The sequence below is a fragment of the Mesorhizobium sp. M1182 genome (assembly GCF_040318335.1).
In the GTDB taxonomy this organism is placed as follows: domain Bacteria; phylum Pseudomonadota; class Alphaproteobacteria; order Rhizobiales; family Rhizobiaceae; genus Mesorhizobium.
In genome coordinates this window covers 327,531-411,816 of the sequence record NZ_JAMYMD010000003.1, presented here as the reverse complement: position 1 = coordinate 411,816, position 84,286 = coordinate 327,531, and the positions used below count along the sequence as shown (strand labels likewise).

Sequence of the window (84,286 nt, the reverse complement as noted above, 5' to 3'; positions counted from 1 at the left end):
GGTGGCCGGGCATCAGCGGCTCGGCCGCCGCCACGATCTCGGCCTGCCGCCACTCGTTGCGGCCGTGGCTGGTCTCGGTCCGCTCGGCAATGGAAGGGGTGGCGTCGGCCAGTTGCAGGTTGGCACGGCGCAGCCAATGACGACGGTTGCCCTTCAGCGCAAGCAGGTAATCGCCACCTCTTTGGGTAATGGCCGCAGCCATGCGGGTGTGGCAGTGGAGCGCGTCGGCGGTGACCAATCTGCCCGTAAGATCAATGAGTTCGACGACTTTGAGCGCGGCCTCGACTTCGTTCTCACCATCGCTCGGCGAGACTGCCGCCAGGCACAGCCGGGTCTCGGCGGCGAAGGCCGACACCGTCAACGGCGGACTGGCTGCCAAGCCCTTCTCGTAGGCTCGCCGCAAAGCCTTGCCGTCAAGCGACACCACCTCGGGCGTCTCTCGGCTGGCTCGGGCGAAAGCTGCGGCAAAGGCAGCAAAGGCGCGACCAAAGGCCTCCGGGTCGAGCAGACGCAGCAGCCGCGAGAAGGTGTCGTGGCTGGGAGCTGCGTCATAGTCGATCAGCCGCGACAGCGCCTGCTTGCGCTCCTGCGCGAACAGGGCAAATTCCGTCGCATTGCTGGCGCCGCACAGGCTTGCTGCGATCATCATCACGATCAGGTCGCCAAGCCGGTGCGTGGCGTTGGGCGCGCGTGGATCAGGCACCGCGCCAAAGTAGCTCTCAAGGCAGGAAATGGCAGTCGCTCCTTCGCTCAACTGCCTCTCCAAAGAATCCTTTCTCAGCCTAAACTCAACCCCAAAATCGCCATATGCGATTCCCCTGCCCTTGAGGGGGAGATGGCCGCGAAGCGGCCAGAGGGGGTCGGTCGAACCGGGCTCGGCCTCTTATCGCCGATGCAGGAGGCCGGCGCTCCGCGCAAGACGACCCCCTTCTGTCGCCTTTGGCGACATCCCCCCTCAAGGAGGGAGATTCGCCAGCCTGTTCACTGTTATCAAACCTTCATCGTTTCGAAATGTGCCTGAAACATTGAAGCTGGAGCTTGGCGGCGACGTTCAATGCCATCCAGGAGACAGCCATGAACAAGATTTCGATGACGCGGCGCGCTTTCGTCACGTCGGCCAGCGCCGTTGGCCTGGTCGGCGCCTCGGGCCTCGCCCTTCCCTATTACTCGCGCGCCAATCAGCGCCCGGCGTTCACCCATGGCATCCAGTCCGGCGACGTCGACGCCACCAGCGGCATGGTCTGGACACGCACCGACCGGCCGTCGCGCGTCATGTTCGAGGTGTCGCCGACCGAAAGCTTCACCAATGCCGTCCGCCTGGCGCCGCTCGATAGCTCGCCGGCCAGCGATTATACGGTGAAGCGGCTGCTTACCGATGTCGCCTCCGACCAGGACATCTTCTACCGCATGGTCGCGGCCGATCTTGCCGACATCAACGCCGTTTCCGAGCCGGTCGTCGGCCGCTTCCGCACGGCACCTGCGTCGAAGCGCGACATTCGCTTTGCCTGGTCGGGCGACACCGCCGGCCAAGGCTGGGGCATCGACGAGACCGGCATGAAGACCTACGCCACCATTGCCAAGCACACGCCCGACTTCTTCCTGCATTCGGGCGATACGATCTATGCCGATGGTGCGATGAAGGACGAGGTCGACCTGCCCAACGGCGGCAAGTGGAAAAACAAAGTGCTGATCGACGAGAAGCGCAAGGTTGCCGAGACGCTGGACGAATACCGGGCGCAGTGGAAATACAACATGATGGACAGGCATGTGCTGGCGCTCAGCGCCATCTGTCCGACCTTCTATCAGTGGGATGACCACGAGGTGCTGAACAACTGGTCGGACTCGAAGGACCTGAGCGCCGACGATCGCTACACTGAAAAATCCATCCATGTGCTGGCGGCACGTGCGGCGCGCGCCTTCCACGAAATGACGACGATCCGTTACGAGCCGTCGGAGCCCGGCCGCGTCTACCGCAAGATCGCCTATGGTCCGCTGCTCGACGTGTTCTTCCTCGACATGCGTTCCTACCGCGGCCCCAACGGTCCGGATATGCAGGAGACGATGACGCCGCAATCGCGCATCCTCGGTGAACAGCAGATCAAGTGGCTGAAGCGTGAACTGGCGAATTCCAACGCAACCTGGAAAATCATCGCCGCCGACATGCCGCTCGGCCTCGTCGTCTGGAACGACGGCACCAAGAAGGTAGGGGCCGAGGCGGTCAGCAATGCGACAATGGCCCGGCCAAAGGGCGTGAGCTGGAAATTGCCGACCTTCTTCGCTATATAAAGAATGCAGGTATCAGCAACACTGTCTGGCTCACCGCAGACGTGCATTACACAGCCGCGCATTACTACAATCCGGACAAGGCGCAGTTCCAGGACTTCGATCCGTTTTGGGAATTCGTTTCGGGTCCGATCCATTCCGGGACGTTCGGGCCTAATGGTTTCGATATGACATTCGGCCCGGAGCTGAAGTTCATAAAGGCACCAACTGCCGAACAGGGTCAAAACCTGGCGCCTTCGGCCGGCCTGCAGTTCTTCGGGCTCGTCGAGATCGATGGCGCCACCGAACAGTTGACGGTGCGGCTGATGGATCGCGACGACAGCGAACTCTACAAGGTCACGCTTGATCCGGTGCGGTCGGCGTGAGCGACGGCGCCACTACCCTCGGGCCAGCCCGAGGGTAGGAACGTATATCAATCGGGATAGCAGACGACGGGAATGTTGGGCCAGACGGCGCTGTCGCATCCGGCATTTTGCTGCCGCTGCTTGAAGGCGGCGCTGACCGGCCCGGTCACCACCGGATCGACGCCATCGGGAGCATCGGCAAAAAGCTGCTCCGCCGACGGCTTGTCGGACGGCAAAGCAGACCGCGTCTCCTTGAACGACGCCGCCGACTGCGCCGCGCCGGCCGCGAGGAGGACGGCGAGCGCGGCACATGCCAAAATCGGCCGGAGTTTGATGCCTATCTCGATCATGAAATTCGAACTGTCCGGACCATGAAAGGTTCCGCCTTGGTTAATAATTCCATTTCACACCAAGACATTTAAGATTTGGTGACTTTATTTGGTGGCTCGCCTCCTCTTTCGCAATTGCGAAAAACCCTGTATGAGCCGCCCAACCGAAAGAGGCAGCGCCTTTGGCCTGCTGCCTGCAACGCTCCCGAGACCGAAACATGAAAATCCGCAATATCGCGATCATCGCGCACGTCGACCATGGAAAAACCACCCTCGTCGACCAGCTTCTGAAACAGTCCGGCTCGTTCCGCGACAACCAGCGCGTCGCCGAGCGCGCCATGGATTCGAACGACCTCGAAAAGGAACGCGGCATCACCATCCTGGCCAAGGCGACCTCGGTCGACTGGAAGGACACCCGCATCAACATCGTCGACACGCCCGGCCACGCCGACTTCGGCGGCGAGGTCGAGCGCATTCTGTCGATGGTGGATTCGGCCATCGTGCTGGTCGACGCCGCCGAGGGGCCGATGCCGCAGACCAAATTCGTGGTCGGCAAGGCACTCAAGGTTGGACTGAAGCCGATCGTCGTCATCAACAAGATCGACCGGCCAGATGCCCGCCACGTCGAAGTGGTGAACGAGGTGTTCGATCTTTTTGCAGCACTTGACGCTACCGACGAGCAGCTCGACTTCCCTATCCTTTACGGTTCAGGCCGCGACGGCTGGGTCTCGGAAAACCCCGAAGGTCCGAAGGACCAGGCTCTGGCGCCGCTGTTCGACCTCGTCATCAAGCACGTGCCGGCCCCGACCGTTCATCCCGGCCCATTCCGCATGATCGGCACCATCCTGGAAGCCAATCCTTTCCTCGGCCGCATCATCACCGGCCGTATCGAATCCGGCACGCTGAAATCCAACCAGGCGGTCAAGGTGCTGCACCATGACGGCACCCAGGTCGAAACCGGCCGAATCTCGAAAATCCTTGCTTTCCGTGGGCTCGAGCGCCAGCCCATTGACGAGGCGCAGGCGGGCGACATCGTCGCCATCGCCGGCCTGTCGAAAGGCACTGTCGCCGACACCTTCTGCGACCTGTCGGTGACCGAGCCGCTGCACGCGCAGCCGATCGATCCGCCGACTGTGACGATGTCTTTCCTCGTCAACGATTCGCCGCTGGCCGGTACCGAAGGCGACAAGGTGACCAGCCGCGTCATCCGCGACCGCCTGCTGCGCGAGGCCGAAGGCAATGTCGCGCTGAAGATCGAGGAATCACCTGACAAGGATTCGTTCTTCGTTTCCGGCCGCGGCGAATTGCAGCTGGCCGTGCTGATCGAGACGATGCGCCGCGAAGGTTTTGAGATCGCCGTGTCGCGGCCGCGCGTCGTCATGCAGAAGGGCGATAGCGGCGGATTGCTGGAGCCGGTCGAGGAAGTCGTCATCGACGTCGACGAGGAGCATGCCGGCGTCGTCGTGCAGAAGATGTCGGAGCGCAAGGCCGAGATGGTCGAGCTTCGCCCTTCGGGCGGCAATCGCCAGCGCATCGTCTTCCACGCACCGACGCGCGGGCTGATCGGCTACCAGTCGGAACTGTTGACCGACACGCGCGGCACCGCTGTGATGAACCGGCTGTTCCATGCCTATGAACCTTACAAGGGTGAGCTGCCAGGCCGTACCAACGGCGTGCTGATCTCCAACGAACAGGGTGAATCGGTCGCGTACGCCATGTGGAACCTGGAAGACCGCGGCCCGATGGTCATCGATCCCGGCGTCAAGGTCTATCAGGGCATGATCATCGGTATCCATTCCAGGGACAACGACCTCGAAGTCAACGTGCTCAAGGGCAAGAAGCTGACCAACATCCGCGCCGCCGGCAAGGACGAGGCGGTGAAGCTGACGCCGCCGATCCGCATGACGCTGGAACGCGCGCTGGCCTGGATCCAGGACGACGAGCTGGTCGAAGTGACACCGAAGACCATCCGCCTGCGCAAGCTCTATCTCGATCCGAACGAGCGCAAGCGTTTTGAGAAGTCGGCGAAAGCGGTCGGCGCGGCGTAAGAGCTTTTATTCTGGGCGGAATGGAGGGGCGAAACACGCGTTCCTTCCCGCTGAGCGGACACGGCTTGTCGCCAGAAGGAATGTGGCGCCGGCCGCTCAGTGTCTCTTCAGAGGCTACAGAGGAGTCGTCGCAATACCATGATATTTTCGCTCTCTCCTTCTTTGTCACGGTAGTTTAGCTGTGGGTAAAGGCGGGGAAACGGGTGTGGGAAATGCCGTTCAGGCTTTCGTCCGGAGCCTTATGCAAGATGACATGCGGCGAAGGCTCGTTGCTCACAAGAATCTTGTTGGATTTGGCAATGCAGTATTGCCAGCGATCGAGCACGAACTTGCAAGGATCGATCTAGGCAAGGTTTCCCATCACGAAATCGCAACGCTTGTGGCGGGCCTCGCTACTGCTCTGCACGATATCAACGAAGACGCATCCCGACGATATATGTCGGCTTCGCTCGCAAGACCGATAACTCCCCTCATGCGAGCTGCGCTCCGCAGCATCGTCCGCTTTACAATGGACGACTGGCGGCGGTCTTCGGTCGGCGGCATCATTGTTCTGGAGCATGGCAAGCTCGACAGTCGCTTTGAAGCCTCTCGGCACGTTGGCCGCTGGCTCGCAAATGTACCTGAAGCCGATCTGGTTGGCATTTCGCGAATCTACATAATCCCGGAACCTCCCGAGCCCGAATTCGCCGGTACCTACCTCCAGGCGGTATCGGTCATCGAGATTGTCTGGCGACGCCCATCCGAGCACAGGATTGGGAACGCAGTTCGGAGATTCATGATCGAGAAAACGCTCTATCATGAGGTAGGACACCACGCGCTGCAGCATGTCGAATCTGGACAGGATCCTGATCAGGAACGGCAGGCAGACCGTTACGCATGGAAAATGATGCGCAAGGCACATCCCAATCTATCGATGCTTACTCTTCCCTTGCGATTCCTTGGCGCGTTTCACCGAAGGAAAAATGCCAAGGATTTGGAAACAGCTTAGGATTGCGTTTCGGGAAATCGGCGAAAGTGGTCGGCGCGGCGCAAGTTTCTTTCTTGTAGTCTGCAACAACGAGGGAAGGGAGCACTCGTGTGCTCCCTTCCCTCGTTGTTTCATCCGCCGGCAGCCGAGATGATGGCTTCCCGGTCGGGCTCGCCGACGAGATAGACGCGGATCGCCGTTCCCGCCCGCGCTGGCTTGCGCAAGGCTTTGGCTCCGTCCGGACCAACCACCAGCAATCGTTTCTCTTCCCAAACCTGAAGCCGCGATCGCGAGACACCGAGTTCGCTGGCGAGCAACCGGTCGAGCCGCAGCGCTGTCGGCATTTCGAGCCAGAGCTGAAGTTCGAGCGCGCTGGTATTTTCCGGTCTATCCCCGAGCGCCTGCTTATGAACGACGGCTTCGGGAAACTCCTCGACGCGCCCGATACTGCTTCGCAATGCGGCAACATCGAAGGCATGGCGCCGCGCCAGGACCGGATCGTTGCTTTCGAGCGCCTGCAATATTGCCGGTTCGATATCGCGGCGGCTGCAGCGCTCCAGAATGCCGAAATTCCAGGAATTGTCGCAGTCGATGCAGCGGTAGATCAACCAGGCGTCAATGCGCTTGCCGTTGGCATTGACGCGGAATTTGCCGCTGCAGCGATAGGCTTTCAGGCCGCCGCAGCGATTGCAGTTGAGGTGAGGTCGAGGTGCGGTCTTGGGTGTGATCGTCCAGCGGATACGCAGTATCGAAGGCATGCCGAAAAGCCCTTCCCGTCGGGAAGTTCGTCAGATCGGCGATATCGAGAACCCATGCGGGGACGGCGTGGCGAGAGACTGCGGCAGTTGGAAATCAGGTGTCGCGGGTGGTTATGCGCGACAGCGGTTCAGCAGTGCCAAACCGGTCTCGAACCGCCACCCGAGGAACACATGATGTGAAAACAGGCATCGCGACTGCGACGCCCTGCTCTGTGTTGGGGGAGTTGACGAGACCGGCGGTTACGAAGGCAAAGTGAAGCTCGAAATGATGTCGGGACGACATTTCTAGCCGCGAGGTGCCTGGCCGACAAGCCTTCTTTCGGTGGACGCTACTGTCGTCGGACCAGTTGGGTTATGTTGAACGACCCAAACATTTCAAACGGGATCCGCGTCATGCATTTCACATCGCTGCTGATTTTTGCCGGCGCCCTGCTTGTTGCCGCCGGCTCGCCCGGCCCATCGATCGCCGCTCTTGTGGCGCGGGTCATCGTAAAAGGGTTTCGCGACGTGTTCCCGTTCCTGCTTGCGATGTGGATCGGCGAAGCGATCTGGCTGTCGCTGGCGGTGTTTGGCCTCGCCGTGGTGGCGCAGACGTTCCACTTTGCCTTTGTCGTCGTGAAGTGGGTCGGCGTCGCCTATCTCGGCTGGCTTGCCTGGAAGATGTGGACGGCACCGGTCGAGGCCAAGGAAGGCGCGCTGCCGCGCGAAGATTCGCCCGTCAGACTGTTCTTTGCCGGCATGGCGGTGACGCTCGGCAACCCCAAGATCATGATGTTCTATCTGGCGCTGCTGCCGACCATCATCGACCTCGGTTCGGTCAGCATGGTCGGCTGGATCGAATTGACGGCGACCATGGCAGTGGTCCTGGTCGCCATCGATTTGACCTGGGTGCTCGCCGCATCGCAGGCGCGCAAGCTCTTGAGGAGCAAGCGGGCGATGAAAATCGCCAACCGCATCAGCGCCGGTACCATGGCCGGCGCTGCGGCGGCGATCGCGGCGCGGTCCTGAGCCGGCGCGTCAACCCATTTCGATTATTGGCGCGATCTCGACGCTGAAACCCGGGTCCGTCAAGATAGGACAATCCTTGGCTTTGCCGACGGCATCGTCGATGTCCTTTGCTTCGATGATGGTGTAACCGGCGGTCGGATTGCTGCCGCCATTGTTCTCGACCTTGCCGCCAGGCAGCAGGGTCTTCGACATGCCGACTGGATTGCCGCCGTCGACCACCGCTGAGCCAAGCTTGCCGTACCAGCCGTTCCAGGCATCCATCGCTGCCTTCCGTTCGGCCTCCTCGGTCGGCATCTTGCCCGAGCCGTGATAGACGTAGAGAAATTTCGCCATGTTCTCCTCCTCTGATCGGCGGCATCGAACCGGCATGCGGTCATGCCGCATGCCGATCATCGGACCAAACCGGCAAACAAGCAACGAGAATGCGAAGTAGCTAATATAATATGCCGTTGGCTCGCAACGGCGGTGCCCTATCGCGCCATCGCATGGTATTCATCGTTCGGCCGCATGTCGATTGCCGATGCCAGCCGGTTCGACATGTTGAAGAACGCCGCGGTCGAGGCGACGTCCCAGATGTCGCGGTCGGAAAAGCCGACTTGCCGCAGCGCCGCCCGGTCCGCTTCGATGATATTTGCCGGCTGCCCGGTCAGCTTCACCGCGAATTCGAGCATGGCGCGTTGCCTGTCCGACAGCTTGGCGGCGCGAAAATTCATCACCATCATCTCGCCGAAGGCTGGGTCGCCGGAAAGCTGGCGCACCGCCGCGCCATGCGCGGCCAGGCAATAGTAGCAATGGTTGACCGATGAGACGGCCACCGCGATCATCTCGCGCTCGAGTTTCGACAGGCCGGATTCACCCAGCATCAAATCATTGTACATGTCGGTGAAAGCGCGCAGCTTCTTCTCGTCGAGGCATAGGCGAGCAGCACGTTGGGAACGAGGCCGAGCTTCTCCCGGCACTTGGTGAAATAGGCCTTGGTCGCGTCGCTCAGCTCCGCCGGTGCCAGGTCAAGCGCGGTGATTTTGTCCGTCATGGCGGATCTCTCCTCTTTTTCGCCAGGCTGCCGGTGAATTCCGACATTTCGTCGCAAGCCGTCAAACCTTTGTCGCCAAATACCCGTCATCTGTTAGCATAGCCGCAAAAACATGTGACGGGAGGGACTCATGGCCAGCGTAAAGTCAGCGAGCCGGTTGAAAAAAGCCGGCCTGACGAGGGGTGAAGCCGCGGGTGGTGAAAAGCCCGGCAGGCTTGCCGACTACCTGCTGGCCCGAGCTCCGGCCGAAGATGTCGCCGCCTACGACGTCATCGATCTCGAACGCGCTGCCGAACTCGCCGGCCGCGCAGTGGCCAGGCACAAGAAGGACGACTGCGTCGTTGCCATAGACGTCGATTCCGGTGTCGTCCGCCAGGGCCGGCCGATGACGGTGATCACTGTCGTCAACGACAACATGCCGTTCCTGTTCGATTCCGTCCTCGGCGAGATTACAGAAAGCGCCGGCGAGCCGCTGCTGGTTACCCATCCAGTCATAGTCGTCAGGCACGGCAAGAACGGCGTCGAGGAAATCCTCGGCGATGGCGGTTATGCCAAGGGCGACCACAGCCATGACCGACTGAGCGTCATCCATGTCCATATCGGCCGCCTTTCGGCCGAGCAGGCCGAAGGCCTGGCCGCACGCCTGACGAAGCTGCTCGGCCAGGTGCGAGCCGCCGTCACCGACTGGAAGCCGATGCTTGCCCGCCTCGACCAGGCGATCTCGGAATTCCGCTACTCCCCAGTGCCGCTCGACAAGGCCCATGTCACCGAGGCGATCGCCTTCCTCGAATGGCTGCGCGACGACAATTTCACCTTTCTCGGCACGCGCGAATTCAACTACACCGGCGGCGAGACGAGCGGCATGCTAGAGCGCGCCGAAAAGCCCGGCCTCGGCATCCTTTCCGATCCCGACGTGCTGGTGCTCAGGCGCGGCACCGAAGCGGTAAGCACGACGCCGGAAATCCGTGCCTTCCTGCATGGGCCGGAACCGCTGATCGTCACCAAGGCCAACGCCAAGTCGTCGGTGCACCGCCGCATCTACCTCGACTACATCGGCGTCAAGACCTACACCGGCAAAGGCGTGCTTTCGGGCGAGCTCCGTATCGTCGGCCTGTTCACCTCGACTGCCTATACGCGCTCGGTGATGAAAATCCCCTATCTGCGCTCGAAGGCGGAAACCGTCATTGCCAAATCCGGCTTCAATCCAAGCGACCATTCCGGCAAGGCATTGATCAACGTGCTGGAGAGCTATCCGCGCGACGAGCTGTTCCAGGTTCCGGTGCCGATCCTGCGCAAGCATGCCGAAGCCATACTGGGCCTGATCGAGCGGCCGCGCGTCAGGGCATTGGTGCGTGTCGACCAGTTCGACCGCTTCGTCTCCGTGCTCGTCTTCGTGCCGCGCGACCGCTACGACAGCGTCGTGCGCGAGAAGATCGGCACCTATCTGAAGACCGTCTTCGAAGGCCGGCTGTCCGCCTATTACCCGGCCTTCCCGGAAGGCGGGCTGGCGCGCGTCCATTTCATCATCGGCCGCTCCGGCGGCAAGACGCCGAAGGTCGAGCAGGCAACGATCGAGGCGGCGATCCGCGACATCGTACGGACCTGGGACGATGCCCTGCGCGAGACCGCGACCGAGACCGGCGCCGATGCGAGACTCACGGCCATCGCCTCGCGTTTTTCGGAAAGCTATCGCGACAGTTTTCCGCCGGCCGTGGCGCTGGCCGATGCCGGGCGCATCGCCAAGCTCGATGCCTCAAATCCGATCGCCATCGACTATTACCGTCACGCCGACCAGAAGCCGCATCAGGCGGCGCTGAAGATCTATCACCATGGCAGCCCGGTGGCGCTGTCGCGGCGCGTTCCCGTGCTGGAAAACATCGGTTTCCGCGTCATCAGCGAGCGCACTTTCGAGGTCGGCGACATTCAATCCGGCATGATCAATAGTGATCAGCCCGGCATGGTCTTCATCCACGACATGGAACTCGAGAACAGCTACGGCAGGCCGATCGACCTCGGCAATGGCGGCGCGCTGTTCGAGGATGCGTTCCTTTCCGTCTGGCGCGGTGATGTCGACAATGACGGCTATAACGGCCTTGCCCAGACCGCCGGCCTGTGGTCGGGCGAGATCACCGTCCTGCGCGCCTATGGCCGCTATCTGCAGCAGGCCGGCATCCCGCAGAGCCAGGATTTCATCGCCGCCGCGCTCAACCGTTATCCCGAGATCGCCCGCGACCTGCATGCGCTGTTTGTCGCCCACCTCGGCGCGACGGCCGAGACGGAAGGCGTCGTTCAGGCCAAACATCTGAAAGCCAAGATCACGGATGCGCTGGAAGACGTTCCCAACATTGACGACGACACCATCATCCGCCGTTATCTGAACCTGATCGAAGCCTCGCTGCGCACCAATCATTTCGTTGCCGATACGAAACAGAAAGGCCAATCGCTGGCGATCAAGCTCGATTCGCAATCGGTCGACGGGCTGCCGGCGCCGCGGCCATGGCGGGAGATCTTCGTCTACGGCTCCGAGGTCGAGGGTGTGCATCTGCGCTTCGGCCCGGTCGCGCGCGGCGGCCTGCGCTGGTCGGACCGTGCGCAGGACTATCGCACCGAGGTGCTCGGCCTGGTCAAGGCACAGCAGGTCAAGAATGCGGTGATCGTGCCGGTTGGCGCCAAGGGCGGCTTCTACCCGAAAAAGCTGCCGATGAGCGCCGGGCGCGACGCAATTTTCGAGGCCGGCATGGCCGCCTACAAGAATTACGTTTCCAGCCTGTTGTCGATCACCGACAATATCGGGCTGGATGGCGTCATCCCGCCAGTCGGCGTCGTGCGGCGCGATCAGGATGATCCGTATTTCGTCGTCGCCGCGGACAAGGGCACGGCGACCTTCTCGGACATCGCCAACGCCATCAGCGAAAGGCACGGCTTCTGGCTCGACGACGCTTTCGCCAGCGGCGGTTCGGCCGGCTACGACCACAAGAAGATGGGCATCACCGCCAAGGGCGCCTGGGAAGCGGTCAAGCGGCATTTCCGCGAGATGAACCGCGACATCCAAACCACGCCGTTCACCGTCGTCGGCGTTGGCGACATGTCGGGCGACGTGTTCGGCAACGGCATGCTGCTGTCGGAGCAGACCCGGCTGATCGCCGCCTTCGATCATCGCGACATCTTCATCGATCCCGATCCCGACATGGCCGCTTCGATGGCCGAGCGCCGGCGTATGTTCGCTCTCGCTCGCTCAAGCTGGCAGGATTACGACAAGACGAAGCTGTCCGAAGGCGGCATCATCGTCTCGCGCAGCCAGAAGTCGATCACCTTGCCGGCCGCCGCGGCTGCAGCTATCGGCCTCGGCAAGATAACGGCCACGCCGGTCGAGATCATGAGTGCCATCCTCAAGGCGCCGGCAGATCTTTTGTGGTTCGGCGGCATCGGCACCTATGTCAGGGCATCGGGCGAGACCAACCAGGACGTCGGGGACCGTGCCAATGACGCGATCCGCATCACCGCGCTCGACCTGCGTGCCAAGGTCATCGGTGAAGGCGCCAATCTCGGCGTCACACAGCGGGCGCGCATCGAATTCGGATTGAATGGCGGCCGCTGCAACTCAGATGCGATCGACAATTCGGGCGGCGTGAACTGCTCAGACGTCGAGGTCAACATCAAGATCGCGCTGGCTTCCGCCATGCGGAAGGGATCGCTGACGCGGCCGTCGCGCAACAAATTGCTGGCCGAGATGACCGACGAGGTCAGCGCCCTGGTGCTGTCCAACAATTACCAGCAGACGCTGGCGCTGTCCCTTGCTCGCAAGCGCGGCCTTGCCGACATTGCCCATCAGAGCCGCTTCATGGAGGCGCTCGAGGCGCGCGGGCTGCTCGACCGTGCCGTCGAGACGCTGCCGTCGCCGGCGGCTCTTGCCGAGCGCGAAGCGCGCGGCGAGCCGCTCACACGGGCCGAGCTCGGCGTGCTGCTTGCCTATGCCAAGATCGTGCTGTTTTCCGATATCGTCGCCAGCGACGTGCCGGACGATCCGCATTTCGACCGCGACCTGATGGGTTACTTTCCCGACCGCATGGCAAAGAAATATGCGGCGGAAATCCACGGCCATCGCCTGCGCCGCGAGATCATCGCCCGTGCCGTCGCCAATGACCTGGTCAATCGCGGCGGCCCGTCCTTCGTCAACAGGCTGCAGGAAGCGACCGGGCGCAGTGCCGCCGATGTCGTGCGCACCTTCGCCGTGGTGCGGGATGGCTTTGCGCTGCCGGCGCTCTATCGCCAGATCGACGCGCTCGACAACCGGATCGACGGACAGATCCAGCTCGACCTCTATCAGGCGGTCAGCCGGCTGATCTATGTGACCAGCGGCTGGTACCTGAAGAACGATGCCGGCACCGCACCGCTCGGGCAGCGGATCACCGAGTTGCAGGATGCGCGCAAGGCGCTGGAGCCGAAGCTCGTTGCGCTGTTGCCGGCCTTCTCGCGCGAGCGGATCGAGGAGCGGCGGCACAGTCTGTCGAAGGGCGGCGCGCCCGAGAGCCTGGCCGAGCAACTGGCGTTGACCGATGTGGCGGAACTCATCCCCGACATTGCGCTGACGGCGCGGACGGCAACTGCCGGCATCGTCGCTGCCGCCAAGGCGTTTTTTGCAGTCAGCGATGTCTTCCGCATACCGCGCGTCGAAGATGCGGCGCGCTCGATCACGCCCTCGGATTATTACGATCAACTGGCGCTTTCGCGTGCCACCGACACGATCGGCGCCGCCAGGCGCGGCATCGCGGTGGCGGCACTCACCAGTCATGCCGAGGCGGCGGATCCGGTGACAGCATGGTTGGAGGCGGGCGGCGAACGGGTCGGACGCATCCGCGAGCGGCTGCAGGCTCTGACCGAGGGCGGCGACATCACCGTGTCGCGGCTGTCGGTGGCGTCCGGCCTGATGAGCGATCTGACAGGGCTGTGAGACGTCTTCCACATCGCGCGGGATTGCCGGGAAGAACTACGCCATAGAGCGAACAGCGCCCTGCGTTGGGGGGCGCCGGAGCATGATCCCAAAAAGTGACGATCGGCTTTTGGACAAGATCGTGCTCAACAACAAGACGGAGCATCATTCCGATTCGATCGGCATGAAGCAAGCTCCAGCGGAGGGGACATGGCTGAGATGGCAGTGCAGCGGGCATCGGGACGCGGCATCTGGGGATGGATGCTGTTCGATTGGGCGGCACAGCCGTTTTTCACGGTCGTTACCACCTTCATCTTCGGTCCTTATTTCGTCTCGCGCATGGCCAGCAATCCAGAGACCGGGCAAGCGGCCTGGGGCTACGGCATTGCCGCCGCCGGCCTCGTCATTGCCGTTTTGTCGCCGGTCCTCGGCTCGATCGCCGATCAGACCGGACCACGCAAACCGTGGATAGCCTTCTTCGCCGCGGTCAAGATCACCTGCCTCACCCTGCTGTGGTTCGCCGCGCCCGGCTCTAATCTTTTTCTGGTCGTGGTGTTGTTCTCGCTGGCGTCGGTCGCGGCGGAATTCTCGACTGTGTTCAACGATTCGATGATGCCCCGCCTGGTGCCAAAGAGCGACATCGGCAGGATCTCGAACATGGCCTGGGGACTCGGCTATCTCGGCGGCATGATCGCACTGATCTTCGTCGTTACCGTCATGGCCGGCTCGCCTGAAACCGGCAAGACCGTCGTTGGGCTCGACCCGATCTTCGGCCTCGACCCCAGGCTCGGCGAGGACGCGCGCGCCACCGGACCATTGTCGGCGGCCTGGTATTTCCTGTTCATCCTGCCGATGTTCTTCTTCACGCCTGATGCGATCAAAGGCATTCCAATCGGGCCGGCGGTGCGCGAAGGCCTGTCGGAACTGAAGTCGACGCTGGCCGAAGTGCGCAAGCGCAGCGGCATTTTTCGCTTTCTCGTCGCCCGCATGATCTATCAGGACGGCGTCAATGCACTGCTGGCGCTGGGCGGAACGTTTGCGGCGGCAATGTTCCATTGGTCGATTACCGAGATCGGCCTGTTCGGCATCATCCTCAACGTCGTTGCCATCGTCGGCTGCCTGGTTGCCGCACGCCTCGACACAGCACTGGGTTCCAAGACCATAGTGATGATTTCGCTGGTCATGCTAAGCATCGCTACGCTCGGCATCGTCTCGACCGGCCCGGGCTATACGCTGTTCGGCGCCTGGGTGATGCCCGGACTGGACGGCGGCGGATTGTTCGGCACGGCGGCGGAAAAAGCCTACATTTTCTACGGCCTGCTGATCGGGCTTGCTTTCGGGCCGGTGCAGGCATCGTCGCGCTCCTACATGGCGCGCAGCGTCTCCGCTGCCGAATCGGGCCGCTATTTCGGCATCTATGCGCTGGCCGGCCGGGCAACCAGTTTTGCCGCACCCTTCATGGTGGCCACGATCACCCTGGCCAGCGGCTCGGCGCGGCTCGGCATGGCGGCGATCGTGCTGTTCCTTGGCGCCGGCATGGCGATCCTGATCGGCACGCCCTATCCGGCGGATCGGCCGGCGGAGTGAGCTGCTCTTGCCTTCTCCCACAGCGGGGGTAACGCGTTCAATGCCGGAAATGCCTCACTCCGGTGAAGACCATGGCAATGCCGTGAGCGTCGGCGGCGGCGATGACATCGTCGTCGCGCATCGAGCCGCCGGGCTGGATGACGGCTGTGGCGCCGGCTTCGATTGCCGACAAAAGCCCATCAGCGAACGGGAAAAAGGCATCCGAGGCGACGACCGAGCCCCTGGTCAAAGGCTCCGTCAGGCCGGCAGCTTCGGCCGCGTCGAGCGCCTTGCGCGCCGCGATGCGCGAGGAATCGACCCGGCTCATCTGGCCGGCGCCGATGCCGACTGTAGCGCCATCCCTGGCATAGACGATGGCGTTCGACTTGACGTGCTTTGCCACGCGAAAAGCGAATTTCAGATCGGCCAATTCGGCCGGCGTCGGAACGCGCCTGGTTACCACTTTCAGATCGAGGTCATCCACCACCGCGTTGTCGCGGCCCTGGACCAGCAAACCGCCAGCAACCGATTTCAAGCCAAGGCCCGCCGCGCGCGGGTCGGGCAGGCCGCCGGTGACCAGCAGGCGTAGGTTCTTCTTTGCGGCAATGATGCGCACTGCTTCTTCGGACGCCTCCGGTGCGATGATCACTTCGGTAAAGGTCTTGACGATCTCTTCGGCGGTTCCGGCATCGAGGATGCGGTTCATGGCGACGATGCCGCCGAAGGCCGAGACCGGATCGCAGGCCAGCGCCTTGGCATAGGCCGCCTGCAGCGAAGCGTCCTCAGCGACGCCGCACGGGTTGGCGTGCTTGATGATGGCAATTGCTGCGGAGCGCGACGGGTCGAACTCGCCGACCAGCTCGAAGGCAGCGTCGGTGTCGTTGATGTTGTTGTAGGAAAGCTGCTTGCCCTGAAGCTGGCGCGCCGTGGCAACGCCCGGCCGCCTGTCGCCGTTGACATAGAAGCCGGCGCCCTGATGCGGGTTTTCGCCATAGCGCATCACCGACTGCAGCTTGCCGCCGAAGGCGCGCCATGTCGGATGCTCGATCTCAAGCGCCTCGGCGAACCATCCCGAGATCGCCGCATCGTAGGTGGCGGTGCGGGCAAAGGCCTTGGCTGCCAGCTTCTTGCGGAAATCCAGCGACAACGAGCCGAAATTCATCTCCAGCGCGTTGAGCACCGAGGCATAGTCATCGGGATCGGTGACGATGCCGACATAGGCGTGGTTCTTGGCCGAGGCACGGATCATCGCCGGGCCGCCGATGTCGATGTTCTCGACGATCGCCGCGTAGTCGGCGCCGGAGCGACGCACCTCTTCGAACGGATAGAGATTGGAGACGACGAGATCGATCGGCTCGATGCCGTGGTCGCGCATCGCTGCGGCGTGCTCGGGATCGTCGCGCACGCCAAGCAGTGCGCCATGCACCGACGGGTGCAGCGTCTTGACGCGGCCGTCCATGATCTCGGGAAAGCCGGTGAGCTCGGACACGTCGCGCACCGCCATGCCTGCCTCGGCAAGCGCCCTTGCGGTGCCGCCGGTCGAGACTAGCTCGACGCCGGCCGAAGCCAGCGCCCTGGCGAAATCGATCAGGCCGGTCTTATCAAAGACGGAAAGGAGCGCGCGACGGATGGGTACAAGGTCGGGCGCGGGAATGTTCTTGGCGGCGACGGCCATGGGCTGGCGGCCTTTCCAGTTCTGGTTGGAGAGCGTCCGCGGGCCGTAGCATATGAGGCCCGGAAATCAAGCCGCAAGACTTGATCAGTGTCTGCCGTTGCCACCGGCTTCAGCTTTTTCCGGACGGCCGGCGATGATGGTGCGCGTCAATTGCCAGTGGACCTCCGAAATTTCCGAGGCCTTGAACGCAAGCACGATCTGGCGGCTGCGGCGCGGGCCGCCAAGCCCTGCGAAATAGATCGATTCCTCGACCTCGGGCACCACTTCGGTAGAGGTAAACACCCAGGTGTCGGCATGGTCGGCGGCCAGCACCAGACGGTCATGCTCATCCTGGAGCAGGCTAATATCGGGATGGACATGGAAACGCACCGTGACGAAGTCACGGCCATTGTTGCGGATAGAAGCGCCGCCCGGGCGCAGGAAACGGTCCCTGCCGGCAAACACATTGCCTTCGGTCGATAATTTCAGCTCGCGCTCATGCAGGAAGCCGAAGCGCGCTGCATAGCCGTCATGGCGGGCGATGAAGCCCTGGCTGCCCTTCTGGTCGGTGCGCTTGCAAGGCACATGCTGCGGCCCGCCGATCAAAGGCGTGCCGAGCAGGTCGTTGACGCGCAAGGAGTGATTGAAGCGCGCCGACGACGTGTCGTTGATGGTGGCGGTCGAGTGGGCGGCGGTGGCGCGGGCAAGCGGCCGGAACTCGGCGGCGCCATAAGTGTCTATTCCGGCGTTGACGATATAGTGCTGGCGGCCCGACGACAATTCGAAGGCGAGGCATCCGGCGTGAGCGGCATTGGATACGTCGACAGGGGGCGGCGGGCCGGTATCGGCGATCACAGTGACACCGCCCATCGACAAGCGCTCATAACCCGAATGCGGCGCGTGCAGCAACGGTGCGCCGGCGGTGTCGTCGTGATGCAGGATGCTGGCGATACGGTCGTGAATGGTGGCGCCCATGCCGTTGAAGCGGGCAAGGCTGCCGTCCTGATGGCGAAAGAAGCGCAATGCCGGCAGCATCCGGTCGATGGCGCCGATCAGGGCGGCCGGCGGTGTCTCGGCCTGATTGGCGTATGTCTGGCGCAACGGCAGAAGGTCGGCGAGGATTTCAAGCACGGCCATCGGATTGCGCGAGATATGGCCGCCGTCAGGCAGGATCTGGCGGTCGAGCTCCTCGGCGAGATTGCGGGTAGCACCGCGTAGCGCCGAGGCCGGCGCCGGCAGCGACAAAGCGGCAAAGGCCAGCGCAATGCGGGCGCGCAGCCGGTCCTTGCCGTCCGGCATCTCGCGCACCATGGCGCGCAGATAACGGATCTGGACGGCGAGCGATTTCAAGAACGCGCGGTAGAACGGAAATTCGGCGCCCTGCAACACGATCGAGGAATGCTGCAGCCAGGCAATGACACGCTTGGCCGTCGTGCCGGGCTCCCAGGCGACGCCGGAAATATGGCTGCCATGGATTGCAATCCAGTCGGAAACCAAGGCCCGCGCGTTGGCGGCGGCGAGCTCGGTACCGGCGGCACGCATATGCCGCAGCCAGCGAAAGCCATGCAGCGTTTTTTGCCAGCCGGGATTGGGCACGTCGATCTGGAAGGGCGATTTGCCGCCGGTCTCGACCAGATGCCCCGAAAGCGGATAGCGGCCGTAATAGATCTCGAGCGCGATCTGAGGATCGGCGAGCCGCAGGTCCGGTGGGGCGATCAGGACGCGCTCCGGCGTGCGGCCTGAGTAGCGCCAGCGATAGAGTGGCCCGGCGCGCAAGCGCCGGCGCGTCTTGCGCCAGAACTCCCTCGCGACAAGCGTCCACAGACGCGTCGTGTTACCGGCAGCGATTGCCAAAACCCCTCCTGATCGTCCTCACCCAGGCACAAGTTTATATGATTCAAGAACTTGTGCGAAGGCGAATTCCGCGGCAGTGGGGCCGTTCAGCCTGTTTTCCATGCCTCCTCGCCCCAAGAAGCCGGACGGCGCTTCAAGATCGGCCCTTAGCCGGCTCTGCGCATGCGGGCGGCGAAGAAGCCGTCCAGCCCGGAGCGGCCCGGCGAGCCTAGCTCCAGATCGGCAGGCGTGGTGCGCAACGTGCCTTGCGGCATCAGAAACGGGTCGATGCCGGCGATCTCACCCGGCCGAAGCGGGTCGTCGACAATCTCCGCATTGCCGGCGAGAAAGTCGCGATAAAGCTCTTCGCCTTCCAGCGGATCGAGCGAACAGTTGGAAAAGACGATGCGTCCACCAGGCTTGACCAGGGTGACGGCGCGGGCAAGCAGCCGGCGTTGCAGGTCGGCCAGTTTTTCGACGTCGGCCGCCGTCTTCGTCCAGGGGACGTCGGGATGCCGCCGCACCGTGCCGGTCGAAGAGCAAGGTGCGTCGAGGAGGACCGCATCGAAGAGGTCCTTCGGCTCGTATTTGAGCAGATCGGCCTGGACGATCTCGGCGGCCAGACCGAGCCGTTCGAGGTTCTGCGTCAGCCGTGCCAGCCGCGTTTTGGACATGTCGAGCGCGGTGACGTGGGCGTCGGCGAGGATCAGCTGGGCGGTCTTGCCGCCCGGCGCGGCACAGAGGTCGGCGATTCGCAAACCATTGATGTCGCCGAACAGCCGGGCCGGCAGGCTGGCCGCTGCATCCTGAACCCACCAGGCGCCTTCCCCAAAGCCGGGCAGTTCGGTCACGGAAGCGCTGAGCTTTTCCACCCGCACCGTGCCGGTCGGCAGGACAAAGCCGCCGAGCCGTTCGGCCCACAGCGCCGGGTCCGACTTGACCGAGAAATCGACCGGTGCCTCATGGCGATGGGCGAGCAGTATCTGCCTGGCCTTGTCGAGGCCGTAGACTGTTTTCAAACGGTCGGAAAACCATTTTGGCGCCTCGTCGGTAGCGGCAAGTGCTGCGGCGAGCTCGTCCTGCTTGGCCCGCGCCAGCGTGCGCAGCACGCCGTTGACGAGGCCGGAAAAGCGCGCCGTGCGCGGATCGGACTTGGCGTGTGTCACGGCGAGGTCGACGGCGGCGCGGTCGGGAACATCGAGGAACAGGATCTGCGCTGCCGCCACATGCAAAATGTGCGAAAGCGCCGTGGCGTTGGGCGGTAGCGGCTTTTCCAGGCGACGGGCCAAAAGGCCTGATATGGTCATGCGGTAGCGCAGGGCGGTGACCAGAATGGCGCGCACCAAAGCGCGGTCGCGCAGGTCGAGCGCCTTGTATTGTGGATGGCCGTTCTCATGGTCGGTCAGCCCGTCGAGCGGCGTCCTCGCGTCGATGACAGCGGCAAGCAGCCGCGCGGCTGCCTTGCGCGCGGCGAGACCGCGAGCTTCTGAAGCCTCACTGTGAGTTGGCCTCATTGTGTCGGCGATCGGTTGACTAGTTTAAATATGGCGCTGACAAAATCTTCTTTACTTCCTAGGGGTGAGATCACCTGAATGTAGTCTTTCTCAACCGTGCCGACATAGTCCGCGACTTGCTTTGGAGATGCACCATCCCCGACAAGTCGGACGATGTGGCGGAGATAGGTGTCATATTCATCTTCAGGAAGTGGGCGAAAGCCCAGGTCACTTGATGTTGCTATGCTCGCCATCGGTATGCCGATAGGGTTCCAGTGCCTTGCACAAAGATCGCGCATTTCCGCCAGCGAGATCCCGCCTTTTTTGTCTGTCGCGGTCGTCACGACCACGGACCTTTGGGGCCGGTCGGATTGCGTCCCCAGGGATTGGGTCTCGGCTTGGCCGGCTCAGGCGGCCTCTCGGGCCGCGCGGCCCTGTCCCACGGACCAGACGGCTGCTGCCCGGTCGCTTCCGGCGCCGGCCTTGACGTCGCGGCCGCTTCGGGTGCGCCGGCCATTTCGCTCGCCATCCTCTGCAACGCGGCGATGCGGTTTTCTGTGCTCGGGTGAGTGGAAAACAAACTGTCCATGCGCTCGCCGGAAAGAGGATTGATGATGAAGAGATGGGCGGTTGCCGGATTGCGCTCGGCATCCGGGTTGCGGATGCGTTCGGCGCCCCGCGCGATCTTGTCAAGGGCCGAGGCGAGCCACAGCGGGTGTCCACAGATTTCGGCACCGCGCCGGTCGGCCTCATATTCGCGGGTGCGGCTCACCGCCATCTGCACGATCATGGCGGCCAAAGGCGCGACGATCATTGCCACCAGCACGCCGACGATGCCGAAGGAATTGTTGTTGTCGCGGTTGCCGCCGAAAAAGAAGGCGAAATTGCCGAGCATCGAAATTGCGCCGGCAAAGGTGGCGACGATCGTCATGATCAGCGTGTCGCGGTGCTGCACATGGGCGAGCTCGTGCGCCATCACCGCCGCGACTTCTTCATGCGATAGCCGCTCGAGCAGGCCGGTGCTGGCGGCGACAGCGGCATTTTGCGGATTGCGGCCGGTGGCGAAGGCATTGGGCTGCGGATTGTCGATGAGATAGGTTCTCGGCATCGGCAGGCCGGCACGTTGGGCGAGACCCTGCACGATGGCGTAATATTCAGGCGCGTTGCGTTCGTCGACTTCGATCGCACGGTGCATCGACAGCACCATCTTGTCGGCGTTCCAATAGCTGAACAAATTGGTGCCGGCGGCAATCAGCAAGGCGATCATCATGCCGCCGGATCCGCCGACCAGATAGCCGACGCCCATGAACAGGGCCGTCATTGCGGCCAAAAGCATGGCGGTGCGAAGGGTGTTCATCGTCTGCTCCATTTGGGCCCAACAAAGGGGTCGATCCTTGTGGGCGCATCGCTATATGATGGGAAACAGCCGTTCCCGTTTCAATCGGGCCTGTTTCAATCTAGCGGAAGATCGCATGATCGACAAAACCAGCCAAACGCATGCTAACGGCTCGCCGCAAAAGCCGCTGACCCCGGCAGCCAGGCGCGCCTTGGTCGAGGCCGAGGCCCGGCGGGAGAAATATCGCGAGCAGGAAGCCACGCTGCCGAGGGAGATCGGCGGGCGCGGCGGCAAGGAGCCTGGCCGCTATGGCGACTGGGAGGTCAAGGGCCTGACCAGCGACTTTTAGCGCAAGCAGGATGCTAGTTAAGCAGGCTGTGCGGTCCGTTCCGCTTCGATGGCAATCCAGCCGTTGTCATCGACGGCGATGCCGATCGCGCCATAGCCGGTGATGGCGGCATGCGGCGTCTGCAACGGATGCCGGTGCGTGGCGCTGATCACCACGATTGCAGCGCCCGCGGCTTCGGCTGCCGCTATGCCGGCCGGCGCGTCCTCGAAGACGAGGCAGTCGCGCACATCGACGCCGAGCCGTGCGGCCGCCAGCCGGAAGCAGTCGGGCGCCGGCTTGCCGCGAGCCACGTCCTCCGCCGCGACGATCACGGCGGGAGCCGGAATGCCGGCGGCCTGCAGGCGCAGCAAGGCAAGTTCGCGCGGTGCCGAAGTGGCGATCGCCCAGCTTCCAGGCGGCAGCGACGCCAAGAAGGCCGCGGCGCCGGCAATCGGGCGAATGCCCTCGACATCGGCGGCCTCGGCCTGCAAAAGCGATTCGGCTTCGCGGGCAGGATCGACGCCTGGGAGCGCCAGCCGGCCGATGGTCTCGATCGCCCGCACGCCGTGGATGGTCGGCAGGAATGCGGCGACGTCAAGACCTTGCCGATGCGCCCACGCTGCCCAGACCCTTTCCGCCGCGGCGATCGAATTGAGAATCGTGCCGTCCATATCGAACAGTAAGGCCGCGAATTTTCTGCCTGCGAACATCGGCTTTCCCGGGTCATCTTGGAGGGATTATGTCAAAAGACGCGTGTCGATCGACCGTAACGTTGCCGCGTCCGTATGGGAAGCCGCGAGGCGTCGTTTTCGACGTTTGCAAGGAACCGCCGCACACTCTCCTGCGTTGACCACCACTATCTTCCATGACGATCGTAGGGGGACGGCGATGCTGATCAGGCTCGGCTATGAAATTGCCATTGAATGCGCTGCAGCCACGCCGATTGTTTCGCTGCTCGAGATCCATCGGGATCGCCAGGCCGACATCAAGCGGCAGACGCGCGTGCTGACGTCGCCGTCGGTTCCGACCAGGGTCTACCACGATCTTTTCGGCAATAGCTGCCGCCGCTTCACGGCTCCGGCCGGAAGCTTTCGCATCCTTTATGACGCGGTGGTCGAGGACAGCGGCGAGATGGACGAAGTCAGCACGCGGGCCGGGGAAGTCCCGGTTGCCGAATTGCCGGACGAGGTGCTCGGCTATCTGCTCGGCAGCCGTTACTGCGAGACCGACCATCTCGGCGACCTGGCCTGGCAACTTTTCGGCCAGCTTCCGCCGGGCTGGGCGCGGGTGCAGGCGATCGTCGACTATGTCCACAACCGCCTGTCCTTCGGCTACGGCTATGCGCGCTCGACCCGCACGGCGGCGCAGGCGCATGAGGAGCGCGTCGGCGTCTGCCGCGACTTTGCCCATCTGGCGATCACGCTCTGCCGCTGCATGAACATCCCGGCCCGCTACGTGAACGGCTATCTCGGCGATATCGGCGTGCCCGCCGATCCGGCGCCGATGGATTTCTCGGCCTGGGTGGAAGTGTTCCTCGACGGCAGATGGTACACCTTCGATCCTCGCCACAATGTGCCGAGGATCGGCCGCGTCGTCATAGCCCGCGGCCGCGACGCCACCGACGTGCCGTTGCTGCACAGTTTCGGCCCGCATCGGCTCAGCCTGTTCAAGGTCTGGACCCACGAGCAGGAAGGCAATCTGTTCAAGCCGCCCTATCGCGGCGTCGACAAGACCGTCAGCGCACGGATGCTGGCCTGATCTTCGGACACATTCGCAGTCCGGATTTCCACCTGCCGCCACTGCGGCAGCACTGATCCTGTTCGATACATCTCGTCTGTACCGGATTGGGACGCAGTCCAGCCGTCTCGAATTGCGAGCCCGAATCTTGGTACGCGCTTTTTGAACAAAGCCGTGCCGACGCGGCTTTCGTTTACCCGCTGTTTACCTTGTCGCCGCTCGAAACCGTTTGGAAACAATGGCCTGAGCGGGGGCCGCTCGCTTTCCCGCGCCCGGCGGCGCGATCCGGCCGGATTCCTGCAATGCGCGTTCGGACAGCTGCAGGCTGTAGCGAATGGAGGCGGAAGGAATGCGGCGTTTCGGGGGTCTTGTTCAGGCGATCGGCGGCTTTGCCGGGGATCGCAGCGGAAATTTCGCGGTCCTGTTTGGTATAATCGGCTCAGTACTGGCGCTGGGTGTCGGCTTTGCCGTCAACGTATCCCAACTCTACAATGTGAAATCGAGCCTGCAAGGCGTCGTCGACGCTGCGGTCACCTCGACGGCCCGCGACCTGACGACCGGCGTCATCAGCGAGGCCGAAGCCAGCAAATCGGTGCAGGCCTTTCTCGATGCCAACAGCACGGCGGGTATCCTGCAGGACAATCAGATCGTTCTCGACAAACTGACCGTCGACCAGACCGCCAGGACCGTTCAGGCGGACGTTCATGTCAATGTCAGCTATTATTTCCCGCTTTTCAGCACGGGTAGCATGCAGCGCGTTCCCGCATCGACGACGGCTCTCTATTCGGACAAGCAGATCGAAGTCGCGATGATGCTCGATGTGACCGGCTCGATGGCAGGCCAGAAAATCATCGATCTGCGGACGGCTGCGGCGAATGCCGTCGACAGTTTTCTGGGCGGTCAGGACACCTCCAAACCGCGCGTGCGGGTTGCCATCGTACCTTATGCCAATTCGGTGAATGCCGGTACACTTGCCGCCAGCAGCGTCTATGTGGAAACCACCGCCAGCCAACGCAAACAGGCGCCGGCCAATGACGCTGTGCAGTATGTCTCGGGGCTCATCCGTCCTGACAATTGCGCCACCGAACGCAAGGGGACCTACCAATATTCGGACGCAGGCCCCGACGCCAGCATGGTCAACCGCGACTACCTGCTGTCGTCCTTCGCCTGGCAAACCGGCACCGCCGCCTGCCCGGCCGCCACGCTGATGCCGCTGACGGCGGATGCGACGGCGCTCAAGACTGTCATCAAGAATTTCGTCGCCTCCGGCGGCACTGCCGGCCATATCGGCGTGCAGTGGACCTGGTACATGCTCTCGGAGAACTGGGGGGGCATCATGAGGACTTCGCAGCGGCCGGCCAAGATGGATCCAAGAAAGGTCGCCAAAATCGCGATCCTGATGACCGACGGCGAATTCAACCTGTCCTACTTCGATGCGAGCACGGTGAGCGACGTCTACAATGACGCCGGCAAGGAGCCGACCCGCACGGCCGCCAAGAAACTTTGCGCTGCCATGCGCGACAACGGCATCGAGATCTTCACTATTGGGTTTGACCTAAACGAAACGAATGCCAAGGCCACGCTCCAGGATTGCGCGAGCCCGGACACCGCCAAGATCAAGCACTTCTACCAAGCTGCCAATGGAACCGAACTCAACCAGGCTTTCCAGGACATAGCGCGCAACGTCGAGATGTTGACCGTAACCAAATAAGGGACAACAGCCCAAAAAGGAAAAGGCCGCCGCTTCTCGCGAAGTCGGCGGCCTTCCGTGTTTCCGTCCATGGCGCGGCTCCTGGCGGCGACGGTTGGTCGCCAGCCGCGCATCTCGCGCCTTAACGGGAAGACTGCTTCCCGAAAGTGCGATCCGCTGAGGCCACGTTCTGGAAAACGAAATCACTCGACATCGGATCACCTCCTTTCGATTTGTTGAACACTTCCTCATGATGGGGTGTCATCCGGCAAATGGCAAGGCGCGGCACTCGAAAATCCTGAACAAGCGTGCTTGTGCACTCGGGCGGCTTGCGGCCGGCCGATCGGGCAGGCAAGATCGAGCCGCGATTGTTCCGGGCCGTTATTTGCCGGGTAAGGGAGGACGGGGATGGAGGCAGCCGAGAGAGCGGCCCGGATTGTTCGGACGGTCATCGAGACGCTGAAGCCGGGTTTCGCGGTGAGGCTGTGGACAGGCGAGCGGATCGGCCCGGCTACCGGCCCGGTGCTCACTATCAACGACCAGGACATCGTCTGGCAGATCGTACGTCGGCCCTCTTTATCGACGCTGATCGAGATGTGGATTGCCAAGGCGGTCGACGTCGAAGACGGATCGCTGTTCGATTTCTACGCCTTGCCCACGCACGGCAAGCTCAGGACGAAGCTCAAGACATTGCCGAAGCTGGCGATCCTGCGCGACCTGCCGGCGGTGCTGTTTTCGCGAAAACAGATGACGACGCGAACCGATCTTTCCGGCCGCAATCCTTTCGTCAGCGGTTCGAGCAAGGAGGCGATCCAGCACCATTACGACATTTCCAACGCATTCTACCGGCTCTTCCTCGACGAGCGCATGGTCTATAGCTGCGGCTACTTCAAGGATTTCGCCAACGATATCGATCAGGCCCAGAGAGACAAGCTCGACCATATCTGCCGCAAGCTTCGCCTGAAGCCCGGCGACAGATTGCTCGACATCGGCTGCGGCTGGGGAGCGATGCTCATTCATGCGGTGAAGAATTATGGCGTCGTCGGCCACGGCGTTTCGCTATCGGAAGCACAGACCGAACTCGCCCGTGAACGCATCCGCGCCGCCGGGCTGGAGGACCGCATCACCATCGAGATCAAGTCCTATGCCGAGCTGTCCGGCTCCTTCGACAAGATCTCCTCGATCGGCATGTTCGAGCATCTGGGGCTTGCCAACCATGCGGCCTATTTCTCGAGGATCCATCGCCTGCTCAAGCCCGGCGGCATCTATCTGCACCACGCCATCACCCGGCGCGACAAGGGCAGCTTGAAGAAGACGCTGCGCAAGGGGCCGGAATTCAAGGCGCTGATCAAATACATTTTTCCGGGCGGCGAACTCGATACGATCGGCATGACGCTCGGCAATCTCGAGGCGCACGGGTTCCTCGTCTACGACGTCGAAAACTTGCGCGAGCACTATGCGCGCACCTGCAGGCTATGGGCAGAGCGTCTCCACGCACGCTTCGACGAAGCCATCGCCGAGGTCGGCGAAGCCAAGGCGCGGCTCTGGCTGCTTTATCTCACCGGTTGCTCGATCACCTTCGAACGCTCCTCGGCGCAGGTCTTCCAGACCGTTGTCACCAGGCGCGCGCGCGGCCCGAGCGGCCTGCCGCCGACGCGGGCGGATTTGTATCGATAGCTACAGGAGGCGCATCGTGGCGCCGATCTCGACGCGGGCCGGTCGGTCGACGGTGCAGTAGACGCCGAGATTATGGGCGTTGTGGCGGACCAGGCTGCGCAGGATTGCCGGGTCGTGGTCGAACCCGTTCTGGCCAATGATGGTGAAGCCGCAGCGGCGGCACGGCTCGGAGATGGTCAGGAGCAGGTCGCCGATTGCCAGCTTGCACCCGATCCATTCCGTCTCGGGAAACGACCCCTCGACCTCTGGCATATCGACGACGATGTTGGGGCGGAAGCGGCGCGCGTCGGCGGCGCCCTCTGGATGCAGCACTTTCAAACGCGCCAGTGAGGCGGTGGTCAGCAGATGAATAGGGGTTTTGACGTAGCGTTCCGTCAGCAGGGGGCCGAGGTAATCCGGAGCCGCATTTTCCCGGCGGAACGGCCGGATGGAAGCCGCAAAGCCGAGATACGCGGAAACCGCGCGATCACTTTGCGCGCCAGGTGCCGAAAGCCAGCGTCCGTCGGGGATGGCGACCTCCAGCCTGCCGGCCTGCGACAGCCGGGTGCGGATGCGGGGCACCTTGTGCCATTTCGCTTCGCGGTCGGGCCGCGCGATTTCATCGGTCGAGGTATCGACAAGACCAAACAGGCGGTCGCCTTCGACGGTATACCAGTCGACGGAGATCGCCTCCTGAAACTCGCCGGCGAGCGAGCTCGCGGGATAGCGCCAAAGCTCGGTGACGGCGCCCAATGCGGGTTGCATCAGCCCTTCTTGTTTTGCCGGTTGGCGATCAGGTCGTCGACGACTGCCGGGTCGGCGAGCGTCGAGGTGTCGCCGAGCGCGGCAAAATCATCCTCGGCGATCTTGCGCAGGATGCGCCGCATGATCTTGCCGGAACGGGTCTTCGGCAGGCCGGGCGCGAACTGGATCTTGTCGGGCGAAGCGATGGCGCCGATCTCCTTGCGGACATGGGCGACGAGCTCCTGGCGCAATTCCTCGCTTGGCGTCTCGCCGGCCATCAGCGTGACATAGCAGTAGATGCCCTGGCCCTTGATATCGTGCGGGTAGCCGACGACGGCGGCCTCCGAGACCTTCTCATGCGAAACCAGCGCCGATTCGACCTCGGCGGTGCCCATCCGGTGGCCGGAGACGTTGATGACGTCATCGACGCGGCCGGTGATCCAGTAGTAGCCGTCAGCATCGCGGCGGCAGCCGTCGCCGGTGAAGTACCTGCCCTTGTAGGTCGAGAAATAGGTCTGCACGAAGCGGTCGTGATCGCCATAGACGGTGCGCATCTGGCCCGGCCATGAGTCGGCAATGCAAAGATTGCCGCTGGCTTCGCCTTCCAGTACCTTGCCGTCGGCGTCGACCAGCTGCGGCTTGACGCCAAAGAAGGGCCGCGTCGCCGAACCCGCCTTGAGGTGGGTGGCGCCCGGAACCGGCGTGATCATGATGCCGCCGGTCTCGGTCTGCCACCAGGTGTCGACGATCGGCACCTTGCCGTTGCCGACGACGTTGAAATACCACTCCCAGGCTTCCGGATTGATCGGCTCGCCGACGGTGCCGAGCACGCGCAGCGACTTGCGCGACGTTTTGGTGACATGGGCATCGCCGGCGCCCATCAGCGCGCGCAGCGCCGTCGGCGCCGTGTAGAAGATGTTGACCTTGTGCTTGTCGATCACGTCCCAGAAACGCGACTGCGACGGGTAGTTCGGCACGCCTTCGAACATCAGCGTGGTGGCGCCGTTGGCGAGCGGCCCGTAGACGATATAGCTGTGGCCGGTGACCCAGCCGACATCGGCGGTGCACCAGTAGATATCGCCCTCATGATAGTCGAAGACATATTGGTGGGTCATCGAGACATAGACGAGATAGCCGGCGGTGGTGTGCAGCACGCCCTTCGGCTTGCCGGTCGAGCCGGATGTGTAGAGGATGAACAGCGGGTCCTCGGCGTTCATCTTCTCGGGCTTGCATTCGGCCTTAACCGTGGCGACCTCGTCATGGTACCAGACGTCGCGCCCGGCGGCCCAGCCGGTCTTGCCGCCGGTGCGGCGCACGACCAAGACCTTTTCGACTTTCGTTCCGGCCTTGGCGGCGATCTCGATCGCCTTGTCGGTGTTCTCCTTCAGCGGGATAGTCTTGCCGCCGCGCAGGCCTTCGTCGGCGGTGATGACGAAGGTCGACTTGCAGTCGTCGATGCGTCCGGCCAGCGCATCCGGCGAAAAGCCGCCGAAGACAACCGAATGAATGGCGCCGATGCGCGTGCAGGCGAGCATCGCATAAGCGGCCTCCGGGATCATCGGCATGTAGATGGTGACGCGGTCGCCCTTCTTGACGCCGTGCTTCTTCATCACATTGGCGAGGCGGCAGACACGTGCGTGAAGTTCGTTATAGGTGATCTTCCTGTCGTCGTAGGGATTGTCGCCTTCCCAGATGATGGCGGTCTGTTCGCCGCGCTTCTTCAGATGCCGGTCGATGCAGTTCCACGAAACGTTTGTCTGGCCATCCTCGAACCATTTGATCGAAACCTTGCCGTCGAAGGACGTGTTCTTGACCTTGCTGTAGGGCTTGAACCAGTCGATGCGCTTGCCGTGCTTGCCCCAGAACTTGTCCGGGTTCTTGACGCTGTCGGCGTACCATTTCAGGTAGGTGTCATTGTCAATCAGCGCGTTCTTCTTCCACGCCGGCTGGACGCGATGGACATGAACATCGGACATTTCTTCGCCTTCCTCCCCAAAACCAAACCGCCGGCTTGACCGCCGGCAGGATCGCGGCGATGCGGCCGCGAATTCGCGCGCATTATTAACAGTTCGGCGGTGACGGCAACATTAGACGTTGGATTCGCGCGGCGGGATGCCGCAGGTGCCTTGCCGGGCGGTGTCAGCACTCTCGTGAGGCGGCTGCTAAGCGCATGTTTTTGCGGGAGGAATCTGGTTTGATCGCAGAAATATCAATAGACGAATAAGCAAATGGGGTGCACAATTTCAGGCTGGGAGGAAGGAGAATCAACCAGGGGACCGGCAATGCGCGACCATTCAGAAATGGACCTGATGCTCAAGGGCTATGGCTTGACCACGGCCAAGATTCTTTATCACTTCCCAGATCATCCGCATCTGCTGCAGAGCTTCATCTGGCAGGATTACGACATCGCCCCGAAATTTCCCGTGCTGATCCGCTTCATCGAGTTCTGGAAGGCCAAGCTCGAAGGCCCGCTGCATTCGGTCAGCTACACGCACCAGAAGCTGATCGCGCCGAACGAATGGCGCAAGGTCGACGGCGAGTTCGTTCTGCATTAGCCGGGCGGGCGGCAGTCTGGGAGCCGCCGCCCAGCTTTTGGAGCGTCAGACTGCGGGCGGGTTCAGCCGGGCAAAACCCTCCTGCCGGCGATAGGGAAAATACGGATAGGGTGCGGTGACCTCACTTGCCGTGTCGAGCTTCTTCATCTGCTCGGCTGTCAAGGACCAGCCGACGGCGCCGAGATTCTGGCGCAACTGCTCCTCGTTGCGCGCGCCAATGATGACGGAGGCGACGGTCGGCCGCTGCAGCAGCCAATTGATGGCGATCTGCGGTATGGTCTTGCCGGTTTCCTCGGCGACAACATCAAGCGCGTCGACGACCCGATAGAGATGCTCATCCTCGACGGGCGGTCCGAAGCTTGCCGTGTCGTGCAGCCGGCTTTTCTCAGGCAGCTTCTGGCCACGGCGGATCTTGCCGGTCAGGCGGCCCCAGCCGAGTGGGCTCCACACCAGCGCACCGACGCCCTGGTCGAGGCCGAGCGGCATCAACTCCCATTCATAATCGCGTCCGACCAGCGAGTAATAGACCTGATGGGCGACGTATCGGGGATAGCCATGTCTATCCGCCAGGCCGAGCGACTTCATCACTTGCCAGCCGGAAAAATTGGAGACGCCGACATAACGCAGCTTGCCGGCGCGCACGAGACTGTCCAGCGTCGACAGCACCTCCTCGATCGGTGTTGCGGCGTCGAAGGCGTGCAGTTGCAGCAGGTCGATGTAATCGGTGCCAAGACGCTTCAGCGCGTCTTCGACGGCCTTGATCAGGCGTGAACGTGACGAGCCGGCATCGTTGGGACCGTCGCCCATCGGCAGCGAGGTCTTGGTCGAGATCAGCACGGCGTCGCGGCGGCCCTTGATGGCAGCGCCGAGCACTTGTTCGGAAGCGCCATTCGAATAGACATCGGCGGTGTCGAACAGGTTGACGCCGGCCTCAAGGCAGATGTCGACCAGCCGCCGTGCTTCCGCCGCATCGCTGTTGCCCCAGGCACCGAACAGCGGGCCTGAACCGCCGAAGGTTCCAGCGCCGAACGAGAGCACCGGGACCTTCAGGCCTGATGCGCCAAGATTTCGATAATCCATGGGTTTGCTCCTTGTGGAAGGATGGCTGTTTCAAAGATTGGCTGAGGTTTGCGTTCTATGACCGCGCGATTTCCGGTGTAGCGAGGACAGGATCTCGGTCGAGACGCAGCGCAAACGCCGCTACGGCAAGCGCTGAAAGTGGCAACAGCGCCGCGACCCAGGTGACGGCACCGAGGCCGGGACCATGGGCGATGACCACGCCGCCGAGCCAGGCGCCGGCCGCATTGCCGAGGTTGAAGGCGGCGATGTTGAAGGATGAAGCTAGGCTCTGGCCGGCGCCTTGCGCCTTCTGCAACACCCATAACTGTAGCGGCGCGACGGTGGCGAAGGCGGCGGCGCCGAGCAGGCCGACATAGATAACGGCCATGACCTGGTTGTGCAGGGCGAAGGTCATGGTGCCGAGCACCAGCGCCAGCACGACGAGACTGCCGAGAACGGACGGTACCAGCCAGCGATCGGCGAACTTGCCGCCGGCGAGGTTGCCGGCGATGAGGCCGCCGCCGAAGACCAGCAGGATCGGCGACACCGCTGTCTCGTCAAAACCGGTGATCTCGGTCAGCAACGGGGCGATGTAGGTGAAGACGGCGAAGACGCCGGCATAGCCAAGCACGGTGGTGGCAAAGCCAAGCAGGACCGGCGCGCGGCCGAGCAAGGCGAGATCGGCGCGCAAATTGCTCTTCTCAGGCTCTGTTCGGCTGCGCGGCACCAGCAGCAGAATGATGGTAAAGGCGGCGATGCCGACCAGGGTCACCGCCCAGAAGGTCGCGCGCCAGCCGAAGGCTTGGCCGAGCCATGTGCCGAAGGGCACGCCGAGGATGTTGGCGATGGTCAGGCCGGTGAACATCAGGGCGATCGCCGAGGCTTTCTTGTTGGGCGCCACCAGTCCGGTCGCCACGACCGAGCCGACGCCGAAGAAGGTACCGTGGGCGAAGGCGGTCAGTACGCGCGCACCCATCAGCGTCCAGTAGTCTGGGGCAAGCGCACAAGCGAGGTTGCCCAGCGTGAAGATCGCCATCAGCGCCAGAAGCACGGTCTTGCGCGGCCAACGGCCGGTCGCGATCGTCAGCAGCGGCGCGCCGATGACGACGCCCAGCGCATAGCCAGAAATCAGCTGGCCGGAAGCTGAGATCGAGACGCCGAGATCGGTGCTGACGTCGAGCAGCAGGCCCATAATGACGAATTCGGTGACGCCGATGCCAAAGGCACCGGCGGCAAGAGCGTAAAGAGCAAGGGGCATGGCGGTTCCCACTTCGATGACGACCAGTTTTGACGACGGGCGCCGTGTCCTCCCACGCCCCGATCCGGAAGATCGTGCCGCGATGTGCTGTGAACCAGCCTTGCATCGGGCACATCGTCTGTGAAATAGATTCACCAATGGCCAGGCCCGACATCAATCGCTCCGGCGAGATCGAAGTGTTCGTCCGCGTCGTCGAGGCGGGCAGCTTTTCAGCCGCTGCCCGCGCGTTGCGGATGACGCCGTCGGCGGTGAGCAAGCTGATCGCGCGGCTGGAGGCGCGGCTTGGTGCGCGGCTGGTCAGCCGTTCGACGCGCAAGCTGCAACTGACGCCGGAGGGGGCGGCGTTCTTCGACAGCGGCGTGCGCGTCCTTGCCGACATGGCGGCGGCCGAGCGCGAGGCAGCGGCGGGTGCCGCGCCGCGTGGCCGGCTGCGGATCAACAGCTACGTGCCTTTCGGGCAGCATCGGCTGATCCCGCTTTTGCCGCGTTTCCTAGAGCGCTACCCCGAAATCTCGGTCGATCTGGTGTTGACCGACGATGTCATCGACCTGATGGAGGAGCGCGCTGACGTCGCCATCCGCGCCGGGCCGCTTGGCGAATCACGGCTGGTGGCGCGCAAGCTCGGGCAGAGCCGGGTGGTCGTCGTTGCGGCGCCATCGTATCTCGAAGCGCGTGGCACGCCCAAGACGCCCGCCGACCTCGATCGTCACAACCGGATGGGATTCCGTTTCGTTCGTCACCTCGAGGGCTGGCCTTTTATCGACGCGGCCGGCAAACCGATCACCCTGTCGATCATCGGAAATACGCTGGTCAGCGACGGCGAGGCGATGCGGCTGATGGCGCTCTCGGGGGCGGGCATCGCCCGGCTGGCACGCTGGCATGTGGAGGCCGACATTGCCGCCGGCCGGCTTCTGCCGCTGCTGGAAGATTTCAATCCCGGCGACGAGGAACTCACCCACGCCGTCTATGTCGGCCAAGGCAAGTATCTGCCGGCGCGGGTGCGGGCGTTTTTGGACTTTTTGGTCGAGACTGTTCGGCTGACTTGAGCCCAAAAAAAGATAGGGAGCCTGCCGGCTCCCGAAGCATCAAATCGAAGGTAAATTGAACTACTTTTTCGGCACAAAGGGCGCCGGCCGCCGGCCGGCCGCCTGACGCTCCAGCATCCAGCCCGGGTATTCGGCGGGCAGGGCACTGACTTCGTCGAGGCGAACAAGATCATCGGCATCGAGCTGCAACTCGGTGGCTGCAAGGTTCTGTTCCAGCTGCTCCATGCGGCTGGCGCCGATGATGACGCTCATCACGAATGGCTTGGCCAGGACATAGCCGAGCGCCACCGTGGCGACGCTGACGCCGTGCTTGACGGCGATCTCGCGCATGACAGCGACCGCTGCCCAGGCACGGTCCTCATTGACCGGCGGGAAATTGAAGCTGGCGCGACGGCCCTCGCCATTGCCGGGGGCGCCCGGTCCGTATTTGCCGGAGAGCAGGCCGCCAGCCATCGGCGACCAGACCATCAGCCCGAGTTTCTCCTCGTTGAGCAGCGGCACGATTTCGCGCTCGAGATCGCGGCCGGCGATCGAATAATACGACTGCACGGTCTCGAAGCGGGCAAAGCCTTTGCGCTCCGCAATACCCAGCGCCTTGGCGATGCGCCAGGCCTGCCAGTTCGAGACGCCGACATAGCGGACCTTGCCGGCGGCAACCAGGTCGTCGAGCGCCCGCAGCGTTTCGTCGATCGGCGTCACCGTGTCGGTGCCGTGCAGCTGGTAGAGATCGATGTGATCGAGCTGTAGCCGCTCGAGGCTGCTCTCGACCGAATCCATGATGTGGCCGCGCGAGGAACCGCGCTGGTTCGGGCCGCCGCCCATGGCGCCATGAACCTTGGTGGCGATGATCACGTCCTGACGGTTGACGCCAAGGTTCCTGAGCGACTGGCCGAGAAGCCGTTCCGAGGCGCCGAAGGAATAGACATCCGCCGTGTCGAAGAAATTGACGCCGGCGGCGAGGGAGCGGGCAACGATCTCGTCGACGCCCTTCTGGTCGAGGCTGGCGATCAGGCCCCATTGGGCATTCTCGCCGGCCGCGCCGAACGTCATCGTGCCGAGGCAAAGTTCGGAGACGAACATCCCCGTATTTCCAAGTTGATTGTAACGCATGGTGGCTCCAGACGGGTTGAGAATAACTCGACCCATATAGGAACGAAACGTTCCGTTTCTATACGCTGGCTTAGTCAATGTCAGCCTGTGGCCTAAGGTCGGCTGCGCCTCATCTGGCGCCGAAAATCGCCGATCCAACCCTGACACTGGTCGCGCCGAAGGCGATCGCGGTTTCGTAGTCGCCGGACATGCCCATGGAGAGCTTGTCGACGCAGGCCTCGAGCCCAAGCTTTTCCAGCAGCGCGAAATGCGGACCGGGGTTCTCGTCGGCCGGCGGAATGCACATCAGCCCTTCGATGGCGAGGGCGTGAACCGAGCGGCAGCGGGCGACGAAGGCGACAGCCTCGCGTGGCTCGATGCCGGCCTTTTGCGGCTCGGAGCCGGTGTTGACCTGGACATAGAGCCTTGGCGTCCTGCCCTGCCTGGCGATTTCCTTGGCCAGCTCTGCGGCGATCTTTTCACGGTCGATGGTTTCGATGACGTCGAACAATGCCACCGCTTCCTTGGCCTTGTTCGATTGCAGCGGACCGATCAGATGCAGCTCGACGTCGGGAAACGCCGTCCGCAGTGCCGGCCATTTGGCTTGTGCTTCCTGGACGCGGTTTTCGCCGAAGACGCGCTGGCCGGCCTCGATGACGGGGCGGATATCGGCGGCGTCGAAGGTTTTCGAGACCGCGACCAGCGTCACCGCTCCGGCCTCACGGCCTGCCTCGCGCTCGGCGGCAGCGATCCTTGCCTTGACCGTGAAAAGCTGTTCGGCGGCGCTCGCCATGCCTATATCCTGCCTGTGTTTGGCTTTTCGCCGGATCGCCGCAGTTGACGGGTCCGGCAATCCATGGTGAACACCGCGACGATATTTCCTGAGCCGCCCGGGCATTGTCCGGCGGCTCGCGCATGCTTTTAAGTGAAAAACACCCGATGGCAACCGAACGATACAATCCGCGCGCGTCAGAGCCCAAATGGCAGAAGGCCTGGGACGCCAAGAAGCTGTTCGAAGCCGACAATGACGACCCGCGCCCGAAATACTACGTGCTGGAGATGTTCCCCTATCCGTCGGGGCGCATCCATATCGGCCATACCCGCAACTATACGATGGGCGATGTGGTGGCGCGCTACAAGCGGGCCAAGGGTTTCAATGTGCTGCACCCGATGGGCTGGGACGCCTTTGGCATGCCAGCCGAAAACGCGGCGATGCAGAACAAGGTCCATCCCAAGGACTGGACCTATCAGAACATCGCCGCCATGCGCGAGCAGCTCAAGGTCATGGGCCTGTCGCTCGATTGGGCGCGCGAGTTCGCCACCTGCGATGTCGACTACTATCACCGCCAGCAGATGCTGTTCCTCGATTTCGTCGAGAAGGGGCTGGTGACGCGCAAATCCTCCAAGGTCAACTGGGATCCGGAGGACATGACGGTGCTTGCCAACGAGCAGGTCATCGACGGACGCGGCTGGCGCTCAGGCGCGCTGGTGGAACAGCGCGAGCTGACGCAGTGGTTCTTCAAGATCACCGATTATGCGCAGGATCTGCTGGATTCGCTCGATCAGCTCGACGACTGGCCGGAAAAAGTGAAGCTGATGCAGGCGAACTGGATCGGCCGTTCAGAAGGGCTGCTGATCCGCTGGCCGCTGGTCAAGCCAATCGCCGGCGAGCATGAGCTCGAAGTCTATACGACAAGGCCCGACACGATCTTCGGCGCGTCCTTCATGGCGATTGCGGCCGACCATCCGCTGGCCAAAAAGGCCGCCGAAGACAATCCGGCACTGGCAAAGTTCATCGACGAAGTCCGCCATATGGGCACTTCGGCGGCGGCCTTGGAGACGGCCGAGAAGAAGGGTTTCGATACCGGCATTCGCGTCGTCCATCCGTTCGACGAGAGGTGGACGCTACCCGTCTACGTCGCCAATTTCGTGCTGATGGACTATGGCACCGGCGCCATCTTCGGCTGCCCGGCACATGACCAGCGCGACCTCGACTTCGCCAACAGATACGGCCTTCCGGTCATTCCGGTGGTGATGCCGGAAGGCGAGAATCAAGGAAGCTTCCAGGTCATCGACGAGGCTTACGTCGATGATGGCGCGATGATCAATTCGCGCTTCCTCGACGGCATGAAGCCGGATCAGGCATTCGACGAGGTGGCGAAGCTGCTGGAACAAAGGACCATCGGCAACCGGCCGATGGCCGAGCGCAAGGTGAATTTCCGCCTGCGCGACTGGGGCATTTCGCGCCAGCGCTATTGGGGCTGCCCGATCCCGATGATCCATTGCGAGGATTGCGGCGTGGTGCCGGTGCCGAAAGCCGACCTGCCGGTCAAGCTGCCGGACGACATCGAGTTCGACCGGCCGGGCAATCCGCTCGATCGCCATCCGACATGGCGGCACGTCAAATGCCCGCGTTGCGGCAAGGATGCGCGGCGCGAAACCGACACGATGGACACATTTGTCGATTCTTCGTGGTATTTCGCGCGCTTCACCGCGCCGTGGGCAAACGATCCGACCGATCCCGAGGCCGCGACTGAATGGCTGCCGGTCGACCAGTATATTGGCGGTATTGAGCATGCGATCCTGCATTTGCTCTATTCGCGCTTTTTCACCCGCGCCATGCGCGAGACCGGCCATGTCGATCTCGCCGAGCCGTTCAGGGGCCTGTTCACGCAAGGCATGGTGGTACACGAGACCTATCGGGTTGGCGGCGCCTCGAACGGCCGCTGGCTTGCGCCAAGCGAGGTCAGGCTGGAAGACGCCGACGGCAAGCGCCGCGCCTTCGAAATCGCCACCGGCGAAGAGGCGGTGATCGGTCCGCTCGAAAAAATGTCGAAGTCGAAGAAGAATACGGTGAGTCCGGAAGAGATCACCGACGGCTACGGCGCCGATACGGCGCGCTGGTTCATGCTGTCGGACTCGCCGCCCGAGCGCGATGTCGAATGGACCGACGAGGGTGCGGCCGGCGCGCATCGCTTCATCCAGCGCATCTGGCGCCTGGTGTCGACGGCTGCCGAATCGCTCGCCGGAGTCCGGCCAGAGGCGGCGAAGGACGGCGAGGCCGGGACAGTGTCCAAGGCCGCGCACAAGATCCTGAAGTTGGTCGGCGAGGATATCGAAAAGCTCGCCTTCAACCGCGCCATCGCCCGCATCTATGAGCTCGCCAATGCCTTGACCGTACCGCTCAACGAGGCGGCAGAGGGCAAGGCCGGTCCGGCCCTGCAAGCGGCCTGCCGTGAGGCCGTCGAGATCCTGGTGCACCTGATCGCGCCGGTCATGCCGCATCTGGCCGAGGAGTGCTGGCAGACGCTCGGCGGCACCGACCTTGTCGCCGAACGGCCCTGGCCGGACTACGATGCCTCGCTTGTCGTCGACGCCGAGATCGTGCTGCCGGTCCAGGTCAACGGCAAGAAGCGCGGTGATTTGACAATTGCCCGCGACGCGGACCAAGGTGCGGTCGAAAAAGCGGTTCTGGCTCTCGAGTTCGTGCAGAAAGCGCTCGAAGGTAAGGCGCCGCGCAAGGTGATCATCGTGCCGCAGAGGATCGTCAATGTCGTTGCCTGATCCGAAAAAAGCGGAGCTGACGCTGCGCCGTGTCGTGCTTTACGGGCTGCTCGCCTCGGTGGCGCTGGTTTCCGCCTGCACGGTGCGCCCGCTCTATTCGAGCGCGCCGCTGATCGCCGGCTCGCAGGTCGGCGCCGCTGCCGAGCTGGCATTGATCTCGGTCAAGCCGGTCAAGACCCGCTACGCCCAGCAGGTCCGCAACAATTTGATCTTCGCGCTCGGCCAGGGCGCCGGCGAGCCGGCTTCGCCGGTCTATTCGCTTGATCTCGGCGTCTCCGAACTCGTCGAATCGGCGGCAATCGAGCAGGTCACGACCGACGAGGACGAGCCGACCGCCGGCACTGTGACGCTGACTGCCAACTATGTGCTCAGCGATGCCAAGACGGGCACGGTCATAGCGAGGGGCAAGCGCTCGATTCCGTCGTCATACGACAGGCCGCGCCAGGAATTCGCGTCATACCGGGCCCAGATCGACGCCGAGAACCGTGCGGCGCGCGAGCTGGCAGATGTGCTGCGGCTGTCGATTGCCCAGGATCTGATCAAGCACGGCAGGCCGGCGGCAAGCTAGGTCTTTCCAGAGTGCGCAATCTGCAAAAAAAGGCCGATTGCTCGGCCTTTTTTGTTCGTAGGACAGTCGCTTCAGCCGATCTTCTGCCCGGTCTTTGCCCAGTCGGCGAGGAACAGTTCCAGGCCCTTGTCGGTCAGCGGGTGCTTGACCAGCGCCTTGAGCGTCGCCGGCGGCGCGGTGATGACATCGGCACCGATCAGCGCCGCCTGCTTGACATGGTTCACGGTACGCACCGAAGCGGTCAGGATTTCAGTCTGGAAGTCATAATTGTCGTAGATGGTGCGGATATCGGCAATCAGCTCCATGCCGTCCCAGCCGCTGTCGTCGATGCGGCCGACGAAGGGCGAGATGAAGGAGGCGCCGGCCTTGGCGGCGAGCAGCGCCTGGGTGGCCGAGAAGCACAGCGTGACGTTGACCATGCGGCCGTCCGACCGGATGTCCTTGCAGGCCCTCAGGCCGTCGAGCGTCAGCGGCACCTTGATGCAGACATTGTCGGCGATCCTGGCCAGGATCTTGGCCTCCGCCATCATGTCCTTGTATTCGGTGGCGACGACTTCGGCCGAGACCGGGCCCTTGACGATCTCGCAGATCTCCCTTGTGACGTCGGCGATCTTGCCGCCGGATTTCAGGATCAGCGACGGATTGGTGGTTACGCCGTCGAGCAGCCCCAAATCGTTCAGCTCGCGGATTTCCTTGACATCGGCGGTGTCGACAAAAAATTTCATGGCGGTCTCCTGAAGATTTTTCATGTGCACGTCATGCACATTTGGGGTCGGACTTTGATCTAGACCAAAGTCGGGGCAAGGTCACGCCTCATGATCGAAGATTCGCCCTTTGTCGCGGCCGCACCGGTGCTGGTGCCGATGCCCGCCGAGCGCCCCTACACCTATGCCGTGCCGGCTGGCATGCGCGTCGTGCCGGGCTCGATCGTGCGCGTTCCGCTTGGGCCTCGCCAGGTCGCCGGCATCGTCTGGGACGGCGCCGTCGAAAAGGTCGACGCGAAGAAATTGCGGCCGATCGAGCAGGTTTTCGACTGCCCGCCGATCGACCGCGCGATGCGGCGTTTTGTCGATTGGGTGGCGCAGTACACGCTGTCGCCGCCCGGCATGGTGGCGCGCATGCTGCTCAGGGCGCCGGAGGCGTTCGATCCGGAGCCGTGGATCGAAGGGCTGCAGCGCACCTTCGCCAAGCCCGACCGGATGACGGAGGCGAGGATGCGCGTGCTGGAGACAGCCGAAGGCGGACTTGCCTGGACGCGATCCGGCCTGGCGCATGCGGCAGGCGTGTCGTCGACGGTGGTGGACGGGCTGCGGGCGCAGGGCGTATTCGAGACGGTGATGATCCCGCCGCGGCCGGTGGTCGCAGCACCCGATCCCGGCTACGCCGTGCCTTCACTGATGCCCGACCAGAGCGAAGCAGCCGAGATGCTGCGCACCAACGTCGCGACCGGCACATTCGGCGTCACCCTGCTCGATGGTGTAACCGGATCCGGCAAGACGGAGGTCTATTTCGAGGCGGTTGCGGCCGCGCTCGATCGCGGCAAGCAGGTGCTGATCCTGCTGCCGGAAATTGCGCTGACCCACGCTTTTCTCGAACGCTTCCAGGAGCGGTTCGGTGCCAAGCCGGCGGAATGGCACTCGGATCTGCCGCCAAGGATGCGCGAAAAGGTCTGGCGGCAGGTGGCGGAAGGCGGCGCGCGGGTCGTCGCCGGCGCGCGCTCGGCGCTGTTCCTGCCGTTCAGGGAGCTTGGACTGATCGTCGTCGACGAAGAGCACGACCCCGCCTACAAGCAGGAGGATCGCGTCTTTTACAACGCGCGCGACATGGCCGTGGTGCGCGGCCATATCGGCGGTTTTCCGGTCGTGCTCGCTTCGGCGACACCGTCGGTCGAAAGCCGGGTCAATGCCAGCCAGGGCCGCTACAGCAGGGCGGTGCTTTCGGCGCGCTTTGCCGAGGCGGCACTTCCCGATCTCAAGACGGTCGACATGCGCCGCGCGCCGCCGGCACGCGGCGGCTTCCTGTCGCCGGTGCTGCTCGGCCATATGCGGCAGACGCTGGAAAGAAAGGAACAGTCGCTGCTGTTCCTCAACCGGCGCGGCTATGCGCCGCTGACGCTCTGCCGGGTCTGCGGCCACCGCTTCGGCTGTCCGGTCTGCTCGGCCTGGCTGGTCGAGCACCGCTTTCGCGGCCAGCTCGTCTGCCACCACTGCGGGCACAATGAACGCCGGCCCGAAGCCTGTCCGGAATGCGGCACGCTCGATCATCTGGTCGCCTGCGGGCCAGGCGTCGAGCGCATCGCCGAGGAGGTCGTCGCGCATTTCCCCGATGCCCGCACCATCGTCTTGTCGTCGGACCTGATGGGCGGCGTGCGGCGGCTGCGGCTCGAGCTTGAAGCCATCGCCAATGGCGAGGCCGACATCGTCATCGGCACGCAACTCGTCGCCAAGGGCCACAACTTCCCCAATATGACGCTGGTCGGTGTGGTCGATGCCGATCTCGGCCTTGCCAATGGCGACCCGCGCGCCGCCGAGCGCACCTTCCAACTGCTCAGCCAGGTGACCGGCCGCGCCGGTCGCACCGGCAAGAAAAGCCTCGGCCTGCTGCAGACCTTCCAACCCGACCACCCGGTGATGCGCGCGATCGTCTCAGGCGATGCCGAGGCCTTCTACGAGCGCGAGATCGCCGAGCGTGAGCGGGCGGGGCTGCCGCCCTTCGGCAGGCTCGCCGGCGTCATCGTCAGCGCGGTGACACGGGCCGAAGCCGAAGCGCACGCCCGTGGCCTGCGTCGCGCCGCGCCGCAAGCCACCGACCTGTTCGTGCTCGGCCCGGCCGAGGCGCCGCTGTCATTGATCGGCGGCCGCCATCGCTTTCGCCTGCTGATCCAAGGCGAACGGCGCGCCGACATGCAAGGGTTCATTCGCACCATGCTGGCTGAGGGGCCGAGGATAAGGGGCTCGGTGCGAGTCCAGGTCGACATCGACCCGCAGAGCTTTTTGTAACTCGCTTGAGTGTATTAATCGGCCGCAGGCGGGTCTTGCAGTATGTTCCAGCACCACACGTCGAGCGCTTCAAAGTGTCGGATATTGGCTGTTATCACAGTAAGCTCTTTGATTGCTGCCGTGGCGCCGATGAGTATGTCAGCTAAGCCTGGATTTCTCCCCTGCGCAGAGGCTGCTTCCTCCATTTGGCCTGCTCTTCGCGCAATATCGGTATCGACCTCCAGAATCTGACCAGCAAACCCTTCGATGATATCATTGAGCCAAGTAGTAAGACTCTCCACCCGTTTTGTAGCACCCGCACGATCGAGCTTGCGTATGCCCTTCTCGATTTCAACGATTGCTATTACAGGTACGAACAGCGTCTGCTTTTCGCCTTGCGTTACAATCCATGTGGAAACATCTTTTGCAAGCTCCGGCTTTCCGGGCGCGAAGGCGGATAGAATCGATGTATCGATGAGATAGCCATTCAAAGATCGACATCCCGCGAGGGTGCTTCGTTCCTCTCAAGTTCTATCCCTCCGGGATAGGTCAAAAGAAATTCCCCGAAGTTCCGGCGCTTGACGGGATACAGCTTTTGAACGTCCTCGATCGAGACGATCGCCGCCGCTGGTTTACCATGCTTCGTAATGATGGTTGGTTCGCCGTTCTCCGCGGCCTCGACGAGCGCCGAGAATCCTGCCTTGGCATCCCGAACCTGCATCGTTTTCACAACCGCTCTCCTGTGGTCTCATGTGGTCATAATATATAGCAACTATACAGGAAAGGAACAGGCCTAGCTTGCTCGACGGGATGAGCTGGAATCGGCGGCGACCTCTTATCGCCCGCTGAAAGAGATCGTGCGTGAGTGTCCAATATCTATCTGGCGAATGTCTCTTGCTTCGCTAAACTGCCCGAGATTTCAGGGATGCATCTACGAGGGGGACAAGATGGAATTTGCGTTTCCATGGCCGATGAGCCAGGGCGAGTGGCTGGCATGGTCAAGCGCCGTCGTGACCTTGCTTTTCGGGCTGCTGCTGTTCCTGGCGCCAGGGCTGGCCTTCCGGATTCTTAGGCTGCAGGTCAAGCCCGAGAAGGCGGCGGCGATCGCCGAAGGTCGCGGCAGGATGTCGGGCTTCTATCTCGGTGTCAGCCTGTGCTGCATCCTCTTGGCGCAGCCGCTGCTCTATATGGCGCTCGGCTTCTCCTGGCTGTTCACCGCCTTCGGCCGGCTGCTGTCGATGATGTCGGACGGCGCCAACACGCCGTTCAACTGGGCTTCCATCGTCGTCGAGCTGGTGCTGGCGGCGCTGCCGCTTGCCTTCGCCTTCGGCTTTTTGCCCTGAATCAGGGATCAATCCGGGGTTGGTTGCTGAACTCGCCCGGCGGATGCGACAATAGTGCCTGAAAACCATGCCGGACGACGCATTGCGGTCTGAAAATGCCTGTGCTAGACGGCAATCGACTTTCGACCGGGGATAGCGGAAGCCGCGCCTCCGTGCTTGGAAAAATGCAGTAAGGTCAAAGATTTAGCCAGAGTTTTTGCTCGCGCCAACAATCTGCGGCCTGTCAGACAAGAGAAAAGACGGTCCGTGGCCCAATCGTCATCGCCAATCTCAGGTGTCGCAGAACGCTATGCGGGTTCGCTGTTCGAACTCGCGCTGCAGGCCAATTCGGTCGCCGGCGTCGAGGCCGACCTCAACAGGTTCGAAACGATGCTCGAAGGCAGCGCTGACCTTTCGCGGCTGATCAGGAGCCCTGTCTTCTCCAGCGAGGACCAGGCCAAGGCGATCGCCGCGATCGCCGACAGAGCAGGGATTACCGGCCTCACCGGCAATTTCCTGCGCGTCGTTGCCCAGAATCGCCGGCTGTTCGCCGTGCCCGGCATGATCAAGGCGTTCCGCCAGATCGCCGCCGAACACCGCGGCGAGACCGCTGCCGAGGTCACCTCGGCGCATGCGCTGACGCCTGCCCAGGAAACCGAGCTGAAAGCAGCGCTGAAAAGCGTCGCCGGCAAGGACGTGGCGATCACGGTCACCGTCGATCCGTCGCTGCTCGGCGGACTGGTGGTCAAGATCGGCTCGCGCCAGATCGATACGTCGCTCAAAACCAAACTCAATTCGCTCAAGCTTGCACTGAAAGAGGTCGGCTGATGGACATCCGCGCCGCGGAAATTTCCGCAATTCTGAAAGACCAGATCAAGAATTTCGGCAAGGAGGCCGAGGTCTCCGAAGTCGGCCAGGTGCTGTCCGTCGGTGACGGTATCGCCCGCGTCTACGGCCTCGACAATGTCCAGGCCGGCGAGATGGTCGAGTTCCCCGGCGGCATCCGCGGCATGGCGCTCAACCTCGAAGCCGACAATGTCGGCGTCGTCATCTTCGGCGCCGACCGCGACATCAAGGAAGGCGACACCGTCAAGCGCACCGGCGCCATCGTCGATGCGCCCGTCGGCATGGGCCTGCTCGGCCGCGTCGTCGACGCGCTCGGCAACCCGATCGACGGCAAAGGCCCGATCCAGGCCACCGAACGCAAGCGCGTCGACGTCAAGGCGCCCGGCATCATCCCGCGCAAATCGGTGAACGAGCCGATGTCGACCGGCCTCAAGGCCATCGACGCGCTGATCCCGGTCGGCCGCGGCCAGCGCGAGCTGGTCATCGGCGACCGCCAGACCGGCAAGACCGCGATCATCCTCGACACCATGCTCAACCAGAAATCGGTGCACGACAACGGCCCTGAGAAGGAAAAGCTGTACTGCGTCTATGTCGCCGTCGGCCAGAAGCGCTCGACGGTGGCGCAGTTCGTCAAGGTCCTGGAAGAGCGCGGCGCGCTCGACTATTCGATCATCATCGCCGCGACCGCCTCCGATCCGGCGCCGATGCAGTTCCTGGCGCCGTTCACCGCCTGCACCATGGGCGAATATTTCCGCGACAACGGCATGCACGCGCTGATCAGCTACGACGATCTGTCGAAGCAGGCCGTCGCCTATCGCCAGATGTCGCTGCTGCTGCGCCGTCCTCCGGGCCGCGAGGCCTATCCCGGCGACGTCTTCTACCTGCACTCGCGCCTGCTCGAGCGCGCTGCCAAGCTCAACGACGAAAATGGCGGCGGGTCTCTGACGGCGCTGCCGATCATCGAAACGCAGGCCAACGACGTTTCGGCCTATATCCCGACCAACGTCATCTCGATCACCGACGGCCAGATCTTCCTGGAAACCAATCTGTTCTTCCAGGGCGTGCGCCCGGCGGTCAATGTCGGCCTTTCGGTGTCGCGCGTCGGCTCCTCGGCGCAGATCAAGGCGATGAAGCAGGTTGCCGGATCGATCAAGGGCGAGCTCGCGCAGTACCGCGAAATGGCTGCTTTCGCGCAGTTCGGCTCCGACCTCGATGCCGCCACGCAACGCCTGCTCAACCGCGGCTCGCGCCTGACCGAGCTGTTGAAGCAGCCGCAATTCTCGCCGCTCAAGGTCGAGGAGCAGGTCGCGGTGATCTTCGCCGGCGTCAACGGCTATCTCGACAAGCTGACGATCAACCAGGTCGGCAAGTTCGAGCATGGCCTGTTGTCGCATATGCGCTCGGCCGGCAAGGACGTGCTCGACGGCATCCGCAAGGAGAAGGCGCTGTCCGACGATCTGCGCGCCAGGCTGAAGGCAGAAATCGACGCCTTCGCCAAGACCTTTGCTTGAGCAGGACGGACGGGATCAGGTTTGAAGCATGCCTTCGTTAAAAGACCTTCGTAACCGTATCGCCTCGGTCAAGGCGACGCAGAAGATCACCAAGGCGATGCAGATGGTCGCCGCGGCGAAGCTGCGTCGCGCGCAGGAAGCGGCGGAAGCGGCGCGTCCCTATTCGGAGCGCATGGGCGCGGTGCTGGCCAATATCACCCAGGCGATCGGCGGCGGCGGCGATGCCCCGGCGCTGATGACCGGCACCGGCAAGGACGACGTGCATCTGCTTGTTGTCTGCACGGCCGAACGCGGCCTGTGCGGCGGCTTCAATTCGCAGATCGCCCGTTTTGCCCGCGACCACATCCGCAAGCTTCTGGCCGACGGCAAGCAGGTCAAGATCATCTGCGTCGGCAAGAAGGGGTTTGACATATTGCGCCGCGACTACGGCGCGCTGATCATCGAGCGTGTCGACCTGCGCGAGGTCAAGACGCTGGGCTTCGTCAATGCCGATGCCATCGCCAAGAAGGTGATCCACCTGTTCAACGAAGGCGGCTTCGATATCTGCACGCTGTTCTATTCGCAGTTCAAGTCGGTGATCAGCCAGATCCCGACGGCGCAGCAAATTATCCCGGCGGGCGCGCCTGCGGCTGGCGCGGAAGTGAGGGATGGCGGCAGCGCCGTCTACGAATACGAGCCGGAGCCGGGCGAGATCCTCTCCGATCTCATCCCGCGCAACATTTCCGTGCAGGTTTTTCGCGCGCTGCTCGAGAATGCTGCCGGCGAGATGGGCGCCAAGATGAGCGCCATGGACAATGCGACGCGCAACGCCGGCGACATGATCAACAAATTGTCGATCACCTACAACCGCCAGCGGCAGGCGCAGATCACCAAGGAATTGATCGAAATCATTTCGGGCGCCGAGGCGCTCTAGGCACGCCCACAAGGAGGTCATCGACCTCAAGCGTGTGAGAAACAAAGAGACGAAAAGGGTAAGAACGATGGCGAAAGCAGCGACCCCGAAGACGGTAGCCCCGAAGGCCGCGGCACCAGCGAAGGCTCCGGCGGCAGCAAAGGCCGCTCCGGCCAAGAAGGCGGCAGCAACCAAGGCCGCCGCTGTGAATGCGCCGGCCGCCACCATCAAGAAAACCGGCCTGGCAGGCAAGGTTCGCCAGGTCATCGGCGCCGTTGTCGACGTCCAGTTCGGCGAACATCTGCCGGCGATCCTGAACGCGCTTGAGACGATCAACGTCGGCAATCGCCTGGTGCTAGAGGTGGCCCAGCATCTGGGCGAAAACACCGTGCGCTGCATCGCCATGGACTCGACCGAAGGTCTGGTCCGCGGCCAGGACGTCTATGATACCGGCGCTCCGATCACCGTGCCGGTCGGCCCGGGCATGCTCGGCCGCATCATCAACGTCATCGGCGAGCCGGTCGACGAGGCAGGCCCGGTCGACGGCATCGAGATGCGCTCGATTCACCAGCCGGCGCCGACCTATGTCGAGCAGTCGACGGAAGCGCAGATCCTGGTCACCGGCATCAAGGTGCTCGACCTGCTGGCCCCCTATGCCCGCGGCGGCAAGATCGGCCTGTTCGGCGGCGCCGGCGTCGGCAAGACGGTGCTGATCCAGGAACTGATCAACAACGTCGCCAAGGCGCATGGCGGCTTCTCGGTGTTCGCCGGCGTCGGCGAGCGCACCCGCGAAGGCAACGACCTCTATCACGAGTTCATCGAGTCCGGCGTCAACAAGAAGGGCGGCGGCGAAGGCTCCAAGGCCGCGCTCGTCTATGGCCAGATGAACGAGCCGCCGGGCGCCCGCGCCCGCGTCGGCCTGACCGGGCTGACGGTTGCCGAATATTTCCGCGATCAGGGCCAGGACGTGCTGTTCTTCGTAGACAACATCTTCCGTTTCACGCAGGCGGGCTCGGAAGTGTCGGCGCTGCTCGGCCGCATTCCTTCGGCCGTGGGCTACCAGCCGACGCTGGCCACCGACATGGGTGCGCTGCAGGAGCGTATCACCACGACGACCAAGGGTTCGATCACCTCGGTGCAGGCGATCTATGTGCCGGCCGACGACCTGACCGACCCTGCACCGGCGACCTCGTTCGCCCACCTCGACGCGACGACCGTGCTCAACCGCGCGATTTCGGAAAAGGGCATCTATCCGGCGGTCGATCCGCTCGATTCGACCTCGCGCATGCTCGACCCGATGGTTGTCGGCGAAGAGCATTACCAGGTCGCCCGCCAGGTGCAGTCGATCCTTCAGCGCTACAAGTCGCTGCAGGACATCATCGCCATCCTGGGCATGGACGAGCTGTCGGAAGAGGATAAGCAGACCGTGGCCCGCGCCCGCAAGATCGAGCGCTTCCTGTCGCAGCCCTTCTTCGTCGCCGAAGTGTTCACCGGCGCACCGGGCAAGCTGGTCGACCTCGCCGACACCATCAAGGGCTTCAAGGGCCTTTGCAACGGCGATTACGACCATCTGCCGGAGGCCGCCTTCTACATGGTCGGCGGCATCGAGGAAGCGGTCGAGAAGGCACAGCGCCTGGCCGCTGAAGCGGCCTGATGGTGAATGGTCGATAGTGAATTGTGAATGGGGAGTAGCGGATAGGAAATCGGGGTTGAGTGAAGGTCATTCTTTCTGACTATTCACCATTCACCATTCACCAGTCGCTAAATTGATCATGCCTGAAGCTTTCAAATTCGAACTGGTCTCGCCGGAGCGCCTCTTGGTTTCCGAGCAGGTCGAATCCGTCGTCATTCCGGGCGCCGAGGGCGAAATGACTGTCATGGCGCATCACGCGCCGGTCATGACGACGATCAAGCCGGGCGTCGTCACGCTAAAGACCGCGCAAAGCAAGGAAGAGCGCTATGTGGTGTTCGGCGGCTTTGCCGACATCGTTCCGGCCGGCTGCACGCTGCTGGCGGAATCGGCTGTGGCCGTCGGCGACATCGACCGCGCCGACCTTGCCCGCCGCATCCAGGAGGCCAGGGAAGACGCCGCCGACGCCAAGGACGACCAGACCCGCAGCAAGGCCGAGCAGTTCCTCAACCAGCTTACGACGCTTGAAGGTGCGCTGTTGCCGGCTTAACAGGCGTCCCTTGCCTTCTCCCCTTGTGGGAGAAGGTGGATCGGCGCGCAGCGCCGAGACGGTTGAGGGGTGTTGGAAGAACTGAGACGGCGGCGATCCCTGGAGCACCCCTCATCCGACCGAGCTCCGCTCGGCCACCTTCTCCCACAAGGGGAGAAGGGGGGCTGGTCACACCGTCAGTGCCTCTACTGCGCGCATGACGCCGCGCAGTTCGGCGAGGCCCTTCAGGCGGCCGATGCAGGAATAGCCGGGGTTCACCTTCTTGCCGATGTCATCGACAATGGCATGGCCATGGTCCGGACGCATCGGCATCTGCCAGTCCGCCCTGCCTGCCGCCTTGCGCCGCCGCTCTTCGCCAATCAGCGCCGACACGACCGCCACCATGTCGGTGTCGCCGTCGAGGTGCTCGGCTTCGTGGAAGGAGCCGTCGGGCTCCTTGGTGACGTTGCGCAGATGGGCGAAATGGATGTTTTCGGCGAATGCCTTTGCCATTGCCGGCAGATCGTTCTGCGCGCCCGCGCCGTAGGAGCCGGTGCACAGCGTCAGCCCGTTGGCTGGCGAAGCGACCGCGTCGAGCAGCGCGCGGGCATCATTGGCGTTGGAAACGATGCGCGGCAGGCCGAACAGCGAAAAGGGCGGATCGTCGGGGTGGATCGCCAATCTGACGCCGGCCTCTTCGGCCACCGGCACGATCTCGCGCAGGAAGGCAAACAGGTTTTCGCGCAGGCCTTCGGTGGAGACGTCCTTGTAGAGGTCGAGGGCGCGGCGGAAGCTTGCCCGATCGAAGATGAATTCGCGCGCCGGGACCCAGCCGATCAGGTTGCGCTCCAGCCTTGCCTTGTCGCTGTCGCTCATCCCTTCCAGCCGCGCACGCGCGGCCTCGATACGGGCCGGTGAGTGATCGGCCTCCGCCCCTTCTCGCTCAAGGATGAAGACGTCATAGGCGCAGAGCTCGACGACATCGAAGCGCAGCGCCGTGCCGCCATGCGGCATCGGGTAATCGAGGTCGGTGCGCGTCCAGTCGGTGATCGCCATGAAATTATAGCAGACGGTATTGATCCCGGCGGCGGCGACGGCGCGGACCGACGCCTTGTAATTGTCGATCAGGCTGCGCCAGTTGCCGCTGCGGGTCTTGATGTCCTCGTGCACGACGATGCTCTCGACCACATCCCAGGTCAGGCCTGCTGCCTCGATCTCGGCCTTGCGCCTGGCGATCTCGTCCGCCGGCCAGGCGCGGCCGTCATTGAGGTGATGCAGCGCGCTTACGATGCCGACGGCGCCGGCTTGACGGACATGGGCAAGCGTCACCGGATCGTCCGGCCCGAACCAGCGCCAGGTTTGTCTCATGGCTTCTCACTGCCTATGCCAAGCGCCGCGAAGGCAGCGGCAGGTCCGCCCCGCCGCAGGCGCTCGAGATGGGCTGCCGTCAGATCGATCAGTGTCATGCGGTGGGCATGGTCCTTGGCGAAGCCGGCGAAATCGAATATCGCTGTCACCGTTTCACCAGCCGGTCGGCTGCCGAGCGCCGTAAGCCGAGTGTCGATCGGGTCGGTGAAATGGGCTTCCGGCAAGGTTTTGCCGCGCGCCTCGCAAGCGGCGATCCAGGCCGCCACCACCAGCATCAGATGCGCGGGCGGGTCACCGGCGCCCAGCCGATCGAGGGCCGAGGCGACGATGCGCTGCGGCAGCTTCTGGCTGCCGTCATTGGCGATCTGCGCCGTGCGATGGGCGAGCGCGGTGTTCGAATAGCGTTCGGCGAGCTGGGCCGTGTAGCCGGCCGTATCGAGCCCGGCGTCCTGCGGCAGCGTCGGGATGGCCTCGGCCCATAGTCCGTCGACGAATTGCCGGATCGCCGGATCGGCAAAGGCGCGGTCGACCGTGTCGTAGCCGCTGAGCAGGCCGAGATAGGCGATTGCCGAATGCGAACCGTTGAGCAGCCGCAGCTTCATGTCCTCGAAGGGCCCGACGTCGCCGACCATGGTGACGCCGAACTTTTCCCAGGCCGGCCTGCCTGCCGGGAAATCATCCTCGACCACCCATTGGCAGAACGGCTCGGTCATCACCGGCCAGGCATCCTCGACGCCGAGCTCGACGGCGATACGCGCCCGGTCGGCATCGGTGGTCGCCGGCACGATGCGGTCGACCATGCTCGACGGGAAGGCGACGCCGTCGGCGATGTGTGCGGCGAGCCTGGCATCGCCTGAAGTGGCGAGCCTGGCATCGCCTGAAGTGGCGAGCCTGGCATCGCCTGAAGTGGCGAGCCTGGCATCGCGCAGTGCGGCGAATTCGACCAGCAGGCGGTGCAGCGTGGCACCATTGGCCGGAAGGTTGTCGCAGCAGAGCACGGTGAAAGGCTGGATGCCGGCGGCACGGCGGCGCGACAGCGCCTCGGTCAGGAAACCATGCGCCGTCCGTGGCATTTGCGGGTTGGCCAGATCATGGACGATGTCGGGGTGGGTATTGTCGAGGCCGCCGCCGGCTGCCCTCAAATAGGCCTTTTCGGTGATCGTCAGCGTGACGATGCGGGTGCGCGGATCGGTCAGGGCGGCGAGCACCGCAGCCGGATCTTCCGGCGCCACCAGGAGCGACAGGATCGAGCCGACGACGCGCAGCACTTCGCCGACGCTGCTCCTGATCGCCAGCGTGTAGTGGCCATCCTGCGGCGCCAGTGCGTCGCGCGTGTCAGGACTGCGCAAGGACACGCCGACAATGCCCCAGTCCGCCTCGCCCGCCGCCAGGCAGTCGTCGACATAGGCCGCCTGGTGGGCGCGATGGAAGGCACCGACGCCGAGATGGACGATGCCCGGTGCAATAGCGCCGCGGGCGTAGCGCGGGACCGCGACCGAAGCCGGCAGTGCTTTCAGCGTGCTGTTGGAAAGGCGTCTATTGGTCATTGCGCCACGTGTCTGATCGAGATTGTTGGGTCACTGCTGGCAGGCGGCGTAACACCCGATGCCGTCACGCACAATGGGCAATGGCCGACGAAAAGTCATCATACAACAACCCAGTTTTTGTATGTTGACATTATTTCTTTCCAACCCTACCGATGTTCGGATTGGGAGGATTCACGTGGCCGCATTGACGGATCCGGACTTGCTGTTTGCCGCCGAGGCGCGCCCGCGTTCGTTGGCCCGCGATCTCTATGCCGCGGTCAAAGACCTTCCGATCGTCAGCCCGCACGGCCACACCGATCCGCGCTGGTATGCGCTCAACGAGGCGTTTCCCGATCCGGCGCAGTTGCTGATCGTGCCGGACCACTACATTTTCCGCATGCTGTTCAGCCAGGGCGTTCGGCTTGAGGAGCTTGGTGTGCCGACGCTTGACGGCTCGCCGGTTGAAACCGACGGTAGAACGATCTGGCGGTGCTTCGCCGAGCATTATTACCTGTTCCGCGGCACGCCGACCCGGCTGTGGTTCGACCATGTGCTTGCCCATCTGTTCGGCATCGACGAGCCGCTGACGGCCGCAACCGCCGACCGCCATTACGATATGATCTCGACCTTGCTGCAGTGGGAGAATTTTCGCCCGCGAGCGCTGTTCGAGCGCTTCAATATTGAAGTCATCGCAACGACCGAAGGCGCGCTCGACGATCTCAGATGGCACCAGATGATCCGCGACAGCGGCTGGGAGGGCCGCGTCGTCACCGCCTATCGGCCGGATGCGATCGTCGATCCCGACTTCGAAGGGTTCTCGGCCAATCTCGACCGGCTTGGCGAGATCACCGGCTGCGACACCGGCAATTGGGCCGGCTATCTCGATGCGCATCGCCAGCGGCGCGCCTTCTTCAAGAGCTTTGGCGCGACTTCCTCCGATCACGGCCATTCGACGGCCGAAACCGCCAATCTCTCGGATGCCGCCGCGCAGGAGCTGTTCAACCGCATCCGCCGGGGCTCGGACGACGAGCGCGAGCGAAAGCTGTTCCGCGCCCAGATGCTGACCGAGATGGCCAAGATGAGCCGCGACGACGGGCTGGTCCTGCAGATCCATCCCGGCTCCTGGCGCAATCATTCGCCGGCTATCTTTCGCAAGTTCGGCAGGGACAAAGGCTTCGATATTCCGACGCGAACCGACTATGTGACGGCGCTGAAGCCGCTGCTCGACTGCGTCGGGCTGGAGCGCGACCTCACCATCATCCTCTTCACCCTCGACGAGACCAGCTATGCGCGCGAGCTGGCGCCGCTCGCCGGCGTCTACCCGGCATTGAAGCTCGGGCCGGCCTGGTGGTTCCACGACAGCCCCGAAGGCATGCGCAGGTTCCGTGAGATGACCACCGAAACCGCCGGTTTCTACAACACCGTCGGTTTCAACGACGATACCCGCGCCTTTCCATCCATACCGGCCCGCCATGATGTGGCGCGCCGGGTCGATTGCGCTTTTCTGGCGCGTCTCGTCGCCGAGCATCGGCTCGGCGAAGACGAGGCGCACGAGCTGGCGCACGAACTTGCCTATGCGCTCGCGAAAAAGGCGTACCGGCTCTAACGGCGCTTGCCGCCATCGTTCAAAAAGGGAGGAAACCAATGCTGCATTTTTCGAGACTGGCGGGAGCTACGCTAGTTGCCGCCGCACTGCTGGCCGGATCGGCAAGCGCCCAGACGGTCCTGCGCTCGTCCGACACCCACCCGGATGGCTATCCGACGGTCGAGGCAGTCAAATATTTCGGCGAGCTGGTGAAGGAGCGCACGGCCGGCCGCTATGTGGTCGAGATCTATCCTTCCGCGCAACTTGGCGAGGAAAAGGACACGATCGAGCAGGTGCGCACCGGCGTGATCGATCTCAACCGCGTCTCGATGGCGCCGTTCAACGGGCTCATCCCGGAGACCACCGTGCCCTCGCTGCCCTACATCTTCCGTTCGGAAGAGCATATGCACAAGGTCATGGACGGGGCGATCGGCGACCAGATCGCGGCGGCGTTCGACCAGGTCGGGCTGGTGTTGCTCGCCTTTTACGACGGCGGCTCGCGCTCCTTCTACAATTCGAAGAAGCCGATCAACACCGTAGCCGACATGGCCGGGATGAAGTTCCGCGTCATCCAGTCCGACATCTTCGTCGACATGGTGGCGGCACTCGGCGCCAACGCGACGCCGATGCCGTATGGCGAAGTGTATTCGGCGATCGAGACCGGGGTGATCGACGGCGCGGAGAACAATTTTCCGAGCTACGACACCGCCAAGCACGCGGAAGTCGCCAAGTACTATTCGCTCGACGAGCACACGATGGTGCCGGAAGCCTTCGTCATGGCGAAGTCGAGCTGGGACAAGCTGACGCCGGAAGACCAGGCGATCTTCAAGGCGGCCGCCAAGGAGAGCGTCGCCAAGCAGCGCGAGCTGTGGACCGCCAAGGTCAAGGAATCGCGCGCCAAGGTCGAGGCGGCCGGTTCGCAGATCACGACGCCGGACAAGCAGCCCTTCATCGACGCGATGGGGCCGGTCTACGAGAAGCACGTCAAGGACGACAAGCTGAAGGCCATGGTCGAAGCCATCAAGGCCGTGCAGTGATCAAGCGGCGGCGCGGACATTCCGTGCCGCCATCCTCCTGGGGAGAAAACCGGTGACTTCCAGCCCAAGACCAACACCGCTTCTGTCCGGCGTCGCGCAAGTGATGTCGCGCGTCAGCACGGCGGCGCTGTCGATCGCCGGCATCGGGCTGGTGCTGATGACCGCCTTCGTCGCCTGGCAGGTATTCGGCCGTTATGTTCTGAACCGTTCGCCGAGCTGGACCGAGCCGGGCTCGGTGATGCTGATGAGCTGGTTCATTTTCCTCGGCGCTGCCGTCGGCGTGCGCGAGAACTATCACCTCGGCTTTGACGTCCTGCTCTACGTGCTGCCGAAAGGCGGCAAGCGCTGGCTGCGGATGACTTCGGACCTCGTCGCGCTCGCCTTCGGCATCGGCATGATCTGGTACGGCAGTCAGCTGGTCGCATTGACCTGGGGCTCTGTCTTGCCGTCGCTCGGCATATCGGGGGGCTGGGACTACGTCCCGCTTGTGGCGGGAGGCGCGCTCATCGTGCTCTTCACGCTGGAGCGCATTGTGCTTCGCCTCTCCGGCGCGCCGATCGACGATGCCCTCGATGAACTGCCGCCGGCCGAAGTCGCGGCCGAACTCGACACCGCCAACGTGAAGGTCTGACGCCATGGAACTGTGGATTCTCTTCGGCGTCTTCACCCTGCTGATGCTTATCGGCACGCCGATCGCTTTCTGCCTCGGCGTCGCAAGCCTCGCCACCGTCCTCTATATGGGCCTGCCGCCGCTGATCGTGTTCCAGCGCCTGAATTCCGGCATGAGCGTCTTTTCACTGCTGGCCATTCCGTTTTTCATCTACGCCGGCGACTTGATGGTGCGCGGCGGCATCGCCAGCAAGATCGTTGCCTTCGCCGGCTCGCTCGTCGGCCATTTGCGCGGCGGCCTCGGGCAGGTCAACATTGCAACCGCTACACTGTTCGGCGGCATTTCCGGCTCAGCGGTGGCGGAGGCAGCGGCGGTAGGCGGCCTGATGATCCCGCAGATGAAGGCGCGTGGATATGGAGCGGACTACGCCGTCAACGTCACGTCGATGGCGGCACTGATCGCGCTGCTGCTGCCGCCGTCGCACAACATGATCATCTACTCGATCTCGGCAGGCGGAAAGATCTCCATCGCCGATTTGTTCACGGCCGGCATCATCCCGGGCCTGCTGCTGGCCCTGTCGCTGATGGTCACCGCCTATATCGTGGCGCGCTCCCGCGGCTATCCGACCGAGGCGTTTCCGGGCTTCACCGCGGTCGCGCATCTTTTCGCCGTCGCCGTGCCCGGCCTGCTGTTGATCGCGATCATCTTCGGCGGCGTGCGATCGGGCGTCTTCACCGCCACCGAGAGTTCCTGTATCGCCGTCATCTATGCGCTGCTCGTGACCGTCTTCGTTTACCGGCAGATGACCTGGGAAGGGTTCGTTCATGCTACCCATGGCGCCGTGCGCACCACGGCCATGGTGCTGCTCATCATCGGCATGGCGGCGGCGTTCTCGTGGCTGATGGCCTTCCTGAAAGTGCCGGCAGCGCTCATCGCCTCCATGAATGCGATCTCGGACGATCCGCTGGTCGTGCTTCTCCTGCTCAACCTCCTGATGCTGTTCCTCGGCACGTTCATGGACATGGGGCCGACGATCATCATTTGCACGCCGATCTTCCTGCCCGTGGCGCAGGCCTACGGTGTCGATCCGGTGCATTTCGGCGTCATCATGATCCTCAATTTCGGCATTGGGCTGAACACGCCGCCGGTGGGCGCAGTGCAGTTCGTGGCGTGTGCCGTGGGCAAGATATCCGTGTGGGAATCGATGCGCTCGATCTGGCCGTTCTATGGCGCAGGCCTCGTGGTGCTGGCGCTCGTCACTTACATTCCGGCCATTTCGCTATGGCTGCCGAGCGTCTTCAAATAGGGGGTGCGACATGGCATCGGACACTGCCGTCGGGCTCCGCGTCGAACGAAGACCGAAGCTTTCGGAAACCGTCGTCGCGGCGATCCGCAAGCAGCTGCAGGCGGGCGAGATCCAGCCTGGGCAAAAGCTGCCTACCGAGGGCCAGCTGACGGAAACCTTCGGGGTCAGCCGCACCGTGATACGCGAGGCGCTGGCCAAGCTTGCCGCGGACGGCCTGGTCGAACCGCGCCAAGGCGCTGGCGTCTTCGTCACCGAGCATATCTCGACAGCGTTCGGTGCTCTGGCAGCAGAGATGGGCAGCAAGGATTCGATTGCCCTCAACGTGCTCGAAGTCAGGTTGGCGATCGAGATCGAATCCGCCGGGCTCGCCGCCATCCGGCGCAACGCCGCGCAGGAAGCGGCAATCCAGGAAGCCTTCTTCGAGTTCGAACGGCTGCTCCTCAACAGCGAGCCGACTGGACCGGCCGACCTTGCCTTCCACCGCGCAATCGCCAGCGCCACCAACAATCCGTTCTATGTCGAGATGCTCGACGTGCTCGGCCGGCGCGCCATTCCTTGCGACGTGACCTCGCCCTGGTCGACGGAGTTCGCACAGTCCGACGCCTACCAGCGCGGCCTGCAGCGCGAACACCTGATGATCCTCAACGCCATCTCGGCAGGCGATGCCGAAGCGGCGCGGGAGGCGATGCGCGCGCATCTCGGTGCCAGCCAGCAGCGCTATCGCGAGCGCCTGCACGCGCGCCAGATTTTTTATGCCGACTCGGTCAAGGCCGCGGCAACTGAATAAGCAATTGAGGCAGCCCCATGGGACAGCAATGAATCACACCGACAATCACACGGATTTCACCTCCCGCTTCGCCATCGACCCTGTTTCTGCCGCGGCGATGGGCACGGACGAGCTCCGTCACAATTTTCTCATCGAAGGCCTGTTCCGGCCCGGCAGCATCAGCCTGACCTACACCCATTACGACCGCATGATCATCGGCGGCGCCATGCCCGCCGGCGCACCGCTGCCGCTGCAGGCGATCAAGCCGACCGGGACCAAGAATTTTCTCGACCGCCGTGAGATGATCATCGTCAACATCGCCGGTGCAGGCGTCGTCAAAGCCGGCGGCCAATCCTACGAGCTGCAGGGGCGCGACATGCTCTATCTCGGCATGGGCACCGATGAGGTGTCGTTCGCTGCGACCAATCCGGCTGAGCCGGCTAAGTTCTACCTGCTCAGCGCGCCGGCGCATCAGAGCCATCTCAACCGGCTGATCCGCATCGGCGATGCCAAGCGGCTCGATCTCGGCAGCCAGGCAACCTCCAACGAGCGCTCGATCTTTCAGTTCATCCATGCCGATGGCGTAAAGACCTGTCAGCTTGTCGTCGGCATGACGCAGCTTGCCCCCGGTTCCGTCTGGAACACCATGCCATGCCATGTGCATGACCGGCGCATGGAGGCCTATCTTTATTTCGATCTGCCGGAGGCGGCGCGGGTGTTTCATTTCATGGGCGAGCCGGACGAAACGCGCCATCTCGTCATGCGCAACGAGGAGGCGGTGCTGTCGCCGGGATGGTCGATCCATTCGGGCGCCGGCACCTCGAACTACGCCTTCATCTGGGCGATGGCCGGCGATAATGTCGACTATACCGATGTCGACCTGGTGGCGATGGAGGAGCTCAAGTGAGCGAGCTCTCGGCCTTCAGCCTTGCCGGCAAGCGCATCCTCGTCACCGGCGCCAATACCGGCATCGGCCAGGGCATCGCCGTGTCGATCGTGCGCGCCGGCGGCGCGGTGGTCGGCGTCGGCCGGTCGGCGATGGACGAGACGGCGGAGAAGATTGCGGCTGTCGGCGGCCGCTTCGAGGCGGTCCGCTGCGATCTTGGTGATGATGCAGCTGCCCAGGCGATGCTTGACCGCGTCTGGGACGGCACCGGACCGCTCGATGGCTTGGTCAACAATGCGGGCATCATCCGGCGTGCCGATGCGGTCGACCTGACCGAAGCCGACTGGGATGACGTCTTGGGCGTCAATCTGAAGACGGTGTTCTTCCTCAGCCAGAGTTTTGCCAGGCGCGTGCTTGCCGAATCTGGACGGCGTGGCAAGATCGTCAACATCGCTTCGGTGCTGAGCTTTCAGGGCGGCATTCGCGTCGCCTCCTACACCGCCTCCAAACACGGCGTGCTCGGCATCACCCGCCTGCTGGCATGTGAATGGGCGGCAAAGGGCATCAACGTCAACGGCATTGCGCCGGGCTATATCGAGACCAACAACACCGAGGCGCTGCGCACCGATCCCGACCGCAGCGCTTCGATCCTGGCGCGCATTCCGGCCGGCCGCTGGGGCGGGCCGGAAGACATCGGCGACGCAGCCGTCTTCCTGCTGGCGCCGGCGTCCAACTACATGCATGGCGCGGTGGTGCCGGTGGACGGCGGCTGGCTGGCACGATGAACAACAAAAGGTGAGAGTTTGGCGATGACCGGAACCAAAATCTTCTCGCATGCCGGCCAGGCTGCGTGGACGCCGACGCCGGATGGCAACCGCAGGCGCGTTCTCCTGCACACCGATGAACTGATGATGGTCGAGTTTGCCTTCGACAAGGGCGGCGTCGGCGCGCTGCACTCGCACCCGCACGTCCAGGCGAGCTATGTCGCCGAAGGCCGCTTCGAAGTCACCATCGACGGCAGGACCGAAATCCTAGAGACCGGAAGCAGCTTCATCGTCCCGTCCAACCTTGTCCATGGCGTCAAGGCGCTGGAGGCGGGACGACTAGTCGACAGCTTTACGCCGCACCGCGCCGATTTCCTCGACTGAGCTGCGGGCCCGAAGATCAGGCAGCCGGTTCTCAGAACGAAAAAACCCGCGCCTCCGGAGAGACGCGGGCGTGTTGCCTGGGCGCTTGTGGCGCCGCGGTACTCAAAACATCACCGCAGAACCTGAACCTGCCGAATGATGGTGAAGATAGAATTAACCGCTCCGAGGCGGTGCGATATTCACAGCCAAGGCGAATAGGGGCTGGAACGACGGTCTGATATCGGCCAATGAGAGAGAAGTTCGCCTCAGGCGGTGCCGCGGACAGGACCAGAGGGGTCGATAAATGTTCGAATCTGCTGTCCAGGCAATCACCTGGCGATTCGCCGGGGAATTTCGGCAGGTCGTATCCCCGAAAGTTCTGTAATGCAGGTTGCAGCGAGCATCCCGACAGAGGATTCCAAGCGGCGCGTCCTCAGGGATGTATTCGGCTTCGATGACTTTCGTCTCGGCCAGGCGGCCGTGATGGAGGCGCTGCTGGCCGGGCATCATGTGCTGGCTGTCATGCCGACCGGCGCCGGCAAATCGCTCTGCTACCAGGTCCCGGCGCTGGTGCTGGGCGGGCTCACCATTGTCGTTTCGCCGCTGGTGGCCCTGATGCAGGATCAGGTCGCCGCATTGCGCCTTGCCGGCGTGGCGGCCGATACCATCAATTCCTCGCTCGACCGCGATGCCAATGTCGCTGCATGGCGCCGTGTCGCGGCAGGCCAGACGCGCCTGCTCTATCTTGCACCGGAGCGGCTAATGACGGTGCGAATGCTCGAGGCGTTGACCAAGCTCGATGTCCGGCTGATCGCCATCGACGAGGCACATTGCATCTCGCAATGGGGACCGGCGTTCCGGCGCGAATACGAAGAATTGTCGAGACTACGTGATATCTTCCCGAAAGTGCCGATCATTGCGCTGACGGCGACGGCGGACGAGACGACGCGCACCGACATTGCCGCGCAACTGTTCGACGGGCGCGTCGATACCGTGGTGCTCGGCTTCGACCGGCCGAACATCAAGCTAGGCATCGAGCCCAAGCAAGACAGCAAGCGCCAATTGCTAAACTTCGTGCAGCGCCATGCAGGCCGCAGCGGGATCGTCTATTGCCTGTCGCGCAAGAAGACCGAAGAGATGGCGGCGTTTCTCGAGCGGAACGGCGTACGCGCGTTCGCCTATCATGCCGGCATGAGCAAGGACGCGCGTGAAGCGAATCAAAACGCTTTCATGACCTTGTCCGGCGTGGTGATGGTGGCGACCATCGCCTTCGGCATGGGGATCGACAAGCCCGACGTCGCCTATGTCTTCCACACCGACCTGCCGGGCAGCTTGGAGGCCTATTATCAGGAAATCGGGCGCGCGGGCCGCGACGGGCGGGCGGCCGAGGCACATATGCTGTTCGGTCTCGGCGATATACGCATGCGCCGGCTTTTCATCGAAGACGAGGATGCGCCGGCTGAGCACAAAAGGCGCGCGCATGGCCGGCTCGAAACGCTGATCGGTTATTGCGAGACGACGCAGTGCCGCCGTCAGATCCTGCTTGGCTATTTCGGCGAAAGTGCTTCGCCTTGCGGCAATTGCGACAACTGCCTCGACCAGGCGCCGCATGCGGATGGCGAGGCGGAGGCGCGGATCATCCTGGCGGCGATCGCACAGACCGGCGAGCGCTTCGGCGCCGCCCATGTCGTCGATGTCCTGCTCGGCCATGAAACCGAGAAGGTCCTGGACAGGAACCACCACAGGCTTGCCAGCTTCGGCACCGGTGTGGCGCATAAAAAGAGTTTCTTGCTGTCGCTGCTCCGCCAACTCGTCGCGGGAGGGTTCCTGACATTGGACTCAGCCGGCCATGGCGGCCTCGCCATTGCCGAGAAGGGCCGTGCGCTGGCCCGGGGCGAGGCCTCGTTCCGGTATCGCGTGGACGCGCGCCAGTCATCGCGACGCAAGATACGTCCTGAGGATACCGCAGCAGGCACGGAAGGTCTGGATTCGGCGCTGCTGGCCGCACTCAAGGCTGTGCGGCTGCGTCTTGCCCGGGAACGCCAGGTGCCGGCCTTCGTGATCTTTTCGGATCGTACGCTGATCGATATGGCCGAACGCTGCCCGCGTGATCTGGACGCCTTCGCCGCGGTCAACGGCGTCGGCGCCGCCAAGCTCAAGGATTTCGGCGAGATATTCCTCGGCGCGATCGCTGCGCATCAATCCGGGGTGGCGGGCTGAAGACCCACTTCAGTGACGCAATCAGCACCGGCTTCGTCTCGCCGCGGCAATCGCAGCCTCCTGCTGCCGCAAGCGCTCGATCTTCGCACTCTGGCGGGCAGCCACGGTCGAGGCGACACGCTGCCCTCCCAACAGCCAGCCCGGAATGTTGGTGTGGACGACTTTGCCACGAGCGATGGCTGTCGCCGACATTTCGTCGGCGACAGCGCCCATCGCCACGTTGAGCTCGACGCAACTCATCTTGTCGTATTTCGCAGCATCAAAGGATGCCGGCAAAGGCGATGCGCAACTTCCGACAAACATGAGGCTGCATATCAGAGGCGTGGCCGTGGAGATCGCCTTCATTCCCTTATCAAGCACATTGATGCCGGACGGGCGGATTTCCGGAGGGTTCTCGATCTCAGGCGGCGAAGCGCTCCCGAGGTTCCGCGTAACTGAAGCATGTGACCTCTACAATACCCTGTGCTGACCGACCTGTTTGTCCTCGAAGAATTCCGAGAGAGCCGCTGCCGTCTTGTCGGGGTGCTCTTCCGGGAAAAAGTGCCCGCCTTGGACAGCGTGTCCTGCCACTCTGTCGGCCCATTTCCTCCAGATGGCCAGCGGCCCGCCTTCTTGCGCATACCAGTTCTCCAGGGCGCCTTCGCCACTCCATAGCGCCAGTAGCGGACAGTCGATGCGACGACCGTTTGCGCGGTCCAACGCGTCATGTTCACGATCGATCGTCGCAGCGGCGCGATACTCTTCGCAGATGGCATGAATATGCGCGGGATCGCGAAGCGCATCAACATAGGCGTTCCTGACCTCTTTGGAGACCATTTTCGCTGACGATCCCCACTGCGTTATTGCATCGTCGACGACAGCATCGGGAGCCGCTCCGATCAGACGCTCCGGCAGGGGCTCCGGCTGGGCAAGAAGGCTCCAGGGCCAGAAGCCAAGCGCCAGTCTGGCATCCGCCCGATCCCATGTTGCGGCGGTGGGGATGATGTCGAGGACGGCGATTTTGAGCACTTTGTCGGAATGGTCCAGCGCCAGGCGATAGGCAACCCGCCCGCCACGATCATGCCCGGCAACCATGAACCGCTCAAACCCCACTTGCTTCATGGCCTGAACCATGTCGCCGGCCATGGCGCGCTTGGCGTATGGGCTATGATCGGCAGAGGAAAACGGGCATCCGCTTTGCCCATAGCCTCGAAGGTCGGCGGCGACGACCGTGAAGCGGGGCGCCAAGGCTGCGGCGATATCCCTCCACATCAGATGCGTTTCTGGAAAACCGTGAAGAAGCAGCAGCGGCGGACCGGTGCCTCCGACCCTTGCGAAAATCGTCGTATCGTCCAGTCGTAGGCTGGTGGCTCTGAAACCTGCAAACACCGTCAGCCTCCTCCGCGCCCTTAGGAAAGCTCCGTAAGGGCGCTAACGGCCGCCTGAGGCGAAAACCCCGGCCGCGATGGCCAGGGTTCAAGCCGGCCAGTTGCTAGAATCGAAACCAGACCCAAACGCGCCTGCGGAAGCACCGCCTGCGCCGATAGCCGTTTCGCCAGTAAACGCGACAGACCCTTCTCCAGGCGCGCCGGCGGCGCCGGCGCGGCATGTGCCACCGGCGATGATAGACTGGTTGCAACTCTGCTTGAGTTTCGTCGTCGTCGAAGGTCTCGACATCCGGCGCCTCGAGTTCATCGAGAATGCCCCTTCTGGCAGTTGGAACGCCGGCCACCGCATTGATTGGCCGAACCGTGCTTGCAAGGGCCGCGGCCCCGGCAATGCCAAACATTCCTGTCAAAAATAGTCGCCGATCCATGGAAACCTCCCAGTGTTCAACCAGCGATAGAACAAGCTGACGATGGGGAGATAGCGCAGTCGGTGCAAACGCCTAGTGCCGCACGGCGATTGGCGGTGGTCCGGTCGGCCGGAGGGTGTTGCCTCGTCCTCGAAGCGGGATGGCTACCTCGATCGACAAACACCCGGAGCTTTCTGAATGGATGGAGGGCCGTGAACGACGAAGATGGGACCTACGTCTACGCCATAGCTACCTAATTCCACGCTACTGCTCTCTGTTTGTCGCTCGCGTTGCAATAAGGCTTGACAGCCATCCTACCAGAAGGTAGGTAAAAGCATGAGCAACTTGTCTACCACCGCTGACGACATCCTGGCTTGTGCGCGTTCGCTGATCGTGGCTGGCGGCTACAACGGTTTCAGTTATGCCGACGTTGCTGATGTGGTCGGGATCCGTAAGGCGAGCATCCATCACCATTTCCCAAGCAAGGTCGATCTGGTTCGGACGCTGGTTGCGCGGTATCGCGAAGAAACTGAAGCGGGGATGGCAAATGTCGAACTTCACGAATCCGATCCGCTCGAACAGTTGCGGATCTATGCCGGGTATTGGGAAGCCTGCATCGCGAACGCCAGCGCCCCGTTTTGTATCTGCGCGCTGTTGGCAAGCGAGCTCCCCGTGCTGCCCGAGGAAGTTAGCCTTGAGGTCCGGGCGCATTTCCGCTCGCTGTCGGCTTGGCTGACATCGGTGATGGAGCGCGGTGCGCGGCACGGCCAATTTCGACTGATGAGTACCCCTCGTGCCGAGGCTGAAGCGTTCATGGCGACCGTTCACGGCGCGATGCTTTCAGCCCGGGCCTATGGCGATCCGAAGATATTCGCCGTCGTGACCGGCCCGCTCCTGGAGCGGCTCCGCGCTTCCCCCCGGATACCAGCCTAAATCTCAACTAACCATACTAGCGATCACTCCGCGACGTTCGTCGAGAGACCCTACCTACTAGTCGAAAGGACAATCCAATGACGGTTCACAGTGGCGATCTCTCCCGCGCCAGCCAGGAACAATGGCTCAAGCTCTATTACTTCGCTCGGACGACGTTCTCGGCTGTCTGGGTGGCGGCTGCCTTTACGGTGGGACAGCATTCCGGGGTGGTCGCGGCGGTTTTGCTCGTGGCTTATCCTGCATGGGATGCCCTGGCCAATTTTGTCGACGCATCGCGCAGCGGAGGATTGGGACATAATCGCACCCAGGCCATCAACGTCGTGGTCAGTGTGGCGACAACGTTCGCGGTCGTTGTTGCGCAGAAGATGAGCATGAACTGGGTGCTGGGCGTGTTCGGCCTATGGGCGATCCTGTCCGGCCTGCTTCAACTCGGTACCGCTGTCCGCCGTTGGAAGAGCTCTGGTGCGCAGTGGGCGATGGTCCTGAGCGGAGGGCAATCAGCACTGGCAGGCACGTTTTTCATCGCGCAGGCGCGGATGCCGATGCCGCCATCGATCACCAACGTGGCCGGCTATGCCGCAGTAGGCGCCCTCTACTTCCTGGTTTCGGCGGTGTGGCTGAGCGTGAGCCAATTGCGGCGGAAAGCTGCATAGCGTGCCATCTTGAGCCAGCACCGGCGCGATGAGAGATGCTGTTACCTATGGGTCCGGAATGGACACATTCCGAAGTGGCGGAGAGGGAGGGATTCGAACCCCCGATGGGCTTGCACCCATGCCGCATTTCGAGTGCGGTGCATTCGACCACTCTGCCACCTCTCCGCGGTCATGGTCCGCCGTTGCCGGCGCGGCGCACTAGATAACGGCTGGACAGGCAGGTTACAAGGGCCAATCTGCCCCGGCGCCGCAGCTTCTGTCCATGCTTCTTCGAGGCTCCGGTGGCCGTTGCTCGATATTTGCAAGGTCTGGGCTTAACCCATTCGCAGCTTGCCCGCGGCGCTTGCCTTGACTCAAGCCGAACCTTCGGTTAGGGACAGCGCGCAATCGGCGTGGAGGGGTCTTCCGCGCCGCTTGTTTTTTGAACCCGCAGACTGACAAAAAGACGGCCGAACCGCCTGAAGCGGTTCATCAAGGCCGACCGAACAGCGAAAGGCAAAAAATGTTCGCAGTCATCAAAACGGGCGGCAAGCAGTATCGCGTTGCCGCCAACGATCTCCTGAAGATCGAAAAACTCGAAGCCAATGTCGGCGACATCGTCGAGATCGGTAGTGTGCTCGCGCATGGCGAGGGCGAAAACGTCACGTTCGGCGCACCGTTCGTGGATGGTGCGATGGTCACCGCCGAAGTCGTCGAGCAGGGCAAGAACCGCACCGTCATCGCCTTCAAGAAGCGCCGCCGGCAGAATTCGCGCCGCAAGATCGGCCATCGCCAGCTTTTGACCACCGTCAGGATTGCTGAAATCCTGCTGGGTGGCGCCAAGCCGGCGAAGAAGGCCGCCGCCAAGACCGAAGCGAAGGCTGAAGTTGCAGCCAAGACCGAGGCGAAGGCTGAAGCCGCGCCGAAGGCAGCAGCGAAGGCAGAGGCTGCGCCGAAGAAGGAAGCCAAGGCCGAGACGACCGAGGACAAGGCTGCCGAAGCCGCCGCACCGTTGTTCAAGGCGCCGAAGGGCGAGCCGGACGACCTGACCGTGATCAAGGGCATCGGCCCGGTCGCCGCCGGCCAGCTCAACGAACAGGGCATCACCACCTTTGCCCAGATCGCCAAGCTGTCCGACAAGGACGTCGCCAAGATCGACGAGCACTTGCCGTTCAGCGCCGACCAGATCAAGGACTGGCGTGAGCAGGCCAAGGAATTGGCGAAGAAGTAGAACGAACCGACGCAATCGTCGCCGGATCGGACTTGAAACGGAACGCGAACGCGTTCATAAGATCGTTTAGGCGCCTCGCGGCGCATCGGAGTAGTTAGATGGCACACAAGAAAGCTGGCGGATCGTCGCGCAATGGTCGCGACTCCCATTCCAAGCGGCTCGGCGTGAAGAAGTTCGGCGGCGAAGCCGTGATTCCGGGCAACATCATCATTCGTCAGCGTGGCACGACGTGGCATCCCGGCACCAATGTCGGCATTGGCACGGACCACACGCTGTTTGCGCTCGAAGCTGGCGCAGTCACCTTCAACAAAAAAGCCAATGGCCGAACCTACGTATCGGTGAACCCGATGACGAAGGCAGCGGAGTAGCCGGTTCCGCACGAGAACACCGGCACCCATCTCGGGACCGGTGTCTGGCCAAGCCAGGAAATGGATCAGGGGAGATGGGTTTCCATCTCCCCTTTTTCTTGTGCCTGGAGGACTTTGATATGGTTGCCGAAGCGGAAGCGACAGACGACGAAAGTTACACGATAGATTGCCCGGTGCTCGCGACCGAGCGGCTGGTCATGCGTGCCCCGCGTGAAAGCGACATCGAGCAATTGGTGGCGCTCGCCGACAACCGCCATGTCGCGGAAATGCTGGCTCGCATGCCGCATCCCTATGGCGAGGCGGAGGCACGCGCTTTCCTGGCCATGACGGCATCGCGCCGGGCCGGAATCGCCTATGCGTTGACGCTGGCCGGCACCGAGACCTTCGTCGGCTGTGCCGGGCTCAACACCACGGATCGCGGGCTGGAGCTTGGCTACTGGATCGGCGAGCCGTACTGGAAGCGCGGCTACGCGACGGAAGCAGCGCACGCACTGGTCGACCTTGCCTTCCAGAGAACCACGATCCAGGTGCTGCACGCCTCGACGCGGGTTATCAATCCGGCCTCGCGCCGGGTCATCCACAAATGCGGCTTCCAGTATGCCGGCCAGGGCATGCTGAATTCGATCGTTGCCGGTCAGGTGCCGGTCGAACGCTACCGCCTCGATCGCAAGACCTGGACCAGCCTGCGGAACTGGGTGCATTTTTGATGGATGCGGCTCACGTCATCTCGAGCCAGACCGGCAAGTGATCCGAACCGGCCGCTTGCCGGTCGACCCACAGGCGCCTCAGCGATTTGGCAAGCGAGGCGCTGGTGAAGATGTAGTCGATGCGCTTGTAGCGGCTGGTATCGCCCGGCTGCTTGGGGTCGACCCAGGTGACGAGATCGGCGCCGGCAGCGCCGAGGCGTGCGGCGGCATCGATGGCGAGGTCGGCGGTCACCGGCATGCCGAATTCGTGGTCAGGCTGGCCGGCGAGTTCGACATGTTCCGGCGATCCGGCCAGCATGTTGAAGTCGCCCATGACGACGAAGGCTTCGGGAGAAGGCAGCTCCGGCAAGCCGATCTCGGCGACGCCGGAGAGCCCGCCGCCCTCGAGCGGGTATTTCAACAGACGCTGGCGCAGAAAGCGGATCTGGCTCAGGCGTTCAACCGGGCTGCGATGGTCGAGATGGGTGGAATAGAAGCGGATCGGACCAAGCGGCGTTTCGACCAGCGCCTCCAGCGCGCCGCGCTGGAAGTTCATCGCCTCGACACTGCGGCTGCGCGGCAAAAGGAGATTGCGCGACAGATGGATCGGCGTCCTCGACAGCACCATGTTGCCGAGCTGGAAGGTGGTCGTGATGGCGCGGCCGTTCTCCAGGCGCGAGCCAGCGTCGGCTTCGAAATTGCTGCCGTAGACGGCAAAATAGTCGGGCAGCGCCTCGCCGAGGTCGGCCACCATGTCGCGGCCGCCATTCTTCGGGTTAGCGCGGGTGACCTCCTGCAGCGCGATCACGTCGGCGCCGCGCACGGCATCGGCGATACGGCCGATATCATAGCGGGCGTCGAGGCCGACGCCGTAATGGATATTGTAAGTTACCAGCTTCATTCCGACATCTCGCGCTTGGAAAGCCGAGGATCGATTTTTCGGCAAGGGTCAACCAAATGGTACGCGTCCAGAGCTACGCGCGACGTTACAGTAGCAAAAACGGCCCTCGCCCTTCGACCCGCCTTGGTTTAGAGCAATCCCGCAAAGCCAATAGCAGAAACCATACAATCCGATGAAATTTCTCGATCAAGCCAAGGTCTACATCCGCTCCGGCGACGGCGGCGCCGGTTCGGTGTCGTTCCGGCGCGAAAAGTTCATCGAGTTCGGCGGCCCGGACGGCGGCGACGGCGGTCGCGGCGGCGATGTCTGGGTCGAGGCGGTCGATGGGCTGAACACGCTGATCGACTATCGCTACCAGCAGCATTTCAAGGCCAAGACCGGGACGCACGGCATGGGCCGCAACATGACCGGCGCCAAGGGTGCCGACGTAACGCTGAAAGTGCCGGCCGGAACACAGGTCTTTGCCGAGGACAATGAGACGCTGATCTGCGATCTGACGGTCGTCGGCCAGCGCTTTCTGTTGGCCAAGGGCGGCAATGGCGGTTTCGGCAACCAGCACTTCAAGACCTCGACCAACCAGGCGCCGCGCCGCGCCAATCCCGGACTGCCGGGCGAAGAGCTCAACATCTGGCTCAGGCTGAAGCTGATCGCCGATGCCGGCCTTGTCGGGCTGCCCAACGCCGGCAAGTCGACCTTCCTGGCGGCGGTCACCGCGGCCAAGCCGAAGATCGCCGACTATCCCTTCACCACGCTGCATCCGGGCCTTGGCGTGGCCCGCATCGACGGTCGCGAATTCGTCATTGCCGATATTCCGGGCCTGATCGAAGGCGCGCATGAAGGTGTCGGCATAGGCGACCGCTTCCTTGGCCATGTCGAGCGCACGCGCGTCCTTCTGCACCTCGTCTCGGCGCAGGAAGAAAATCCGGGCAAGGCCTACAAGACCGTGCGCGCCGAACTCGGCGCCTATGGAAACGGGTTGACCGACAAGGTCGAGATCGTCGCGCTTTCCCAGGTCGACATACTCGATGCCGCCGCGCGCAAGGCGAAAGCCGCCTCGCTGAAACGCGCGGCCGGCCGCGCGCCGATGCTGCTTTCCGCCGTCACCGGCGAGGGCGTCGAGGCGGTGCTGCGCGCGCTGATGGGGGTGGTGGCGGAGGCACGCGAAGCCGTCGCCGCGCCGGTCGAGACGCGCTGGAACGCATAGCCATGGCCGCGCAATCGCTGAAAAATTATCGGCGCATTGCCGTCAAGATCGGCTCGGCGCTGCTTGTCGACCGCACGACGGGCCTGAAGCGCGACTGGCTGGCCTCGCTTGCCGACGACATCGCCGTGCTGGCCAGTGGCGGCGCCGAAATTCTCGTCGTGTCTTCCGGGGCGATTGCACTCGGCCGCACCATCCTCGGCCTCGGCAAGCGGGCGCTGAAGCTCGAGGAGAGCCAGGCTGCTGCTGCCGTCGGGCAGATCGCCTTAGCCGGCGCCTGGTCGGATGCGCTCGGCAAGAATGGCTTGAAATCGGGCCAGATCCTGCTGACGCTCGGCGACACCGAAGAGCGCCGCCGCTATCTCAACGCGCGGGCGACGATCTCGACACTGCTCAAGATGAAGGCGGTGCCGGTCATCAACGAGAACGATACGGTGGCCACCTCCGAAATCCGCTATGGCGATAACGACCGGCTGGCTGCGCGCGTCGCCACTATGATGGGCGCCGACCTTTTGGTGCTGCTCTCCGACGTTGACGGGCTCTACACGGCACCGCCGGCGCGTGACCCGCAAGCTCGATTCATTCAGGTCGTCGACCGCATCACTCCCGACATCGAAGCGATGGCGGGTGCCGCTGCTTCGGAATTGTCGCGCGGCGGCATGCGCACCAAGCTCGACGCCGGCAAGATCGCGACCGCCGCCGGCACCGCCATGATCATCACATCGGGCACGCGGCTGTCGCCGCTGCTGGCAATCGAGCGCGGCGAGCGTGCCACCTTCTTCCGGCCGAGCGCCAATCCGGTCAAGGGCTACAAGACCTGGATCGCCGGGCAGCTCGAACCTGCAGGACGGCTGACCGTCGATGCCGGCGCCATCGGCGCGCTGCTCTCCGGCAAGTCGCTGCTGCCGGCCGGCGTCAAACTGGTCAGCGGCAATTTTGCGCGTGGCGACACGGTGGCGATCCTGTCGCCCGAGGGCCGCGAGATCGCGCGCGGGCTGGTTGCCTATGATGCCGCCGATGCCGTAAGGATCGCTGGCCTGAAGACGGCCGAGATCGAAACCGTGCTCGGCTACGAGGCGCGTTCGGCGATGATCCACCGCGACGATCTTGTGGTGAGCCATGCCGGTGGCGAGCAAGTAGTCGGTGACCAGGTTACATAGCGGAGGATGAGCCATGCTGACGCTGCATGAAAAATCCCGGGATGATACCGTGGCGCTGATGGCCGATATCGGCCGCCGCGCGCGTGCCGCGGCCCGCCCGCTGGCCATAGCTGCGGCCGAGCGCAAGCACGCGGCGCTGTTCGGCATGGCTCAGGCGATCCTTCGGCATGAGCAGGACATCCTCGACGCCAATGCCATCGACATCAGAAATGGCAGGGAGGCTGGCCTATCGGCAGCGTCGATGGATCGGCTGAAGCTCGATCCCGCCCGCATCCGCGCCATGGCAGACGGTATCAGCGAGATCGCCGGGTTACGCGATCCGGTCGGCGATGTCATTGCCGCATGGGACCGGCCGAACGGGTTGCATATCGAACGGGTGCGCACGCCGCTCGGCGTCGTCGGCGTCATCTATGAGAGCCGGCCTAACGTGACCGCCGATGCCGGCGCGCTCTGCCTCAAGGCGGGCAATCCGGTGATCCTGCGCGGCGGCTCGGATTCGGCGAATTCTTCCGCCGCTATCCATGCCTGCCTGGTCGAGGGGCTGAAGGCAGCCGGGCTGCCGGAGGATGCCATACAATTGGTGCCGACCACCGATCGCGCCGCCGTCGGCGAAATGCTGAAAGGACTTTCCGGCAATCTCGAGGTCATCATTCCGCGCGGCGGCCGCAGCCTGGTCGAGCGTGTGCAGAACGAGGCACGGGTGCCGGTCTTCGCGCATCTCGAGGGCATCTGCCATCTCTATATCGACCGATCGGCTGATCTCGACATGGCGGTCAAGATCGCGGTCAATGCCAAGATGCGGCGCACCGGGGTGTGCGGTGCTGCCGAGACGCTGCTGGTCGACCGTGCCGCCGCCGGCACGCACCTGGTGCCGATCCTCGAGGCCTTGCGGGCGGCAGGCTGCGAGATCCATGCCGATGCCGAGGCGCTGAGGCTTTATGCCGATGCCCAGCCCGCGACCGATGCAGACTGGGTGACCGAGTATCTCGATGCCATCATTGCGGTGAAGCTGGTCGACGGCATTGGCGGCGCCATCGAGCATATCGAGACGTTTTCCTCGCATCACACCGAGGCGATCATCGCCGAGGACGCCACAGCGGTCGACCGGTTCTTCAACGAGGTCGATTCGGCGATCCTTCTGCACAACGCCTCGACCCAGTTTGCCGATGGCGGCGAGTTCGGCATGGGCGCCGAGATCGGCATCGCCACCGGCAAGATGCATGCACGCGGGCCGGTCGGCGTCGAGCAACTGACCTCGTTCAAATACCGCGTACGCGGGTCGGGACAGGTGAGGCCTTGAGCGCCGGTCTTACCCTCCCCCTTGTGGGGAGGGTGGCGAGCATCGCGAGCCGGGTGGGGGTGCGACGCTGAACTCTGCAACACCCCCACCCCGCTCCGCTTCGCGGATCGACCCTCCCCACAAGGGGGAGGGTAAGGAATCCGTATCCTCCCACTATCTGCACATGCCGCATGCCGGGAAAGGCGTGGCGGTCGGGCTGTTCGGCGGTTCGTTCAACCCGCCGCATGCCGGCCATGCGCTGGTCGCCGAGATCGCACTCAGGCGCCTTGCGCTCGATCAGCTGTGGTGGATGGTGACGCCCGGCAATCCGCTCAAGAATGCCGGAGACCTGGCGCCGCTGGCCGAGCGGCTGCAGCTATCCGAAAAGATCGCGAAGAACCCGAAGATCAAGGTCACCGCATTCGAGGCGGCCCACCGCGTCCGCTTCACCGCCGACACGCTGGCGCTGGTCAAGGCGCGTAACCCGGGCGTCGATTTTGTCTGGATCATGGGCGCCGACTCGCTTCGCGACTTCCACCGCTGGCAGCGCTGGCGCCGCATCGTCATGACGTTCCCGATCGCGGTGGTCGACCGGCCAGGTGCGACGCTGTCGTTCCTGTCGTCGGTGGTCGCCAAGACCTTCGACTATGCTCGCGTCGACGAGGGCGACGCACCGCGGCTCGCCCGCATGACGGCGCCGGCCTGGACCTTCATCCACGGCCCGCGTTCGTCGCTGTCGTCGAGCGCGATCCGCAAGGTGGCAAAGGGATAGGAGTCTCCTTCTCCCCCCTGTGGGACAAGGTGGCCGAGCGAAGCTCGGTCGGATGAGGGGTGCTGGAATGATCGCTAGCTTGAAGAACTAAGCACTTAAAATCCCTCGGTCTTTTTACGCTGCATTTCTTCCAGCACCCCTCATCCGTCTCGGCGCTACGCGGCAATCCACCTTCTCCCACAAGAAGGGGAGAAGGCAAGTCCGGTGATGTCGCTTTTGCCGCTGCCTTGACCTGCTTGATGGGCGATCCTCGGTCATGACGATTCTCGAGCGCGACCAGGACAAGAACGGTCTAGGGCAGCCGGCGCCGTCGATCGCCATTGCCAGCATCCTGTTGTCGATGGCGCTGATCGCCGTCGGCAATGGGCTGATGTTCGCCTACATCCCAGTCCGGCTCGGCGCCGAGGGCTTCGATCCGACATGGGCGGGGCTGATCGTCACCGGCCTTTCGGCTGGCGGCCTCGCCGGCTGCATCCTGACCGGGCCGCTGGTGCGGCGTGTCGGCCATGCCCGCGTATTCATGGTGCTGTCGGCGCTGATCGTGCTGTCCAACGCCGCGGTCGGCGCCGGGCCGCACCCATTGCCATGGATCGCTGCACGGGCGCTCTACGGCTTTGCCATATGCGGCCTGTTCATCGTCGCGCAGAGCTGGCTGAACGATGTCGTCGCCAACGCCATCCGCGGCCGGGTCATGGCTATCTTCTACGTTGCCTATGTCGCCGGGCTCGGCGTCGGTTATTCGACGCTGGCGTTGATCGATATCCGCGCGGCCGATGCGCCGCTGATCGGCATCGCCTTCACCGCGCTGTCGATCCTTCCCGTCGGGCTGACGCGGCTTGCGCAGCCGCCGGCGCCGCAAGCGGCGTCCGTGGCGCTCGGCCGCGCCTGGCGGATCTCCCCGGTCGGCGTTGCCGGCATGCTTGCCGTCGGCGGCCTGTCGATGACGATCTCGGGTTTTGCGCCGATCCATGCCACGACCAAGGGCTACAGCCAGGCCGACGTCGCCTTGCTGCTTTCGGCAATGCCGGCCGGCACGCTGATCCTGCAGATTCCGCTCGGCTGGATTTCCGACCGCACCGACCGGCGCTTTGTGCTGATCGCGGCGTCGGCGCTTGCCGCCGCGGCGGGCCTGTTTGCCCTCGGTTTCGACGGCGGCGCGCTGGCGGCGCTGCTTGTCATCTATGTGGTCTGGGACGGCGCCTCGGAATCGATCTACTCGCTGGCCAGCGCCCATGCCGGCGACCGCGCCGGCAAGGACGACATGGTGGCGCTGTCGAGCTCGCTTTTGTTTGCCTGGTCGCTGTCCGGCTTCGTCGTACCCGGCATTGTGACCGGGCTTTCCGCCGTCTACGGCACGCAGGCCTTCATCTATGTGGCAATCGTCATTGCCGCCGCCTACTGCCTGTTCGTTCTCTGGCGCGTCGTCATGGTGCGGCCGGTGCCCGCCACCGAGACCGGCAGTTTCGCGCCAATGACGGCGCAGGCGCCGTTGCCTGTCGATCTCGCCTTCGCGCCTGAAGATCAGCGCCGGCGCGAAGGACTTTGAACACCCTCCAGCTGGTTTCAAATCCTCTATTGCCGCGTGGCTGAGGCATCCGGCTGAGGCGCTTTCGGTGCCGGCGCCGGGACCGAAAGGCCTTCGGCATCGAATGCCTGCTTGACGCTCTTGGTGAGGTCGATCTGGGCGGCGAAGAAATCGGCAGCCGCCGTCCAGTAGCGCAAGGTGATGGCGACGGTGCTGTCGCCGACAGTCGCGACAAAGGCGATCGGCGCCGGCTGCCGCCTGACGCGCCGGTCGGCGGCGGCGACACCGAGCATGGTCTTCTGCGCAAAATCGATGTCGTTCCAGGAGCCGATGCTGAGCGTGATGTCGCCGCGGCGCACACCGTTGCGGGTGAAGTTGCGGACCGGCTGGTTCCACAGGGTCGAGTTGGGTGCAAGCACGTAGACGCCTTCGACCGTCCTCAGCGTTGTGGCAAACAGCCCGATCTCCTCGACGGTGCCGGATATCGCGCCGACTTCGACATATTCGCCGATGCGGAACGGCCGCAGTGCCAAGAGCATGATGCCGGCGGCAATGTTCTGCAGCGTGCCTTGCAGCGCCAGGCCGATGGCCAGGCCGGCGGCACCGATAGCGGCAATGATCGAAGCCGTCTGCACGCCGAACTGGCCGAGAACCATGATCACGACCAGCCCCAGGATGGCGTAGCGGACGACCTGCGAGAAGAAATGGCGGAGCGTTTCGTCGAAGCCGCTGATATGGCCGAGGCCGGCATAGATCGAACGCTCGGCGAGGCCGGCGACGATGTAGCCGATGACCAGCAGGATGACGGCGCCGACCGCCGAAAGCGAGTAGGAGACGATCAGCATGCTGAGTTGCGCAAGGCCGGATTGCACGGTGAGGAGGGCGTTCTGGGGATCGATCGGCATGTCGGGATTCCGGTTCGTGGATGAGCCGATAACCGCTGCGGGGCGAGGCGGTTCCGAATTTCTGGCCCGGAAAAGCCGCAAATTCGGCCGTTACCGGACGTCTGCTTGTGAGCGGTGTCTTGAAACTGCAACCTAACTCTGCCTATCTAAGCAGTGTCACCTGATTTCAGAGGTGATTTGGTTGTTCTTGCTGCGAAAGGAAATACACTGAGAACAGCACTGCGGAAGAAGGCCGACATCGTGCCTTCGCCGGCCGGGATCAGCGTAAACGACGCCGTGTCCCGCGCCATCAAGACAGTCCTTGCCAGTCTGGAAGACTCCAAGGCCGAAAATATCGTCTCAATCGACATTCAGGGGAAATCGAGCCTCGGCGACTACATGGTCGTCGCATCGGGCCGATCGCACCGTCATGTCTCGGCTGTTGCCGATCATCTCCTCAAGGCGCTGAAGGATGCCGGGCTCGGCACGGCGCGCGTCGAGGGGCTGGCTGGCGCCGACTGGGTCCTGATCGATTCGGGCGACATCATCGTCCATGTCTTCCGTCCCGAGGTCCGCGACTTCTACAATCTCGAAAAGATGTGGCAGGCGCCTGATCTCGAGGAGGAGACCCTCCACTGAGCCGTACTCGTCTTGATGCATGTCGTCGTCCGACATGCATCAGCGGCTCTTCGAGGCAGGGATGAAGATTACGGTTCATGCCGTGGGCCGAATGAAAGCCGGCCCCGAGAAGCAGTTGGCCGACCGCTATTTCGAGCGTTTTGCCAGGAGCGGTCCTGCCGTAGGCCTCGAATTCGCCGGGATCGTCGAGATTGCCGAAGGTCGCGCGCAGACGGCCAATGAGCGCCGGCGCGAGGAAGGCCAGAAGCTGCAGACGCACTTGCAACCGGGCACGGCGCTGATGCTGCTCGATGAGCGCGGCAAGAACCTTTCCTCCGAGGATTTCGCCGGCCGCATAGGTTCGCTGCGCGATGGCGGGCGCAAGGCGCTGGTGATCGCCATTGGCGGCGCCGACGGCCATGACCAGTCACTGCGCGACCTGGCTGATCTGACGGTGTCGCTCGGCGCGCTGACCTGGCCGCATCAGCTGGTCCGCGTGATGCTGGGCGAGCAGCTTTACCGGGCGGCCACGATCCTTTCCGGTCACCCCTACCATCGTTCATGAACTCGGCTCCGTCGGCGAATTGATGCCAGCCGCCCGGATTTTTGCCCCAATGCTCATCGACAGTTTGGGCTCATGGGGTTTGTCGATGACGGCCGGGGCTCGAACATGGTTGATGGTTCGTTAACGAAGCCGCGCATAGAGTTGGGCTTCAATGTCTGAAGACTGGAAATCACGAACGGGCTCCTGGCGCGTGCGCTGCGGCATCGCCGTGGCGACGATCGCGCTTTCGCTCGGCGTCGCGCGGGCCGAGAACACGCTCGACCTGGCGCCCGACCCGGACCAGAGCCGCGCCGAATACGAAAAAGTATCGAAAGAGATCACGCTGTCGTCCGAGCGGCTGGCCAAGCTCGCCGCCGACATAGCGGCTGTCAAGAAGGACCACGCCTCGATCACCGCGGCGCTGATCCAGTCGGCGATGACCGAGCAGAAGCTCGGCCAGGACATCGAGGACATTGGCGGCAAGCTGGAAGGGCTGAAGGCGCAGGGGCAGAAGATCCGCGCCTCACTGGCCGCCAGACGCGACGTTCTGGCCGAAGTGCTCGGCGCGCTGCAGCGCATGGGGCTCAATCCGCCGCCGGCGATCCTGGTCAAGCCGGAGGACGCATTGTCGTCGGTGCGCAGCGCCATCCTGCTCGGTGCCGTGGTGCCGGAACTGCGCCAGCAGACCGACATGTTGCTGGCCGACCTCAAGGAGCAGTCGCGGGTGACGGCCTCGATCGAGGCCGAGCGGGCGCGGCTGACGGCAGCTGTCGGCGAGCAGGCGGCGGAAAAAAAGCGGCTCGGCATGCTGCTCGAAGCCAAGCAGAAGCTCGCCGCCGATACGCAAACCGCGCTGGCCGTCGAAAAGCAGCGGTCCGCGACGCTGGCGGCCAAGGCCGGCAGCCTGAAAGAACTGATCGCCTCGCTCGAGGCCGACAGAGCCCGCAAGGCGGCGGATGCGGCCAAGGCAGCCGAGCAAAAGACGGCCGACGCCGACAAGGGCCCGGTATCGGCTACGGCGCCGACGGAATTGGCCTCGCTGCCGGTGCCGGAGAGCAACAGGCTCACCGCTGCCGCGCCGTTTTCCGCGCTTCAAGGGCAGATCGCGCTGCCGGTCACCGGCAGGATCAAGCGGCGCTTCGGGGCCGACGACGGTAACGGCGCGGTGATGCTCGGTGACATGGTTGCGACACAATCGGGAGCCATCGTCACAGCGCCGGCGGATGGAAATGTGCTTTATGCGGGGCCTTTCCGCTCTTACGGTCAACTCTTGATCCTGAATGCGGGTGACGGCTATCATGTCGTCCTGGCGGGGATGAGCAGAATCAGCGTCGCGTCTGGCCAGTCGGTGCTCGCAGGTGAGCCGGTCGGCGCGATGGGAGAGGCCCGGGTGGCGAGCACCTCGGCATCGAAGAATGGAAATGCCACGCCGGAGCTCTATGTCGAGTTCCGCAAGGATGGAAAACCCGTCGATCCGGCCCCATGGTGGGCGGACCGTTTTTCTGGAAGGACGTGAATGATGCGGAAACTGTCGCTTCTGTTTGCCGGTGCGCTGATGGGTGCATCGGCGATGAGCCTGGTCTATGGCGCGCCCGGCTCGACAGCGAAAGCTGCGGGCTCCGAGACCTATAAGCAACTGGCGATCTTCGGCGATATCTTCGAACGGGTGCGGGCGAATTATGTGACGCCGCCCGACGACAAGTCGCTGGTTGAAAATGCCATCAACGGCATGCTGTCGTCGCTCGACCCGCACTCCTCCTACATGAATGCCGAAGAAGCGCAGGACATGCGCGTGCAGACCAAGGGCGAATTCGGCGGCCTCGGCATCGAGGTCACCATGGAGAACGACCTGGTCAAGGTGATCACGCCGATCGACGATACGCCGGCCGCCAAGGCAGGCGTGCTCGCCGGCGACTATATCGCCAAGATCGACGGCGAGGAGGTCCGCGGCCTGACGCTCAACGACGCCGTCGAGAAGATGCGCGGGCTGGTCAATACGCCGATCAAGCTCACCATCCTGCGCCAGGGCGCCGACAAGCCGATCGAACTGACGGTCGTGCGCGACATCATCAAGGTCAAGGCGGTCAAGTTCCGGGTCGAAAACGATATCGGCTACATGAAGATCACCTCCTTTACAGAAAAGACCTATGACGACCTCGAGAATGCCATCGACACCATCAAGAAGCAGGTGCCGAACGACAAGCTCAAGGGCTACGTGCTCGACCTGCGCCTCAATCCGGGCGGTTTGCTCGACCAGGCGGTGAGCGTGTCGGATGCCTTCCTCGACCGTGGCGAGATCGTCTCGACGCGCGGCCGCGACCCGAAGGACGTCACCCGCTTCGACGCGCGGGCCGGCGACGACATCGGCGGCAAGCCGCTGATCGTGCTCGTCAATGGCGGCTCGGCCAGTGCCTCGGAAATCGTCGCCGGCGCGCTGCAGGATCTGCGCCGCGCCACGGTGGTCGGCACGCAATCCTTCGGCAAGGGTTCGGTGCAGACCATCATCCCGCTTGGCGAGAACGGGGCGCTGCGGCTGACGACGGCGCTCTATTACACGCCGTCCGGCAAGTCGATCCAGGGCAAGGGCATCACGCCCGACATCAAGGTCGACCAGCCGCTGCCGGCGGAACTGCAGGGCAGGGACCTGACGCGCGGCGAATCGGACCTCAAGGGCCATATCAAGGGCGCCGACGAAAGCACGACCGGTTCGGGTTCGGCAGCCTATGTGCCGCCGGAACCGAAGGACGATTTGCAGCTCATCTATGCCGAGCAGCTGCTGCGCGGCCAGAAGACGGATCCGGCGTTCCCGCCGAATCCGCAAAAGGCCGTGTTGAACCAGTAAGGGCAGGCAAGCCGGGCCAAACAGGTCTGGCTGCCTGAGCGAAGCGATGCGATGCTGCCGGGGCCGCGAGGCTCCGGCAGTTTGATTCGGGGGCCGCGGCCGGCATGCTGCGCGTCCAGTGAAGCAAGGGGACGCGCCGACATTTTGGATTTTGCGCCGCCGGAGAAGGTTTCACTTCGGGGATGCGCGCCGGGGATGCGGGCTTGGCTGATATCGGCAAGGACATAGAACGACCTCTCGGACAGGCGATCCGGCTGCCGCGCTCAGGCAGCGGGATCAGCGCCGGTGCGGTCGCGGCCGCTCTTGTCGTGCTGTCCGTGGTCGGCGTCTCCAGCGCCATCGCCTTGCGAGACAAGCCGTTCCGGAAGCTGCAAGAAGCAGCCGTTTCGACGCCGAAGACGCCGGCGGCGGATACCGCCGCCGCGCCCGCCAAGGCGACGCCCGAAATGGCTGCGCCAAGCAACGCAAGCGGGGCCAACATAAGCGGGCCGAAGACGGGCGGTCCGCAGATCATCCATGTCCAGACCGAGGGGGGCGACGGTCCACCCGAGGCGGCCATAGTCATTCGCGACCCTTCGACGATCGGCCAGAACCTCAGGATCGCGCATATTCCCGACAAGGCGCTGGTCGAGGCCAGCGAAACCGGTCCGTTGCCGATCCGCGCCGCCGACGGCAGGCGCCCGTTCGATGTCTATGCGCGGCCGTGGTCCGGGGCTCGCGGTGCACGCGTGGCGCTCGTCATCGGCGGGCTTGCCGTGTCGCAGACCGGCACGCAGGCAGCCATCGCCAAGCTGCCGGCGGAAGTGACGCTGGCCTTCGCGCCGCAAGGCAACAGCATCGGCCGCTGGATGCAGGTGGCGCGGCAGAGCGGCCATGAGGTCATCATGCAGGTACCGCTTGAGCCGTTCGACTATCCGAACGTCAATCCCGGCCGTAACACGCTGACCGTGGCTGCAACGCCGGACGAGAATTTGAAGAATTTACGCTGGGCGCTGTCGCGAACGACCAACTACACCGGCGTCATGAACTATATGGGCGCCCGCTTTTCGGCCGACGCGACGGCGATGGGGCCGTTGATGGCCGAGCTTGGCAAGCGTGGTCTGGCCTATGTCGACGACGGTTCGTCGGCGCGCAGCCTGGCACCCGAACTGGCGCTGAAGGACGGCGTGCCGTTCGTCGGCGGCGATACGGCGATCGATGCGGTGCAGGACCGCGGCGCCATATTGAAGAAACTGGATGGGCTGGAAGCGACGGCACGGGCGAAAGGCTTTGCCGTCGGCATCGGCTCGGCTTTCGACCTGACGGTGGATACGGTGTCTTCCTGGGTGACCGAGGCCAAGAAGCGTGGCATCGAGATCGTGCCGGTTTCGGCGGTGGCCATAGATCCGGAAAAAGGCTGAGATGGCAAAGAACAAGCTCGTTGAGCCCGAGACGCTGCCCTACCGGCCCTGCGTAGGGGTGATGGTCCTCAATGAAGCCGGCCTGGTTTGGGTCGGCCGTCGCATTGCCGAGCCGGACAGCGAATTCGCTGGAACGACGCAGCTCTGGCAGATGCCGCAGGGCGGCATCGATGATGGCGAGGAGCCGCTGCCCGCGGCGGCGCGTGAACTTTACGAAGAGACCGGCATGCGCTCGGTGTCGCTGCTGGCCGAGGCGCCGCACTGGATCAAATACGACCTGCCGGCGCATCTGGTCGGCGTCGCCTTCAAGGGACGATATCGCGGCCAGACGCAGAAATGGTTTGCCTTCCGTTTCCACGGCGACGAAAGCGAGATCGCGATAAATCCGCCGCCGGGTGGCCACAAGGCCGAGTTCGACCGGTGGGCGTGGCGGCCGATGCTGGAATTGCCGGGCCTGATCGTGCCGTTCAAGCGCAAGGTCTACGAAGACGTGGTGGCGGCGTTCCGGCACCTGGTGGCGTAGCCGCCGGCCTTCCGTTAAAACAGGTCGGCATGAACGACGTCTCCAGCAAATCTCTTCCGCCGACCGTCACCCTGGGCGAACCGATCAGCGAAGCCGCGGCAGGGGCGATCCTGACCATCGATCTCGGCGCCGTCCGTGAGAACTACAGGCGGCTGAAGGCGCGGCTGGGCGGCGTCGGCTGTGCTGGAGTGGTCAAGGCCGACGGCTATGGGATTGGCGCGGCGCCGGTGGCGGCGGCGCTGATGGGTGAGGGCTGTAATACTTTCTTTGTTGCGCATTTGGCCGGCGGCATCTTGCTGCGCAAGGCGCTCGGCTCAGTCCCGGCCATTTATGTGCTGAACGGCATTCCGCCGGGTGCGGAAAGGGAAGCGGTTGCGGCAGGGCTTTGCCCAGTACTCAACAGCGCCAGCCAACTCGCGGCATGGCGCGAGATGGCCGGGCGGGTGGGCCGTAAGTTGCCGGCCGCCCTCCAGGTCGACAGCGGCATGTCGCGGCTCGGCATGACGCCATCCGAGGTGAAGGCAGTCGCGCAGGATCCGCAGGCTTTCGACGGTGTCGAACTGACGTTCGTGATGAGCCATCTCGCCTGCGCCGATGAACCCGAGCAGCCGGCCAACGAGCGGCAGCGGCTCGAATTCGAACGGCTGCGCCGGATGCTGCCGGAAGCGCCGGCTTCGTTTGCCAATTCATCAGGCATTTTTCTCGGGCAGCGCTATCACTACGACCTCGTTCGTCCGGGTGCCGCTCTCTATGGCGTCAATCCGACGCCGGCGAAGGACAATCCGATGCTGCCGGTGGTGCGATTGCAAGCCAAGGTCATCCAGACGCGGATATTGGGGGCCGGCGCCGGTGTCGGCTACGGCCACACTTTCCACACCAAGGCTCCGCTTGCCGCGGCGACGATTTCGCTCGGCTACGGCGATGGCTGGCATCGACGCGCCGCTTCCTCCGCCTGGCTCGAAAATGTGCGGCTGCCCTTCGTCGGCCGGGTTTCGATGGATTCGATCATCCTCGACATTTCCGCACTGCCGCCCGGCAGGCTGAAGGCCGGCGACCTCGTCGAACTGATCGGACCGTCGTCGCAGACGGTGGACCAGGTAGCCGGCCAGGCCGGCACCATCGGCTATGAGGTCTTGACCAGCCTCGGCCACCGTTTCCACCGGCGCTATGTGAATGGCTAGGACGCAAGGTTGTTGTCCTCACGCATGTCTTTTCCCTAAGCATCGGCACTTGGCTGACGCCACAGAATCCGGCAGACATGAGGCGGCGATGATCCCGGTCTCGAATCCCGACGAGATGCCGCCGCGGAGAACCAAACGATGAAGATCTTCGTGCTGGGCGGCGGCGTGATCGGGGTCACCACCGCCTATTTTCTTGCCGAGGCCAGTCATCAGGTGACGGTGATCGATCGCCAGAAAGGCCCGGCGCTGGAAACCAGCTTTGCCAATGCCGGCGAGATCTCGCCCGGCTATGCCTCGCCCTGGGCCGGGCCCGGCGTTCCGCTGAAGGCCATCAAATGGCTTTTGATGAAGCACGGTCCACTGGTGGTGCGACCGGCCCTCGATCCGCATATGTGGATATGGCTGGTCAAGATGCTGCGCAATTGCACGGCTGAACGCTACGCGCTGAACAAGGCGCGCATGGTGCCGCTGGCCGAATACAGCCGCGACACGCTGAAGGCGCTGCGCGAGGCGACCGGCATCGCCTATGACGAGCGCGCCAAGGGCACGCTGCAGCTCTTCCGAACGCAAAAGCAGCTCGACGGCGTCGGCGGCGATGTCGAGGTGCTGAAGGCCTATGGCGTCCCCTACGAGGTCCTCGACCCCGACGGCTGCATTGCGGCCGAGCCTGGGCTGGCCGGCGTGCGCGAAAAATTCGTCGGTGGCCTGCGGTTGCCCGGCGACGAAACCGGCGACTGCAAGATGTTCACCGACAGGCTTGCCGAGCTTTGCGCAGCACGCGGCGTCACCTTCGAATACGACACGGAGATACGGCGCGTCGTCAAGAAGCGCGATCGCATCACCAACATCAGCACCAGCAAGGGCTGGATGGTCGCCGATGCCTATGTGATGGCGATGGGCAGCTATTCGGCACGGTTCATGCGCATGCTGAAGCGGCCCATCCCGGTCTACCCGGTCAAGGGCTATTCGATCACCCTGCCGATCAAGGACGCCGCCGCTGCACCGGTCTCGACCGTGATGGACGAGAGCTACAAAGTAGCGATCACCCGGCTCGGCGACCGTATCCGGGTCGGCGGCACGGCGGAGATTTCCGGCTTCGACCTGCGGCTGCATGAATCGCGGCGCCGCACGCTCGAACATTCGGTCGGCGACCTGTTTCCGGGCAGCGGCGACATGCGATCGGCGACCTTCTGGTGCGGGCTGCGGCCGATGACACCGGACGGGCCGCCGCTGATCGGCCGCACCGATTTCTCCAATCTCTATCTCAACACCGGCCATGGCACACTCGGCTGGACCATGGCCTGCGGCTCGGCCAAAGTTCTGGCCGACATCATCTCCAGCCGGGTGCCCGACATCGACGTCGGCGATCTCGGGCCCGGACGATACGCCAAGTAAGACGCCCACCAGCTAAGACAGCCAGCGGCCGGCAGGCTCACGCGAACAAACCCCTGTCCCGTTCGACGGCCTTGGTAATGAAGCTCGCGACGACCTGGACGCGGCGCAGCGGCCTGACCGATTCATGATAGACCAGCCAGTAGGCGCGGCGGATGGGTGCGACGATATCGAGAGGCACCAGCTCCGGCATCGAGCGGGCAACGAAGGTGTGCAGGATGCCGATGCCGGCGCCGGAACGCACCGCTTCGGCCTGGCCGAGCGCCGAGGAAATGGCGAAGCTGGTCCGCCAGTCGGGGCTGAATTCGGCCGCGTAGTCGAGCGAGGGACTGACGATCAGGTCCGGCACGTAGCCGATCAGCGTATGCTGGCCTAGCTCGGCGGCGGTTCCGGGCAGGCCATGGGTGTCGGCGTAGGCACGCGACGCGAACAGGCCGAGCGTGTAGTCGACCAGCTTTCCCGCCACCAGGCGGCCTTCCGTCGGTCGTTCGACGGTGATGGCAATGTCGGCCTCGCGCCGGGACAAAGAGAAGGAGCGTGGCACCGGCACCAGCTGGATGGTGAGCTCACGGTGCAGAGCGGTCAGCGCGCCGAGGCGCCTGGCCAGGAACGCGACGCCAAAGCCGTCCGGCGCGCCGATGCGCACGGTGCCCGAGAAGTCGTCGCCTTCGCCTGAAACGGTCGAGCGCGCGGCGATCATGTCGCCCTCCATGCGTTCGGCAATCTCGAGGAAACGCTCGCCCGCCGGCGTCAGCTCACTGCCGGTGGTAAGCCGGCGAAACAGTTTTGTCCTGAGCGCTGCCTCGAGGGCGGCAATGCGGCGCGAGACGGTCGCGTGATTAAGCTCCAGCCGCCTGGCGGCGCCGAGGATCTGGCCGGCCCGCGCTACGGCAAGGAAGATACGGGCATCATCCCAGTTCATGAGGGTCCTGGCGATAACGATCAAAACCGCGTTCCTTCGCGCCCCCCTCTGTCCTGCCGGACATCTCCCCCTCAAGGGGGGAGATTGGCAGTTTCGCCGCAGGCGTCTTTCTTGGGAGATGTCCGGCAGGACAGAGGGGGGCGGTGAAGGAACTCAATCTCAATCCTTGCTGCTGGGGACCTGCATTCTTCCTATTTGCGAGAATTGATGCTCTGCGGTCAACCGCTATCTATTTTCTGCACAACGGTTGCGTTTTCGCTCGCGTTGCCATCGCTCCCGCAAAGGCGGACAATGCCTCATCACGAACCAGGGAGAGAGACCATGATCGAATACGGTCATTTCATCGGCGGCAAGCGCGTCGCCGGAACCAGCGGCCGCAAGCAGGACGTCATGCAGCCGATGGACGGCACGGTGCGCGGCACGGTGGCGCTGGCTTCGCAGGCGGAATTGCGTGCGGCGGTCGAAAACGCCAAGGCCGCACAGCCCGGCTGGGCGGCGACCAA

At 63.5% G+C, this 84,286-nt stretch carries 74 protein-coding genes, 1 tRNA gene and 2 pseudogenes (1 of these 77 running past the window's edge); 49 read left to right on the top strand and 28 right to left on the bottom strand.

Going from position 1 to position 84,286, the window contains the following annotated elements; all coding sequences use genetic code 11:
* A partial coding sequence (locus NKH33_RS06985) for an ISAs1 family transposase (protein WP_352918604.1) occupies positions 1-754 on the bottom strand: 754 nt, incomplete at its 3' end.
* Positions 755-1,074: 320 nt separating this feature from the next.
* Here NKH33_RS06985 and NKH33_RS06980 point away from each other — a divergent pair.
* Positions 1,075-2,648: pseudogene (locus NKH33_RS06980) on the top strand (alkaline phosphatase D family protein).
* A gap of 47 nt (positions 2,649-2,695) precedes the next feature.
* On the opposite strand, the gene NKH33_RS06975 reads toward NKH33_RS06980, so the two are convergent.
* On the bottom strand, positions 2,696-2,977 hold the full coding sequence (locus NKH33_RS06975) for a hypothetical protein (RefSeq protein ID WP_352918602.1): 282 nt from the start codon (positions 2,975-2,977) through the stop codon (positions 2,696-2,698).
* Between the two features lie 197 nt (positions 2,978-3,174).
* On the opposite strand from NKH33_RS06975, the gene typA reads away from it, so the two are divergent.
* Together typA and NKH33_RS06965 are read left to right on the top strand one after the other, a co-directional pair.
* Positions 3,175-5,004 carry a translational GTPase TypA gene (typA, locus tag NKH33_RS06970; protein WP_352918600.1) on the top strand — a complete coding sequence of 610 codons (1,830 nt, stop codon included), beginning with the start codon at positions 3,175-3,177 and terminating at the stop codon, positions 5,002-5,004.
* A 241-nt stretch (positions 5,005-5,245) separates the two neighbouring features.
* Positions 5,246-5,992: a M48 family metalloprotease gene (locus NKH33_RS06965; RefSeq protein ID WP_352767498.1), complete on the top strand. Its 747-nt coding sequence runs from the start codon at positions 5,246-5,248 to the stop codon at positions 5,990-5,992.
* Positions 5,993-6,102: 110 nt separating this feature from the next.
* Here the strand turns inward: NKH33_RS06965 and NKH33_RS06960 are convergent, their stop codons facing one another.
* A complete protein-coding gene (locus NKH33_RS06960) occupies positions 6,103-6,729 on the bottom strand; it encodes a DUF1062 domain-containing protein (RefSeq protein ID WP_352918598.1) in 627 nt (208 codons plus the stop codon).
* Positions 6,730-7,122: 393 nt separating this feature from the next.
* Between NKH33_RS06960 and NKH33_RS06955 the strand changes: the two genes are divergently transcribed.
* A complete protein-coding gene (locus NKH33_RS06955) occupies positions 7,123-7,737 on the top strand; it encodes a LysE family translocator (RefSeq protein WP_352540903.1) in 615 nt (204 codons plus the stop codon).
* Between the two features lie 9 nt (positions 7,738-7,746).
* Here NKH33_RS06955 and NKH33_RS06950 read toward each other — a convergent pair whose 3' ends face one another.
* Positions 7,747-8,070: a YciI family protein gene (locus NKH33_RS06950; RefSeq protein ID WP_023678126.1), complete on the bottom strand. Its 324-nt coding sequence runs from the start codon at positions 8,068-8,070 to the stop codon at positions 7,747-7,749.
* Between the two features lie 137 nt (positions 8,071-8,207).
* Positions 8,208-8,770 (bottom strand): annotated as a pseudogene (locus NKH33_RS06945) (peroxidase-related enzyme).
* 130 nt (positions 8,771-8,900) lie between these two features.
* On the opposite strand from NKH33_RS06945, the gene NKH33_RS06940 reads away from it, so the two are divergent.
* Together NKH33_RS06940 and NKH33_RS06935 are read left to right on the top strand one after the other, a co-directional pair.
* Positions 8,901-13,721 (top strand): NAD-glutamate dehydrogenase, encoded by a 4,821-nt coding sequence (locus NKH33_RS06940; RefSeq protein ID WP_352918596.1) that lies wholly within the window; start codon positions 8,901-8,903, stop codon positions 13,719-13,721.
* 189 nt (positions 13,722-13,910) lie between these two features.
* On the top strand, positions 13,911-15,287 hold the full coding sequence (locus NKH33_RS06935) for an MFS transporter (protein ID WP_352918594.1): 1,377 nt from the start codon (positions 13,911-13,913) through the stop codon (positions 15,285-15,287).
* A gap of 37 nt (positions 15,288-15,324) precedes the next feature.
* Here the strand turns inward: NKH33_RS06935 and purH are convergent, their stop codons facing one another.
* The 5 genes from purH to htpX all read right to left on the bottom strand — a co-directional run bounded on the left by purH (position 15,325) and on the right by htpX (position 21,603).
* Positions 15,325-16,941 carry a bifunctional phosphoribosylaminoimidazolecarboxamide formyltransferase/IMP cyclohydrolase gene (purH, locus tag NKH33_RS06930; protein ID WP_352918592.1) on the bottom strand — a complete coding sequence of 539 codons (1,617 nt, stop codon included), beginning with the start codon at positions 16,939-16,941 and terminating at the stop codon, positions 15,325-15,327.
* An 84-nt stretch (positions 16,942-17,025) separates the two neighbouring features.
* Positions 17,026-18,774: a heparinase II/III family protein gene (locus tag NKH33_RS06925; protein ID WP_352540908.1), complete on the bottom strand. Its 1,749-nt coding sequence runs from the start codon at positions 18,772-18,774 to the stop codon at positions 17,026-17,028.
* Positions 18,775-18,920: 146 nt separating this feature from the next.
* Entirely contained in the window at positions 18,921-20,267 is a 1,347-nt protein-coding gene (locus tag NKH33_RS06920; RefSeq protein ID WP_352918590.1) for an RsmB/NOP family class I SAM-dependent RNA methyltransferase, read from the bottom strand.
* Positions 20,264-20,590 (bottom strand): hypothetical protein, encoded by a 327-nt coding sequence (locus tag NKH33_RS06915; protein ID WP_352918588.1) that lies wholly within the window; start codon positions 20,588-20,590, stop codon positions 20,264-20,266. The genes NKH33_RS06920 and NKH33_RS06915 overlap by 4 nt, the downstream gene beginning before the upstream one ends.
* Positions 20,587-21,603, bottom strand: a complete 1,017-nt coding sequence (htpX, locus tag NKH33_RS06910) for a zinc metalloprotease HtpX (protein ID WP_352918586.1) — start codon at positions 21,601-21,603, stop codon at positions 20,587-20,589. The genes NKH33_RS06915 and htpX overlap by 4 nt, the downstream gene beginning before the upstream one ends.
* Positions 21,604-21,718: 115 nt before the next feature.
* On the opposite strand from htpX, the gene NKH33_RS06905 reads away from it, so the two are divergent.
* Positions 21,719-21,931 (top strand): DUF1674 domain-containing protein, encoded by a 213-nt coding sequence (locus NKH33_RS06905; protein WP_352451229.1) that lies wholly within the window; start codon positions 21,719-21,721, stop codon positions 21,929-21,931.
* Positions 21,932-21,948: 17 nt separating this feature from the next.
* On the opposite strand, the gene NKH33_RS06900 is transcribed toward NKH33_RS06905, so the two are convergent.
* On the bottom strand, positions 21,949-22,620 hold the full coding sequence (locus NKH33_RS06900) for an HAD-IA family hydrolase (RefSeq protein ID WP_352918584.1): 672 nt from the start codon (positions 22,618-22,620) through the stop codon (positions 21,949-21,951).
* Positions 22,621-22,798: 178 nt separating this feature from the next.
* Here NKH33_RS06900 and NKH33_RS06895 point away from each other — a divergent pair, with 178 nt between their 5' ends.
* The 3 genes from NKH33_RS06895 to NKH33_RS06885 all read left to right on the top strand — a co-directional run bounded on the left by NKH33_RS06895 (position 22,799) and on the right by NKH33_RS06885 (position 27,014).
* Positions 22,799-23,668 (top strand): transglutaminase-like domain-containing protein, encoded by an 870-nt coding sequence (locus tag NKH33_RS06895; protein ID WP_352918582.1) that lies wholly within the window; start codon positions 22,799-22,801, stop codon positions 23,666-23,668.
* Between the two features lie 328 nt (positions 23,669-23,996).
* Entirely contained in the window at positions 23,997-25,358 is a 1,362-nt protein-coding gene (locus NKH33_RS06890; protein ID WP_352918580.1) for a pilus assembly protein TadG-related protein, read from the top strand.
* A gap of 387 nt (positions 25,359-25,745) precedes the next feature.
* Positions 25,746-27,014 carry a class I SAM-dependent methyltransferase gene (locus NKH33_RS06885; RefSeq protein WP_352918578.1) on the top strand — a complete coding sequence of 423 codons (1,269 nt, stop codon included), beginning with the start codon at positions 25,746-25,748 and terminating at the stop codon, positions 27,012-27,014.
* Here the strand turns inward: NKH33_RS06885 and NKH33_RS06880 are convergent, their stop codons facing one another.
* Together NKH33_RS06880 and acs are read right to left on the bottom strand one after the other, a co-directional pair.
* Positions 27,015-27,758: an MOSC domain-containing protein gene (locus NKH33_RS06880; protein ID WP_352817503.1), complete on the bottom strand. Its 744-nt coding sequence runs from the start codon at positions 27,756-27,758 to the stop codon at positions 27,015-27,017.
* Entirely contained in the window at positions 27,758-29,713 is a 1,956-nt protein-coding gene (gene acs / locus NKH33_RS06875) for an acetate--CoA ligase (protein ID WP_352451223.1), read from the bottom strand. The genes NKH33_RS06880 and acs overlap by 1 nt, the downstream gene beginning before the upstream one ends.
* A gap of 306 nt (positions 29,714-30,019) precedes the next feature.
* Between acs and NKH33_RS06870 the strand changes: the two genes are divergently transcribed.
* Positions 30,020-30,292, top strand: a complete 273-nt coding sequence (locus NKH33_RS06870) for an usg protein (RefSeq protein WP_023678111.1) — start codon at positions 30,020-30,022, stop codon at positions 30,290-30,292.
* Positions 30,293-30,337: 45 nt separating this feature from the next.
* Here the strand turns inward: NKH33_RS06870 and NKH33_RS06865 are convergent, their stop codons facing one another.
* Both NKH33_RS06865 and NKH33_RS06860 read right to left on the bottom strand, forming a co-directional pair.
* Entirely contained in the window at positions 30,338-31,372 is a 1,035-nt protein-coding gene (locus NKH33_RS06865) for an aldo/keto reductase (protein WP_352683663.1), read from the bottom strand.
* A 55-nt stretch (positions 31,373-31,427) separates the two neighbouring features.
* Positions 31,428-32,609, bottom strand: coding sequence for an MFS transporter (locus NKH33_RS06860; RefSeq protein WP_352918576.1), 1,182 nt, complete (start codon positions 32,607-32,609; stop codon positions 31,428-31,430).
* 137 nt (positions 32,610-32,746) lie between these two features.
* Here NKH33_RS06860 and NKH33_RS06855 point away from each other — a divergent pair, with 137 nt between their 5' ends.
* Positions 32,747-33,655: a LysR family transcriptional regulator gene (locus NKH33_RS06855; protein ID WP_352500794.1), complete on the top strand. Its 909-nt coding sequence runs from the start codon at positions 32,747-32,749 to the stop codon at positions 33,653-33,655.
* Positions 33,656-33,715: 60 nt separating this feature from the next.
* Here the strand turns inward: NKH33_RS06855 and NKH33_RS06850 are convergent, their stop codons facing one another.
* Together NKH33_RS06850 and NKH33_RS06845 are read right to left on the bottom strand one after the other, a co-directional pair.
* Positions 33,716-34,765, bottom strand: coding sequence for an aldo/keto reductase (locus tag NKH33_RS06850; RefSeq protein WP_352471289.1), 1,050 nt, complete (start codon positions 34,763-34,765; stop codon positions 33,716-33,718).
* Between the two features lie 109 nt (positions 34,766-34,874).
* Positions 34,875-35,537, bottom strand: coding sequence for a YggS family pyridoxal phosphate-dependent enzyme (locus tag NKH33_RS06845; RefSeq protein ID WP_352471288.1), 663 nt, complete (start codon positions 35,535-35,537; stop codon positions 34,875-34,877).
* Positions 35,538-35,683: 146 nt separating this feature from the next.
* Here NKH33_RS06845 and leuS point away from each other — a divergent pair, with 146 nt between their 5' ends.
* Positions 35,684-38,308, top strand: coding sequence for a leucine--tRNA ligase (gene leuS, locus NKH33_RS06840; RefSeq protein ID WP_352918573.1), 2,625 nt, complete (start codon positions 35,684-35,686; stop codon positions 38,306-38,308).
* Positions 38,295-38,876, top strand: a complete 582-nt coding sequence (locus NKH33_RS06835; RefSeq protein ID WP_352918571.1) for an LPS assembly lipoprotein LptE — start codon at positions 38,295-38,297, stop codon at positions 38,874-38,876. The genes leuS and NKH33_RS06835 overlap by 14 nt, the downstream gene beginning before the upstream one ends.
* A 71-nt stretch (positions 38,877-38,947) precedes the next feature.
* Here the strand turns inward: NKH33_RS06835 and fsa are convergent, their stop codons facing one another.
* Complete coding sequence (gene fsa, locus NKH33_RS06830; protein ID WP_023678103.1) at positions 38,948-39,601, bottom strand: fructose-6-phosphate aldolase; 654 nt, start codon at positions 39,599-39,601, stop codon at positions 38,948-38,950.
* A gap of 90 nt (positions 39,602-39,691) precedes the next feature.
* Here fsa and NKH33_RS06825 point away from each other — a divergent pair, with 90 nt between their 5' ends.
* Positions 39,692-41,875 carry a primosomal protein N' gene (locus NKH33_RS06825; protein ID WP_352918569.1) on the top strand — a complete coding sequence of 728 codons (2,184 nt, stop codon included), beginning with the start codon at positions 39,692-39,694 and terminating at the stop codon, positions 41,873-41,875.
* Between the two features lie 14 nt (positions 41,876-41,889).
* Here the strand turns inward: NKH33_RS06825 and NKH33_RS06820 are convergent, their stop codons facing one another.
* A complete protein-coding gene (locus tag NKH33_RS06820; protein ID WP_352767533.1) occupies positions 41,890-42,345 on the bottom strand; it encodes a PIN domain-containing protein in 456 nt (151 codons plus the stop codon).
* Positions 42,342-42,584 (bottom strand): type II toxin-antitoxin system Phd/YefM family antitoxin, encoded by a 243-nt coding sequence (locus NKH33_RS06815; protein ID WP_352479579.1) that lies wholly within the window; start codon positions 42,582-42,584, stop codon positions 42,342-42,344. Before NKH33_RS06815 ends, NKH33_RS06820 begins: the two co-directional genes overlap by 4 nt.
* Positions 42,585-42,801: 217 nt before the next feature.
* On the opposite strand from NKH33_RS06815, the gene NKH33_RS06810 reads away from it, so the two are divergent.
* The 6 genes from NKH33_RS06810 (at position 42,802) to NKH33_RS06785 (ending at position 48,605) form a co-directional block, all read left to right on the top strand.
* Positions 42,802-43,197: an AGROH133_08824 family phage infection protein gene (locus NKH33_RS06810; RefSeq protein WP_352500793.1), complete on the top strand. Its 396-nt coding sequence runs from the start codon at positions 42,802-42,804 to the stop codon at positions 43,195-43,197.
* Positions 43,198-43,443: 246 nt separating this feature from the next.
* The gene (locus tag NKH33_RS06805; RefSeq protein ID WP_352504886.1) at positions 43,444-44,004 is read left to right on the top strand and encodes a F0F1 ATP synthase subunit delta; all 561 of its coding nucleotides are present in this window, start codon (positions 43,444-43,446) and stop codon (positions 44,002-44,004) included.
* Entirely contained in the window at positions 44,004-45,533 is a 1,530-nt protein-coding gene (gene atpA, locus NKH33_RS06800) for a F0F1 ATP synthase subunit alpha (protein ID WP_352471281.1), read from the top strand. Before NKH33_RS06805 ends, atpA begins: the two co-directional genes overlap by 1 nt.
* 28 nt (positions 45,534-45,561) lie before the next feature.
* On the top strand, positions 45,562-46,446 hold the full coding sequence (locus NKH33_RS06795; protein ID WP_352471280.1) for a F0F1 ATP synthase subunit gamma: 885 nt from the start codon (positions 45,562-45,564) through the stop codon (positions 46,444-46,446).
* A 67-nt stretch (positions 46,447-46,513) separates the two neighbouring features.
* Positions 46,514-48,079 carry a F0F1 ATP synthase subunit beta gene (gene atpD / locus NKH33_RS06790; protein ID WP_352683656.1) on the top strand — a complete coding sequence of 522 codons (1,566 nt, stop codon included), beginning with the start codon at positions 46,514-46,516 and terminating at the stop codon, positions 48,077-48,079.
* A 118-nt stretch (positions 48,080-48,197) separates the two neighbouring features.
* Positions 48,198-48,605, top strand: coding sequence for a F0F1 ATP synthase subunit epsilon (locus NKH33_RS06785; RefSeq protein WP_352918567.1), 408 nt, complete (start codon positions 48,198-48,200; stop codon positions 48,603-48,605).
* Positions 48,606-48,773: 168 nt separating this feature from the next.
* Here the strand turns inward: NKH33_RS06785 and uxuA are convergent, their stop codons facing one another.
* Both uxuA and NKH33_RS06775 read right to left on the bottom strand, forming a co-directional pair.
* Positions 48,774-49,952 carry a mannonate dehydratase gene (uxuA, locus tag NKH33_RS06780; RefSeq protein WP_352918565.1) on the bottom strand — a complete coding sequence of 393 codons (1,179 nt, stop codon included), beginning with the start codon at positions 49,950-49,952 and terminating at the stop codon, positions 48,774-48,776.
* Entirely contained in the window at positions 49,949-51,499 is a 1,551-nt protein-coding gene (locus NKH33_RS06775; RefSeq protein WP_352918563.1) for a mannitol dehydrogenase family protein, read from the bottom strand. Before NKH33_RS06775 ends, uxuA begins: the two co-directional genes overlap by 4 nt.
* Positions 51,500-51,674: 175 nt before the next feature.
* Between NKH33_RS06775 and uxaC the strand changes: the two genes are divergently transcribed.
* The 9 genes from uxaC (at position 51,675) to recQ (ending at position 61,015) form a co-directional block, all read left to right on the top strand.
* Positions 51,675-53,084 carry a glucuronate isomerase gene (uxaC, locus tag NKH33_RS06770; RefSeq protein ID WP_352918561.1) on the top strand — a complete coding sequence of 470 codons (1,410 nt, stop codon included), beginning with the start codon at positions 51,675-51,677 and terminating at the stop codon, positions 53,082-53,084.
* Between the two features lie 38 nt (positions 53,085-53,122).
* Positions 53,123-54,100: a TRAP transporter substrate-binding protein gene (locus NKH33_RS06765; RefSeq protein WP_352636901.1), complete on the top strand. Its 978-nt coding sequence runs from the start codon at positions 53,123-53,125 to the stop codon at positions 54,098-54,100.
* Between the two features lie 103 nt (positions 54,101-54,203).
* Positions 54,204-54,731, top strand: coding sequence for a TRAP transporter small permease (locus tag NKH33_RS06760; protein WP_352918614.1), 528 nt, complete (start codon positions 54,204-54,206; stop codon positions 54,729-54,731).
* A 4-nt stretch (positions 54,732-54,735) separates the two neighbouring features.
* A complete protein-coding gene (locus tag NKH33_RS06755) occupies positions 54,736-56,016 on the top strand; it encodes a TRAP transporter large permease (RefSeq protein ID WP_023678089.1) in 1,281 nt (426 codons plus the stop codon).
* A gap of 10 nt (positions 56,017-56,026) precedes the next feature.
* Positions 56,027-56,803, top strand: coding sequence for a FadR/GntR family transcriptional regulator (locus NKH33_RS06750; RefSeq protein WP_352618125.1), 777 nt, complete (start codon positions 56,027-56,029; stop codon positions 56,801-56,803).
* Positions 56,804-56,831: 28 nt separating this feature from the next.
* Entirely contained in the window at positions 56,832-57,689 is an 858-nt protein-coding gene (gene kduI / locus NKH33_RS06745) for a 5-dehydro-4-deoxy-D-glucuronate isomerase (protein WP_352918559.1), read from the top strand.
* Entirely contained in the window at positions 57,686-58,453 is a 768-nt protein-coding gene (kduD, locus tag NKH33_RS06740; RefSeq protein WP_352918558.1) for a 2-dehydro-3-deoxy-D-gluconate 5-dehydrogenase KduD, read from the top strand. Before kduI ends, kduD begins: the two co-directional genes overlap by 4 nt.
* A gap of 24 nt (positions 58,454-58,477) precedes the next feature.
* Positions 58,478-58,816 (top strand): cupin domain-containing protein, encoded by a 339-nt coding sequence (locus tag NKH33_RS06735; protein ID WP_352918557.1) that lies wholly within the window; start codon positions 58,478-58,480, stop codon positions 58,814-58,816.
* Between the two features lie 363 nt (positions 58,817-59,179).
* Positions 59,180-61,015: a DNA helicase RecQ gene (recQ, locus tag NKH33_RS06730; protein ID WP_352918556.1), complete on the top strand. Its 1,836-nt coding sequence runs from the start codon at positions 59,180-59,182 to the stop codon at positions 61,013-61,015.
* Between the two features lie 21 nt (positions 61,016-61,036).
* On the opposite strand, the gene NKH33_RS06725 is transcribed toward recQ, so the two are convergent.
* Complete coding sequence (locus tag NKH33_RS06725) at positions 61,037-61,255, bottom strand: hypothetical protein (protein ID WP_245274746.1); 219 nt, start codon at positions 61,253-61,255, stop codon at positions 61,037-61,039.
* A 210-nt stretch (positions 61,256-61,465) separates the two neighbouring features.
* Positions 61,466-62,383 (bottom strand): alpha/beta fold hydrolase, encoded by a 918-nt coding sequence (locus tag NKH33_RS06720; RefSeq protein ID WP_352918554.1) that lies wholly within the window; start codon positions 62,381-62,383, stop codon positions 61,466-61,468.
* 742 nt (positions 62,384-63,125) lie between these two features.
* Here NKH33_RS06720 and NKH33_RS06715 point away from each other — a divergent pair.
* Positions 63,126-63,722, top strand: a complete 597-nt coding sequence (locus tag NKH33_RS06715) for a TetR/AcrR family transcriptional regulator (protein WP_352918552.1) — start codon at positions 63,126-63,128, stop codon at positions 63,720-63,722.
* Between the two features lie 77 nt (positions 63,723-63,799).
* Positions 63,800-64,375: a DUF308 domain-containing protein gene (locus NKH33_RS06710; protein ID WP_352918550.1), complete on the top strand. Its 576-nt coding sequence runs from the start codon at positions 63,800-63,802 to the stop codon at positions 64,373-64,375.
* Between the two features lie 75 nt (positions 64,376-64,450).
* Here NKH33_RS06710 and NKH33_RS06705 read toward each other — a convergent pair.
* Positions 64,451-64,540 (bottom strand) — tRNA-Ser (locus NKH33_RS06705).
* A gap of 337 nt (positions 64,541-64,877) precedes the next feature.
* Here NKH33_RS06705 and NKH33_RS06700 point away from each other — a divergent pair.
* The 3 genes from NKH33_RS06700 (at position 64,878) to NKH33_RS06690 (ending at position 66,660) form a co-directional block, all read left to right on the top strand.
* A complete protein-coding gene (locus NKH33_RS06700; protein ID WP_352918549.1) occupies positions 64,878-65,585 on the top strand; it encodes a 50S ribosomal protein L21 in 708 nt (235 codons plus the stop codon).
* Positions 65,586-65,683: 98 nt separating this feature from the next.
* The gene (rpmA, locus tag NKH33_RS06695) at positions 65,684-65,953 is read left to right on the top strand and encodes a 50S ribosomal protein L27 (protein ID WP_023678077.1); all 270 of its coding nucleotides are present in this window, start codon (positions 65,684-65,686) and stop codon (positions 65,951-65,953) included.
* Positions 65,954-66,072: 119 nt separating this feature from the next.
* Entirely contained in the window at positions 66,073-66,660 is a 588-nt protein-coding gene (locus NKH33_RS06690; protein ID WP_352471260.1) for a GNAT family N-acetyltransferase, read from the top strand.
* 10 nt (positions 66,661-66,670) lie between these two features.
* Here NKH33_RS06690 and NKH33_RS06685 read toward each other — a convergent pair whose 3' ends face one another.
* A complete protein-coding gene (locus tag NKH33_RS06685) occupies positions 66,671-67,540 on the bottom strand; it encodes an endonuclease/exonuclease/phosphatase family protein (protein ID WP_352918547.1) in 870 nt (289 codons plus the stop codon).
* Between the two features lie 172 nt (positions 67,541-67,712).
* Here NKH33_RS06685 and obgE point away from each other — a divergent pair, with 172 nt between their 5' ends.
* From obgE to NKH33_RS06660, 5 genes are all read left to right on the top strand, one after another.
* A complete protein-coding gene (gene obgE / locus NKH33_RS06680) occupies positions 67,713-68,744 on the top strand; it encodes a GTPase ObgE (RefSeq protein ID WP_352504902.1) in 1,032 nt (343 codons plus the stop codon).
* A 2-nt stretch (positions 68,745-68,746) separates the two neighbouring features.
* On the top strand, positions 68,747-69,901 hold the full coding sequence (gene proB, locus NKH33_RS06675; protein WP_352504903.1) for a glutamate 5-kinase: 1,155 nt from the start codon (positions 68,747-68,749) through the stop codon (positions 69,899-69,901).
* Positions 69,902-69,914: 13 nt separating this feature from the next.
* Positions 69,915-71,201, top strand: a complete 1,287-nt coding sequence (locus tag NKH33_RS06670; RefSeq protein WP_023678072.1) for a glutamate-5-semialdehyde dehydrogenase — start codon at positions 69,915-69,917, stop codon at positions 71,199-71,201.
* Between the two features lie 163 nt (positions 71,202-71,364).
* Positions 71,365-71,952, top strand: a complete 588-nt coding sequence (locus NKH33_RS06665) for a nicotinate-nucleotide adenylyltransferase (RefSeq protein ID WP_031212055.1) — start codon at positions 71,365-71,367, stop codon at positions 71,950-71,952.
* Positions 71,953-72,208: 256 nt separating this feature from the next.
* Positions 72,209-73,498 carry an MFS transporter gene (locus NKH33_RS06660; protein ID WP_352751255.1) on the top strand — a complete coding sequence of 430 codons (1,290 nt, stop codon included), beginning with the start codon at positions 72,209-72,211 and terminating at the stop codon, positions 73,496-73,498.
* A 26-nt stretch (positions 73,499-73,524) separates the two neighbouring features.
* Here NKH33_RS06660 and NKH33_RS06655 read toward each other — a convergent pair whose 3' ends face one another.
* A complete protein-coding gene (locus tag NKH33_RS06655) occupies positions 73,525-74,382 on the bottom strand; it encodes a mechanosensitive ion channel family protein (RefSeq protein ID WP_352918545.1) in 858 nt (285 codons plus the stop codon).
* Positions 74,383-74,622: 240 nt separating this feature from the next.
* On the opposite strand from NKH33_RS06655, the gene rsfS reads away from it, so the two are divergent.
* The 8 genes from rsfS (at position 74,623) to NKH33_RS06615 (ending at position 82,864) form a co-directional block, all read left to right on the top strand.
* Positions 74,623-75,000 carry a ribosome silencing factor gene (gene rsfS, locus NKH33_RS06650; RefSeq protein ID WP_023678068.1) on the top strand — a complete coding sequence of 126 codons (378 nt, stop codon included), beginning with the start codon at positions 74,623-74,625 and terminating at the stop codon, positions 74,998-75,000.
* 61 nt (positions 75,001-75,061) lie between these two features.
* Positions 75,062-75,544: a 23S rRNA (pseudouridine(1915)-N(3))-methyltransferase RlmH gene (rlmH, locus tag NKH33_RS06645; RefSeq protein ID WP_023678067.1), complete on the top strand. Its 483-nt coding sequence runs from the start codon at positions 75,062-75,064 to the stop codon at positions 75,542-75,544.
* A 151-nt stretch (positions 75,545-75,695) separates the two neighbouring features.
* Entirely contained in the window at positions 75,696-77,039 is a 1,344-nt protein-coding gene (locus tag NKH33_RS06640; protein ID WP_352918543.1) for a murein hydrolase activator EnvC family protein, read from the top strand.
* The gene (locus tag NKH33_RS06635; protein ID WP_023678065.1) at positions 77,040-78,365 is read left to right on the top strand and encodes a S41 family peptidase; all 1,326 of its coding nucleotides are present in this window, start codon (positions 77,040-77,042) and stop codon (positions 78,363-78,365) included.
* A 203-nt stretch (positions 78,366-78,568) separates the two neighbouring features.
* Positions 78,569-79,765, top strand: a complete 1,197-nt coding sequence (locus NKH33_RS06630) for a divergent polysaccharide deacetylase family protein (RefSeq protein ID WP_352918541.1) — start codon at positions 78,569-78,571, stop codon at positions 79,763-79,765.
* Position 79,766: 1 nt separating this feature from the next.
* Entirely contained in the window at positions 79,767-80,288 is a 522-nt protein-coding gene (locus NKH33_RS06625; protein ID WP_352471250.1) for an RNA pyrophosphohydrolase, read from the top strand.
* Between the two features lie 29 nt (positions 80,289-80,317).
* Positions 80,318-81,469: an alanine racemase gene (alr, locus tag NKH33_RS06620; RefSeq protein WP_352918540.1), complete on the top strand. Its 1,152-nt coding sequence runs from the start codon at positions 80,318-80,320 to the stop codon at positions 81,467-81,469.
* A 138-nt stretch (positions 81,470-81,607) separates the two neighbouring features.
* On the top strand, positions 81,608-82,864 hold the full coding sequence (locus tag NKH33_RS06615; RefSeq protein WP_352918538.1) for a D-amino acid dehydrogenase: 1,257 nt from the start codon (positions 81,608-81,610) through the stop codon (positions 82,862-82,864).
* Positions 82,865-82,901: 37 nt separating this feature from the next.
* Here the strand turns inward: NKH33_RS06615 and NKH33_RS06610 are convergent, their stop codons facing one another.
* The gene (locus NKH33_RS06610; RefSeq protein ID WP_352918536.1) at positions 82,902-83,783 is read right to left on the bottom strand and encodes a LysR family transcriptional regulator; all 882 of its coding nucleotides are present in this window, start codon (positions 83,781-83,783) and stop codon (positions 82,902-82,904) included.
* 321 nt (positions 83,784-84,104) lie between these two features.
* Between NKH33_RS06610 and NKH33_RS06605 the strand changes: the two genes are divergently transcribed.
* On the top strand, positions 84,105-84,286 hold the 5' end (the start) of the coding sequence (locus NKH33_RS06605) for a CoA-acylating methylmalonate-semialdehyde dehydrogenase (protein ID WP_352471248.1). Its footprint extends 1,315 nt past the window's final position; only the first 182 of its 1,497 coding nucleotides appear in the window; the start codon lies at positions 84,105-84,107; its stop codon lies off the right edge, out of view.

What these genes read in the sequence shown, in the direction of transcription:
- NKH33_RS06785 (WP_352918567.1), top strand. Translation starts at nt 48,198, where the DNA reads ATGCCTGAAGCTTTCAAATTCGAACTGGTCTCGCCGGAGCGCCTCTTG.
- NKH33_RS06870 (WP_023678111.1), top strand. Translation starts at nt 30,020, where the DNA reads ATGCGCGACCATTCAGAAATGGACCTGATGCTCAAGGGCTATGGCTTG.
- NKH33_RS06880 (WP_352817503.1), bottom strand. Translation starts at nt 27,758, where the DNA reads ATGCAACCCGCATTGGGCGCCGTCACCGAGCTTTGGCGCTATCCCGCG.
- NKH33_RS06935 (WP_352918594.1), top strand. Translation starts at nt 13,911, where the DNA reads ATGGCTGAGATGGCAGTGCAGCGGGCATCGGGACGCGGCATCTGGGGA.
- NKH33_RS06955 (WP_352540903.1), top strand. Translation starts at nt 7,123, where the DNA reads ATGCATTTCACATCGCTGCTGATTTTTGCCGGCGCCCTGCTTGTTGCC.
- obgE (WP_352504902.1), top strand. Translation starts at nt 67,713, where the DNA reads ATGAAATTTCTCGATCAAGCCAAGGTCTACATCCGCTCCGGCGACGGC.
- htpX (WP_352918586.1), bottom strand. Translation starts at nt 21,603, where the DNA reads ATGAACACCCTTCGCACCGCCATGCTTTTGGCCGCAATGACGGCCCTG.
- NKH33_RS06845 (WP_352471288.1), bottom strand. Translation starts at nt 35,537, where the DNA reads ATGGCGAGCGCCGCCGAACAGCTTTTCACGGTCAAGGCAAGGATCGCT.
- recQ (WP_352918556.1), top strand. Translation starts at nt 59,180, where the DNA reads ATGCAGGTTGCAGCGAGCATCCCGACAGAGGATTCCAAGCGGCGCGTC.
- NKH33_RS06765 (WP_352636901.1), top strand. Translation starts at nt 53,123, where the DNA reads ATGCTGCATTTTTCGAGACTGGCGGGAGCTACGCTAGTTGCCGCCGCA.
- typA (WP_352918600.1), top strand. Translation starts at nt 3,175, where the DNA reads ATGAAAATCCGCAATATCGCGATCATCGCGCACGTCGACCATGGAAAA.
- NKH33_RS06885 (WP_352918578.1), top strand. Translation starts at nt 25,746, where the DNA reads ATGGAGGCAGCCGAGAGAGCGGCCCGGATTGTTCGGACGGTCATCGAG.
- uxuA (WP_352918565.1), bottom strand. Translation starts at nt 49,952, where the DNA reads ATGAGACAAACCTGGCGCTGGTTCGGGCCGGACGATCCGGTGACGCTT.
- NKH33_RS06920 (WP_352918590.1), bottom strand. Translation starts at nt 20,267, where the DNA reads ATGAGGCCAACTCACAGTGAGGCTTCAGAAGCTCGCGGTCTCGCCGCG.
- NKH33_RS06760 (WP_352918614.1), top strand. Translation starts at nt 54,204, where the DNA reads ATGTCGCGCGTCAGCACGGCGGCGCTGTCGATCGCCGGCATCGGGCTG.
- NKH33_RS06865 (WP_352683663.1), bottom strand. Translation starts at nt 31,372, where the DNA reads ATGGATTATCGAAATCTTGGCGCATCAGGCCTGAAGGTCCCGGTGCTC.
- NKH33_RS06940 (WP_352918596.1), top strand. Translation starts at nt 8,901, where the DNA reads ATGGCCAGCGTAAAGTCAGCGAGCCGGTTGAAAAAAGCCGGCCTGACG.
- NKH33_RS06690 (WP_352471260.1), top strand. Translation starts at nt 66,073, where the DNA reads ATGGTTGCCGAAGCGGAAGCGACAGACGACGAAAGTTACACGATAGAT.
- acs (WP_352451223.1), bottom strand. Translation starts at nt 29,713, where the DNA reads ATGTCCGATGTTCATGTCCATCGCGTCCAGCCGGCGTGGAAGAAGAAC.
- NKH33_RS06635 (WP_023678065.1), top strand. Translation starts at nt 77,040, where the DNA reads ATGATGCGGAAACTGTCGCTTCTGTTTGCCGGTGCGCTGATGGGTGCA.
- atpA (WP_352471281.1), top strand. Translation starts at nt 44,004, where the DNA reads ATGGACATCCGCGCCGCGGAAATTTCCGCAATTCTGAAAGACCAGATC.
- NKH33_RS06735 (WP_352918557.1), top strand. Translation starts at nt 58,478, where the DNA reads ATGACCGGAACCAAAATCTTCTCGCATGCCGGCCAGGCTGCGTGGACG.
- NKH33_RS06670 (WP_023678072.1), top strand. Translation starts at nt 69,915, where the DNA reads ATGCTGACGCTGCATGAAAAATCCCGGGATGATACCGTGGCGCTGATG.
- NKH33_RS06850 (WP_352471289.1), bottom strand. Translation starts at nt 34,765, where the DNA reads ATGCGTTACAATCAACTTGGAAATACGGGGATGTTCGTCTCCGAACTT.
- NKH33_RS06685 (WP_352918547.1), bottom strand. Translation starts at nt 67,540, where the DNA reads ATGAAGCTGGTAACTTACAATATCCATTACGGCGTCGGCCTCGACGCC.
- NKH33_RS06700 (WP_352918549.1), top strand. Translation starts at nt 64,878, where the DNA reads ATGTTCGCAGTCATCAAAACGGGCGGCAAGCAGTATCGCGTTGCCGCC.
- rpmA (WP_023678077.1), top strand. Translation starts at nt 65,684, where the DNA reads ATGGCACACAAGAAAGCTGGCGGATCGTCGCGCAATGGTCGCGACTCC.
- fsa (WP_023678103.1), bottom strand. Translation starts at nt 39,601, where the DNA reads ATGAAATTTTTTGTCGACACCGCCGATGTCAAGGAAATCCGCGAGCTG.
- NKH33_RS06795 (WP_352471280.1), top strand. Translation starts at nt 45,562, where the DNA reads ATGCCTTCGTTAAAAGACCTTCGTAACCGTATCGCCTCGGTCAAGGCG.
- NKH33_RS06755 (WP_023678089.1), top strand. Translation starts at nt 54,736, where the DNA reads ATGGAACTGTGGATTCTCTTCGGCGTCTTCACCCTGCTGATGCTTATC.
- NKH33_RS06710 (WP_352918550.1), top strand. Translation starts at nt 63,800, where the DNA reads ATGACGGTTCACAGTGGCGATCTCTCCCGCGCCAGCCAGGAACAATGG.
- NKH33_RS06615 (WP_352918538.1), top strand. Translation starts at nt 81,608, where the DNA reads ATGAAGATCTTCGTGCTGGGCGGCGGCGTGATCGGGGTCACCACCGCC.
- NKH33_RS06610 (WP_352918536.1), bottom strand. Translation starts at nt 83,783, where the DNA reads ATGAACTGGGATGATGCCCGTATCTTCCTTGCCGTAGCGCGGGCCGGC.
- purH (WP_352918592.1), bottom strand. Translation starts at nt 16,941, where the DNA reads ATGGCCGTCGCCGCCAAGAACATTCCCGCGCCCGACCTTGTACCCATC.
- NKH33_RS06860 (WP_352918576.1), bottom strand. Translation starts at nt 32,609, where the DNA reads ATGCCCCTTGCTCTTTACGCTCTTGCCGCCGGTGCCTTTGGCATCGGC.
- NKH33_RS06625 (WP_352471250.1), top strand. Translation starts at nt 79,767, where the DNA reads ATGGCAAAGAACAAGCTCGTTGAGCCCGAGACGCTGCCCTACCGGCCC.
- NKH33_RS06900 (WP_352918584.1), bottom strand. Translation starts at nt 22,620, where the DNA reads ATGTTCGCAGGCAGAAAATTCGCGGCCTTACTGTTCGATATGGACGGC.
- NKH33_RS06660 (WP_352751255.1), top strand. Translation starts at nt 72,209, where the DNA reads ATGACGATTCTCGAGCGCGACCAGGACAAGAACGGTCTAGGGCAGCCG.
- NKH33_RS06960 (WP_352918598.1), bottom strand. Translation starts at nt 6,729, where the DNA reads ATGCCTTCGATACTGCGTATCCGCTGGACGATCACACCCAAGACCGCA.
- NKH33_RS06725 (WP_245274746.1), bottom strand. Translation starts at nt 61,255, where the DNA reads ATGAGTTGCGTCGAGCTCAACGTGGCGATGGGCGCTGTCGCCGACGAA.
- NKH33_RS06655 (WP_352918545.1), bottom strand. Translation starts at nt 74,382, where the DNA reads ATGCCGATCGATCCCCAGAACGCCCTCCTCACCGTGCAATCCGGCCTT.
- NKH33_RS06905 (WP_352451229.1), top strand. Translation starts at nt 21,719, where the DNA reads ATGATCGACAAAACCAGCCAAACGCATGCTAACGGCTCGCCGCAAAAG.
- NKH33_RS06715 (WP_352918552.1), top strand. Translation starts at nt 63,126, where the DNA reads ATGAGCAACTTGTCTACCACCGCTGACGACATCCTGGCTTGTGCGCGT.
- NKH33_RS06775 (WP_352918563.1), bottom strand. Translation starts at nt 51,499, where the DNA reads ATGACCAATAGACGCCTTTCCAACAGCACGCTGAAAGCACTGCCGGCT.
- NKH33_RS06825 (WP_352918569.1), top strand. Translation starts at nt 39,692, where the DNA reads ATGATCGAAGATTCGCCCTTTGTCGCGGCCGCACCGGTGCTGGTGCCG.
- proB (WP_352504903.1), top strand. Translation starts at nt 68,747, where the DNA reads ATGGCCGCGCAATCGCTGAAAAATTATCGGCGCATTGCCGTCAAGATC.
- NKH33_RS06810 (WP_352500793.1), top strand. Translation starts at nt 42,802, where the DNA reads ATGGAATTTGCGTTTCCATGGCCGATGAGCCAGGGCGAGTGGCTGGCA.
- NKH33_RS06835 (WP_352918571.1), top strand. Translation starts at nt 38,295, where the DNA reads ATGTCGTTGCCTGATCCGAAAAAAGCGGAGCTGACGCTGCGCCGTGTC.
- rlmH (WP_023678067.1), top strand. Translation starts at nt 75,062, where the DNA reads ATGAAGATTACGGTTCATGCCGTGGGCCGAATGAAAGCCGGCCCCGAG.
- NKH33_RS06965 (WP_352767498.1), top strand. Translation starts at nt 5,246, where the DNA reads ATGCAAGATGACATGCGGCGAAGGCTCGTTGCTCACAAGAATCTTGTT.
- leuS (WP_352918573.1), top strand. Translation starts at nt 35,684, where the DNA reads ATGGCAACCGAACGATACAATCCGCGCGCGTCAGAGCCCAAATGGCAG.
- atpD (WP_352683656.1), top strand. Translation starts at nt 46,514, where the DNA reads ATGGCGAAAGCAGCGACCCCGAAGACGGTAGCCCCGAAGGCCGCGGCA.
- alr (WP_352918540.1), top strand. Translation starts at nt 80,318, where the DNA reads ATGAACGACGTCTCCAGCAAATCTCTTCCGCCGACCGTCACCCTGGGC.
- NKH33_RS06640 (WP_352918543.1), top strand. Translation starts at nt 75,696, where the DNA reads ATGTCTGAAGACTGGAAATCACGAACGGGCTCCTGGCGCGTGCGCTGC.
- NKH33_RS06895 (WP_352918582.1), top strand. Translation starts at nt 22,799, where the DNA reads ATGCTGATCAGGCTCGGCTATGAAATTGCCATTGAATGCGCTGCAGCC.
- NKH33_RS06750 (WP_352618125.1), top strand. Translation starts at nt 56,027, where the DNA reads ATGGCATCGGACACTGCCGTCGGGCTCCGCGTCGAACGAAGACCGAAG.
- NKH33_RS06975 (WP_352918602.1), bottom strand. Translation starts at nt 2,977, where the DNA reads ATGATCGAGATAGGCATCAAACTCCGGCCGATTTTGGCATGTGCCGCG.
- NKH33_RS06665 (WP_031212055.1), top strand. Translation starts at nt 71,365, where the DNA reads ATGCCGCATGCCGGGAAAGGCGTGGCGGTCGGGCTGTTCGGCGGTTCG.
- NKH33_RS06950 (WP_023678126.1), bottom strand. Translation starts at nt 8,070, where the DNA reads ATGGCGAAATTTCTCTACGTCTATCACGGCTCGGGCAAGATGCCGACC.
- NKH33_RS06890 (WP_352918580.1), top strand. Translation starts at nt 23,997, where the DNA reads ATGCGGCGTTTCGGGGGTCTTGTTCAGGCGATCGGCGGCTTTGCCGGG.
- kduI (WP_352918559.1), top strand. Translation starts at nt 56,832, where the DNA reads ATGAATCACACCGACAATCACACGGATTTCACCTCCCGCTTCGCCATC.
- NKH33_RS06855 (WP_352500794.1), top strand. Translation starts at nt 32,747, where the DNA reads ATGGCCAGGCCCGACATCAATCGCTCCGGCGAGATCGAAGTGTTCGTC.